Annotated in this window: 103 protein-coding genes and 2 pseudogenes (2 of these 105 running past the window's edge); 54 read left to right on the forward strand and 51 right to left on the reverse strand. The window is 72.0% G+C overall.

From position 1 onward, the window contains the following. From DK419_RS11320 to DK419_RS11355, 8 genes and pseudogenes are all read left to right on the forward strand, one after another. Positions 1-178 carry the 3' portion of a lysophospholipid acyltransferase family protein gene (locus DK419_RS11320; protein WP_109959164.1) on the forward strand. The gene continues 713 nt to the left of window position 1, outside the view, so only the last 178 of its 891 coding nucleotides appear in the window; the start codon falls outside the window, past its left edge; it ends in the stop codon at positions 176-178. Positions 179-254: 76 nt separating this feature from the next. Continuing rightward, positions 255-1597: pseudogene (miaB, locus tag DK419_RS11325) on the forward strand (tRNA (N6-isopentenyl adenosine(37)-C2)-methylthiotransferase MiaB). 11 nt (positions 1598-1608) lie between these two features. Continuing rightward, the gene (locus tag DK419_RS11330; protein ID WP_109959165.1) at positions 1609-2730 is read left to right on the forward strand and encodes a PhoH family protein; all 1122 of its coding nucleotides are present in this window, start codon (positions 1609-1611) and stop codon (positions 2728-2730) included. After that, positions 2727-3233 carry an rRNA maturation RNase YbeY gene (gene ybeY, locus DK419_RS11335; protein ID WP_109959166.1) on the forward strand — a complete coding sequence of 169 codons (507 nt, stop codon included), beginning with the start codon at positions 2727-2729 and terminating at the stop codon, positions 3231-3233. Before DK419_RS11330 ends, ybeY begins: the two co-directional genes overlap by 4 nt. 33 nt (positions 3234-3266) lie before the next feature. After that, positions 3267-4307 (forward strand): hemolysin family protein, encoded by a 1041-nt coding sequence (locus tag DK419_RS11340; RefSeq protein WP_109959167.1) that lies wholly within the window; start codon positions 3267-3269, stop codon positions 4305-4307. A gap of 194 nt (positions 4308-4501) precedes the next feature. Next, positions 4502-6202, forward strand: a complete 1701-nt coding sequence (gene lnt / locus DK419_RS11345) for an apolipoprotein N-acyltransferase (RefSeq protein WP_109959168.1) — start codon at positions 4502-4504, stop codon at positions 6200-6202. A 37-nt stretch (positions 6203-6239) separates the two neighbouring features. Beyond that, the gene (locus DK419_RS11350; protein ID WP_109959169.1) at positions 6240-6611 is read left to right on the forward strand and encodes a helix-turn-helix domain-containing protein; all 372 of its coding nucleotides are present in this window, start codon (positions 6240-6242) and stop codon (positions 6609-6611) included. Positions 6612-6751: 140 nt separating this feature from the next. Next, positions 6752-7972, forward strand: a complete 1221-nt coding sequence (locus DK419_RS11355; RefSeq protein ID WP_245442913.1) for an MFS transporter — start codon at positions 6752-6754, stop codon at positions 7970-7972. A 258-nt stretch (positions 7973-8230) separates the two neighbouring features. Here the strand turns inward: DK419_RS11355 and gyrA are convergent, their stop codons facing one another. Next, positions 8231-10981 carry a DNA gyrase subunit A gene (gene gyrA, locus DK419_RS11360; RefSeq protein ID WP_109959171.1) on the reverse strand — a complete coding sequence of 917 codons (2751 nt, stop codon included), beginning with the start codon at positions 10979-10981 and terminating at the stop codon, positions 8231-8233. Between the two features lie 241 nt (positions 10982-11222). Here gyrA and DK419_RS11365 point away from each other — a divergent pair, with 241 nt between their 5' ends. Both DK419_RS11365 and DK419_RS11370 read left to right on the forward strand, forming a co-directional pair. Then, the gene (locus tag DK419_RS11365) at positions 11223-11543 is read left to right on the forward strand and encodes an ArsC/Spx/MgsR family protein (protein WP_109959172.1); all 321 of its coding nucleotides are present in this window, start codon (positions 11223-11225) and stop codon (positions 11541-11543) included. Next, positions 11540-12772, forward strand: coding sequence for an MFS transporter (locus DK419_RS11370; protein WP_109959173.1), 1233 nt, complete (start codon positions 11540-11542; stop codon positions 12770-12772). The genes DK419_RS11365 and DK419_RS11370 overlap by 4 nt, the downstream gene beginning before the upstream one ends. 33 nt (positions 12773-12805) lie before the next feature. Here the strand turns inward: DK419_RS11370 and DK419_RS11375 are convergent, their stop codons facing one another. Beyond that, entirely contained in the window at positions 12806-13144 is a 339-nt protein-coding gene (locus DK419_RS11375; RefSeq protein ID WP_109962252.1) for a DUF2934 domain-containing protein, read from the reverse strand. Between the two features lie 390 nt (positions 13145-13534). Here DK419_RS11375 and DK419_RS11380 point away from each other — a divergent pair, with 390 nt between their 5' ends. Further along, positions 13535-14434 (forward strand): metal ABC transporter solute-binding protein, Zn/Mn family, encoded by a 900-nt coding sequence (locus DK419_RS11380; protein WP_109959174.1) that lies wholly within the window; start codon positions 13535-13537, stop codon positions 14432-14434. Positions 14435-14444: 10 nt separating this feature from the next. Here DK419_RS11380 and DK419_RS11385 read toward each other — a convergent pair whose 3' ends face one another. The 4 genes from DK419_RS11385 to uvrC form a co-directional block, all read right to left on the reverse strand. Then, a complete protein-coding gene (locus tag DK419_RS11385; RefSeq protein ID WP_109959175.1) occupies positions 14445-15491 on the reverse strand; it encodes a DUF3616 domain-containing protein in 1047 nt (348 codons plus the stop codon). 177 nt (positions 15492-15668) lie between these two features. Next, on the reverse strand, positions 15669-15920 hold the full coding sequence (gene moaD, locus DK419_RS11390) for a molybdopterin converting factor subunit 1 (RefSeq protein ID WP_109959176.1): 252 nt from the start codon (positions 15918-15920) through the stop codon (positions 15669-15671). 11 nt (positions 15921-15931) lie between these two features. Then, a complete protein-coding gene (pgsA, locus tag DK419_RS11395) occupies positions 15932-16531 on the reverse strand; it encodes a CDP-diacylglycerol--glycerol-3-phosphate 3-phosphatidyltransferase (protein WP_109959177.1) in 600 nt (199 codons plus the stop codon). Positions 16532-16610: 79 nt separating this feature from the next. Next, positions 16611-18662, reverse strand: coding sequence for an excinuclease ABC subunit UvrC (uvrC, locus tag DK419_RS11400; protein ID WP_109959178.1), 2052 nt, complete (start codon positions 18660-18662; stop codon positions 16611-16613). A 136-nt stretch (positions 18663-18798) separates the two neighbouring features. Here uvrC and DK419_RS11405 point away from each other — a divergent pair, with 136 nt between their 5' ends. Then, entirely contained in the window at positions 18799-19899 is a 1101-nt protein-coding gene (locus DK419_RS11405; protein ID WP_109959179.1) for a glycosyltransferase family 61 protein, read from the forward strand. A gap of 144 nt (positions 19900-20043) precedes the next feature. On the opposite strand, the gene DK419_RS11410 is transcribed toward DK419_RS11405, so the two are convergent. Further along, a complete protein-coding gene (locus DK419_RS11410) occupies positions 20044-20760 on the reverse strand; it encodes a chemotaxis protein (RefSeq protein WP_109959180.1) in 717 nt (238 codons plus the stop codon). 260 nt (positions 20761-21020) lie between these two features. Here DK419_RS11410 and DK419_RS29805 point away from each other — a divergent pair, with 260 nt between their 5' ends. Beyond that, entirely contained in the window at positions 21021-22025 is a 1005-nt protein-coding gene (locus DK419_RS29805) for a L,D-transpeptidase (protein ID WP_280953933.1), read from the forward strand. Between the two features lie 87 nt (positions 22026-22112). Here the strand turns inward: DK419_RS29805 and DK419_RS11420 are convergent, their stop codons facing one another. Then, positions 22113-22865, reverse strand: a complete 753-nt coding sequence (locus tag DK419_RS11420) for a DUF2076 domain-containing protein (RefSeq protein ID WP_109959181.1) — start codon at positions 22863-22865, stop codon at positions 22113-22115. 302 nt (positions 22866-23167) lie between these two features. Here DK419_RS11420 and DK419_RS11425 point away from each other — a divergent pair, with 302 nt between their 5' ends. Next, the gene (locus tag DK419_RS11425; protein ID WP_109959182.1) at positions 23168-25339 is read left to right on the forward strand and encodes a malate synthase G; all 2172 of its coding nucleotides are present in this window, start codon (positions 23168-23170) and stop codon (positions 25337-25339) included. A 92-nt stretch (positions 25340-25431) separates the two neighbouring features. Here the strand turns inward: DK419_RS11425 and DK419_RS11430 are convergent, their stop codons facing one another. The 9 genes from DK419_RS11430 to DK419_RS11470 form a co-directional block, all read right to left on the reverse strand. Then, positions 25432-25776: an XRE family transcriptional regulator gene (locus DK419_RS11430; RefSeq protein ID WP_109959183.1), complete on the reverse strand. Its 345-nt coding sequence runs from the start codon at positions 25774-25776 to the stop codon at positions 25432-25434. A 556-nt stretch (positions 25777-26332) separates the two neighbouring features. Then, complete coding sequence (gene ssb / locus DK419_RS11435) at positions 26333-26899, reverse strand: single-stranded DNA-binding protein (RefSeq protein WP_109959184.1); 567 nt, start codon at positions 26897-26899, stop codon at positions 26333-26335. A 218-nt stretch (positions 26900-27117) separates the two neighbouring features. Continuing rightward, positions 27118-28407, reverse strand: coding sequence for an O-acetylhomoserine aminocarboxypropyltransferase/cysteine synthase family protein (locus DK419_RS11440; RefSeq protein ID WP_109959185.1), 1290 nt, complete (start codon positions 28405-28407; stop codon positions 27118-27120). 25 nt (positions 28408-28432) lie between these two features. After that, a complete protein-coding gene (locus tag DK419_RS11445; RefSeq protein ID WP_245443003.1) occupies positions 28433-28756 on the reverse strand; it encodes a response regulator in 324 nt (107 codons plus the stop codon). 267 nt (positions 28757-29023) lie between these two features. Then, a complete protein-coding gene (locus tag DK419_RS11450; RefSeq protein ID WP_109959186.1) occupies positions 29024-30187 on the reverse strand; it encodes a sensor histidine kinase in 1164 nt (387 codons plus the stop codon). Between the two features lie 242 nt (positions 30188-30429). Beyond that, positions 30430-31707, reverse strand: a complete 1278-nt coding sequence (locus DK419_RS11455; RefSeq protein WP_109959187.1) for an O-acetylhomoserine aminocarboxypropyltransferase — start codon at positions 31705-31707, stop codon at positions 30430-30432. A 335-nt stretch (positions 31708-32042) separates the two neighbouring features. Beyond that, a complete protein-coding gene (locus tag DK419_RS11460) occupies positions 32043-32315 on the reverse strand; it encodes a hypothetical protein (RefSeq protein ID WP_109959188.1) in 273 nt (90 codons plus the stop codon). Between the two features lie 141 nt (positions 32316-32456). Beyond that, complete coding sequence (locus tag DK419_RS11465) at positions 32457-33473, reverse strand: DUF1775 domain-containing protein (RefSeq protein ID WP_109959189.1); 1017 nt, start codon at positions 33471-33473, stop codon at positions 32457-32459. A gap of 58 nt (positions 33474-33531) precedes the next feature. After that, the gene (locus DK419_RS11470; protein WP_245442914.1) at positions 33532-33882 is read right to left on the reverse strand and encodes a hypothetical protein; all 351 of its coding nucleotides are present in this window, start codon (positions 33880-33882) and stop codon (positions 33532-33534) included. 316 nt (positions 33883-34198) lie between these two features. Here DK419_RS11470 and DK419_RS11475 point away from each other — a divergent pair, with 316 nt between their 5' ends. Then, positions 34199-35488: a L,D-transpeptidase family protein gene (locus tag DK419_RS11475; RefSeq protein ID WP_109959191.1), complete on the forward strand. Its 1290-nt coding sequence runs from the start codon at positions 34199-34201 to the stop codon at positions 35486-35488. 80 nt (positions 35489-35568) lie between these two features. After that, positions 35569-35781, forward strand: a complete 213-nt coding sequence (locus tag DK419_RS11480) for a SlyX family protein (protein WP_109959192.1) — start codon at positions 35569-35571, stop codon at positions 35779-35781. A gap of 42 nt (positions 35782-35823) precedes the next feature. On the opposite strand, the gene DK419_RS11485 is transcribed toward DK419_RS11480, so the two are convergent. After that, on the reverse strand, positions 35824-36660 hold the full coding sequence (locus tag DK419_RS11485) for an outer membrane protein (RefSeq protein ID WP_109959193.1): 837 nt from the start codon (positions 36658-36660) through the stop codon (positions 35824-35826). Positions 36661-37262: 602 nt separating this feature from the next. Here DK419_RS11485 and glyA point away from each other — a divergent pair. From glyA to DK419_RS11505, 4 genes are all read left to right on the forward strand, one after another. Next, positions 37263-38564: a serine hydroxymethyltransferase gene (gene glyA / locus DK419_RS11490; protein ID WP_109959194.1), complete on the forward strand. Its 1302-nt coding sequence runs from the start codon at positions 37263-37265 to the stop codon at positions 38562-38564. Between the two features lie 121 nt (positions 38565-38685). Continuing rightward, entirely contained in the window at positions 38686-39219 is a 534-nt protein-coding gene (gene nrdR / locus DK419_RS11495; RefSeq protein WP_109959195.1) for a transcriptional regulator NrdR, read from the forward strand. Between the two features lie 38 nt (positions 39220-39257). Next, a complete protein-coding gene (gene ribD / locus DK419_RS11500) occupies positions 39258-40343 on the forward strand; it encodes a bifunctional diaminohydroxyphosphoribosylaminopyrimidine deaminase/5-amino-6-(5-phosphoribosylamino)uracil reductase RibD (RefSeq protein WP_109962255.1) in 1086 nt (361 codons plus the stop codon). After that, on the forward strand, positions 40344-40985 hold the full coding sequence (locus DK419_RS11505) for a riboflavin synthase (protein ID WP_109959196.1): 642 nt from the start codon (positions 40344-40346) through the stop codon (positions 40983-40985). 7 nt (positions 40986-40992) lie between these two features. Here DK419_RS11505 and DK419_RS11510 read toward each other — a convergent pair whose 3' ends face one another. Next, the gene (locus tag DK419_RS11510) at positions 40993-41904 is read right to left on the reverse strand and encodes a LysR family transcriptional regulator (protein ID WP_109959197.1); all 912 of its coding nucleotides are present in this window, start codon (positions 41902-41904) and stop codon (positions 40993-40995) included. Between the two features lie 99 nt (positions 41905-42003). Here DK419_RS11510 and DK419_RS11515 point away from each other — a divergent pair, with 99 nt between their 5' ends. Continuing rightward, positions 42004-42774, forward strand: a complete 771-nt coding sequence (locus tag DK419_RS11515; protein WP_109959198.1) for an SDR family NAD(P)-dependent oxidoreductase — start codon at positions 42004-42006, stop codon at positions 42772-42774. A 90-nt stretch (positions 42775-42864) separates the two neighbouring features. Here DK419_RS11515 and DK419_RS11520 read toward each other — a convergent pair whose 3' ends face one another. The 4 genes from DK419_RS11520 to ribH all read right to left on the reverse strand — a co-directional run bounded on the left by DK419_RS11520 (position 42865) and on the right by ribH (position 47497). Then, positions 42865-45012, reverse strand: a complete 2148-nt coding sequence (locus tag DK419_RS11520) for a sodium-translocating pyrophosphatase (protein ID WP_109959199.1) — start codon at positions 45010-45012, stop codon at positions 42865-42867. Positions 45013-45232: 220 nt separating this feature from the next. Next, on the reverse strand, positions 45233-46234 hold the full coding sequence (gene thiL / locus DK419_RS11525; RefSeq protein ID WP_245442915.1) for a thiamine-phosphate kinase: 1002 nt from the start codon (positions 46232-46234) through the stop codon (positions 45233-45235). Between the two features lie 233 nt (positions 46235-46467). After that, entirely contained in the window at positions 46468-46953 is a 486-nt protein-coding gene (gene nusB / locus DK419_RS11530) for a transcription antitermination factor NusB (protein ID WP_109959200.1), read from the reverse strand. A 1-nt stretch (position 46954) separates the two neighbouring features. Then, positions 46955-47497 (reverse strand): 6,7-dimethyl-8-ribityllumazine synthase, encoded by a 543-nt coding sequence (ribH, locus tag DK419_RS11535; protein ID WP_109959201.1) that lies wholly within the window; start codon positions 47495-47497, stop codon positions 46955-46957. Between the two features lie 265 nt (positions 47498-47762). On the opposite strand from ribH, the gene DK419_RS11540 reads away from it, so the two are divergent. The 5 genes from DK419_RS11540 (at position 47763) to DK419_RS11560 (ending at position 53193) form a co-directional block, all read left to right on the forward strand. Beyond that, complete coding sequence (locus DK419_RS11540; RefSeq protein WP_109959202.1) at positions 47763-49067, forward strand: MFS transporter; 1305 nt, start codon at positions 47763-47765, stop codon at positions 49065-49067. 301 nt (positions 49068-49368) lie between these two features. Next, entirely contained in the window at positions 49369-49932 is a 564-nt protein-coding gene (gene petA, locus DK419_RS11545) for a ubiquinol-cytochrome c reductase iron-sulfur subunit (RefSeq protein WP_109959203.1), read from the forward strand. 40 nt (positions 49933-49972) lie between these two features. Next, the gene (locus DK419_RS11550; RefSeq protein ID WP_109959204.1) at positions 49973-51259 is read left to right on the forward strand and encodes a cytochrome b; all 1287 of its coding nucleotides are present in this window, start codon (positions 49973-49975) and stop codon (positions 51257-51259) included. Positions 51260-51350: 91 nt separating this feature from the next. Then, on the forward strand, positions 51351-52247 hold the full coding sequence (locus DK419_RS11555) for a cytochrome c1 (RefSeq protein ID WP_109959205.1): 897 nt from the start codon (positions 51351-51353) through the stop codon (positions 52245-52247). A 64-nt stretch (positions 52248-52311) separates the two neighbouring features. Then, positions 52312-53193, forward strand: a complete 882-nt coding sequence (locus DK419_RS11560; RefSeq protein ID WP_109959206.1) for an S-methyl-5'-thioadenosine phosphorylase — start codon at positions 52312-52314, stop codon at positions 53191-53193. Between the two features lie 80 nt (positions 53194-53273). Here DK419_RS11560 and DK419_RS11565 read toward each other — a convergent pair whose 3' ends face one another. Both DK419_RS11565 and DK419_RS29420 read right to left on the reverse strand, forming a co-directional pair. Beyond that, complete coding sequence (locus DK419_RS11565; protein ID WP_109959207.1) at positions 53274-53576, reverse strand: BrnA antitoxin family protein; 303 nt, start codon at positions 53574-53576, stop codon at positions 53274-53276. Beyond that, positions 53554-54009 carry a BrnT family toxin gene (locus tag DK419_RS29420; RefSeq protein ID WP_245442916.1) on the reverse strand — a complete coding sequence of 152 codons (456 nt, stop codon included), beginning with the start codon at positions 54007-54009 and terminating at the stop codon, positions 53554-53556. The genes DK419_RS11565 and DK419_RS29420 overlap by 23 nt, the downstream gene beginning before the upstream one ends. A gap of 159 nt (positions 54010-54168) precedes the next feature. Between DK419_RS29420 and hisB the strand changes: the two genes are divergently transcribed. The 9 genes from hisB (at position 54169) to DK419_RS11615 (ending at position 60960) form a co-directional block, all read left to right on the forward strand. Beyond that, a complete protein-coding gene (gene hisB / locus DK419_RS11575; RefSeq protein WP_109959209.1) occupies positions 54169-54771 on the forward strand; it encodes an imidazoleglycerol-phosphate dehydratase HisB in 603 nt (200 codons plus the stop codon). 70 nt (positions 54772-54841) lie between these two features. Next, positions 54842-55336, forward strand: coding sequence for a DUF2628 domain-containing protein (locus tag DK419_RS11580; protein WP_109959210.1), 495 nt, complete (start codon positions 54842-54844; stop codon positions 55334-55336). Between the two features lie 64 nt (positions 55337-55400). Then, positions 55401-56060, forward strand: a complete 660-nt coding sequence (gene hisH / locus DK419_RS11585) for an imidazole glycerol phosphate synthase subunit HisH (RefSeq protein WP_109959211.1) — start codon at positions 55401-55403, stop codon at positions 56058-56060. Positions 56061-56105: 45 nt separating this feature from the next. Further along, positions 56106-56858 carry a 1-(5-phosphoribosyl)-5-[(5-phosphoribosylamino)methylideneamino]imidazole-4-carboxamide isomerase gene (gene hisA, locus DK419_RS11590; RefSeq protein ID WP_109959212.1) on the forward strand — a complete coding sequence of 251 codons (753 nt, stop codon included), beginning with the start codon at positions 56106-56108 and terminating at the stop codon, positions 56856-56858. An 86-nt stretch (positions 56859-56944) separates the two neighbouring features. Continuing rightward, on the forward strand, positions 56945-57439 hold the full coding sequence (locus tag DK419_RS11595) for a DUF29 domain-containing protein (RefSeq protein WP_245442917.1): 495 nt from the start codon (positions 56945-56947) through the stop codon (positions 57437-57439). Positions 57440-57449: 10 nt separating this feature from the next. Further along, positions 57450-58232 (forward strand): imidazole glycerol phosphate synthase subunit HisF, encoded by a 783-nt coding sequence (gene hisF, locus DK419_RS11600; RefSeq protein ID WP_109959213.1) that lies wholly within the window; start codon positions 57450-57452, stop codon positions 58230-58232. A 96-nt stretch (positions 58233-58328) separates the two neighbouring features. Next, positions 58329-58652, forward strand: coding sequence for a phosphoribosyl-ATP diphosphatase (locus tag DK419_RS11605; protein WP_109959214.1), 324 nt, complete (start codon positions 58329-58331; stop codon positions 58650-58652). Further along, positions 58649-59680 carry a type I pantothenate kinase gene (coaA, locus tag DK419_RS11610; RefSeq protein ID WP_425352649.1) on the forward strand — a complete coding sequence of 344 codons (1032 nt, stop codon included), beginning with the start codon at positions 58649-58651 and terminating at the stop codon, positions 59678-59680. Before DK419_RS11605 ends, coaA begins: the two co-directional genes overlap by 4 nt. Before the next feature lie 62 nt (positions 59681-59742). After that, entirely contained in the window at positions 59743-60960 is a 1218-nt protein-coding gene (locus tag DK419_RS11615) for an ABC transporter substrate-binding protein (protein ID WP_109959215.1), read from the forward strand. Positions 60961-61106: 146 nt separating this feature from the next. Here DK419_RS11615 and thpR read toward each other — a convergent pair whose 3' ends face one another. After that, positions 61107-61658: an RNA 2',3'-cyclic phosphodiesterase gene (gene thpR, locus DK419_RS11620; protein ID WP_109959216.1), complete on the reverse strand. Its 552-nt coding sequence runs from the start codon at positions 61656-61658 to the stop codon at positions 61107-61109. Positions 61659-61664: 6 nt separating this feature from the next. After that, complete coding sequence (locus tag DK419_RS11625; RefSeq protein ID WP_245442918.1) at positions 61665-62300, reverse strand: arylesterase; 636 nt, start codon at positions 62298-62300, stop codon at positions 61665-61667. Positions 62301-62470: 170 nt separating this feature from the next. Between DK419_RS11625 and DK419_RS11630 the strand changes: the two genes are divergently transcribed. From DK419_RS11630 to DK419_RS11645, 4 genes are all read left to right on the forward strand, one after another. After that, positions 62471-63166 (forward strand): ABC transporter ATP-binding protein, encoded by a 696-nt coding sequence (locus DK419_RS11630; RefSeq protein ID WP_109959218.1) that lies wholly within the window; start codon positions 62471-62473, stop codon positions 63164-63166. Between the two features lie 5 nt (positions 63167-63171). Further along, complete coding sequence (locus DK419_RS11635; protein ID WP_109959219.1) at positions 63172-65766, forward strand: ABC transporter permease; 2595 nt, start codon at positions 63172-63174, stop codon at positions 65764-65766. A 234-nt stretch (positions 65767-66000) separates the two neighbouring features. Beyond that, positions 66001-66804, forward strand: a complete 804-nt coding sequence (locus tag DK419_RS11640) for a Bax inhibitor-1/YccA family protein (RefSeq protein ID WP_109959220.1) — start codon at positions 66001-66003, stop codon at positions 66802-66804. A 127-nt stretch (positions 66805-66931) separates the two neighbouring features. Continuing rightward, positions 66932-67807, forward strand: a complete 876-nt coding sequence (locus DK419_RS11645; RefSeq protein ID WP_109959221.1) for a bifunctional helix-turn-helix transcriptional regulator/GNAT family N-acetyltransferase — start codon at positions 66932-66934, stop codon at positions 67805-67807. 9 nt (positions 67808-67816) lie between these two features. On the opposite strand, the gene DK419_RS11650 is transcribed toward DK419_RS11645, so the two are convergent. The 3 genes from DK419_RS11650 to cobS are packed head-to-tail and all read right to left on the reverse strand — an operon-like array spanning position 67817 to position 69618. Continuing rightward, entirely contained in the window at positions 67817-68515 is a 699-nt protein-coding gene (locus DK419_RS11650) for a retropepsin-like aspartic protease family protein (protein ID WP_109959222.1), read from the reverse strand. Positions 68516-68518: 3 nt separating this feature from the next. Next, positions 68519-68731, reverse strand: coding sequence for a DUF1289 domain-containing protein (locus tag DK419_RS11655; protein WP_109959223.1), 213 nt, complete (start codon positions 68729-68731; stop codon positions 68519-68521). Beyond that, on the reverse strand, positions 68731-69618 hold the full coding sequence (gene cobS, locus DK419_RS11660; protein ID WP_109959224.1) for an adenosylcobinamide-GDP ribazoletransferase: 888 nt from the start codon (positions 69616-69618) through the stop codon (positions 68731-68733). The genes DK419_RS11655 and cobS overlap by 1 nt, the downstream gene beginning before the upstream one ends. A gap of 138 nt (positions 69619-69756) precedes the next feature. On the opposite strand from cobS, the gene cobT reads away from it, so the two are divergent. Continuing rightward, positions 69757-70788 (forward strand): nicotinate-nucleotide--dimethylbenzimidazole phosphoribosyltransferase, encoded by a 1032-nt coding sequence (cobT, locus tag DK419_RS11665; protein ID WP_109959225.1) that lies wholly within the window; start codon positions 69757-69759, stop codon positions 70786-70788. A 3-nt stretch (positions 70789-70791) separates the two neighbouring features. On the opposite strand, the gene DK419_RS11670 is transcribed toward cobT, so the two are convergent. Then, positions 70792-71985, reverse strand: coding sequence for a GNAT family N-acetyltransferase (locus DK419_RS11670; RefSeq protein WP_109962259.1), 1194 nt, complete (start codon positions 71983-71985; stop codon positions 70792-70794). A gap of 113 nt (positions 71986-72098) precedes the next feature. On the opposite strand from DK419_RS11670, the gene DK419_RS11675 reads away from it, so the two are divergent. Beyond that, a complete protein-coding gene (locus tag DK419_RS11675) occupies positions 72099-73154 on the forward strand; it encodes a polysaccharide deacetylase family protein (RefSeq protein ID WP_109959226.1) in 1056 nt (351 codons plus the stop codon). 15 nt (positions 73155-73169) lie between these two features. Here DK419_RS11675 and DK419_RS11680 read toward each other — a convergent pair whose 3' ends face one another. From DK419_RS11680 to DK419_RS11690, 3 genes are all read right to left on the reverse strand, one after another. Then, entirely contained in the window at positions 73170-73538 is a 369-nt protein-coding gene (locus tag DK419_RS11680; RefSeq protein WP_109959227.1) for a hypothetical protein, read from the reverse strand. 144 nt (positions 73539-73682) lie between these two features. Further along, positions 73683-73898, reverse strand: a complete 216-nt coding sequence (locus DK419_RS11685; RefSeq protein ID WP_109959228.1) for a DUF2842 domain-containing protein — start codon at positions 73896-73898, stop codon at positions 73683-73685. Between the two features lie 105 nt (positions 73899-74003). Then, positions 74004-77453: an indolepyruvate ferredoxin oxidoreductase family protein gene (locus DK419_RS11690; protein WP_109959229.1), complete on the reverse strand. Its 3450-nt coding sequence runs from the start codon at positions 77451-77453 to the stop codon at positions 74004-74006. Between the two features lie 121 nt (positions 77454-77574). On the opposite strand from DK419_RS11690, the gene DK419_RS11695 reads away from it, so the two are divergent. Further along, entirely contained in the window at positions 77575-78054 is a 480-nt protein-coding gene (locus DK419_RS11695; protein WP_109959230.1) for an Lrp/AsnC family transcriptional regulator, read from the forward strand. Between the two features lie 65 nt (positions 78055-78119). Here the strand turns inward: DK419_RS11695 and DK419_RS11700 are convergent, their stop codons facing one another. From DK419_RS11700 to DK419_RS11730, 7 genes are all read right to left on the reverse strand, one after another. Continuing rightward, positions 78120-79037, reverse strand: a complete 918-nt coding sequence (locus tag DK419_RS11700; protein WP_109959231.1) for an outer membrane protein — start codon at positions 79035-79037, stop codon at positions 78120-78122. A 322-nt stretch (positions 79038-79359) separates the two neighbouring features. After that, the gene (gene pgeF / locus DK419_RS11705; protein ID WP_109959232.1) at positions 79360-80136 is read right to left on the reverse strand and encodes a peptidoglycan editing factor PgeF; all 777 of its coding nucleotides are present in this window, start codon (positions 80134-80136) and stop codon (positions 79360-79362) included. Positions 80137-80325: 189 nt separating this feature from the next. Next, entirely contained in the window at positions 80326-81402 is a 1077-nt protein-coding gene (locus tag DK419_RS11710; protein ID WP_425352668.1) for a class I SAM-dependent methyltransferase, read from the reverse strand. Beyond that, positions 81393-82316 (reverse strand): prolipoprotein diacylglyceryl transferase, encoded by a 924-nt coding sequence (gene lgt / locus DK419_RS11715; protein WP_109959234.1) that lies wholly within the window; start codon positions 82314-82316, stop codon positions 81393-81395. Before lgt ends, DK419_RS11710 begins: the two co-directional genes overlap by 10 nt. A gap of 227 nt (positions 82317-82543) precedes the next feature. Then, positions 82544-84106, reverse strand: coding sequence for a threonine ammonia-lyase, biosynthetic (gene ilvA, locus DK419_RS11720; protein WP_109959235.1), 1563 nt, complete (start codon positions 84104-84106; stop codon positions 82544-82546). 103 nt (positions 84107-84209) lie between these two features. Then, positions 84210-85283, reverse strand: a complete 1074-nt coding sequence (locus DK419_RS11725; protein WP_109962260.1) for an AbrB family transcriptional regulator — start codon at positions 85281-85283, stop codon at positions 84210-84212. 39 nt (positions 85284-85322) lie between these two features. After that, on the reverse strand, positions 85323-86288 hold the full coding sequence (locus tag DK419_RS11730) for a LysR substrate-binding domain-containing protein (protein WP_109959236.1): 966 nt from the start codon (positions 86286-86288) through the stop codon (positions 85323-85325). A 177-nt stretch (positions 86289-86465) separates the two neighbouring features. On the opposite strand from DK419_RS11730, the gene DK419_RS11735 reads away from it, so the two are divergent. The 4 genes from DK419_RS11735 to DK419_RS11750 all read left to right on the forward strand — a co-directional run bounded on the left by DK419_RS11735 (position 86466) and on the right by DK419_RS11750 (position 89731). Beyond that, positions 86466-88055: a catalase gene (locus DK419_RS11735; protein WP_109959237.1), complete on the forward strand. Its 1590-nt coding sequence runs from the start codon at positions 86466-86468 to the stop codon at positions 88053-88055. A 145-nt stretch (positions 88056-88200) separates the two neighbouring features. Beyond that, on the forward strand, positions 88201-88779 hold the full coding sequence (locus DK419_RS11740; protein WP_109959238.1) for a coiled-coil domain-containing protein: 579 nt from the start codon (positions 88201-88203) through the stop codon (positions 88777-88779). A 38-nt stretch (positions 88780-88817) separates the two neighbouring features. Beyond that, positions 88818-89285, forward strand: coding sequence for a cupin domain-containing protein (locus DK419_RS11745; protein WP_109959239.1), 468 nt, complete (start codon positions 88818-88820; stop codon positions 89283-89285). A 41-nt stretch (positions 89286-89326) separates the two neighbouring features. Further along, entirely contained in the window at positions 89327-89731 is a 405-nt protein-coding gene (locus tag DK419_RS11750; RefSeq protein ID WP_208642306.1) for a RidA family protein, read from the forward strand. A 4-nt stretch (positions 89732-89735) separates the two neighbouring features. Here DK419_RS11750 and DK419_RS11755 read toward each other — a convergent pair whose 3' ends face one another. From DK419_RS11755 to DK419_RS11785, 7 genes and pseudogenes are all read right to left on the reverse strand, one after another. Then, positions 89736-90581, reverse strand: a complete 846-nt coding sequence (locus DK419_RS11755) for a metallophosphoesterase family protein (protein WP_109959241.1) — start codon at positions 90579-90581, stop codon at positions 89736-89738. Further along, a complete protein-coding gene (locus DK419_RS11760) occupies positions 90578-91510 on the reverse strand; it encodes a diacylglycerol/lipid kinase family protein (protein WP_109959242.1) in 933 nt (310 codons plus the stop codon). The genes DK419_RS11755 and DK419_RS11760 overlap by 4 nt, the downstream gene beginning before the upstream one ends. A 305-nt stretch (positions 91511-91815) precedes the next feature. Continuing rightward, a pseudogene (locus DK419_RS11765) lies at positions 91816-94016 on the reverse strand (3-hydroxyacyl-CoA dehydrogenase NAD-binding domain-containing protein). A gap of 22 nt (positions 94017-94038) precedes the next feature. Next, positions 94039-94551, reverse strand: a complete 513-nt coding sequence (locus tag DK419_RS11770; protein WP_109959243.1) for a DUF2059 domain-containing protein — start codon at positions 94549-94551, stop codon at positions 94039-94041. A 5-nt stretch (positions 94552-94556) separates the two neighbouring features. Continuing rightward, the gene (locus DK419_RS11775) at positions 94557-95765 is read right to left on the reverse strand and encodes an acetyl-CoA C-acetyltransferase (RefSeq protein ID WP_109959244.1); all 1209 of its coding nucleotides are present in this window, start codon (positions 95763-95765) and stop codon (positions 94557-94559) included. Positions 95766-96089: 324 nt separating this feature from the next. Continuing rightward, entirely contained in the window at positions 96090-97883 is a 1794-nt protein-coding gene (locus DK419_RS11780) for an acyl-CoA dehydrogenase C-terminal domain-containing protein (RefSeq protein ID WP_109959245.1), read from the reverse strand. A 188-nt stretch (positions 97884-98071) separates the two neighbouring features. After that, the gene (locus DK419_RS11785) at positions 98072-98533 is read right to left on the reverse strand and encodes a MerR family transcriptional regulator (RefSeq protein WP_109959246.1); all 462 of its coding nucleotides are present in this window, start codon (positions 98531-98533) and stop codon (positions 98072-98074) included. A 489-nt stretch (positions 98534-99022) separates the two neighbouring features. Between DK419_RS11785 and DK419_RS11790 the strand changes: the two genes are divergently transcribed. The 4 genes from DK419_RS11790 to DK419_RS11805 all read left to right on the forward strand — a co-directional run bounded on the left by DK419_RS11790 (position 99023) and on the right by DK419_RS11805 (position 105037). Further along, positions 99023-102442 (forward strand): tetratricopeptide repeat protein, encoded by a 3420-nt coding sequence (locus tag DK419_RS11790; protein WP_109959247.1) that lies wholly within the window; start codon positions 99023-99025, stop codon positions 102440-102442. Positions 102443-102579: 137 nt separating this feature from the next. After that, positions 102580-103503: a sulfite exporter TauE/SafE family protein gene (locus DK419_RS11795; RefSeq protein ID WP_109959248.1), complete on the forward strand. Its 924-nt coding sequence runs from the start codon at positions 102580-102582 to the stop codon at positions 103501-103503. 401 nt (positions 103504-103904) lie between these two features. Further along, the gene (locus DK419_RS11800; protein WP_245442919.1) at positions 103905-104600 is read left to right on the forward strand and encodes a TIGR02186 family protein; all 696 of its coding nucleotides are present in this window, start codon (positions 103905-103907) and stop codon (positions 104598-104600) included. Beyond that, entirely contained in the window at positions 104600-105037 is a 438-nt protein-coding gene (locus DK419_RS11805) for a DUF3429 domain-containing protein (RefSeq protein WP_109959249.1), read from the forward strand. The genes DK419_RS11800 and DK419_RS11805 overlap by 1 nt, the downstream gene beginning before the upstream one ends. Position 105038: 1 nt before the next feature. On the opposite strand, the gene pdeM is transcribed toward DK419_RS11805, so the two are convergent. Further along, positions 105039-105752: a ligase-associated DNA damage response endonuclease PdeM gene (pdeM, locus tag DK419_RS11810; protein ID WP_109959250.1), complete on the reverse strand. Its 714-nt coding sequence runs from the start codon at positions 105750-105752 to the stop codon at positions 105039-105041. Positions 105753-105798: 46 nt separating this feature from the next. Then, on the reverse strand, positions 105799-108321 hold the full coding sequence (locus tag DK419_RS11815; protein WP_109959251.1) for a ligase-associated DNA damage response DEXH box helicase: 2523 nt from the start codon (positions 108319-108321) through the stop codon (positions 105799-105801). A gap of 72 nt (positions 108322-108393) precedes the next feature. Here DK419_RS11815 and arfB point away from each other — a divergent pair, with 72 nt between their 5' ends. Continuing rightward, positions 108394-108819 (forward strand): alternative ribosome rescue aminoacyl-tRNA hydrolase ArfB, encoded by a 426-nt coding sequence (arfB, locus tag DK419_RS11820; RefSeq protein ID WP_109959252.1) that lies wholly within the window; start codon positions 108394-108396, stop codon positions 108817-108819. Between the two features lie 141 nt (positions 108820-108960). Further along, positions 108961-110709, forward strand: a complete 1749-nt coding sequence (locus DK419_RS11825; protein WP_109959253.1) for a calcineurin-like phosphoesterase C-terminal domain-containing protein — start codon at positions 108961-108963, stop codon at positions 110707-110709. Between the two features lie 104 nt (positions 110710-110813). On the opposite strand, the gene DK419_RS11830 is transcribed toward DK419_RS11825, so the two are convergent. After that, complete coding sequence (locus tag DK419_RS11830) at positions 110814-111755, reverse strand: chemotaxis protein CheA (protein ID WP_109959254.1); 942 nt, start codon at positions 111753-111755, stop codon at positions 110814-110816. 189 nt (positions 111756-111944) lie between these two features. Here DK419_RS11830 and DK419_RS11835 point away from each other — a divergent pair, with 189 nt between their 5' ends. Then, the gene (locus tag DK419_RS11835; RefSeq protein WP_162561195.1) at positions 111945-112673 is read left to right on the forward strand and encodes an SGNH/GDSL hydrolase family protein; all 729 of its coding nucleotides are present in this window, start codon (positions 111945-111947) and stop codon (positions 112671-112673) included. 265 nt (positions 112674-112938) lie between these two features. Next, a protein-coding gene (locus DK419_RS11840) for a PAS domain-containing sensor histidine kinase (RefSeq protein ID WP_162561196.1) crosses the window boundary here: on the forward strand, positions 112939-112944 show its beginning. It continues 1563 nt past the right edge of the window; the window shows 6 of its 1569 coding nt (coding positions 1-6); it begins with the start codon at positions 112939-112941; its stop codon lies off the right edge, out of view.

A 112944-nucleotide genomic window follows, 5' to 3' on the forward strand; every position in this document is an offset into this window, starting at 1 on the left:
CACCGACCGCAAGGTCGCGACGGCGCTCGCCGAGGCCGCGGTGCGCCGGGCGCTCCAGGAGGCGGTGACCGGCCGCCCGCCGGTGCCCGTCCTGGAGCCTGCGCAAGCGGCGCCGCCCGTCGCCGCGCCGCCCGCCAAGGCCGCGCCGCCTATTCTCATTCCGGCCGCGACGGCTTAAATGACGGGGGCGGCCGCCATCGGGCCGCCGCCGCATCCGATCACCCACTCGATCAATTCCTGGCAGGGCCGGTTCGTTGAAGAAAGCGTTCGTCAAATCCTACGGCTGCCAGATGAACGTCTACGACGCCTCGCGGATGGTCGACCTGCTCGGCCGCGAGGGCTTCGTCGAGACCGGCACCGTGGAGGAGGCCGACGTCGTCGTCCTCAACACCTGCCACATCCGCGAGAAGGCGGCGGAGAAGGTCTATTCCGAGCTCGGCCGCCTGCGCGTCCTGAAGGGCGAGCGGGCGGAGGCCGGGCGGGACACCACGGTGGTGGTGGCGGGCTGCGTCGCGCAGGCGGAAGGCCGCGAGATCCTCAACCGCGCGCCGGGCGTCGACGTGGTGGTGGGGCCGCAGAGCTACCACCGCCTGCCGCAACTGCTGGCGGCCTCCAAGGACGGCCGTGTCGTCGACACCGAGTTCCCGGTCGAGGACAAGTTCGACCACCTGCCGCTGCGTCGCACCCGGGGGTGTCGGCCTTCCTCACCGTGCAGGAGGGCTGCGACAAGTTCTGCGCCTTCTGCGTCGTGCCCTATACCCGCGGGGCGGAAGTCTCGCGCGCGGTCGAGAAGATCGTCGCGGAGGCCGAGCGGCTGGCCGCGGCGGGCGCCCGCGAGCTGACCCTGATTGGCCAGAACGTCAACGCCTTCCACGGCCCCGGGCCCGACGGGCGCGACTGGACGCTGGGCGAACTCCTGCACCGCGTCGCCGCGATCCCGGGCATCCTGCGGCTTCGCTACACCACCAGCCACCCGCGCGACATGGACGAGGCGCTGATCGCGGCCCATCGCGACCTGCCGGCCCTGATGCCCTACCTGCACCTGCCGGTGCAGTCGGGCTCCGACCGGATCCTCGCGGCCATGAACCGCAAGCACGACGCCGACACCTACCGCCGCCTGATCGACCGGGTGCGCCGGGCGCGGCCCGACGTCGCGCTCTCCTCCGACTTCATCGTCGGCTTCCCGGGCGAGACCGACGCCGACCACGCCGAGACGATGCGGCTGATCGCCGATATCGGCTTCGCGAGCGCGTTCTCGTTCAAGTACAGCCCGCGCCCGGGCACGCCGGCGGCCGACAGCGCCGACGCGGTGCCGGAATCGGTGAAGAGCGAGCGGCTCGCCGAGCTTCAGGCCCTGCTCGAGCGCCAGCGCCAGGACTTCAACCACGCCACCGTGGGCCGGACCGTCCCGGTGCTGATTGAGAAGGCCGGGCGCCATCCGGGCCAGGTCGCCGGCAAGTCGCCCTATCTCCAGGCGGTGCAGATCGAGGGCGACGTCTCGCTGATCGGCACCGTGGTGCCGGTGCGGATCACCCGCGCCGGCTCGAACAGCCTGTTCGGCGAGGCGGTCGAGCCCTCGATCGTGGCCGCCGCGTGAGGAACGACAGAATGCCGACGGGAGAGGCGGGCGGCCGCGGGCCGAAGGGGCGCGAGCCCGCGCGGGAACTCGCGCCGCGGGCGGTGGCGGGCCTGAGCGAGGCGGCCGAGATCGCACTCACCTTCGACGACAACCGCCTGGCGAGCCTGGTCTTCGGCCAGTACGACCAGAACGTGGCCCATCTCGAGCGGCGGCTCGGCGTGGTGGCGACCGCCCTCGGCAACCACGTCGTCGTCAAGGGACCGCCCGATTCGACCGAGCGGGCGCGCCGGGTGCTGGAGCTGCTCTACGCCCGCGTCCGCGACGGGGGAGGGACGCCCCTCACCCTCGGCGACGTCGACGGGGTGATCCAGGAATCCTCGCTCCAGGGCAACCTGTTCTCGCCGGCGGAAGCGCCGGCCGACGGCGAGCGGACGTCCTTCGACCAGATCGCCACCCGGCGCCGCGGCGCCGTGCGGGCCCGCAACGCCGCGCAGGACGCCTACATCCGGGCTTTGCGCGCCCACGAGCTGGTCTTCGCGGAAGGACCGGCCGGCACCGGCAAGACCTGGCTCGCGGTCGGCTACGCCGTCTCGCTCCTCGAGCAGGGCCATGCCGAGCGGCTGATCCTGTCGCGCCCGGCGGTCGAGGCCGGCGAGCGCCTCGGCTTCCTGCCCGGCGACATGCGCGAGAAGGTCGATCCCTATCTCCGGCCGATCTACGACGCGCTCTACGACTTCATGGAGGCGCGCCACGTCGATCGGGGCCTCCAGACCGGCATGATCGAGATCGCGCCGCTCGCCTTCATGCGCGGGCGCACGCTCACCAACGCGGTGGTGCTCCTCGACGAGGCGCAGAACACCACCTCGATGCAGATGAAGATGTTCCTGACCCGGCTCGGCGAGAATTCGCGGATGATCGTCACCGGCGATCCGAGCCAGATCGACCTGCCGCCGGGCCAGAAGTCGGGCCTCGTCGAGGCGGTGCGGATCCTCGACGGCGTCGAGGGCGTCGGGCGGGTCACCTTCCGGGACGTCGACGTGGTGCGCCACGACCTCGTGCGCCGGATCGTCACGGCCTACGAGACCGATGCCCGGGAGAACCCGGACCCGGTTCAGCGCCCGACCCCGCCGCGCCGGGGGCCGCTGCCGTGAGCGAGCAGGACGACGAGCAGGGCTACGAGAACGAGATCGACGTCGCGATCGAGGATCCGCGCTGGGAGGGCACCGCGCCGGACCTCGAGGCCTTCGTCGCTGAGGCGGTCGAGGCGGCCCTCGCCACCATGCCGCCCGGCGGACCGATCGAGATCAGCATCATGCTCACCGACGATCCCGCGGTGCAGGAGCTGAACCGTACCTGGCGGGGCAAGGACAAGCCCACCAACGTGCTGTCGTTTCCCAACGAGCAGCCGCATGGCGGGGGCCCGCGCCTCCTCGGCGACGTGGTTCTTGCGTATGACACACTCCTGCGCGAGAGTGGCGAGCAGTCCAAGCCCCTCGACCACCATCTCGCCCATCTCGTGGTTCATGGCACGCTGCACCTCCTCGGTCACGACCACGAGCTCGGCGATGCCGAGGCCGACGCCATGGAGGCGTTGGAAGTCGCGGCCCTGCGGCGCCTCGGCGTGCCGGACCCGTACGGCGACCCGGCCGAGTGAGCCAAGGACGCCCTCACCCCAGACGCGAGAGACATGAGCAACGATCGAAGTCGCAGCGCCGCCGCGACCGCGCAGGCGATCCCGGAGGACGACAGTCCGGGGCGCGAACCCTGGTATGATCGCCTCCTCAACATCTTCCACCTGAAAGCCCGCGACGCCCAGCGCGACGGCCTCTCGGACGCCCTCGCCGAGATGCAGAACGGCGACCACGCCGTCTCCGCGGTCGAGCAGGCGATGCTCAAGAACGTGCTGAGCCTCCACCGGGTGCGGGTCGACGACGTGATGATCCCCCGGGCCGACGTGGTGGCGGTCTCGATCGACACCGCGCTCGGCAACCTGCTCAAGGTCTTTCGCTCGGCCGGCCATTCCCGCCTGCCGGTCTACGGCGAGAGCCTCGACGACCCCCGCGGCATGGTCCACATCCGCGACTTCGTCGACTACATGGCGAGCCGCGCCGAGGCCGGCGGCGACCGCCTGCCCGACCTCGCCGAGGTCGACCTCACCGAGACGTTGGCCTCCACCCGCATCCTGCGGCCGGTGCTGTTCGTGCCGCCCTCGATGCCGGCGATCGACCTGCTCGCGCGCATGCAGGCCAGCCGCACCCACATGGCCCTCGTCATCGACGAGTACGGCGGCACCGACGGGCTGATCTCGATCGAGGACCTGATCGAGGTCGTGGTCGGCGACATCGAGGACGAGCACGACGTGGCGGAAGGCCACCGCGTCCTCAAGGTCGACGGCGAGAGCGAGATCTTCGTCGCCGACGCCCGCGCCAGCCTCGACGACGTCGCCGAGGCGACCGGGGTCGATCTCGCGGCCGCGGTGGGGGAGGCGGCCGAGGAGGTCGATACCCTCGGTGGCCTGATCGTCACCATCGCCGGCCGGGTCCCGGCCCGGGGCGAGGTCATCGCCGTGCCCGGCGACTTCGAGGTCGAGGTGCTGGACGCCGATCCGCGCCGGATCAAGCGCCTGCGCATGCATCGCGGCCTCGCCCGGCTCGAGGGGCCGGAGACGCCGCTGGCCCTGCCGCCGCCGGAATCCGAGGCCGGCCTGCGGACCGATTCCGCCGCCTGACGCGATGTCCGGAAGGCGCCTTCCGGACATCGCATCGCAAGCCCGCGCGGTGGAGCCGGAGGCTCCGCCCGCCTGAGCGAAGCGGATATCCGCATCGCGACCGTATCCGATCGGATCGCCCGATGCGGTCAGGCGGACATCGTACGACCTCCTTCGCGGCGCCGGGACCGGCGCCGCCCCCGCGAGCCCGCCCCATGCACGATATCGACACCGACGGGGCGGCGCGCGTCGCCCCGGCAGCGCCCTTCGGCCTCGCGCCGCTCGCCCACCGCGTCGCCCTGACCGCCGGCTGGACCCGCCTCGCCCTCGCCTGGCTCGCCGGGGCCTGCGGGGCGCTGGCGATGCCGCCCTTCGGGCTCCTGCCCGCCCTCTGCGTCGCCCTGGTGCCGGCGGTCTGGCTGCTCGACGGGGCCGCCACCGCCTCCTCGCGCCTCGGCCGGCGCGCCGGCACCGCGCTCGCCGCCGGCCTGATCGGCTGGGCCTGGGGCTTCGGCTATCTCACCGCCGGCCTGTGGTGGCTCGGCGCCGCCTTTCTGGTCGAGGCCGACCAGTTCGCCTGGCTGATGCCGCTCGGCGTGCTCGGCCTGCCAGCCGTGCTCGGGCTGTTCTACGGCGCGGGCTTCGCGGCCGCCCGCCTCGTCTGGTCCCCGGGTCCGGGCCGCATCCCCGCCCTGGCCTTCGGGGTCGGCGCCGCCGAGTGGCTGCGCGGCCACCTGTTCACGGGGTTTCCCTGGAACGTCCTCGGGATGGCGCTCGGCCAGAACCTCTGGCTGATGCAGGCCGCATCCGTCGTCGGCCTCTACGGCCTGACGGTGCTGGCGGTGCTGGCCTGCGCGGCGCCCGCCACCCTGGCGGATGCGGGCGGGCCGGCGCGGCGCCTCGGGCCGTCCCTCGCGGCCCTCTTGGTCCTCGCCGGACTGGGAATCGGCGGCGCCCTGCGCGTGCCGGCCGGCCCGGTGCCGGAGGTGCCCGGGGTGCGCCTGCGCCTCGTCCAGGCCAACATCCCGCAGGATGCCCGCTTCAACCCGCGCAACCGCGAGGGCATCCTCGAGCGCTACCTCGGCCTCAGCGACAGCGCCACCGCGCCGGACCGGCAGGGCCTGCGCGACGTCACCCACCTGATCTGGCCGGAATCCTCGTTCCCGTTCCTGATCCAGCGCGATCCCCAGGCCCTGCGGCGGATCGGCTCCGCCCTGCCGCCCGGCACCCTGCTGGTCACCGGCGCCGCCCGGGCCGACGAGCCCCTGCCGGGCGAGCGCCTGCACTTCTACAACTCCATCCTGATGATCGGCCAGGACGGCTTCACCGGGGGGCGCTACGACAAGCTCCACCTCGTGCCGTTCGGCGAGTACCTGCCGGAGCCGATCGACAGCCTCCTGCGGACGCTCGGGCTCAAGCAGTTCGTGGCGGTGCCGGGGGGCTTCACGCCGGGCGAGGCGCGGGAACGGCCCTCGCTGTCGGTGCCGGGCCTGCCGCCGGTGGCGCCCTCGATCTGCTACGAGGCGATCTTCCCCGGCGCCGTCGCGTCGCGGCACGCGCATCCGGGCCTGCTCCTCAACGTCACCAACGACGGCTGGTTCGGCGACACGCCCGGCCCGCGCCAGCATTTCGCCCAGGCGCGCCTCCGTGCCGTTGAGGAAGGTATTCCTCTCGTGCGGGCGGCCAACACCGGCATCAGTGCGGTCGTGGATCCTTACGGAAGGGTGACCGGGATGTTGTCGGTCGGGGTGGAGGGCGTGCTCGATCGCAATCTGCCGAGAAACCTTAGGGAAACCACCGCTTACGTACGATTCGGTGATGTTCTTTTCATCATCATGCTTCTAGGGTGCGGGCTTACGGCCCTCGGTGCGCGCTTGCGGCGCGCACCTTCCCCGCCCCGCGGAGCGTCAGTGTGAAGAAGGCACCCGATCCGGTCGTCATGTCGGGCATCGCGTGCGCGTCCGGCGGCTTCTCGTCGGAGTCAGCCAGGAGAAGCTGGGCGACGCCCTCGGCGTGACCTTCCAGCAGATCCAGAAATACGAGAAGGGCACCAACCGGATCAGCGCCAGCCGTCTTCGCCAGATCGCCGACATGCTGAACGTCCCGGTGAGCTTCTTCTACGAGGGAGCGCCGCGCCAGGACGGCGGACGGGACGAGGATCCGGCGGCCGAGCCGACCTCCGACGCCCACGACGTGTTCTGGACCAGCCAGGACCTGCAGCTGGTGCGTGCCTTCCAGCGCATCGGCGACGGCCAGGTGCGCCGGCGCATCGTCAGCCTGGTCGAGGCGATCGGCACCGATCCCGCGGTGCCCGAAGGCAAGTAGCCCGCGGCGGCCGATGGCCCCGGGATGCGGGGTTGCGCAGGTTTCGCTGCTCACTCATCCGCCCAGGCGCTATGACGCCTCCCGAACGCGCGAGAACGCGCGGTGGAGTCGCGCCCGGGCGCGACGGGGAGGACGAGCGGGTGCGGACCATCGAACGGGAGCCGGGCGCCGAGGCCGTGCGGCCGGGCAGCGCGCCGGCCGGTCTTCCACCGGTCCTGATCGGCCTCGGGCTGATGCTGGTCGCCTTCAATCTCCGGCCCGCCCTGTCGAGCGTCGGCCCGCTCCTGCCCGGCATCCGGGCGGAGACCGGGCTCTCCGGGGCGCTGGCGGGCGCCCTCGTCACCCTGCCGGTCCTCTGCCTCGGTGTGTTCGGCCGCCTCGCGCCGCTGCTGGTGCGGCGCATCGGGCCGGATGCCGGGGTGCTGGCGGGCCTCCTGGTGCTCGCCCTCGGGCTCGCCCTGCGCGGCCTCGGCGGCCTGCCCCTGCTGTTCCTCGGCTCGGTGGTCGCCGCCGCGGCGATCGGGATCGTCGGGGTGATCCTGCCCGGCATCGTCAAGCGCGACTTCCCCGACCGGGCCGGGCTGATGACCGGCCTCTATACGGCGCTCCTGTGCCTCGGCGCCGCGGCGGGGGCCGGTTTCACCGTGCCGGTCCGCCAGGCGCTCGGCCTCGGCTGGGAGGGCGCCCTGATGCTGTGGGCGGCGCCCGCCCTCGTCGCGGCCGCCGCCTGGCTGCCCTTCGTCCGCAGCCGGCCGCTGCCCTCCGGGCCCGGCGCCCGGCCGAGCGGGGCCCTGTGGCGCGACCCCCTGGCCTGGCAGGTCACCGCCTTCATGGGCCTGCAATCCTCGCTCGCCTACATCGTGTTCGGCTGGCTTCCCGCCGCCCTCGTCGATCGCGGCTTCGACATCGTGACCGCCGGCCTCGTCGCCTCGGTCTCGGCGCTGGCGCAGGGCGTGCTGGCGCTGGTGGTGCCGACGCTCGCGGCGCGCCGCCCGGACCAGCGGCCCTGGGTGGTGCTGGTCGTCAGCCTGCCGCTCGTCGGCTTCGCCGGGCTGCTGGTCGGACCGCTGGCGCTCGCCTGGGGCTTCGCGCTGCTGCTGGGCTTGGGGCTGGGCGGCTGCTTCGGCCTCGCCCTGACGCTGATCGTCCTGCGGGCCGGCGACCCCCGCGCCGCCGCCGAGCTCTCCGCCATGGCGCAGGGCGTCGGCTATTGCGGGGCGGCGCTCGGGCCGTTCCTGGTCGGCATCGTCCACGAGGCGAGCGGCGGCTGGGGCCTGCCGGCGGCGCTCTACGTCGCCCTGTGCCTGGCGGCGGGGAGCTTCGGCCTGCTGGCGGCACGGAATCGGACCGTCAGGATCTGAGCCGGCCGGAGACGAACCGCTCGCGACATCCACGACACATTATACCGCAGCGCCTTGGAACGGATCCGTGCCAAGGCGCTGGCCAGGCCCGAACGGGCATCGGCGCTCATGCGCCGGACGCCTCGGCATCGCGGGTCGATGCCGAGGCGCGGGGGTATTGGGTCATTCCGGGGCTCGCTGCGGGCGGGAACCCGGAACGACGTCCGGAGGGCGGCAGGACCGTCGAGAGATCACCCCGGTCGAGGGCAGGGCAGCCGCTCAGGCCCCCTCCGCCTCCCCGTCGATCTCGCCTTCCGCCTCGCCCTCGCCCTCGATGTGCTCGACCGACACGACCTTCTCGGTCTTGTCGGTGTTGAACACCGTGACGCCCTGCGAGGCGCGGCCGACGACGCGGATGTCGTCCACCGGCACGCGGATCAGCTTGCCGGCATCGGTCACCAGCATGATCTGGTCGCTGGTCTCGACCGGGAACGAGGCGACGAGGGTGCCGTTGCGGGCATTGACCTCCATCGCCTTGATGCCCTTGCCGCCGCGGCCGGAGATCCGGTACTCGAAGGACGAGGTGCGCTTGCCGAAGCCGCGCTCCGACAGGGTGAGGACGAACTGCTCGGCCGCCCCCATGGCGATGTAGCGATCCTGTTCCAGGTCGATCGAGGCCGCATTCTCCTCGGCCTCGGGCTCGGGTGCGGCCGGCAGCTCGATCGCCTCGCCGGTGGCGCGGCGGTCGGCATTGGCGCGCTTGAGGTAGGCCTGGCGCTCCTCGGGCGAGGCCTCGAAGTGGCGCAGGATCGTCATCGAGATGATGCGATCGCCCTTGCCCAGGTTGATGCCGCGCACGCCGGTCGAGTCGCGGCCCTTGAACACCCGCACGTCGGTCACGGGGAAGCGGATGCACTGGCCCGCGCCCGTGGTCAGCAGCACGTCGTCGGCCTCGGTGCAGATCTCGACGTGGACGATGTGGTCGCCCTCGTCGAGCTTCATGGCGATCTTGCCGTTGCGGTTGACCTGCACGAAGTCCGACAGCTTGTTGCGCCGCACGTTGCCGGAGGCGGTCGCGAACATCACGTCGAGGGTCTCCCAGGACGCCTCGTCCTCGGGCAGCGGCATGATGGTGGTGATGCGCTCCTTGCCCTGGTCGAGGGGCAGGATGTTGACGAGCGCCTTGCCCCGCGCGTTCGGCGCCGCGAGCGGCAGCCGCCACACCTTCTCCTTGTAGGCCTGGCCCTGCGAGGAGAAGAACAGCACCGGGGTGTGGGTGTTGGCCACGAACAGCCGGGTGACGAAATCCTCGTCGCGCATCGACATGCCGGCCCGGCCCTTGCCGCCGCGGCGCTGGGCCCGGTAGGTCGAGAGCGGCACCCGCTTGATGTAGCCGGCGTGCGACACGGTCACGACCATGTCCTCGCGCTGGATCAGGTCCTCGTCCTCGACGCTCGAATCCCAGTCGAGGATCTCGGTCTTGCGCGGCGTCGCGTACTCGGCCCGGACCTCCGCCAGCTCGTGCTTGACGATGCCCATGATGCGGGCGCGCGAGCGCAGGATGTCGAGGTAGTCGGCGATCTCGTCGGCGAGCCGCTTCAGCTCGTCGCCGATCTCGTCGCGGCCGAGCGCGGTGAGGCGCTGCAGCCGCAGGTCGAGGATGGCGCGGGCCTGGGTCTCGGACAGGCGGTAGGTGCCGTCCTCGCGCAGGCGGTGGCGCGGATCGTCGACGAGGGCGATCAGCGGCGCGATGTCCTCGGCCGGCCAGTCGCGGGCCATCAGGGCCTCGCGGGCCGAGTTCGGGTCCGGCGAGGTGCGGATCAGCCGGATCACCTCGTCGATGTTGGCGACCGCGATGGCGAGACCGCACAACACGTGGGCGCGCTCGCGCGCCTTGTTCAGCAGGAACTTGGTGCGACGCGACACGACCTCCTCGCGGAAGTCGATGAAGGCCTGGATCAAGTCCTTGAGGTTGAGGAGCTCGGGCCGGCCGCCGTTGAGCGCCACCATGTTGCAGCCGAAGCTCGTCTGCAGGGGCGTGTAGCGGTAGAGCTGGTTGAGCACCACGTCGGCGACCGCGTCGCGCTTCAGCTCGACCACGATGCGCATGCCGTCGCGGTCGGATTCGTCGCGAAGGTCGGCGATGCCCTCGACGCGCTTCTCGCGCACCAGATCGGCGATCTTCTCGACGAGCGACGCCTTGTTCACCTGATACGGGATCTGGGTGAAGATCAGCGCCTCGCGCTCCTTGCGCAGTTCCTCGACGTGCGACTTCGCCCGCATGATGACCGAGCCGCGGCCGGTCATGTAGGCCGAGCGGGTGCCCGAGCGCCCGAGGATCGAGCCGCCGGTCGGGAAGTCCGGGCCCGGGATGATGTCGTTCAGGCCCTCGATGGTGATGGCCGGATCGTCGATGAGCGCGATGCAGCCGTCGATCACCTCGCCGAGGTTGTGCGGCGGGATGTTGGTCGCCATGCCGACCGCGATGCCGCCGGCGCCGTTGACGAGGAGGTTGGGGAAGCGGGCGGGCAGGACCGCCGGCTCGTCCTTCGACTCGTCGTAGTTCGGGTTGAAGTCGACCGTGTCCTTGTCGATGTCCTCGAGGAGGGCCATCGAGGGCTTGGCGAGGCGCGATTCGGTGTAGCGCATCGCCGCCGGCGGATCGCCGTCGACCGAACCGAAGTTGCCCTGGCCGTCGACCAGCATCAGCCGCATGGCGAAGTCTTGCGCCATGCGCACGAGGGCGTCGTAGATCGACTGGTCGCCGTGCGGGTGATACTGACCCATCACGTCGCCGACGATGCGCGCCGACTTCACGTACTTGCGGTCCGGCAGGTAGCCGTTCTCGTACATGGAGTACAGGATGCGGCGGTGCACGGGCTTGAGGCCGTCGCGCGCGTCCGGCAGGGCCCGGCTGACGATGACGCTCATCGCGTAGGCCAGGTAGGACTGGCGCATCTCGTCGGTGATCGAGACGGGCTTGATGTCGGTCGCGGGCGGGGGGGCGCCGGTCGGGTCGTTCTCTGCCAAGGTCTGTCTCTCGTCGCGGCCCGCGCGGGCTCACACACTCGTGGGCCGGCTTAGCCGATTTCGCCGCAGGACACCAGCATCAAGGGCGGAAGGCGAAGCAAATCAGCATCTTAGATGGGTGTTCCGGGGATGTTCCACAAGCCCGGCGGGACCCTGTGGACGAGTGTCCCGCGAAGTCGTTAGAGATTGGCAAAGGATGCGGGCCTCGCGACCGAGCGACCGCTCCGGGAGGCCGCCCGCGATGGACGTCGTCATTGACCACAACCCGGCCTGCGGCACGGCGCGCAGCGTGCTGGCAATGATCCGCGAGGCCGGCATCGGGCCCCGGGTCGTCGAGTCCCTGAAGACCCCGCCGACGCTGGCGCAGCCGGGGCGCCGGCTCGACCAGGTTGGCCTCGCCGACGCGTCCCTCCCCGGCGACCGGCTCCTCGCCGCGCTCGCCGCCTGCCCGGTCCGCCTCGATCGGCCGCTGGTCGCGAGCCCGCGCGGCGTGCGCCTGTGCCGTCCGGCCGAGCGGATGCCCGACCTGTCGCCGTCCCAGGGGAGCGAACCGGCCCGATGATCCCGCAACCGGGCCGCTGGCCGGTCATCTCGGCCCTCGGCATCGTGCAGATCCTCGCCTGGGGCTGCAGCTACTACCTGCTGACGGTGCTCGGGCCGTCGATCGCGGCGGAGACCGGCTGGCCGCTGCCGTGGATCTTCGGCAGCCTCACCGCCGGGATGCTGGCGGCGGGAGCGGTCGCGCCGACGGCCGGCCGGATGATCGGGCGCCACGGCGGCCGGCCGGTGCTGGCGGTGTCGGGCCTGCTCCTCGCGCTGGGCCTCGTCGGGCTGGCGCTGGCGCCGAACCTGCCGGTCTTCGTCGTCGCCTGGCTGGTGATCGGGGCCGGGATGGGCTCGGGGCTCTACGACGCCGCCTTCGCGACGCTGGGCCGGCTCTACGGCGCCGATGCCCGCCCGGCGATCACCTCCCTGACCCTGTGGGGCGGGTTCTCCAGCACCCTGTGCTGGCCGCTCTCGGCTTTCCTGCTCGCGCATCTCGGCTGGCGCGGCACCTGCCTGACCTACGCGGCCCTGCAGCTCGGCCTGTGCCTGCCGCTGGTGCTCCGGTTCGTCCCGCGGGCCGCTCCGCGCCCGGTCGCCGCGGGGGCCCCGCGGCCCGACGCCGCGTCGCTCGATCCCGGCGAGCGCCCGACCTTCCTGGTGCTGGCCGCCCTGGTGACCTGCACCGGCATCGCGACCTCGATCTTCTCGGTCCACTTGCTGACGCTGCTGCAGGATCGCGGCCTGTCGCTCGCGGCCGCGGTCTCGCTCGGCACCCTGGTCGGCCCGTCGCAGGTCGGGGCGCGGCTCCTCGAGGTCGCCAACCGCAGCCGGCACCACCCGATCTGGACGCTCACCGTCGCGGTGGTGCTGATGGCCCTGGGCCTCGTCCTCCTGTGGAGCGGGCTCCAGGCGCCCGGCCTGGTGCTGGTGATCTACGGGGCCGGCAACGGGCTCTACTCGATCGGCCGCGGTACCCTGCCGCTCGCCCTGTTCGGGCCCGAGCGCTACGCGGCGCTCCTCGGCCGGCTGGCCAAGCCCAGCCTCGCCGCGCAGGCCGTCGCCCCGTCAGCCGGCGCCTACCTCATCGCCCATGGCGGCGCCGATGCGGCGCTCCTGGCGCTGGCGATCCTCGGGGTGATCGACGTCGCCCTCGTCGCCCTGCTGTGGCGGGTCCGGCGCCGCGCCGCGGTGCCGGTTCCCGCACGCCACGACGAAAAACCCCTCCCGCAGGGCGGGAGGGGCTGACGCGGGCCGGGCGCCAGGGCGCCCGACGAACGATCAGTGGGTGGTGACGTTCTCCGCCGCCGCGGCGGCGCGACGCCGGCGCGGGACCGGTTTCGCCGCGGCCTCGGCCACCTCGGCCACGGTCTTGGCCGCGGCGCTCTTCGTCGCCGGCTTGCGGGCCGCCGGCTTGCGCACCGGCTTCGCGCGGATCTCCTCCGCGGCGGCCGGCGCCTCGATCGAGGCCTGCTTGACCAAGGGCTGCTCGACCAAGGCCTGCTCGGCCAGCTCCTTCTCGGCCAGATGCCAGTAATGCGCGTCGCGGCCCGTGGCGCGGCCGTCCCGCTCCCAGAGGGCGTAGGCCCGCTCGCGGATGCTGGTCTCGACGTGGTCCATTCCGACCTCCTCGTGGTTCATGTGAGCGGACCATCGCGGTTCGTGGTTAAGGAAGCCCTAACTGGCTCGGGGCCGGGCGGCCCGCGGCCGGAGAAGGGCGGCCTCTCCCGCCGGGCCGGCGCGCGGCGCGACCCGGACGGACGGGAAAGACGAGGGGCGGCGGGCCGGGCCGCCTCCGCTCGCGTGGATCGGCCCGGCCCGCCCGTGACACCGTCCCAGCGGGAGCGGCAAGGACGGCGTGACGTCGCCAGCCTGGCCCCGCCCCGGCGGCCCTGTCCTCGACCCAGGTTAACGCGAGGGCGGAGTCCTGCGCCTAATGAATGTAACAATGTTGCATTCTCGCGCAGGCCGGCCTAGGGGAGGGCGCGTCGTCGAGGAAGGGACCGGGTCATGGGTCGTTCGAGGTTCGGGATGCTGCTGCTGGCGCTGGCGCTCGGATGGAGCGCGTCCGCGCGGGCGGAGCCCGTGCGGGTGGTGGCGACCTTCTCGATCCTCGGCGACCTCGTCCGCCAGGTCGGCGGCGTGCGGGTCGCCGTCACCGCCCTGGTCGGGCCGAACGGCGACGCCCACAGCTTCGTGCCCGCGCCCGCGGACGCGCAATCCGTCGCGGCCGCCCGCCTCGTCGTGGTCAACGGCCTCGGCTTCGAGGGCTGGATCGACCGCCTGATCAAGGCCTCCGGCACCAAGGCCAAGGTGGTCGTCGCCGCCAGGGGGGTCGTGCCGATCGAGGAGGAGGACGGGGGCGACCACGGTCACGCGCACGCCATCGACCCGCATGCCTGGCAGAACGTCGCCAACGCCAAGAGCTACGTCGCGGCGATCCGCGACGGCCTGGCGGGCGTCGATCCGGCGGGGAAGGCGGCCTACGACGCCAACGCGGCCGCCTACCTGGCGAAGCTCGACGCCCTCGACGCCGAGGTGCGCGCCGCGCTCGCCGGCATCCCGGAGGCGCGCCGGCGCATCGTCACGACTCACGACGCCTTCGGGTACTTCGCCAAGGCCTACGGCCTGCGCTTCCTCGCCCCCCAGGGCGTGTCGAGCCAGAGCGAGGCCACCGCCCGCGACGTCGCCGCCATCGTGCGGCAGGTCCGCCGCGACAAGATCCCGGCCGTCTTCCTCGAGAACGTCTCCGACCCTCGGCTGATGCAGCAGATCGCCCGCGAGGGCGGCGCCAAGGCGGGCGGGCGGGTCTTTTCCGACGCCCTGTCCGAACCCGGCGGCCCGGCCCCGACCTATCTCGAGATGATGCGCCACAACGCCCGGGAATTCGCGGCGGCGCTGGCGGGGTGAGCCGGCCGGCTCAGCGCAGCTCCAGCATCAGGCTGCGGAAGCGCTTGCCGTCCTTCGACTCCTCGCACGGCTTGCCGTCGGAGCCGAGCGCCTCGCCGTCGTCGCTCAGGACCTGGACCCGGTCGCCGGCCGGGCCGACCAGCAGCCCCTCGGGCTGGAAATCCGGGATCGTCGCGAAGGCCGCGGCGGCGCCCTCCACCCGCACCGGCTTCGACCCCGGGTCGCCCGACCAGCGGTAGAGGTCGAACGGCTCACCCCCGCCCCCGGCGCCGCCGGCGAGGATCAGGTAGGCTTTCGCCTCGGGCGCGTAGGCGAGGTCGCGGATGCCGCGGCCCTTCAGGTCGAGGGCGACCGGGGCCCCGAGGCGCGGGGCGCCGCCGGCGATCGCCTCGGCCGGATTCTCGAGCGGCACCAGGAGCGCGTTCGCGTCGATGTCGAGGGGGTTGCGCAGGCCGAGCCAGAGGGACTTGCCGTCCGGACGCGGCGCCAGGCCCTCGATGTTGAAGCCCTTGCGCTTGGGGTCGAGGTCGTCGCGGGCCGGCACGGCGAGCCCGATCCGGTCCGCGAGGAGCGGCGACAGGGCGGCGAGGGCCTGCGGCAGGCTCCGGACCGCGCCGCCCTTCGGCGTCAGGACCGGCTCTCCGCCGGCCTCCGCCACCGTCACGGCGGCCAGCCGCCCGCGGCCGGGGCTCTGCTTGCCGCCGTGCCGGCGGCTGTGCGAGCCGAGCACGTAGAGGTCGGGGCCGAGCCAGGTCGCGGATTCGAGGTCGGGCTTGCCGTCCTTGTCGCCGAGGCCGAGCTGGGGCCCGAGGTCGGCGCCGCCGAGCGGCAGCGCCTCGCCGCTCGCGCCGGCCCGGTAGAGCCGCACCACGCTCGATTCGTCGTCGACCACCAGGAACCGGTCGCCGACGCTGCCGCGCGGGTAGAGCACCGCGCCGGAGGCCTCGCACATCCCGCGATGCTCCAGCAGCGGGCCGACCGTCACCGGCTCTGCCGACGCGGCGGAGGCGAGGACCGATGCGGCGAGGGCTGCGAGGAGCGGGAGGGCACGGGGCATGGGAGGTCTCTCGGAGCCGGTTGGTGACCGAGGCCGGTCGATTGTGCGCTCGCATCGACGCTTCTGCGCGTCGGTCCGGGCTCCGCTGCGCGGCCCCGGGTGGATCCCGAGGGCGTCAGGACTGGAGCGCGGGAAGAACCGGCTCTCGTGCGGAAAGCTTTCGGTCGGCGATGCCGCTCATCCCCCGGTCATCGGCGGGAAGAACGCCACCTCGCCCGCGCCGGCGAGCGGCGTTTCGGGCCTGGCGTGGACCCGGTCGACGGCGGCGCGCACCACGCCCTCGGTCTCGAAGGCGTAGGCGTATTCCTCGCCCCGGCCCTTCAGCCAGGCGACGAGGTCGGCGACCGTCGCGACGTCGGGCGGCAGGTCGAGAATCTCCTCGGGGCGGCCGATCCGCTCGCGGACCCAAGCGAAGTAGACGAGCTTCATCGAAGGACCGCTCACCTCTCGTCGTCGATGACGTGGCGGATGCCGGAGCGCATGTAGTCGTAGCCGGTATAGAGGGTCAGCGCCGCGGCGAGCCACAGCAGCACGAGACCGAGGGTGCCGTTGCCCGGCAGCACCCGCTCGCCGGCGGGGCCCGCGATCAGCACGCCGAGCGCCACGAGCTGCACCGCGGTCTTCCACTTGGCGACCCGGCTCACCGGGACGCCGACCTTCAGCTCGGCCAGGTACTCGCGCAGCCCCGAGACCAGGATCTCGCGGCACAGGATCACGATCGCGGCCCAGAGCGACCAGCCGCGGATGGTGCCGTCGGCGCAGAGCATCAGCAGGCTCGCGGCGACGAGCAGCTTGTCGGCGATCGGGTCGAGCATCCGCCCGAGCGCCGAACTCTGGGCGTAGGTGCGGGCGACGTAGCCGTCGAGGTAATCGGTGATCGCCGCGGCGACGAAGACCGCGACGGCGATCCAGCGCGCCGTCTCGTCCTGCGGCCAGAACAGCAGCGCCACCACCACCGGGACCGCGACCAGTCGGCCGTAGGTCAGGAGGTTCGCGAGGTTCAGGGCCGTCGAGCGGCGCCGGGGCAGGACCACGTTCATCGCCGTCGGTGAAACCACGCGGGGGGAGGGGGCGTCAACAGAGCTCGTCTCGGGCGGGGCGTCGCGCATCGGCGTCGACTCACGCATCCGCATGAAAAAAGTCGTAGACGGCGCGGGCCGTCGCGGCGTTCACCCCGGGCGTCCGGGCGAGGTCCTCGAGCGCGGCGCGCTGGATCGCCTTCACGGTCCCGAAATGGTGCAGGAGCGCGCGCTTGCGCGTCGGCCCGATGCCCGGGATCTCGTCGAGGGGGTTCTTCACCATCTCGCGCTTGCGCTTGGCCCGGTGCGCCCCGATGGCGAAGCGGTGGGCCTCGTCGCGCAGGCGCTGCACGAAGTACAAGGTCGGGTCCCGCGGCGGCAGGCGGAACGGCGCCTGGCCGGGCACGAAGAAGGTCTCGCGCCCGGCATCCCGGTCGCGCCCCTTGGCGATGCCGACGAGCGGCACGCCGGTGACGCCGACCTCGTCGAGGGCCTTGCGGGCCGCTTCCAACTGGCCGCGGCCGCCGTCGACCAGCACCAGGTCCGGCCAGGCCGGAAACGCTTCGCTGTCGGCCGGGTCGGGCGCGGGCTCGGGCTCCGCCGGTCCGCCCTCGGCGGCGGCGCGCGCGGCCTCCGCGACGGTGCGGGGATGCTCCTTCACCAGGCGACTGAAGCGGCGCTGCAGCACCTCGCGCATCATGCCGTAATCGTCGCCCGGCTTCACCTCCTCGGACTTGATCGTGAAGGTGCGGTAATGGGTCTTCATGAAGCCGGTCGGGCCGGCGACGATCATCGCGCCGACGGCGTTCGTCCCCATGATGTGCGAGTTGTCGTAGACCTCGATCCGTCGCGGCGCCGTGGCGAGGCCGAACGACGTGCCGAGGGCGGCGAGCAGCTTGCCCTGCGAGGCGGTGTCGGCGAGGCGCCGGGCCAGCGCCTCGCGGGCGTTGCGGGCGGCGTAGTCGACGAGGTTCTTGCGCTCGGCCCGCTTCGGGGCGTGGATCTCGACCCGGTTCTCGCTCCGCGTCGAGAGCGCGGCGGCCAGGAGTTCGGCATCCTCGATCTCGTGCGAGACCAGCACCAGCCGGGGCGCCGGCTTGTCGTCGTAGAACTGGGCCAGGAACGAGGCCAGCACCTCGGCCGGGGTCATGCTGCGGTCGGCCTTCGGGAAGTAGGCCCGGTTGCCCCAGTTCTGCCAGTTGCGGAAGAAGAACACCTCGATGCAGAACTGCCCGGCCTGCTCGTCGAGGGCGAAGACGTCGGCCTCCTCGATCCCTTGCGTGTTCACGCCCTGCACGCCCTGGATGGCGGCGAGCGCGGCGATGCGGTCGCGGTAGCGCGCCGCCTTCTCGAATTCCCAGGCGTCGGAGGCGGCCTGCATCTCGGCGGCCATGCGCTCCTTCACGGCGTTGGACTTGCCCGACAGGAATCCGCGCGCCTCCGCGGCGAGGCCCGCGTAATCCTCGACCGAGATCTCCCGGGTGCACGGTCCCGAGCAGCGCTTGATCTGGTAGAGCAGGCACGGCCGCGTGCGGTTCTCGAAGTAGCTGTCGGAGCAGGAGCGCAAGAGGAACGCGCGCTGGAGCGCGTTGACCGTGCGGTTGACCGCCCAGACGCTGGCGAAGGGGCCGTAATAGTGGCCGGCCCGACGCCGCGCGCCGCGATGCTTCACGAGCTGCGGGGCGTCGGAATCGGCGGTGAGCAGGATGTAGGGCAGGGACTTGTCGTCCCGCATCAGCACGTTGAAGCGGGGCTTCAGCTGCTTGATGAGGTTGGCTTCCAGCAGCAGCGCCTCGGTCTCGGTCGCCGTGGTGACGAACTCCATCGAGGCCGTCTCGGCGATCATCCGGGCGATGCGGTTGGTGTGCGCCTGGCCGCGCGCGTAGGAGCCGACCCGGTTCTTCAGGTTCTTGGCCTTGCCGACGTAGAGCACGTCGCCCTTGGCGTCGAACATCCGGTACACGCCCGGCGAGGTCGGCAGGGTGGTCCAGAACCGGCGGATCACCGCGGTGCCGGCCTGGATCGCGCCGGCGCCGGCATCGAGGTCGAAGTCGATCTCCGGGGCGGTGTCGAGGGCGTCCACCGCCTCGTCGTCGTCCTCGAGGGTGTCGAGGGCGTCGGGCGGCACGTCGTTCCCAGGCTGTCGGCTCATGGAAGCGATGTAGGCGGCGGGCGCGCCGCTGGAAAGACCGCGCCCGAGCGCTAAAAGGCCACCGTTGGAAAAGCCCCTTGCCCGCGCCCGAGGATCCGCCGCTTGACCCCGCCCTTCCCATGATCCCGCACGCCGCATGACGCTCCGCGACTGCCGGACGCCCCGGATCCCGCGCCTGCGAGGCGAGCTGCCGGCCGTGCGCACGGTTGAGACCGCGCTCTACCTGCCGCACAGCGCGGCGCGGGGCCGGCCCTCCGCCCTGTTCGACGCCGCGCGCCGTGCCGTGCCGGAGAGCGTCGACCATCGCGGGCCGGGCGACGCGCCGTCCTGGCAGCGCACCGACTGGCCGGAGGAGTGGGCGGAAGGCCTGCCGGCGGGCGTGCCCGAGGCGCCGGAGGAGACCTACCTGTTCCTCGGCGGCGCCCACCTGCATTACGGGCATTTCCTCGTCACCACCCTGCCGCGGTTCTGGCCCCTGGTCGGGGAGCGGCCGGCCATGCCGATCCTGTGCTACGCGCCGGCGCACGAGGCGCTCTGGCAGCCCTACCGCTTCGCGGTCGACATCCTGGCGCGCCTCGGTCTCGACGTGCGCGACATCCACGCCTTCGAGGCGCCGGTGCGCCTGCGCCGCGTCGTCGTGCCGGCGCCGGCCTTCCGGGAGGAGGCCTTCGCCCACACGGTCTTCCGCGACCTGTGCCTTGAGATCGGGACCGGCTGCTACGCGCCCGACGAGGTCGATGCCGACGACAGGCCGGCCTACCTCGCCAAGACCCGGCTGTCCGGAGGCGTGCGCCGGTTCGCCAACGAGGAGGAGGCGACGGAGATCCTGGCGCGGGAGGGGGTCGAGATCCTGCATCCGGAGGCCATGAGCTTCTCGGAGCAGGTCCGGCTGTTTGCCCGGCGGCGCGTGGTCGCGGGCTCCCTCGGCTCGGCCCTGCACACCGCCCTGTTCGCGCCGTCCGGCCGGCGGGTGGTGGCGCTGAGCCCCGGCCCGCGGATCAACCCGACCTTCCGGCTCGTCGATGCCCTGTGCGGCAACGCCGTCGCCTACCTGCACCAGCCCGGCACGGTGGACATCGCGCCGGGGGAGTTCGGCAGCCAGCAGCGCCTGCCCGATCCACGGGCGGCGGCGGAGGGATTGCTGCGGCGGATGGAGGAGATGGCGCGGCCGGAGCGCGGGGCCTTCGCGGCGGCGTGGTCGCGGCTCGGCCGAATGGTCGGGCGCGGACCCGGGTAATTCGCCACGATACCACCCTCGATCTCAGGACGAGGTCGCGGGTCGGAAGGACGGCGACGGGCAAGCGGCGTGATGGGCGGCTCGGCTGTCCGTCGATTATCCGGTCTGCGAATGCCGGGGCCGAAGCACCGGCGGCGCCGGTCGTCAATCGAACAGGGCGTCGATGTCGGTCTGGTCGACGTGACCCGGATCCTCGTCGAGCTTCGGCCCGTTGAGCAGGCTGCTCTCGTCGTCGACGCTGACCCCGGCGCGCTCGCCGATCAGGTCCTTGAACGCTTCGAGTCCGCCCCAGGCCTCGATCATCCGGTCGATGTGGTCCTCGACGAACTTCAGCACGCTGACGATCTTGCTGATCCGCTGGCCGGTCAGGTCCTGGAAGTTGCACGCCTCGTAGAGCACCACGGTGCGATCGAGGATGGCGTCGACGCTGGAGCTGTCCTTCAGCCCGCCGGTCGAGCGCAGCACGGAGGCGTGGGTTTCGATCTCCTCGACGGCGGCCAGGATGGTGGTGGTGGCCCGCTCGGTGGCGTCGACCACCGCGTCGAGCTCGCCGGCGGCCCGGCGCACGCCCTTGCCGTCGAAATCCTGCCGGTGCAGCACCGCGATCTCGTGCTTGGTCCGGCCGATCGCGGCCTTCATCACGTCGAGCTCGGTGCGCATCCCGTAGACTTCGGCCATCTCCCGCCGGCAGGCCTCGATCAGGTCGCCCGTGGTGGTCTGCGTCAGCCGCTTCAGCTCGTTGACCGTCGCCAGGATCTCGGAGATCCGCTCGTCGTTGGCTAACGGCGCGGAAGGGGCGGCCTCGGCCGGGGAATGGGAAACGCCGAGACTGTCCTCGATGCGGAAGCGCTTGTTCTTCATGGGTCCGAGAGAGCCTGCAACCGCGGCCGCGTCGCACGGCCCACGAAGTCCAGTGTCGCCAGGATTGATTGCGAATTGCTGAATGACCGGGATTCGCCGCGGCCGCGGTGACGAAGGATTCACGATGCGGGCAAATTAACGATTCGCGGCAAAGGTTTAGCCAAACGCTCACCACGTTCCTTCACCGTCCGATGCCCGCCGTCCTGCTCTCCTCGCGCCATCGCCGGCGGTCGGGCCGGGCAGGGTCGGGGACGGGTGCGATGGTGAAGGGCGGGATGGTGCGGGCCGGGGCGATCGCGGCGGCTCTCGGGGCGGGCCTCGGCGCCGGACCGGCCCTGGCGCAGGGAGCGCCCGGGGCCTATGGCGGCGGCTTCATCGAGTTCCTGATGACCGGCCAGGACCCGGGGACGGTCGCCCGCCCGGTGCGCCCAGCGCCCGTCGCCCCGGACGGCACCCTCCTGCCGGGCCGCGGCTACCGTCAGGCTGCTTACGCCCCCGCGCCGGCGGCTTACCCGCCCGACGCCTACGGGCAGCGGCCGGCCTATGCCCGCACCGCCGGCTACGCCGCCGCGGGCCCTTCGGGCGCCCAGGTCGGCTACGCGCCGGTCGCGCCCGGCGCCGCCCTGCATTCCGGCGACCCGGTGCCGGCTCAAGCCTATCCGGCCCAATCCTATTCCGGCCAATCCTACTCCAGCCAAGCCTACCCTAGCCAAGCCTACTCCAGCCAAGCCTACGCGCCCGACCCGTTCGAGACGCCCCGCGCCCGCCCGGCCTCGCTCCCCGTGCCGGAGGCCCGCGAGGAGGGGATCGGCCGGGCGATGGATCCGCGCTTCCAGCGCCAGGAGGTCGCCTATGACGGGGGGCAGCGGCCCGGCACCATCGTGATCGACACGCCGTCGCGGTTCCTCTACCTCGTCCAGCCCGGCGGCCGGGCCCTGCGCTACGGCATCGGCGTCGGGCGGCCGGGCTTCACCTGGTCGGGCATGAAGACGGTCAGCGCCAAGCGCGAATGGCCGGACTGGACCCCGCCGGCCGAGATGCTGCGCCGCCGCCCCGACCTGCCGCGGCACATGGCGGGCGGGCCCGCCAACCCGCTCGGCGCCCGCGCCCTCTATCTCGGCTCGTCGCTCTACCGCATCCACGGCACCAACGAGCCGCACACGATCGGCCAGTCGGTCTCGTCCGGCTGCATCCGGATGATGAACGAGGACGTGACGGACCTCTACGAGCGCGTGCCGGTCGGCGCCCGGGTGCAGGTGATCTGAGGATCAGCCGATCTCACGCGAAAAGACCCCGCCGCGCTGCCGCGGCGGGGTCCATCCTCACGTCGTGACGTCGACCGGGCGGGCCGGTCAGACCCAGTCGTCGCTGCCGCCGTCGCCCACGTCGCCGTCGTAGGAGGCGTCCTGGAAGCCGGCATCGTCGCCGCCGAGCGGGGCGCCGAAATCCTCGCTGCCGCCCTGGTTGCCGAAGTAGTTGTTCTCGACGACCGTGCCGCCGCCGGTCCCGGCGCCGCCGAGGCCCGCCATGCTGCCGAGCGAGGAATGGCCGCCCGCGAAGGCGTTGCTGAGCGCGCTGCCGAGCAGCATGCCGCCCGCCGCGCCCGCCGCCATCGGCAGGGCGGTGGCGAGGAAGCCGCCGCCGCCGCGCTGCGGGGGCTGCTGCTGGCCGCCCCAGGGACCGCCCTGCTGCGGGGCGTAGCCGGGCTGCTGCGGCGGGTAGCCCGGTTGCTGGCCGTAGCCGGGCTGCTGGCCGTAGCCGCCGCCCTGGTTGCCCCAGGCGCCGCCGCGCGGCGGTTGCTGCTGCGGCTCGGGCCGGGAGCCGCCGCCGAAGATGCTGGAGAAGAAGCCGCCGCCGCCCGAGCCCTGGCCGGCGCCCTGGCCGCCGCGCTGCGCCTCGGCCCGGGCCTGCTCGAGCTGCTGGTTCAGGCTCTTGATCGCCTCCTCCTGCACGTAGACGAGCTGGGCCAGGGCGTAGGGCGCGTAGGGCTGGGCGCGGATCTTGTCGGCGATGAAGCGCTCCGCGTCGGCATCGCGGGGCTGCTGCGCGGCCTGCTCCAGTCGCTGGAATATGCCGTTGATGACGTCGCGTTCTTCGCTGTTCATGGAGCCGTACTCCTTCGGTTGCCGGGGGGCGAACCCGGCCCGGCGCCCACGAGATGGGAGGGGGACGGGCATTTGTCACGGGGAGGCAACGCGCCAGCGCAGCCTTTTCGCCCCCACCCTGCATTACGTTTTCGTCACGTCGTCTCATCCCGCGCTTCCGCCGGCTCCTTCGCCGATCCTTCGCCGGGGATGGTCGGGATTGCCGCATCGTCCCCGCAGAACCCCGACTTTCTGGCGCCCGCATCCCCTGTTAAGGGGAGCCGCGACGCGGCACGTGCGGGTGCCGGCGGGAGGAAAAGAACATGGATCGCAAGACGGTCGGTGGCGTGTCGGTGGCGCCCGTGCTGCACGACTTCGTGGTGAACGAAGCCCTGCCGGGGACCGGGATCAGCCCGGAGGCGTTCTGGAACGGCCTGTCGGCCATCGTGCGCGATCTCGGCCCCCGCAACCGCGCCCTGCTCGAGACCCGCGACGCCCTGCAGGCGAAGATCGACGCGTATCACCGCGAGCGGGTCGGCAAGCCGGTGGACGAGGCGGCCTACAAGGCGTTCCTCACCGAGATCGGTTACCTCCTGCCCGATCCCGGCCCGGTCCAGGTGCGCACCGACGACGTCGACGACGAGATCGCCACGATCGCCGGTCCCCAGCTCGTCGTGCCGACCTCGAACGCCCGCTACGCGCTCAACGCCGCCAACGCCCGCTGGGGCTCGCTCTACGACGCGCTCTACGGCACCGACGCGGTGTCGGAGGAGGGCGGCGCGACCCGGGGCGGCGGCTACAACCGCACCCGCGGCGCCCGCGTGGTGGCGCGCGCCCGCGCCTTCCTCGACCGCAACATGCCGCTCGCCGGCGGCCGCCACGCCGACGTGGTGACCTACGCGGTCGAGGGCGGCCAGCTCGTCGGCAACATGAACACCGGCGACACCATCCCGCTCGCCCGGCCCGACGCCTTCGCGGGCTATCGCGGCAAGGCCGGCTCGCCGACGGCGCTTCTCCTGCGCCACAACGGCCTGCACGCCGAGATCGTGCTCGACCGCACCCACCGGATCGGCCGCTTCGACGCGTCCGGCGTCGCCGACATCGTGATCGAGTCCGCGGTCTCGACCATCATGGACCTCGAGGATTCGGTCGCGGCGGTCGATGCCGACGACAAGGTCGTGGTCTACCGCAACTGGCTCGGCCTGATGAACGGCACCCTCTCGGCCCCGGTCGAGAAGGACGGCAAGTGCTTCGAGCGCAAGCTCAATCCCGACCGCACCTACACGGCGCCCGACGGCTCGGGCGAGGTCACGGTGCCGGGCCGCTCGCTGATGCTGGTGCGCAACGTCGGCCACCACATGTTCACCGACGCGGTGCTCGACGAGAGCGGGGCCGAGGTGCCAGAGGGCATCCTCGACGCCGCCGTGACCGCGCTGATCGCGATCCACGACCTCAAGAGCATGGGCCTGCGCAACAGCCGCCGCGGCTCGGTCTACATCGTCAAGCCGAAGATGCACGGGCCGGACGAGGTCGCCTTCGCGGTCGAGCTGTTCTCGCGCGTCGAGGCGATGCTGGGCTTGAAGCCCAACACCCTCAAGATGGGCATCATGGACGAGGAGCGCCGCACCACCGTCAACCTCGCCGCCTGCATCAAGGCGGCGGCCGAGCGGGTGGTGTTCATCAATACCGGCTTCCTCGACCGCACCGGCGACGAGATCCACACCTCGATGGAGGCCGGCCCGGTCATCCGCAAGAACGACATGAAGGGCACGCCCTGGATCAAGGGCTACGAGGAGAACAACGTCGATGTCGGCCTCGCCTGCGGCCTGCTCGGCCGGGCGCAGATCGGCAAGGGCATGTGGGCGGCGCCCGACGCCATGGCCGAGATGCTGATGCAGAAGGGCGCCCACCCGAAGGCCGGCGCCTCGACCGCCTGGGTGCCCTCGCCGACGGCCGCGACGCTCCACGCGCTGCACTACCACGAGACCGATGTGAAGGCCCGCCAGCAGGAACTGGCGCGCCGGCCGCGCTCGGCCCTCGACGAGATCCTGCAGGTGCCGCTCGCCCGCTCGAACTTCGCCCCCGACGACGTGCAGCAGGAGATCGACAACAACGTCCAGAGCATCCTCGGCTACGTCGTGCGCTGGATCGACCAGGGCGTTGGCTGCTCCAAGGTGCCGGACATCCACGACGTCGCGCTGATGGAGGACCGCGCCACCCTGCGGATCTCCTCCCAGCACATCGCCAACTGGCTGCACCACGGCGTGGTCTCGCACGACCAGGTGATGGAGACGATGAAGCGGATGGCGAAGGTCGTCGACCGCCAGAACGCGGGCGACCCGCTCTACCGCCCGATGGCGCCGGGCTTCGACGGGCCGGCCTTCCAGGCCGCCTGCGACCTGGTGTTCAAGGGGCGGGTGCAGCCGAACGGCTACACCGAGTACGTGCTCCACGCCCGGCGCCGCGAGGCGAAGGCCGGCGGCGCGCCGGCCTGAGGCGCGGGAGGGGAGGGGTGTCCGGCCAAAAGGCCGGGCATTCCCCATCGGTTCGCGCGGCTTTGCGGCCCGCGCGGGCCCGTCGGTCGGGCTTACGCAGCCTCGGGCGTCTCGCAGGTGCCGGCCATGATGTGACCTTCGTTGCCCGGGGCATCCGACCATTCCAGGCGGGCATCCTTTCCGAGCGAGGCGAGGACGCGCATCAGGAGAAACAGCGAGCACTCGGTCACCTGCCCGCCCGCGATCCGCGAGAGGGCGACTGGCTCGATGCCGGCGAGCTCGGCCGCGCGCATCTCGCCGAGCCCACGGCTCTTGATCGCGAAGGCGATCTCGTTGGCGAGCAGGAACTTGATTCGTGCTTCCTCGGGATCGGCGTAGTCTCGGTCCAGCAGGAAGTTGCCGCTGCCTCGAACCGGGCCGGAATTGGCCTTGTCCACCCGTCACCGTCTCCCTCGATCCGGGGGCGACGCGGCTGCTTCGCGTCCGTCCTGTAGGCCTCTCGCGCCATGACGAGGCGCCGCTCCAGGCGTTTCCAGTCGTCCTTCGGCAATCTCGCTGCCGCGCGGAGATTTCTTCGTCCCAGCGTCGCGAATGTGAGTCACTCGCGCGTAAGCGACGATTTCTCAGCAGCGGTAGGCGTCGCCATCGTACGGAATGCGGAACTCGCTCACCCTGCGAGCGATCCCTCGGGCTGCCGATAGCGCCCGGTCGGCAGTGCGGCGCCCGTCTGCGCAGCCGTCATGACGCCGTCGGCCATCCCCGAACCGCTCCCGAAAGGTCCTCGTAGGCCGTCCGCGCGGCCCTGTTGACAAAGATGACCCTACGGCGGTCCTTGCTGGTCCGGCTCCTCACACCCGCCTGCGGGGCGCCTGTCCGCGACGATGGTGACGCAAGGGCAGGAGGCGCGGCCGTGAGAATCGTACCTCGAACGGAATGCGGCCCGGATCCTTCGATCCGGGCCGCGATCAACACACGGCGCAGGGCGTCAAAAGCCTAGAACGGGATATCGTCGTCCAGGTCGTCGTAGCGCTTCTGGTTGCCGCCGCCGCTCGAGGCTGGAGCCGGGCGCCGCTCGCCGCCGGAGGACGAGCGTCCACCGCCGCTGCTGCGACCACCGCCACCGCCGCCGTAATCGCCGCCGCGGCTGATCTGGCCGCCGCCCATGTCGTCGGCGCCCATCTCGGACATGCCGCCCTCGGCACCGCCGCCGCGGCCGTCGAGGATCGTCAGCTCGCCGCGGAAGCGCTGCAGCACGATCTCGGTCGTGTACTTCTCGACGCCGGACTGGTCCTGCCACTTGCGGGTCTGGAGCTGGCCCTCGACGTAGACCTTCGAGCCCTTGCGCAGGTACTGCTCGGCGACGCGGGCCAGGTTCTCGTTGTAGATCACGACCGAGTGCCACTCGGTCTTCTCCTTGCGCTCGCCCGACGCCTTGTCCTTCCAGGACTCGGACGTGGCCAGCCGCAGGTTCACCACCGGATCGCCGGAGGCCAGGCGGCGGGTCTCGGGGTCGCGCCCGAGATTGCCCACCAGGATCACCTTGTTCACGCTGCCCGCCATCACGCTCTCCTCTCGTTCCATCTCACTCGGGCGCACGCCCGGCCGACGCCGCGGACCACCGCTTCGGTTCCGCGAGTTGGGCCGAACGGGCCTGGACCGGCAAGGGGAGGGGCGCCTTTTTGCCCGCTACACACATGCCGAGGCCTGAGCGTGTTCTACATTTGTTCGATGGATGAGGCAAGTGCCGTCCGGAGGCGATCCGGACGGCACGGGGGGCGTCAGCCGAGCGCGTCGAGCGACTGCGCCACGTCGGCGATGAGGTCCTCGATCGATTCCAGCCCGATCGACAGCCGCACGGTGTCGGGGCCGACCCGGGCGGCCTCCTTGTCGGCGGCGGGGAGCTGGCGGTGGGTCGTGGTCGCCGGGTGGATCGCCAGGGACTTGATCTCGCCGATATTGACGAGGTGCGAGATCAGGTTGAGCCCGGTGATGAATTTCTGCGCCGCCGCCTCGCCGCCCTTGAAGCCGACGGTGAAGATCGAGCCGGCGCCCATCGGCGAGTAGCGGTTCGCCATCTCTTCCCCGGGCTGGCCCGGCAGGGACGGGTAGCTCACCCAGGCCACCTTCGGGTGGTCCTTCAGGAAGGCCGCCACGGCACGCGCGTTGGAACAGTGGCGCTCCATGCGCAGCGGCAGGGTCTCCATGCCGGTGAGCGTCAGGAAGGCGTTCATCGGCGACAGGCCGGGGCCGAGGTCGCGCAGGCCGAACAGCCGGCAGGCGACCGCGAAGGCGGTCTCGGGGAACCGCTCGGAGACGACGAGGCCGTCATAGTCCGGCCAGGGCTCGTTGATCAGGTTGTAGCGGCCCGACCCCTTCCAGTCGAAGCGGCCGCCGTCGCAGACGATGCCGCCGATCACCGTGCCGGATCCCGACAGGAACTTCGAGGTCGAGTGGACGACGATGTCGGCGCCGTGCTCGATCGGCCGGATCAGGGCCGGGGAGGCGAGGGTGTTGTCGACGATGAGCGGCAGCCCGTGCCGGTGCGCCACCGCGGCGACGCCCTCGAGGTCGATCACGGTGCCGCACGGGTTGACGATCGATTCGCAAACGATCGCCCGGGTCTTGTCGGTGATCGCGGATTCGAAATCCTCCGGCGTCAGGCCGCGGGTGAATTGCGGCACGAGGTCGTAGCGCCCTTCGAGCCGGCGCATCAGGCCGAGCGAGCCGCCGAACAGCCGCGAGGAGGCGACGTAGGCGTCGCCCGACTGCATCAGGGTCATCAGCACGAGCAGCATCGCCGACTGGCCGGAGGCGACCGCGATCGACGCCTTGGCGCCCTCGAGCGCCGCGACCCGGCGCTCCAGCGCCGCCACGGTCGGGTTCGAGCCGCGGGAATACGAGAAGCCCGTCGCCCGCATGGCGAAGATGTCGGCGGCCTGCTCGTTCGACTCGAACACGAAGCCGTTGGTGAAGTAGATCGGCTGCGCCCGGGCGCCGGTGGCCGGATCCGGGGCGGTGCCGGCATGGACCGCCCGGGTGGCGAAGTGGAGCTTGGTCGGATCGGTCATCGGGGGGAAGTCCGTAGGAACGTGCTCACGCGGCGCGGCGCACGGTGGCGTGGAGGGTGCGCACCAGGGCGGAGGGGGCGTAGGGCTTGGGAATGAAGCGGGCGCCCGGCGGCATGTCGTGCGGGCCGGGGCTGCCCATGCCGGAGACCACCAGGACCGGGATGCGCGGCCAGCGCCGCGAGACCAGGCGGGCAAGGGCGAAGCCGTTCATCGAGCCGAGCGGCATGTCGACGTCGGTCATCAGGAGGTCGACGTCGGGGCGGCTCTCCAGCACCTGGAGCGCGTGGTCGGCGTGCGGCGCCTCCAGCACGGTGAAGCCGGCCTCGGCCAGGGTGTCGGCGGCCTCCATCAGGAGCAGGCCGTCATCTTCGACGAGGAGCACCACGGGAGCCGCGTCGCAGGCGGGGCTCAGCCCCTCGTGCTGCGCGTCGTGGGGCGTTCGATCGGGATCAGATGTCATCGCGGCCAATGCGGGCGTGGGCGAAAGGTTGCTGCCTATGGGTCCGCATGCCGGGGGTCAAGCGTGGCCGGAAACGGTCGCGGAACCATGCGTCAGGGTGCCCTGTCCCGGGAACCAGTCGCAGGTTTTCCGATCGTGGTCCCGTCCCGGTGATCGCTACGCGATGCCGTCCTGTATCGCGGCGAGCGGTGCCTCGAGCTCCATCACCGCGCCCTCGGGCGGAAATCGCAGGCTGACGCGTCCGCCGAAGCTATGCACGAGGCTGCGCGCGATCAGACGCGAGCCGAAGCCCTCACGGCGCGGCGGCGCCACGGGCGGGCCGCCGCTCTCCTGCCAGCACAGGCGCAGCACGCCGCCGTCGTCCCCGGCCAGCACCCACGTCACCGCGACGCGGCCGGCCGGGCTCGACAGGGCACCGTACTTCCCCGCGTTGGTGGCGAGCTCGTGCAGCATGAGGGACAGGGTGAGGACCGCGCGCGGCCCGAGGCTGACGGGCGGTCCCGCCGCGGCGAAGCGGCCGGCGACCGCGTCGAGATGCGGCGCCATCGCGCCCGCGACGACCGCCGCGAGGTCGGCCTCCGCCCAGGCGCCGCGGATCAGCACGTCGTGCGCGTCCGAGAGCGCCATCAGGCGGCCGTTGAAGGCCTCCATCGCCGCCTCGAGGCTCGTGGCGTTGCGCAGGGTCTGGGCGGCGACCGCCTGGACCAGCGCCAGGGTGTTCTTCACCCGGTGCGCCATCTCCTGCATCAGCAGCGCCTGCTGCTCCTCGGCGCGGTGCGCCTCGGTCACGTCGCGGGCAACCGCGAGCAGGCGCTCGGGGTGGCCGTCGGGCCCGTGGATGGCCGAGACGACCACGTCCCACCAGTGCTGAGCGTCCCGGTCGCCGGAGGGGGCGCGGAAGCGGCCGGTGCGCCCGGTGCGGGCGGCGGCCAGCGCCACCTCGGCGGCGACACGGTCCCCGTCCCGCCAGGACGCGGCCCATTCCGTGCCGATCACCGCCTCGTCGGGCAGGCCGGCCGCCGCGCGGCCGCCCTCGCTCAGCCATTGCACGGTCCCGTCCAGGCCGAGGACCTGGATGCTGTCGCGGCTCGCCGCCAGCAGGCGCGCGGTGAAGGCCTCGCTCGCCCGCAGGCGGGCATTCAACTCATCGGCGGTGGCGAGGCGCGCCTCCCACTCGGCGGGGGAGGAGCCGGGAAAACCGCCGGCCGGCCGGCCGGCGCGCAGCAGCGCGCGCAACCGTGCGGTCTCCTCGCGGATCGCGCGGCGGCGCGCGGTGTCCTCGCCGGAGGCGCGTTCGGCGTCGGCGTCGTGGGCGACCATCGCACCAGCCTCCAGACCCGCCCGGGCGGTCGTCGTCCGGGCCGGAGGCGGCGCATCGTGGCTGAACCGCTTCCGAGCCTGGACCCCGGCAATAGATCACGGCTGCAGGCTTGGCTGCAATGCTTGCGGAAATTTTTCTCTTATCGCCCCGCAACAGCGGAATGGCGGCCAGCGGCCAGGGATCTTTTGCCGCGGATTGGTGTCGAGAAGGCCCGGCCGCCCGGCGGCCGAGCCGGCCGGCGTCAGGCGAGCGCCTGGTCCAGGTCGGCGATCAGGTCGCGCGGGTCCTCGATGCCGATCGAGAGGCGCACCACCTCCGGGCCGGCGCCGGCCCGGGTCTTCTGCTCGTCGGTGAGCTGGCGGTGGGTGGTCGAGGCCGGGTGGATCACCAGCGAGCGGGTATCGCCGATATTGGCGAGGTGCGAGAACAGCTTCAGGTTCGACACCAGCGCCACGCCCGCCTCGTAGCCGCCCTTGAGGCCGAAGGTGAACACCGCGCCGGCCCCGGGCGGGCAGTACCGCTTGTGCAACTGATGGTAGCGGTCGCTCTCGAGGCCCGGATAGCTCACCCAGGCCACCGCCGGGTGGCGGCTCAGGTGCTCGGCCACGGTCTTGGCGTTGTCGGAGTGACGCTGCATCCGCAGCGGCAGGGTCTCGATGCCGTTGATGATCAGGAAGGCGTTGAACGGCGACAGGGCCGGGCCGAGGTCGCGCAGGCCCAGCACCCGCACGGCGATGGCGAAGCCGAAATTGCCGAAGGTCTCCGACAGCACCATGCCGGCATATTCCGGCCGCGGCTGCGACAGCATGGGATAGCGCGCGTCGCCGGCCCAGTTGAAGCTGCCGCCGTCGACGATCAGGCCGCCGATCGAGTTGCCGTGGCCGCCGAGGAACTTGGTGGCCGAGTGGACCACGATGTCGGCGCCGTGCTCGAACGGCCGGATCAGGTACGGCGTCGCCATGGTGTTGTCGACGACGAGCGGGATGTTGTGGCGCTTGGCCACCGCCGCGATCGCCGCGATGTCGGTGATGACGCCGCCCGGATTGGCGATCGATTCGATGAAGATCGCCTTGGTGCGCGGGGTGATCGCCGCCTCGAACGAGGCCGGGTCGTCGGTATCGGCCCAGACGACGTTCCAGCCGAAGTTCTTGTAGGAATGGTTGAACTGGTTGATCGAGCCGCCGTAGAGCTTGTTGGCCGCGATGAACTCGTCGCCCGGCTGCATCAGGGCGTGCATCACCAGGAACTCGGCGGCGTGGCCGGATGCCACCGCCACCGCCGCGGTGCCGCCCTCGAGCGCCGCGATGCGCTCCTCCAGCACCGCGTTGGTCGGGTTGGTGATGCGGCTGTAGATGTTGCCGAAGGCCTGCAGCCCGAACAGCGAGGCGGCGTGGTCGACGTCGTCGAACACGAACGAGGTGGTCTGGTAGATCGGCGTCGCCCGGGCGCCGGTGGCGGCATCCGGCGCCGCGCCGGCATGGATCGCGAGGGTGTTGAAGCCGGGCTGGCGGTCGGTCATGGCGTCCTCGGGCGTCGGTCTCTCGCCGACGTGCTTAGGACCCGGGAGGCCGGAGGGTCAAGCGCCCCGGCGTGCCGGCCTGCACCGTTAAACCGAACGATTTGCTACGGTTTCGAGTCTCGCGGATGGTCCGGAGAAGCAACGTCTACAAATCAGGCCGATCGGGAAAGATTGATCCTCGGAAGGCGGAGGCGGCGGGGGCAACGGGACCTCACCCGCGCGACTTTCGGCCTCCGGAGCCGCGCCCGATCGCGTCGCGACCGGGCGCGGCTCCAGGTCTTCGGGTCTGCCGCATTCCCTAGGACGAGCCGGTCTCCGCCTCGCCGGACGACGCTCTAGCGGTAATGCCGGTGCCGGCGGTGGTGGTGCTGGTGGCGGCCGCGCAGGTTCGTGCGGTAGGCGCGCCGGCCCGGATCGATGCCGAGCACGCCGTTGACGCCGCCGACGGCCCCGCCGACCGCGCCGCCCACGATGCCGCCGACCGGTCCGGCGACGCGGTTGCCCTCGCGGGCGCCGCGATCGATGCCGCCGGGGATGCCCTGCGCTTCGGCCGCGCCGGCGAGGGCCAGCGTCGAGACGGCGAGGGCGGCGAGGAGCCTGAGCTTCATGATCGTCACTCCGAGGCGGCCGGCAGGGCGCCGGCCCGTCGAAGCGACAACGGCCGAGCCGCGCGGAAGTGTCGGGCGCTCCGCGCGATCGGCCGCCGTCGTTACCGAAACGTCACACCTGCGACGCGGTCCGGTCCGGGCTCAATGGTGCTGGTGGCCGCCTCCGGCCTCGGGCGCCGACGCGCCGATGGCGCCGACCTGGAAGCGCACCGGCACCGTCCCGGCGCGGGCGAAGGTGAGGCTGCCCTCCAGGGTGTCGCCGGCCTTCGCCGGGCCCTTCAGGTCGAGGAACATCAGGTGGTACCCGCCGGGCTTGAGCACCACGGTCTCGCCGGGCTTGATGACGAGGCCGGCATCCACCGGGGCCATCTTCGCCACGCCCTTGTCCATCGCCATCTGGTGCACCTCGCCGCGCCCCGCCAGCGGGATCGAGGCCGAGACCAGGCGGTCGGGCTCCTTGCCGGTATTGGTCACCTGAAGGTAGCCGCCCGCCACCTTGGCGCCGCCCGGCGTGGCGCGGATCCAGGGCTGCTCGATGGTGAGGTCGCCGGCCTTCACCGGGCCGGCCGCCGCTGCGGCGGCCGAGGGAGCGACGTTGCCCGCCGCCACGATGCGCACGCCCGGCGCCGGGGATTTCAGGTCGCGGGCCGACTGGCCGGCCGCCGGCACCTCGCGCCAGTCGACGACGGCGCCGTCGCATTCCTGGCGCACCGGGAAGTAGACCGTGCCGCCGGGCGCCACCGCGTCGGTGAGGCGGGCCTGGAACACGAACTCGTCGTAGAAGCCGTCGGGCAGGGAGCCGCCCTTCCAGGTGATCTCCTTCACGCCCTCGGAGACCGTGCCGTGATGGGACGGGTAGGCGCGGGCGTAGGCGCCCTTGACGGTGGCGAGCTCCCAGCCGGCCTTGGGCATGGGTTTGGCCGCGATCACGCCCTCGGGAATCGTGACGGTGATGGCGGTGGTGGCCCGGCCGTCGCAGCCGTGGCCGATCTGGACCACGCCGCGATAGGTCTGGTTCGGGCTGCCTTGCGGGACGGCGAGGACCGCGTGGGCGAAGGCGGGGGCGGCGACGAGGGCGGGGGCAACGGAGAGGGTGGCGGCGAGGCCGGCGCGGAACGGGAACGAGCGGAACGGGAACGAGCGGAATGGGAACGACATGGGATCGGGTCCGGGAAGAAGCGTGACGGGGATGGGCAGCGGCGCTGCCCGCCGGGCGTCACGCCACGGGAGGACCGCGGGCGGAGGCGGGGCGCTCCGGGGACGGGCGGGCCGGGACCGCGTCGACGACGCGCCAGGACAGGACGACGGCCGCGCGGGGCGGCCAGGCCGCGGCCGCCGCCGAAGCCGGTGGGGCGAGGGGAGCCGGGCAGGCGAGCGTGCAGCAGGCATGGGGGTACGCCCCGTGCCCGGCCGGGGCCTGCTCGCCCGCGACGATCGCCCGGTGGGCCTGGCAGACGAGGCCGGCGCCGGCCGCGACCGGAACCGGATCGAGGCCGGCGAGGAAGGCCTGCAGCACCAGCCCGTAGAGCGACAGCACGGCGGCGAGCGCGCGCCAGCGCGCCGTCACTCCGCCTCGTCCGTACCTCGCGCCGCTCATGTCTCCGACATAGCCGAGGCGTCGCGGTTCCGCCACGGTCGCGACGAGCGGGGTGGGCGGTTTCATCCCGCCGGCGCGCCGCGCACGTTGCAGAATTACCGCAGTCCACAGCACAGGCGCGAGCTCCACAGCAGCGCCCGCCCGGCGCCACAATCTGGCCCGCTCCTCATGGAGTCTTAACCGCATCCCGGCACCGTCACGGGCCAATGAATGGGGCGCAACCCGGCGACGAGACGGTCCGTCGCGTTCCTCGCCCCGCGTCACAGGTTCGAGAGCAGATTTCCCCATGCTGACACGCGTTTCCCTCACCGGTTCGCTCGGCCTCGCTCTCCTGGCCGCCACCGCCGTCCCGGCCCTGGCGCAGGACCGGGGCGGCGCGCTGGCCCAGGCCGAGTGGGCGCAGAACTACGATTCCGCCGCGACGATGCGGGTCCAGCGCTCCAACACGCCGATCCTCTCGCCCCAGACCCTGGCGGCGACCGAGCAGATGGTCGAGCGCTACCGCGACATCGTGGCCCGCGGCGGCTGGCAGTCCGTGTCGGGCGCCGAGCGCCTGCGCGTCGGCTCGAAGAGCCCGGCGGTGACGTCCCTGCGCCAGCGCCTGATCGTCTCCGGCGATCTCGACCCGGCCGCCGGCTCCTCGCCGGTCTACGATTCCTACGTCGAGGCCGGCGTACGCCGGTTCCAGGCCCGCCACGGCCTGAACCAGACCGGCTCGATGAACATCACCACCGTGCAGGCGATGAACGTCCCGGCGGACGTGCGCCTGCGCCAGCTCGAGCTGAACGCGGTGCGCCTGCGCTCGTACTCGGGCAGCCTCGGCGAGCGCTACGTCATCGTGAACATCCCGGCGGCCCTCGTCGAGACCGTGGACGGCGACCACGTCGCGACCCGCCACGCCGCCGGCGTCGGCAAGATCGACCGTCAGTCGCCGATCATGAACGCCAAGATCCAGGAGGTGAACTTCAACCCCTTCTGGACGGTGCCGGCCTCGATCATCAAGAAGGACCTGATCCCGAAGATGCAGAAGGATCCGGCCTACCTGACCGACAACAAGATCCGCATCTTCAACGGCGACCGCGAGATCCCGCCGTCCCAGGTCAACTGGCACTCGGACGAGGCGACCCGCTACCGCTTCCGCCAGGATCCGGGCGTCGACCTGAACTCGATGGGCTTCGTGCGGATCAACATCCCGAACCCGCACGGCGTGTACATGCACGACACGCCGGCCAAGGGCATCTTCGGCGACGACTTCCGCTTCGTCTCCTCGGGCTGCGTTCGCGTGCAGAACGTGCGCGAATACGTGTCATGGATCCTGCAGGGCACCCCGAACGCCAACCCGGACACGATCGAGGCGATCATCCAGGGCGGTCAGCGGGTCGATGCCCGGCCGGTGGCGCCGATCCCGGTCTACTGGACCTACATCACCGCCTGGTCGACCCCGGACGGCCTCGTGCAGTTCCGCGACGACATCTACAAGCGCGACGGCGCCGGCGCCCCGACCGCCTCGATGGCCGCCGCCGCCGCGGGCCCGCGCAACTTCAACCCCGACGCCGACGACGACCAGACCAACTGATCGACCGACACGGCTCACTCGTGACGACGGCCCGGGCGAGAGCCCGGGCCGTTTCGCGTCGTCAGTTCAGGATGCCGCCCATGACCCAGGACGATCAATCCCGCCTCGACGCGCTGGAGGCCCGCATCGCCCACCAGGACGCGACGATCGAGGACCTGAACCGCATCGTCACCGAACAGTGGAGTGCGATCGATCTCCTGACGCGGCAGGTCGCGGCCCTGCGCGAGCGGGTGCGCGAGATGGCGGAGCGCCCGGCCGAGGCCGGCGACGAGCCGCCGCCGCCGCATTACTGACGAGGACCGCCCCGGGCCGCGGAGCCCGGGGCGGATCAGGGACTAGAACGTGCCGAACTTGAAGTTCAGGCCGGCGCGCACGAGGCTGCCCTCGGTGCGGAACCGGCTGAAGTAGCCGACGCCGGGGCTGAGCGGCGCGCCGGTCGAGGCGACCAGCAGGTTGCGGCTGCCGAGATCGTAGCGGATGTATTCCGCCTTCAGCGTCACGGCGTTCGACTTGAAGAAGTTCAGGAACGAGTCGGTCGGCAGGGCGTACTCGACGCCGCCGCCATAGGCGTAGCCGGTCTCGATGCGCGAGCGGCTGCCGAAATAGGTGACCGGCGCGTTGGTCTGGAACGCCACCGTCTGGGTCACGTCGCCGTAGGCGAAGCCGCCGGTGCCGTAGACCAGGAACCGGTCGAAGGCGTAGCCGATCCGGCCCCGCACCGTGCCGAGGAAGCTCAGATCCGCCCGGTAGGTGTTGGTGAGCTGGTTCGGGTTGATCGCCGGCAGGAAGATCGATTCGGTGCGGCGGCGGTTCAGGTCGGTATAGGCCGCGTCGGCCTCGAGGCCGATCACGAAGCCCGAGCCCGGCGTGAACTGGTAGTTGTAGCCGACCTGGCCGCCGGCGGTGAAGCCGTCCTGCGCCAGCGGCACGCTCGCGCGGCGCAGGCCGTTATTCACGTTGGCCTGGAGCGCCCCGATCCCGACGGTGCCGACCCGGTCGGCCTCGGTGAAGGCGTAGCCGGCATTGATGCCGAAATAGGCCCCGGTCCAGGTGAAGACCGGCACCGGCGTGAACACCGGCGGCGGCGCGACGCGCCGCGGGAGGTCGGCCGCGGAGGCGGCGCCGACGGACAGGAGCGCGGCAGTGCCGGCGGCGAGCAGCGATTTCAACATGGACCCGGATTTTCCTCTTGCGCGATCGAGACGCCATCGATCTGTGCGGCCGATTCGCAGCCTCGCCAATGGCCGGCGAGTACCAGCTGCGCCGAATTCGATGTTTCATCGGGATTTCCGGCAATCGTTCGCGTGTTTCTCATGCGCAGTGCCCCAGAAGACACAGTTCGATCTTCGATATAGTCTTGAATAAAATTTTCGTGAGCAGGGATTAAAGCTCAAGACTGCTCTGTCGAGATGAAAACCTGTCGCCAGCCCCGGTGATCGCGCCGGCCGGCCCGGGGCGGGCCGCTCCGGATCCCGTCCCGACCGGAATGCGGCCGCTTCCCCAGGGGGATGGCAACATGATTTTTCCCCAAGGCGTCGTTCAATTTTTTTGAGTTTTCTTCTCCTCGATCCAAATCCAATCTGCGCGCGGTTCGGGTTCGCCGGAACCGGTCGCCGGCCAGGATCACCCCGGCGACCGGCGGCGCGCGCGGCGGAAGGTCCGGGCCCGCGGCCTTGGACTCTTCGTCGCCCGCGTGTAGAAGCCGGCCGATCCCAGTGACTTACTTCCGCACCGGCGCTCCGTCGGGCGGTCTTCCGACAACCCTGAGGCCATCATGAGCGTGGGCACCGCCGCCAACTCCCGGTCCAACTCGTTCTTCTCCGCGTCGCTGTCCGACGTCGATCCGGAGCTCGCCGGCGCGGTGGCGCAGGAGCTCGGTCGCCAGCAGCACGAGATCGAGCTGATCGCCTCGGAGAACATCGTCTCCCGCGCCGTCCTCGAGGCGCAGGGCTCGGTGCTCACCAACAAGTACGCCGAGGGCTATCCCGGGCGCCGCTACTACGGCGGCTGCGAGTTCGTCGACATCGCCGAGACCCTCGCCATCGAGCGCGCCAAGCGCCTGTTCGAGTGCGGCTTCGCCAACGTCCAGCCGAATTCCGGCTCGCAGGCCAACCAGGCCGTCTTCATGGCCACCATGCAGCCCGGCGACACCTTCCTCGGCCTCGACCTCGCCGCCGGCGGCCACCTCACCCACGGCGCGCCCCCCAACGTCTCGGGCAAGTGGTTCAAGCCGGTCTCCTACACCGTGCGCCGCGACGACCAGCGCATCGACATGGTCGAGGTCGAGCGCCTCGCCCACGAGCACAAGCCCAAGGTCATCATCGCGGGCGGGTCGGGCTATCCGCGCCACTGGGACTTCGCGAGGTTCCGCGAGATCGCCGACAGCGTCGGCGCGGTGTTCTTCGTCGACATGGCCCACTTCGCGGGCCTCGTGGCGGGCGGCGCGCACCCCTCGCCGTTCCCGCACGCCCACGTCGTGACGACGACGACGCACAAGACGCTGCGCGGCCCGCGCGGCGGCATGATCCTGACCAACGACGAGGCGCTGGCCAAGAAGCTCAACTCGGCGATCTTCCCCGGGCTTCAGGGCGGTCCCCTGATGCACGTGATCGCCGGCAAGGCGGTGGCGTTCGGCGAGGCTTTGCGGCCGGAGTTCAAGCTGTACGCGCGCCAGGTGGTGGAGAACGCCCGGGCGCTCGCCGACACGATCATCGCGGGGGGCTACGACATCACGTCGGGGGGGACGGACAACCACCTGATGCTGGTGGACCTGCGGGCGAAGGACCTGACCGGCAAGGCGGCGGAGGCCGCGCTTGGCCGGGCGGGGATCACCTGCAACAAGAACGGGGTGCCGTTCGACCCGCAGAAGCCGACGATCACCTCGGGCATCCGTCTCGGCACGCCGGCGGCGACGTCGCGGGGGTTCGGGGTGGCCGAGTTCAAGCGCGTGGGCGAGCTAATCGTGCAGGTTCTGGACGGGCTGCACCGGGCCGGCGAGGGCGGGGATGCGGGCCTCGAGGGCGAGGTCAAGCGCGAGGTCGTCGCGCTCACCGACCGCTTCCCGATCTACGCCTGAGCTGTGAGCGCTTGATCTCCCGGCTTCCCCTTCCGCCGGGGGCGCTCTAGAACACGCCCCTTCCGGGGCCGGTCCCGCGCGGGACCGGCCCCTTTTTCGTCACGAGAGGAACGGGCGGCCGATGCGGTGCCCCTATTGCGGCGGCCTCGACACGCAGGTGAAGGATTCCCGCCCGAGCGACGACAGCTCGGCGATCCGGCGCCGGCGGATCTGCCCGGATTGCGGCGGCCGCTTCACCACCTTCGAGCGGGTGCAGCTGCGCGAGCTGATCGTGGTCAAGCGCTCGGGCCGCAAGGTGCCGTTCGACCGCGACAAGCTCCAGCGCTCGGTCGAGACCGCCCTGCGCAAGCGCCCCGTCGAGGCGGAGCGGATCGAGCGCCTGGTCAGCGGCATCACCCGCCGGCTCGAGAGCACCGGCGAGGCCGAGGTGACGAGCGAGGCGATCGGCGAGGCGGTGATGGAGGGGCTGAAAGGTCTCGACGACGTCGCCTACGTGCGCTTCGCCTCGGTCTACAAGAATTTCCGCGAGGCCCGCGACTTCGAGGAGCTGCTCGGCCACCTCGCGGCCGGCGCGGCGCAGGCCGCTCCCACCGACGGACCCGTGCCGGCCGACGAGGCCCCGCCGGCCCGGCGCCCGCGGAGCCGCGCGTCGTGAGCGGCGGCCCCAACCGGGACGAGGCCGACCGGCGCTACATGCGCCTCGCCCTCGCGCTCGGCCGGCGCCATCTCGGCCAGGCCTGGCCGAACCCGTCGGTCGGTGCCGTGCTGGTCGGCGGACCTCCGGGCGCCGAGCGGATCCTGGCGCAGGGCGTGACGCAAGCAGGCGGCCGGCCCCATGCCGAGCGGGTCGCCCTCGCGGCGGCCGGCGAGGCGGCGCGCGGCGCCACCCTCTACGTGACGCTCGAACCCTGCTCGCATCACGGCCGCACCTCGCCTTGCGCCGACGCCACCATCGCGGCGGGCGTCGCCCGGGTGGTGAGCGCGATGGACGATCCCGATCCCCGGGTCGCCGGCCGCGGCCACGCCCGGCTGGCGGAGGCCGGCATCGCGGTCTCGGTCGGGCTGATGGGCGGGGAAGCCGCGCGCGACCAGCGCGGGCACGTGTCGCGGATCACCCGCGGCCGCCCCGCGGTCTTCCTGAAGCTCGCCCGCACGGCGGACGGGTACGCGGCGGGCGGGGAGGGGCGGCTGATGATCAGCGGCCCGCGCGCCAATGCCGAGATCCACCTCCAGCGAGCCCATTGCGACGCGATCATGGTCGGCGTCGGCACGGTGCTGGCGGACGATCCCCAGCTCACCGTGCGCCTGCCCGGAATGGCGGCGCGCTCGCCGCTTCGGATCGTCCTCGACCCGTGTCTCCGGACACCGCCGACCGCCGGCCTGGTGCGCACCAGCGCCGCCGTGCCGACCCTGATCCTCGCCGGTCCGCAAGGCTCGACCGAGGCGGCCGACGCCCTGGGCGCGGCGGGCGCCGAGGTGCAACGGGTGCCGGTCACCGCGGACGGGCGCATCGACCTGCCGGCGGCCCTGCGCTACCTCGGCGCCCGCGGGTTGACCCGGGTCTGCTCGGAGGGCGGCCCGACGCTCGCCGACGCGCTCGCTCGCGACGACCTCGTCGACGAGTGCCTGCTCGTCACCGGCGACTGCGTCCTCGGCCAGCCCGGCCTGCCGGCGGTCGGCCCGCACCTCGCCGCCCGCCTCGCCTCCGCGGACTTCGCGGTCGCGGAGGAGGTCCGGGTCGGCACCGACCTCTTCACCTGCCACGCACGGAGCCCGTAGATGTTCACCGGCCTCGTTTCGGATGTCGGCCGCGTCGCCGCGGTCTCCGGCGATTCCAAGCTGAAGCGCATCGCCATCGACTGCGCCTACGATCCCGCCGGCATCCTGATCGGCGCCTCGATCGCCTGCTCCGGGCCCTGCCTCACCGCCGTGACGGTGACGAAGCGGGACGGCGGCTGCACCTTCGAGGTCGACGCCGCCGCCGAGACCCTGGCCCGCACCACGGTCGGCGAATGGGTGCCGGGCCGGCGGGTCAATCTCGAGCGCTCGCTGAGGATCGGCGACGAGCTCGGCGGCCACCTCGTCACCGGCCACGTCGACGGGCTGGCCGAGATCGTCGCCCGCGAGCCGGTCACCGCCAAGGTCGACGATGTCTGGGCGCCGAGCGAGCGCTTCGTGCTGCGCGCGCCGGCACACCTGTCGCGCTTCATCGCCGAGAAGGGCTCGGTCTGCCTCGACGGCACCTCGCTCACCGTCAACGGCGTCGAGGGCGACACCTTCACGGTGCTGCTGATCCCCCACACGCTCGCCGTCACCACCTGGGGCGAGCGCCGGGCCGGGGACCGGCTGAACCTGGAAGTCGACCTGATCGCCCGCTACGCGGCGCGGCTGACCGAGGCGCGGGCCGCGGTCGCCGGCTGACCATGGGTCAATCGGGGCGGTCCGGGCGCGAGAGTCGCACCGCGAAGAAGTCCGCCAGCGCCTCGACCTTCGCCGGGCGCGCCTGCGCGCTCGGGGTGACGAAGGAGAGCGCGCCGCCCGGCAGGTGCCAGCCCGGCAGCAAGGCCTCCAGGCGGCCGTCGGCGAGGTATTCGGCGGCGATGAAGTCCGGCAATTCGGCGATGCCGGTCCCGTCGAGCAGCACCGGCAGGAGCGCGTCGGCGTTCGTCACCCGCAAAGGGCCGGACGGAACCACGGTCGCCTCCGCGCCGTCCGGTCCGGCGAACCGCCAAACGCCGCGCCGGGCGCGGTAGGCGTAGCCGAGGCAGTGCCCGGGCTGGAGGTCGTCCGGACGGGCGGGCCAGCCGTGACGGGCGAGGTAGCTCGGCGCCGCGACGACGACGGGCGTGACCGGCATGAGCCGGCGCGCCACCAGCGCCGAATCCGGAAGCGCCGCGATCCGCAGGGCGGCGTCGAATCCCTCGCCGACAAGGTCGACCGTCGCGTCCGAGAGGTGCAGGTCGACCGCGATCTCCGGATAGAGCCGGAACAGGTCCGGCAGCAGCGGCGCGACCCAGCGCAGCCCGAACGACATCGGCACCGCGAGCCGCACGATGCCGCGCGGCCGGCGCGCGAGTTCGCGCGCCGCATCCTCCGCGCCCTGCGCCTCGCGGAAGGCGCGCGCGGCGCCCTCGACGACCCGCTCGCCGAACTCGGTCAGGGCGAGCCGGCGCGAGCTGCGGTTGAACAGCCGCCCGCCGAGCCGCGCCTCGAGGCGGCTCACCGCCCGCGAGACGGTGGCGACCGACACGCCCGCGGCCCGCGCGGCGCCCGCGTAGGAGCGCTCCTCCGCGACCTTGGCGAAGAGCGCCAGCCCCTCGAAATCCGGCAGCCTCGACATCGACGGATCCGCAACGATGGTTTGCGGACGTTGCCGTATCGCAAGAACTAACTGGGGTCCATGGTGCGGCCACCCACCCGAACGGGAGTGACCAGGATCATGACGGGCAAACTCACCGACAAGGTCGCCGTGGTGACCGGCGGCACCAGCGGCATCGGCCTCGCCACCGCCAAGCGCTTCGCGCAGGAAGGCGCCCGCGTCTTCGTGACCGGCCGGCGCCGGGCGGAGCTCGACCGGGCCGTCGCCGAGATCGGCCAGAGCGCGAGCGGTCGAGCTGCCACCGGCGTGCAGGCCGACGCCTCGAAGCTCGCCGACCTCGACCGGCTCTACGCGCAGGTGCAGGCCGAGGCCGGCCGCATCGACGTGCTGTTCGCCAATGCCGGCGGCGGCGCGATGCTGCCGCTCGGCGAGATCACCGAGGCGCATTACGAGGACACGTTCGGCCGCAACGTGAAGGGCGTGCTGTTCACCGTGCAGAAGGCGCTGCCGCTACTGGCGCCGGGTGCCTCGGTGATCCTGACCGGCTCGACGGCGGGCACGGAGGGCACCCAGGCCTTCAGCGTCTACGCGGCCTCGAAGGCGGCGGTGCGGGCGCTCGCCCGCAACTGGATCCTCGACCTCAAGGGGCGCGGCATCCGGGTGAACACGCTGAGCCCCGGCGCGACGCGGACGCCCGGCCTCGTCGACCTCGCCGGCCCGGACGCAGCCCAGCAGCAAGGGCTTCTGGACTACCTCGCTTCCCGCATCCCGATGGGACGGGTCGGCGAAGCGGACGAGATCGCCAGGGCGGCCCTGTTCCTGGCTTCCGACGATGCGAGCTTCGTCAACGGGATCGAATTGTTCGTGGATGGCGGGCAGGCGCAAGTCTGAGCGCGCCGCCGGAATGAGCGACGAGGCCGCCCGGTTTCCCTGGCGGCCTCGCCCGACGTTCGCAAGCCGCAACGAGAATGGTCGTGCCGATCAGCTATGCGCCAGGATCGCCAGCAGCAGCAGGGCGATGATGTTGGTGATCTTGATCGCGGGGTTCACCGCCGGGCCGGCGGTGTCCTTGTAGGGGTCGCCGACGGTGTCGCCGGTCACCGCGGCCTTGTGGGCGTCCGAGCCCTTGCCGCCGTGGTGGCCGTCCTCGATGAACTTCTTGGCGTTGTCCCAGGCGCCGCCGCCCGAGGTCATCGACACCGCGACGTAGAGGCCGGTGAGGATCACGCCGAGCAGCATCGCGCCGACCGCCGCGAAGGCCTGGCCCTTGCCGGCGATGGCCTGGATCACGAAGAACAGCACCACCGGCGACAACACCGGCAGCAGCGAGGGGACCACCATCTCCTTGATCGCCGCCTTGGTCAGCATGTCGACGGCGCGGCCGTAATCGGGCCGCTCGGTCCCCTGCATGATGCCGGGCTTCTCGCGGAACTGGCGGCGGACCTCCTCGACCACGGCGCCGGCGGCGCGGCCCACCGCCGTCATGGCGATGCCGCCGAACAGGTATGGGATCAGGCCGCCGAGCAGCAGGCCGACGACCACGTACGGGTTCTGCAGCGAGAAATCGACGGTGACGCCCTGGAAGAACCGGTACTGGGTCGGGGAGGCGTTCTTGATGAAGTAGTTGAGGTCCGAGGTGTAGGCGGCGAACAGCACCAGCGCGCCCAGGCCTGCCGAGCCGATGGCGTAGCCCTTGGTGACCGCCTTGGTGGTGTTGCCGACCGCATCGAGCGCGTCCGTCGACTTGCGCACCTCCTTCGGCAGCCCCGCCATCTCGGCGATGCCGCCGGCATTGTCGGTGACCGGCCCGAAGGCGTCGAGGGCGACGACGACGCCGGCGAGCGCCAGCATGGCGGTGACCGCGATGGCGATGCCGAACAGGCCGGCGAGCGAGTAGGTGACGATGATGCCGGCGACGATCACGATCGCCGGCAGCGCGGTCGATTCGAGCGAGATCGCCAGGCCCTGGATCACGTTGGTGCCGTGGCCGGTGACCGAGGAATGGGCGATCGACTTGACCGGCCGGTAGTTCGTTCCGGTGTAGTACTCGGTGATGACGACGATCAGCGCCGTGATGACGAGGCCGGCCACTGCGCAGAGGAACAGGCCGAGCGAGGTGAAGCTGTCGCCGCCGGTGGTGGTGAAGCGGGTCGAGAAGCCGCCGAACATCACGAGGTTGAGGCCCGCGATGGCGACGATCGAGAGCGCGCCGGCGCCGATCAGCCCCTTGTAGAGCGCGCCCATGATCGACTGGTTCGAGCCGAGCCGCACGAAGAACGTGCCGATGATCGAGGTGATGATGCAGGCCGCCCCGATCGCCATCGGGTAGATCAGCATCGTCTCGAGCACGTTGCGGCCACCGACATCCACCTGGCCCGAGAAGAAGATCGCCGCCAGCACCATGGTGGCGACGAGGGTGACCGCGTAGGTCTCGAACAGGTCGGCGGCCATGCCGGCGCAATCGCCGACGTTGTCGCCGACATTGTCCGCGATGGTGGCGGGGTTGCGCGGATCGTCCTCGGGAATGCCGGCCTCGACCTTGCCGACGAGGTCGCCGCCGACGTCGGCCCCCTTGGTGAAGATGCCGCCGCCCAGCCGCGCGAAGATCGAGATCAGGGAGGCGCCGAAGCCGAGGGCGACGAGCGCGTCGATCACCTCGCGGCTCGACGGGGCGAGGCCCGCGAAACGGGTGAGGTAGGTGTAGTAGAGCGCGACGCCGAGCAGCGCGAGGCCGGCCACCAGCATGCCTGTGACGGCGCCCGACTTGAACGCCACCGAGAGGCCGGCGCCGAGCGACTGCGCGGCGGCCTGGGCGGTGCGCACGTTCGCCCGCACCGAGACGTTCATGCCGATGAACCCGGCGACGCCCGACAGGACGGCGCCGATCAGGAAACCGATCGCGACCTTGAGCCCGAGGAACCAGGCGAGGAGCACGAACAGCACCACGCCGACCGCCCCGATGGTGGCGTATTGGCGGCGCAGGTAGGCCTGGGCGCCCTCGGCGATCGCCCCGGCGATCTCCTGCATGCGCTGCGTGCCGGCGTCGCGCCGCATGACGTCGTTGATCGTGACGATGCCGTAGGCGACGGCGCAGAGGCCGCCCAGGATGATGAGCAGGAGTGCGGTCATTCTACCGTCCTTGATTGTCGGGCATTCCCGCGACGTCGGACGGCCGAGATGGCGAGCGGCCGTTTTTCGCGCGACGCGGGCCTCCCTCCCTTGTGAGCGGGCCCGCGCGCCTGCGCCGATCCGCCGCCTAGTCGTGCCAAACTTCCCACCCGAGCGCAAACGCTCCCAAGCTTCGTCCGCTTGAGACTTTCGGCGCCGGGGGTCGGGCTTTCGGGGCGGCTCAGAAGTGGCTGAACGATCCGGAGCGGAAGCTGCGGGCGGTGCCGTCGGCCGCGCGGAAGACCGGCGGGGCGCCGCCCTCCGTCACGGTGCCGATCTCGGTCAGCGGCACGCCGGCCTTGAGGGCGGCCTCCCGCAGCGCCGGCACCTGCGCCGGATCGGCGGCGCACAGGATCTCGTAATCGTCGCCGCCGGTGAGCGCGGTGTCGAGGCGGGCGCCGGCCGCCAGGGCCGCCCGGGCCGCCTCGGAGAGCGGGACCGCCTCGATCTCGACCTCGGCGCTCAGGTCCGCGGCCCGCATCATCTTGGCGAGGTCGCCGACGAGCCCGTCGGAGACGTCCATCGCCGCGCGGGCATGGGCGCGCAGGGCCGGCGCGAGGGCGAGGCGGGCCTGAGGATGCAGGTAGCGGTCGACGAGCGCCGTGCGCGCCGGGAACGAGAGCGTCCCGCCCCAGGAGGCGGCCGGCTTCTGCCGCAGCTTGAGGCCGAGCGCCGCGTCGCCGATGGTGCCGGAGACGAGCAGGCGGTCTCCGGCCTTCGCCGCGCCCCGCCGCACCATCGTGCCGGCCGGAACCTCGCCGAGGGCGGTGATGCCGACGAGCGTCGCGCCCGCCGCCCGCACGGTGTCGCCACCCAGCAGCGGGCAGCTCGCCAGCGCCGCGGCCTCGCTCAGGCCGGTGCAGAACTCGGCGAGCCAGGGCTCGTCCCACTCGTCGCTGAGCGCGAGGGTGAGGAGGAAGCCCCGCGGCTCCGCACCCTTGGCGGCGAGGTCGGACAGGTTCACGCCGAGCGCCTTGCAGGCGATCGAGGAGGCAGGATCGTCGGGAAAGTAGTGCACGCCGGCCACCACCGCGTCGGTGGTCAGCACCAGGTCGTGGCCCGGGCTCGGGGTCAGCAGCGCCGCGTCGTCCCGCAGCGACAGCCCGCCCGCGCCGGCGAGCGGCGCGAAGTAGCGGGCGATCAGCTCGTCTTCGGTCGGGCGGGGCAGGTCTGGGGGGGCCATCGCGGAGGGTCTCGCGGCGGGAACGGGCAGAACCGGGATCGGCCCGAACCTTAGCCGACAGCTAGAGCCCAGGGCGGCGCCTGCCGCAACGGTCTAACGGGAAAACCCGGAAAATTATCCGTGACATCCGCATCGTTTCGCGGCCGCAGCGGCGAGACGCCCGGCGGTGGACGACCAACGCGGGCGCAATCTCGGCCTGCACGAGCGCAATCTCGGCCTGCGCGAGCGCAATCTCAGCTCGCGCGAGCGCCCTTGGCGGCGGAGCCCTTGGTGAAGTCGTCCGGCCGCACCGCTCGGCCGACCTTGTCGAGCACCGCGTTGACGAGGCCGGGCTCCTCGCCCTCGTAGAAGCTGTGGGCGACGTCGACGTATTCCGAGATCGCGACCTTCACCGGCACGTCGCGGCGGAACATCACCTCGTAGGCGCCGGCCCGCAGGATCGCCCGCACCACCGCCTCGAGGCGGCGGAGCGGCCAGCCGGCGGCGAGCGCCGCGTCGAGGCGCTGGTCGATCGCCCGCTGCTCCTCGACGACCCCGCGCAGGAGGTCGCGGAAGAAGGCGGTCTCGGCCGGCGGGTGCTCGACCTCGTCGATGACCTGGCCGATCCAGAACGCCTCGAACTCGGCGAGGGCGTCGATCACGCCCTTGCCGGAGATCTCCATCTCGTAGAGGGCCTGGACCACCGCGAGGCGGGCGCCGCTGCGCTCGGCGGGCTTCATCTCACTCGGACTCCGGGTTGCGGCGGGGGGTGAAGCCGATGGTGCGGTCCTGGCGGCCCGCCTCCTCGGCGCGGCGAAGCGCCAGCACCGCGAGGGCGGCCTCGGCGGCACCGCCGCCCTTGTTCATCTCGGCGACGCGGGCGCGGGCCTGGGCCTGGGCCTCGGTCTCGACGGTGAGGATGCCGTTGCCGAGCGGCAGCCGCAGGCCCACCGAGAGGTCCATCAGCGCCCGGGCGCTCTCGCCCGCGACGATGTCGTAGTGCCCGGTCTCGCCCCGGATGACGCAGCCGAGCGCCACCACGGCGTCGTAGGGCTTGCGGGCGCGGGCCGCCGCCTCGAGCAGGATCGCGACGGTCTGGGGGATCTCCAGCGCGCCCGGCACCGTGACGACCACGGCCTCGGCCTCGGCGGCCTCGATCGCGGCACGCGCCCCGGCGAGGAGCTCGTCGGCGATGTCCTCGTAGTAGCGGGCCTCGACGACCAGCACCCGGGCTCCGGTGAGCCGGGGAAGGTCGGCTCCGCTGTCGCGGCGTGGCGTGACCATGGCGAAACTTCTTGCATCTCGAACGGGCGCCGGCGCGAGCGCGCGGCCGAACGGCCTCGCTGCGATGCGTCACCGGCGGGGGAGGGGAGCACTAGACCGAAGCGGGCCCTCCCACAAGGGCGCGCGCATCCGCAGATCGTCGCTCCTTGCCAACCGACGACAATCCGGTCATCCCGGGCTCCGGAGCCGGGCCATCAGACCTGGCGGCAGAACCTGGCCGCGAAGAACCTTCGCCACAACCAGAACAGCCCGGGAGGGGACAGCCGTGACGACCGACATCGAAGCCCGCACCATCAGGCGCATCAGCTGGCGGCTGATCCCGTTCCTGATCGTCTGCTACTTCATCGCCTATCTCGACCGGGTCAATGTGGGCTTCGCCTCGCTGACGATGAACCGGGATCTCGGCATCTCGGCCACCGCCTACGGCCTCGGCGCCGGGCTTTTCTTCATCACCTACTTCATCTTCGAGGTGCCCTCGAACCTCGCGCTCGAGAAGTTCGGCGCGCGGCGCTGGATCGCCCGCATCATGCTGAGCTGGGGCGTGATCTCCGGCGGCATGGCCTTCATCGGCGGCGAGACCAGCTTCTACATCATGCGCCTCCTGCTCGGCGCGGCCGAGGCCGGCTTCTTCCCGGGCATCATCTTCTATCTCACGCTGTGGTTCCCGGCCGCCTACCGCGCCCGCATCGTCTCCCTGTTCATGGTGGCGATCCCGCTCTCGAGCGTCATCGGCTCGCCGATCTCCGGCCTGCTGCTCGAGATGGACGGCGTGCTCGGCTTCAAGGGCTGGCAGTGGCTCTACGTGATCGAGGCGCTGCCGGCGGTGGTGCTGTCGGTGATGACCTACTTCTACCTCACCGACCGACCGGCCGACGCCAAGTGGCTCGCCGCCGACGAGCGCGCCTGGCTCGAGCAGACGCTCGCCGCGGAAGCCGCCCGCAGCCCGCGCCAGGGCCACGTGCCGCTCACCCAGGAGATCCTCAACCCGCGGGTGCTCGCCATCGCGGTCGTGTATTTCGGCGCCGTCGCGCTGCTCTACGCCTTCGGCTTCTTCCTGCCGCAGATCTTCAAGGGCTTCGGGCTCACCAACGCCCAGACCGGCTTCCTGATGATCATCCCGTACGCCGTCGGCACCGTCGGCATGCTGTGGTGGGGCAAGCGCTCGGACGCCAAGCGCGAGCGGCGCTACCACCTCGCGGCGGCGCTGGCCTGCGCCTCGCTCTGCACCATCGGGGCGGCCCTCGTGGGCGATCCGATCGTCAAGGTCCTGCTGTTCTCGGGCGCCGCGCTCGGCATCTTCGGGGCGCTGCCGATCACCTGGACGCTGCCGACCGAGACCCTGTCGGGGGCGGCGGCCGCCGGCGCGATCGCGGTGGTCAACTCGATCGGCAACCTGTCGGGCTTCGTCGCGCCCTACGCCGTCGGCGCGATCAAGGACTGGACCGGCAGCTTCACCGGCGGCCTGCTGCTGATCGCCTGCGCGGGCATCGTCGGCATGATCACCGTGCTGCGCCTGAGCCACACGGGCGCACCCGCGGCCGCCGGTCGCGTCGGCGCCCCGGCCGAATAGGCCGTCGGCGATGCACCGGGACGACCCGGGCGGTCGTCCCGGTGCATCGCAACACACTCCCGGGAAATCTGGAATTCCTCCGGATCGGGACCGCTTTTCGCCCTTTATTCCGGGGCTTGGCCGTGCAAGAGAGCTACCCGCGCGGCGACGCCCGGTCGCATTGCCGCCACGAGCGGGGAGGTGCTTCGGTCCGGCAGGATCGGGGAACCAGAACCCCGCCGACCCTTTCCAGCGGGCCTCCACGCCGTTTCGCCGCGCCCGGCGGCCCGCGCCGTCAACGATTTCTCGGGAGAGCCGGAACTTGGCCACCACCGCCGCCCCCTCCGATGCCGCGCATCCCCACGGGACGACCCGCCGGGACTTCCTGTTCCTCGCCACCGGTGCGGGTGCCGTGGTCGGGGCCGCCGCTCTGGCCTGGCCCTTCGTCGCCTCGATGGCGCCCGACGCCGAGACGATCGCCGCCGGCGCTCCCATCGACGTCGACCTGTCGCCGATCGCCGACGGGCAGATCGTCAACGTGTTCTGGCGCGGCAAGCTGATCTTCGTGCGCCACCTCACGGAGAAGGAGGTCGCCGACATGAAGGCGGTCGCCCCCGCCGGCATGATCGACCCGGCGCCGTTCCTCGGCCGCGTCAAGGACGGTCACGAGCGCTGGCTCGTCGCCTACGGCAACTGCACCCATCTCGGCTGCGTGCCGATCGCCAACGCCAACGGCCACGAGGGCTGGGGCTGCCCCTGCCACGGCTCCCAGTTCGACGCGGTGGGCCGCGTGACCCGCGGGCCGGCGCCGATCAACCTGCCGATTCCGCCCTACGCCTTCCAGGGCGACACCAAGGTCCGCATCGGCGAAGGCGCCACCGCCTGAATCCGCCGATCGTGAAGCAACGCCAGACGCGGGCTGCCCCATGAGCGCACACGCCACCACCTACGTTCCCAAGAGCCGCATCGCGAAGTGGTTCGAGGCCCGGCTGCCGATCGTCGGCCTGGTCCATTCCTCGTTCATCGCGTTTCCGGTTCCCCGTAACCTGAACTACTTCTGGACGTTCGGCGCGATCCTGATCGTGATGCTGGGCTCCCAGATCATCACCGGCGTCTGGCTGGCGATGCACTACCAGCCCTCGGCCACCGAGGCGTTCAACTCCGTCGAGCACATCATGCGCGACGTGAACTACGGCTGGCTCCTGCGCTACATGCACGCCAACGGCGCGTCGATGTTCTTCATCGCGGTCTACGTGCACATGTTCCGCAACCTCTACTACGGGTCCTACAAGGCCCCGCGCGAGGTGCTCTACATCCTCGGCGTGATCATCTACCTGCTGATGATGGCGACCGCGTTCCTCGGCTACACCCTGCCGTGGGGTCAGATGTCGTTCTGGGGCGCCACCGTCATCACCAACATCCTGGCGGCGATCCCGATCGTCGGCGACACGATCCAGAGCCTGCTCTGGGGCGGCTACTCGGTCGGCAACCCGACCATCAACCGCTTCTTCTCGCTGCACTACCTCCTGCCGTTCATGATCGCCGGCGTCGTCGTCCTGCACGTCTGGGCGCTGCACGTCACCGGCCAGAACAACCCGACCGGCATCCCGATCAAGACCGGCAAGGACGCCGTGCCCTTCACCCCCTACGCGACCATCAAGGACGTGTTCGCGGTGGTGGTGTTCTTCGTCTTCTTCGCCTACTGGATCTTCCTGCAGCCGAACTACCTCGGCCACGCCGACAACTACATCCCGGCGAACCCCGCCGTGACGCCGGCGCACATCGTGCCCGAGTGGTACTTCCTGCCCTTCTACGCCATCCTGCGCGCGGTGCCCGACAAGCTCGGCGGCGTGATCCTGATGTTCGGCGCGGTGATCATCCTGGCGCTGGCGCCGTGGCTCGACACCTCGCGGGTCCGCTCGGCCAACTACCGGCCGATCTACCGCCAGTTCTTCTGGGTCTTCATCTTCTGCTGCTTCCTGCTCGGCTGGCTCGGCTCGAAGCCCCCGGAGGGCGGCTACGTCCTGGCCTCGCGCCTGGCCACCTTCTACTACTTCGCCCACTTCCTGATCGTGATGCCGCTGGTCGGCCTCTTCGAGACCCCGAAGCCCCTGCCGGGTTCGATCCTCGAGAGCGTCACCGGCCCGGGCAAGCAGGTCGGCTCCTCCGGCATCCCGGCCGGCGCCGCCGCCGCTCCTCCGACCAAGGGCTGATTGATGCCCCGGGCGGGCGGATGCTCCAGGCATCCGCCCGCCCCTTAATCGCGATGAAGCACTAACGACGCCGCAAGGGGCATCGAGGGGAATGATCAGAACACGCGCTCTCTTGGCCGCCGCTCTCGCCGCGATCCTGTCGGTCGGCGCCGCCTCGGCGGAGGAGCATGGCCCGCTGCCGCACCGCGAGAAGTGGACCTTCTCGGGGATGTTCGGCACCTTCGACCAGGCGCAGCTGCAGCGCGGCTTCCAGGTCTACCGCGAGGTCTGCTCGAACTGCCACAGCCTGAGCTACATCCGCTTCCGCAACCTCGAGCAGGAGGGCGGGCCCGACTTCTCCGCCGCCCAGGTCAAGGCGCTGGCGGCCGAGTACAAGGTCAAGGACGGCCCGAACGATTCCGGCGACATGTTCGAGCGGCCCGGCCGCCCGGCCGACAAGATCCCGGCGCCGTTCCCGAACGACCAGGCGGCGGCCGCCGCCAACGGCGGCAAGGCGCCGCCGGACCTGTCGCTGATGGCCAAGGCCCGCACCTTCGCCCGCGGCGGCCTGTGGTTCATCGTCGATTGGCTGCCCTTCGTCGGCTACACCGAGCAGGGCCCGGACTACATCCACGCCCTCCTCAACGGCTACAAGGAAGAGCCGCCGAAGGACGTGACCGTGCCGCCGGGCGGCCACTACAACGAGTACTATCCGGGCCACGTCATCGCGATGCCCAAGCCCCTCAGCGACGGTCAGGTGACCTACGCCAAGGGCGCGAACGGCCAGCCGGTCGTGCCGGAGACGATCGACCAGTACTCGCGCGACGTGACCGCCTTCCTGATGTGGACGGCCGAGCCCCACCTCCTGGCGCGCAAGTCGCTGGGCCTGCGGGCGCTCCTGTTCCTCATCGTGCTGGCCGGCCTGCTCTACTACGTGAAGAAGAAGATCTGGTCGGACGTCGGCGGCGAGACGCACGGGCTGCAGCCCGAGTTGCACAAGACGCACTGACCTCACGCATCCAACTCGTGCAGAGGCCCCGCAAGGGGCCTCTTTTCGTTACAGGAGAATCCCCATGGCGAAGGCCGTGCTCGGAGTGATCGGCGGGTCGGGCGTCTACGACCTGCCCGGGCTGGAGGACGTGCGCGAGGAGGCGATCGCCTCGCCCTGGGGCGAGCCCTCGGACGCGCTCCGCATCGGCCGCATCGGCCAGACGCAGGTCGTGTTCCTCGCCCGGCACGGCCGCGGCCACCGGCTCTCGCCCTCGGGCATCGATTACCGCGCCAACATCGACGTCCTGAAGCGCGCCGGCGTCACCGACATCGTCGCGCTCTCGGCCTGCGGCTCGTTCCGGCAGGAGCTCTATCCGGGCCTGTTCGTGCTCGTGGACCAGTTCGTCGACCGCACGGTCGGCCGGACCTCGTCGTTCTTCGGCAACGGCTGCGTTGCCCACGTCTCGATGGCGCACCCGGTCGGCCCGGGGTTGCAGGCCCGCATCCTCGCCGCGGCGGAGGCCGAGGAGATCGCGGCGAGGAAGGGCGGCACCTACGTCTGCATGGAGGGGCCGCAATTCTCGTCCTACGCCGAGTCGCTGACCTACAAGGCGCAGGGCTACGACGTGATCGGCATGACCAACATGCCGGAGGCCAAGCTCGCCCGCGAGGCCGAGATCACCTACGCGACGATCGCGATGGTGACCGACTTCGATTGCTGGCACCCGGAGCACGACGCCGTCGACGTCGCCGCCGTGGTGGCGGTGGCCCGCGCCAACGCCGCCAAGGCCGCCCGCCTGGTCAGCCGCCTCGCCCGGGACTTGCCCCCTGAGCGCGAGCCCTGCCCGGCGCGCTCCGACCGGGCGCTTGACGGCGCCATCATGACGGCGCCGAGCCACCGGGATCCGGCGCTGATGGCCAAGCTCGATGCGATCTGCGCGCGGGTGCTGGCCGACATTCGATAGGAAGCTGCCGTTTCTTGGCGGATATGCAGTCGATTCTGTATGCGGGGAGCGCTCGATCCAACGGTGCTCTTCGCCGCTCCTTAACGGTCGCGCGTCTCGTCTTGCTGAGTCTCCATATAATTGCGTAAAACCTCGTTCATTCGCGCGGAGTAGTCCGATCCATTGCGCTTGAAAAACTCGACGACATCTTGGTCGAGAGTCGCATGGATTGCAGTCTTTCCGCTGGGTGCGTAAACTGACGCGTTGATCCAGTGGCTTTCATCAGTGGCTGGATTGTCCTCGTCCTCCGTTGCGATCCGCTCGATTTCATCGTCCGGCATTGCGCGGAGCGCGGCCCAATTCGTTCGGCCGGCCGGTGCTTTAGCTGCTTTGCTGTCTGGCATGGTACGTTCTCCTTTCCTTCCTGCTCGCGAGGCGTGCCGAAATAATTCTGTTCCTCGGCGGGCGTGGCGTGAACGTGATGCTCAAGAGCACCCCGCCGAGTTCGACCAGCATATTGAAACGTCGCTCGCCGTAGGGTTGCCTGCTATCCTCTGCGACGAGTGCGAAGCGTCCATCGAAGGCATCCGCCAAATCGGCGAAATCGATTCCGCGCTGCTCGACGTTGCGCGCATTCTTGAGATCGGCCCACTCCGTTGTCTCGTTCTCGCCCATGCTCACGGCTGTGTGATGGTTTGCCCACGAACGGGCTAAAATCGACGAACGATCGTAGCAGCCACGGCCTATGACGGCGAGCGTTGCTGGCTCGAGGAGATGCGCATCCGTGCCGAGAGGGTCGTCCCATGGTCGCGGTGCCCTGCCGTTTGCCTTGGGCACGATTGCGGCCTTCTCAGCCCTATGAGGTTTGTACGACCTCCGGCGTGATCCCGCTCCCTTCCGATGGCGCAAGGGTATAATGCCCGGATCACCCCTGGCGTTTCCGCGGGCTGCCTTTTAACAAGGCAGCCCGTTTCCCGTTGGCGACCCACACCCGCGATGATCGAGACCACCCCCCGCGCCGGCCGCGTCGACCGGCGCACCGCCGAGACCGACGTCAGCGTCGCCCTCACCCTCGACGGCACCGGCAAGGCCAGCATCGCGACGGGCGTCGGCTTCCTCGACCACATGCTGGAGCTGCTGGCCCGGCACGCCCTGTTCGACCTCGAGATCAAGGTGACGGGCGACCTCCACGTCGACCAGCACCATACCACCGAGGATTGCGGCATCGCGCTCGGCCAGGCCTTCGCCCGGGCGCTCGGCGACAAGCGCGGCATCCGCCGCTACGCCGACCTGCACCTGCCCATGGACGAGGCACTGACCCGGGTCGCCGTCGACATCTCCGGCCGGCCGTTCCTGGTGTTCCGCACCGAGTTCGCCCGCGAGAAGATCGGCGTCTTCGACACCGAGCTGGTGCGGGAGTGGTTCCAGGCCTTCGCGATGAATGCCGGCATCACGCTCCACGTCGAGACGCTGTACGGCGACAACCAGCACCATATCGCCGAGAGCTGCTACAAGGGGCTGGCACGTGCCTTGCGGCACGCGATCGAGGTCGATCCCCGCGAGGGCGGCCGGGTGCCCTCGACGAAGGGCTCGCTCTGAGGTTGCAGAACGTCGAGCAAGACACCGAGCAAGTCGGCGATCCCGACCAGACGGATCCCGGGGAGACCGGATGACCACCTACACCCTGCACGTCCCCGACGAGGTCGATCCCGGCGAGCCGGAGGCGCTCGACCGCGCCAAGCTGGTGCCCGACGCCTTCGTGTGGCCGGCCTTCTGGTTCTCGGCCCTGTGGTTCTTCTGGCACCGTCTCTGGCTCGCCGGGATCGCGGTGCTGGCAGTCGAGATCGTGGTCTGGGCACTCGGCCTCGCCCTGGGGTTGAACCCGGTCGCGGGCTTCGTCATCGCGGTGCTCCTATCCTGGCTCATCGGCCTCGAGGCCTCGTCCCTCAGGCGCTGGACCTATGCCCGCACCGGCCGCCCGATCCGCGACGCCGTGACCGCGTCCGACGCCAAGGAGGCGGAGGTGAAGTTCGTCGCCCGCTGGCTGCGGGAGGAGGGCGCCCGCCTCGGCACGACGCAGGCGCCCCGCCCCGCGACGCCGGCGAGCGTCCGCGCCGAGAGCCCGGCTCTTGGCCTGTTTCCGGAGGCGCAGAGCCCCCGGTGAGCGCCGCAACCACTCGCACATCCGTCCCGTTGACCCAGATCACCGCGACCCGGGAGGACTTCCGTTGAGCGCGGACACCGTCGCCATCATCGATTACGGTTCCGGCAACCTGCACTCGGCCGCCAAGGCCTTCGAGCGCGCCGCCCGCGAGAGCGGCACCGGGGCCCGCATCGTCGTCACCTCCGACCCCGCGACCGTGGCGGCGGCCGACCGGGTCGTGCTTCCCGGCGTCGGCGCCTATGCCGATTGCCGGCGCGGGCTGGATGCCGTCGCCGGCATGGTCGAGGCGATGACCGAGGCGGCGCATGGCCGCGGCCGGCCGTTCCTCGGCATCTGCGTCGGCATGCAGCTGCTGGCGAGCCGCGGCCTCGAATACGAGGTCACGCCCGGCCTCGGCTGGATCCCCGGCGACGTCGCGCCGATCCGGCCGTCGGACCCGGGCCTGAAGGTGCCACATATGGGCTGGAACACGCTTCAGGCCCGCCGGTCCCACCCGCTGCTCGAGGGCATCCCGACCGGACCGCAGGGCCTGCACGCCTATTTCGTCCACAGCTACGCCCTGAGCCCGGCGGAGCCCGACGACGTGGTGGCGAGCGCCGATTACGGCGGTCCGGTCACCGCCATGGTCGCCCGCGGCACCATCGCGGGCACCCAGTTCCACCCGGAAAAGAGCCAGACCCTCGGCCTCCGGCTGATCGGCAACTTCCTGCGCTGGCGGCCCTGAGGGCTGCCGCCACTCCTGACCCCTCAAGCCTTGCGGTGACGACGCGTGATCCTGTTTCCGGCCATCGATCTCAAGGAAGGGCGCTGCGTCCGCCTCGTGCAGGGCGACATGGCGCAAGCGATCGTCTTCAGCGACGACCCGGCGGCGCAAGCCGCGACGTTCCAGGAGCAGGGCTTCCCCTGGCTCCACGTGGTCGATCTCGACGGCGCCTTCGCGGGCGCCCCGATGAACGCCGCGGCGGTCGACGCGATCCTCGCCGCGGTCGAGATCCCGGTCCAGCTCGGCGGCGGCATCCGCGAGATGCGCACGGTCGAGGGCTGGCTCGCCAAGGGCGTCAGCCGGGTCATCATCGGCACCGCCGCGGTGAAGGACCCAACCTTCGTGCGCGAGGCGGCGCGCCGCTTCCCGGGCAAGATCGCCGTCGGCATCGACGCCAAGGACGGCAAGGTCGCGGTCGAGGGCTGGGCCAAGACCTCGACGGTCACGGCGGAGGAACTCGGCCGCCGCTTCGAGGATGCCGGCGTCGCCGCGATCATCTACACCGACATCGCCCGCGACGGCATCCTCAAGGGCCTCAACATCCCGATGACGCTGGCGCTCGCCCAGGCGGTGAAGATCCCGGTCATCGCCTCCGGGGGGCTCGCCTCGATTGAGGACGTGCACCGCATCCTGGAGCCTGATTGCGCGGGCCTCGCCGGCGCCATCACGGGACGCGCGCTCTACGACGGCCGGATCGACCCGAAGGAGGCGCTCGCCGCCATCGCCCGGGCGAAGGCGGCGCAGGGCAAGGGCGCTTGAGGACCAGATCCGGTCGACGGCTTGAGGCGTATGGGACCGTCTCGTGATAGGATCGAGACGGCTCAATCCAGAGGCGTGAGACGAGCGTGACCGCCGCGACCCGTAAATCCAAGCCTGCCGCGGCACGGCCGACGCCTGGGCCTGCAACGGTGTATGACGACGACTTTTACGGCTGGGCGATGGAGCAGGCCGCGGCCCTGCGCGCCGGCAACCTCTCGACCCTCGACCGTGAGAACCTGGCCGAGGAGATCGAGAGCTTGGGCCGTTCGGAATTGAGCAGTCTCGTCAGCGCCTGGCGGGTCGTGCTGCTGCACATGCTGAAATTCGACTGCCAGCCCGAACGGCGCACCCGAAGCTGGGCGCTGTCGATCCGCGATCAGCGCGACCAGGCGGCCGATGTTCTCGCCGACAGCCCTGGCCTGAAATGCCGCCTGGATGAGGCCATGGCCCGTGCCTATCGGGGGGCCAGGCTCGATGCCTCGCGGGAGACCGGTCTCCCGCTGCGGACGTTTCCCGAGACATGTCCCTACACGCGCGACGAGATGCTCACGCGCGATTTCCCCATCGACTCGAACTCCTGAAACGGCGCCCGTGCTCAAGACCCGCATCATCCCCTGCCTCGACGTCAAGGACGGCCGCGTCGTCAAGGGCGTGCAGTTCCTCGAGCTGCGCGACGCCGGCGATCCCGTCGAGGCCGCCAAGGCCTATGACCGCGCCGGCGCCGACGAGCTCTGCTTCCTCGACATCACGGCGAGCCACGAGGCCCGGGGCATCCTGCTCGACGCGGTCAGCCGCACGGCGGAGGCCTGCTTCATGCCGCTCACCGTCGGCGGCGGGGTGCGCAAGGTCGAGGACATCCGCACCCTGCTGCTCGCCGGGGCCGACAAGGTCTCGATCAACACCGCGGCGGTGAACGATCCCGACCTCGTCGCGCGGGCGGCGGAGAAGTTCGGCGCGCAGTGCATCGTCGTGGCGATCGACGCCAAGCGCGTCTCCGGCGAGGGCGAGCCGGCCCGCTGGGAGATCTTCACCCATGGCGGCCGCAAGCCCACCGGCATCGACGCGATCGAGTTCGCCCGCCTCGTGGCCGGGAAGGGGGCGGGCGAATTGCTGGTCACCTCGATGGACCGCGACGGGATGCGCTCGGGCTACGACATCGGGCTGACCCGGGCGATCAGCGACGCGGTCAACGTGCCGGTGATCGCGTCCGGCGGCGTCGGCGGCCTCGACGACCTCGTGGCGGGCGTGCGCGACGGCGGGGCGAGCGCGGTGCTCGCCGCCTCGATCTTCCATTTCGGCCAGCACACGGTCGGCGAGGCCAAGGCTCACATGGCGGCGGCGGGGCTCGCGATGCGGCTCGATCCGACGCCCTGACTCTTCGGCAATCAGTGCGGGACATGCTGCGGGTTGCCGCTTGACCGCTCGGCACCCCCGGCCCCAGGGTTCACCCGCAACACCAACGGCCGCCGCATGACCTCCTTCACCCTCGCCGACCTCGACCGCATCGTCCGCGAGCGGGCCGCCGCCTCGCCGGAGGAATCCTACACGGCGAAGCTCGTCGCCGGCGGGCCGGCGCGGCCGGCCAAGAAGCTCGGCGAGGAGGCGGTCGAGGCCGCCATCGCGGCGGTGCAGGGCGACCGCGACGGGCTGAAAGCCGAGGCGGCGGACGTGCTCTACCACCTGCTGGTGGTTCTCAGGGCCGCGGAGGTGCCCCTGGAGGCTGTGATGGCGGAGCTGGAGCGGCGCACGGCGCAGAGCGGCATCGCCGAGAAGGCGGCGAGGAGGCCGGCATGACCGAGGCCGGCATGAACGGCAGCCGCGTTCCCGGCGCGCTCCAGGGCAGCGGCGCCGCGGAACTCGCCGCCTCCCTCGACGAGGCGACCGACCACCTCTCGCCCTACCGGGTCTTCGCCCGCGAGGAATGGGCGCACCTGCGCGCCGATACCCCGCTCACCCTCACCGCCGAGGACGTGATGCGGCTGCAATCGCTCAACGATCCGATCTCGCTCGAGGAGGTCATCGCGATCTACCTGCCGCTGTCGCGGCTGCTCTCGCTCTACGTCGCGGCGACGCAGGGGCTGTTCAAGGCGACCCAGCGCTTCCTCCTCGCCGAGCGCGAGGTGAAGGTACCCTACATCATCGGGGTCGCCGGCTCGGTCGCGGTCGGCAAGTCGACCACCGCCCGGGTGCTGAAGGCGCTGCTCGCCCGCTGGCCCAACACCCCGAAGGTCGACCTCGTCACCACCGACGGGTTCCTGTTCCCCAATGCCGAGCTGCAGCGCCTCGGCCTGATGGAGCGCAAGGGCTTCCCGGAGAGCTACGACACCCCGACGCTCCTGCGCTTCCTCGCCGACATCAAGGCCGGCAAGCGCCAGGTCGCGGCGCCGCTCTACTCCCACCTCGTCTACGACGTGGTGCCGGGGGAGAACACGGTGGTCGACCGGCCCGACATCCTGATCGTCGAGGGGCTGAACGTGCTCCAGCCCGCCCGCCTGCCGCGGGACGGCACCGCGATCCCCTTCGTCTCGGACTTCTTCGACTTCTCGGTCTACCTCGACGCGCACGAGGACGACCTGCACCGCTGGTACGTCAACCGCTTCCTGCGCCTGCGCAACACCGCCTTCCGCGATCCGCTCTCGTACTTCCGCAAGTATGCCGAGATCAGCGAGGAGGAGGCGCTGACCACCGCCGACGGCTTGTGGAACCGCATCAACCTCCTGAACCTGCGCGACAACATCGTGCCGACGCGCCAGCGCGCCAGCCTGATCCTCGCCAAGGGCGCGAGCCACCGCATCGAGAGCGTGGCGTTGCGGCGGCTGTAGCGCCGCCGGTTGACCGTCCTCCCATCCCCCGCCAGCATGCGGAAAAACCGGGAGGACACACCATGACACGAGCCCTACGGCGCGCGGCCCTCGCGCTGGCCGCGACCCTGTGCGCGGGCGCGGCCCAGGCCCAGATCTCCGACGACGTGGTCAAGATCGGCGTCCTGTCGGACATGAGCGCGGCCCAGGCCGACAGCACCGGCCCCGGCTCGGTCACCGCCGCCCGGATGGCGGTGGAGGATTTCGGCGGCACCGTGCTGGGCAAGCGGATCGAGGTCGTCTCGGCCGACCACCAGAACAAGCCCGACATCGGCTCGAACATCGTCCGCCAGTGGCTCGAATTGCAGCAGGTCGACGTCGTTGCCGACGTGCCGACCTCCTCGGTGGCGCTCGCCGTCCAGAACCTGACCCGCGAGCGCGACCGCCTCTTCCTCAACTCCTCGGCCGGCTCCTCCGACCTGTCCGGCCCGGCCTGCTCGCCGAACGCGATCCACTGGACCTACGACACCTACTCGCTGGCGAACGGCACCGCCGGCCCCCTCGTCCAGCAGGGCGCCACGTCCTGGTACTTCGTCACCGCCGACTACGCCTTCGGCCACGCGCTGGAGCGCGACACCGGCCAGGCGGTCGCCAGGGCCGGCGGCAAGGTGATCGGCTCGGTGCGCCACCCGATGGGCATGGCGGACTTCTCCTCGGCCCTGCTCCAGGCCCAATCCTCGGGTGCCAAGGTGATCGCGCTCGCCGATCCGGTCGGCGACACCGCGACGGCGGCCAAGCAGGCGGGCGAGTTCGGCATCCAGCAGCAGGGCCAGAAGCTCGTCGGGCTCCTGATCGACGTGGTCGACCTGCGGGCGATCGGGCTCGAGACGGCGCAGGGGATGCTGCTCACGACCAGCTTCTACTGGGACCGCGACGACGAGACCCGGGCCTTCGCCCAGCGCTTCCTCAAGCGCCACGGCCGGATGCCGACCCAGTTCCAGGCCGGCGTCTATTCCAGCATCTCCAACTACCTGAAGGCCGTGCAGGCGGCCGGGACCGATTCCGCCAAGGCGGTGATCGCCAGGATGCGCGAGACCCCGGTCAACGACTTCTACGCCAAGAACGGCCGGGTGCGCGAGGACGGCCGCATGGTCCACGAGATGTACCTGATGCAGGTGAAGGCGCCGGCCGAATCGAAGGGCGAGTGGGACCTGCTGAAGCCGATCGCCACGATCCCCGGCGACCGGGCGTTCCGGCCGATCGAGGCGGGCAACTGCCCCTACATCGGCAAAGCCGGGTAGCCGGAAAACAAGGAAGCGCCCACGCCAAGTTCGATGGTGGAGGTGAACGGCGTGGGCGCGCGCCCCTTCGTCGGAGGCAGTACGGCGATACTACCCTACTTCGTCGATACCGCCATCACCCGTTCGGGGGGAGGCCGGACCGGTTCTCACGCCTCGTCCTCGCCCAGCGGATAGGCCGCCTCGACCACGTAGGGCCCGCCGCCGACCGAGGCGCGGGCGGAGTACAAAGCCACCCGCGGCGCCGTGAACGACACGCGCGGGAAGACCGGCTGCATCGCCAGGTACTGCGCCACCCCGTCCGGTCCGGCGCCGCGCTTGAGGCGGGCGAGGGTGACGTGGGGGGTGAAGCGCCGCGTGTCCGGCGGGACGCCGAGATCGCGCAGGAGGCGCTCGTGCTCGGCCTGCAGGTCGGCGAGGTCGGGATCGGGCACGACGCGGGCGAACAACGCGTGCGGCCGCTCGCCGCCGAACACCGCCAGTTCGTCGAGGACGAGGGTCAGGGGAGGGCGGGGCCGCGTCCCGGCGAGCGCCTCGGCGATCTCGTCGGCCAGGCCCCCGTCGACATCGCCGATGAAGCGCAGGGTCACGTGGTAATCCCCGGGCTCGACCCAGCGGGCGCCCGGCAGGCCGCCCCGGAAACCGGAGAGCAGGAGGCCGGTCTCGGGCGGGACCTCGATCCCGGTGAACAGGCGCGGCATGGCGGCTCACGCCCCCTTGCGCAGGCGCGCGAGGAATTCCTCGACACTCGGCAGGATGCCGGCGACCACCCGGGCCACTCCGTCCTTCGTCGGATGCAGGCCGTCGGCGAGGTTGAGGCCCCGGTCGCCCGCGATGCCGTCGAGGAAGAACGGGTAGAGGATCAGGCCGTAGCGCTCCGCCAGACGCGGATAGATCGCGTCGAAGCGCCTGACGTAGTCGGGCCCGAGATTCGGCGCCGCCCGCATCCCGGCGAGCAGGACCGGGATGCCGCGGGCCTTGAGCCGGGCGACGATGGCGTCGAGCGCCTTCCCGGTCACGGCCGGGTCGGTGCCGCGCAGCATGTCGTTGGCGCCGAGCTCCAGGATCACCCCGTCGGTCCCGTCCGGCACCGACCAGTCGACCCGGTCGAGGCCGCCGGTCGCGGTGTCGCCCGAGACGCCCGCATTGGCGACCGTCACGGCGTGGCCGCGCGCCCGGAGGGCGGCTTCGAGCTGCACCGGGAAGGCGGCGGCCGCCGGCAGGCCGTACCCGGCGGTGAGGCTGTCGCCGAGGGCGACGAGGTTGAGATGGCGGGCCTTCCCGGTTCCCTCGGGAGCGTCCTTCGAGAGACCTTGGGCGTGGAGCGGCGTCACGAGCGTCATCACGAGCGAAACGATCAGAAATGCGAGCGCCGCGCGGCGGCCATCATGGCGAAGCATCGATGCGCGGCCCATATCGGGCCGGCGGGCCGCCTGTCCTGCGTAGGTCCGTCCCACTTCGTCATCTCCGGCGCCGACCCGATCGGTCGCCTCCACAGATCGGCTTCCCGCCCATGACCGACAAGGCCACCGGACCGGCGATCGCGCTCGAGGGCGTCGATCTCAGCCTCGGCCGCGGCGCCGCCCGGGTCCACATCCTCAAGGGCATCTCGCTCTCGGTCGCGCCGGGCGAGGCGGTCGGCCTCGTCGGTCCCTCGGGCTCGGGCAAGTCGACCCTGCTGATGACCATGGCTGGGCTGGAGCGGCCGGATTCGGGGCGGGTCGTGGTCGAGGGGACCGACCTCGCCGGGCTCGACGAGGACGCGCTGGCGCGCTTTCGCGGCCGGCGCATCGGCATCGTGTTCCAGTCCTTCCACCTCGTGCCGACGATGACGGCGCTCGAGAACGTCGCGCTGCCGCTCGAACTCGCCGACGCGCCCGAGGCCCATGCGCGGGCGGCACGCGAGCTGGAAGCGGTCGGCCTCGGGCACCGCCTGCACCATTACCCGGCCCAGCTGTCGGGCGGCGAGCAGCAGCGCGTGGCGATCGCCCGGGCGGTGGTGCCCGAGCCCGCGATTCTCGTCGCCGACGAGCCGACCGGCAACCTCGACGAGGCGACGGGCGCCCAGATCGTCGACCTGCTCTTCGCCCTCAAGCGCGACCGCGGCGCCACCCTGGTGCTGGTCACCCACGATCCCGGCCTCGCCCGCCTGTGCGACCGCACGGTGCGCCTGCGCTCGGGCCTGATCGACGCGGCGGTGAGCGCGTAATCCCCATGCACGGAAGCCTTCCCGACCTCGCCGGCGGCGCACCCGGATCGTCGCCCGGCCGTCCCTCGCGCCTGCCGCTGACCTTGCGCCTCGCGTTGCGCGAGCTGCGCGGGGGCTTGCGCGGCTTCACGGTGCTGCTCGCCTGCATCGCCATCGGGGTCGCCACCATCGCGGGCGTCGCCTCGCTGTCGCGCTCGCTCTCCGACGGCCTCGCCCGCGAGGGGCGGCGGATCCTCGGCGGCGACGTCACCTTCGGGCTGGTCCACCGCGAGGCGAGCCCGCAGGAGCGGGCCTTCCTGGAGGGGCGCGGCCGCGTCTCGGTGGTGGGCTTCACCCGCGCTATGGCCTCGGCCGGGGACAAGGGCGCGGCCCTCGTCGAGCTGAAGGCGGTCGGGCCCGACTACCCGGCCGTCGGTGCGCTGACGACCGAGCCGGCGATGCCGCCCGCCGAGATCTTCGCCGCCCGCGACGGCGTCTACGGCGCCGCCGCCGATTCCGCGCTGCTCGCCCGCCTCGACCTCAAGCTCGGCGACCGGCTGACCGTCGGCGGGGCCGAGATCGTGCTGCGCACGGTGCTGACGGCCGAGCCCGACAAGATCGCCGGCGGCATCGGCTTCGGGCCCCGCCTGATGGTGTCCCTCGACGCGCTCCGGGCCACGGGCCTCGTCCAGCCTGGCAGCCTCAACAAGTTCGTCTACCGGGTGACGCTGCCGAGCGGCGACGACGCGGCCGTCGAGCGGACGATGGCGGAGGCCAAGACCGCCCTGCCGGAGGCGGGCTGGGAGATCCGTTCGCGGCTCAACGCCGATCCGCGCTTCGCCCGCAGCATCGAGCGCTTCACGCAGTTCCTGACCCTGGTCGGCCTCACCGCGCTCCTCGTCGGCGGGGTCGGCGTCGCCAATGCCGTGCGGGCCTTCGTCGAGCGCAAGCGCGCCTCGATCGCGACGTTGAAGAGCCTCGGCGCGCCGGGAAGGCAGGTGGTCGGCATCTACCTGGCGCAGGTGATGCTGATCGCCGGGATCGGCATCGCCGCCGGCCTCGTCGTCGGCGCCGCGCTGCCCTTCGCGCTCGACGCCGCCTTCGGCTCCCTGCTGCCGCTGCCGCTCAACCCGACGCTGGCGCCGGGCGAGCTCGCGGTGGCGGCACTCTACGGCGTGCTGACCGCGCTCGCCTTCGCGATCGGGCCGCTCGGCCGCGCCCACGACGTCGCGGTCTCCGGGTTGTTTCGCGACACCGTCGATCCCGACCGGCGTTGGCCGCGGCCGCGCTATCTCGCGATCCTCGGCCTCGCGCTCGCAGGGCTCGTGGGCCTCGCGCTCGCCACCGCCTACGACCGCGCGGTGGCGCTGATCTTCATCGCGGCGGCCGGCCTCGCCTTCGGGCTCCTGCGCCTCGTCGCCGCCGGGCTGATGGCGCTGGCGCGCCGCCTGCCGCGCCCGGGCCGGGCCGCGCCGCGGCTCGCGCTCGCCAACCTCCACCGCCCGGGGGCGCTCACGCCCTCGATCGTGCTGTCGCTCGGCCTCGGCATCACGCTCCTGGTGACCTTGAGCCTCATCGACGCCAACATCACCCGGACGCTGACCCGCTCGCTGCCGGCGCGGGCGCCGAGCCTGTTCTTCCTCGACATCTCGAGCCGCGACTCGGAGGCCTTCGACCAGTTCCTGGGCCGCGCCGCGCCGCGGGCCAAGATCGAGCGGGTGCCGATGATGCGCGGGCGGATCACGGCGCTCAACGGCGTGCCGGCGGGCCAGGTGAAGGCCGGCGAGGACGCCGCCTGGGTGCTCGACGGCGACCGCGGCATCACCTACGCGGAGGACCTGCCGGACGGCTCGCGGATCACCGCCGGGCAGTGGTGGAAGGGCGAGGAGGCGGGGAAGCCCCTCGTCTCCTTCGACGACCAGCTCGCCCGCAGCCTGAACCTCAAGGTCGGCGACACGGTCACCGTCAACGTGCTCGGGCGCAGCCTGACCGTGACGATCGCCAACCTGCGCCACGTCGAGTGGCGCAACCTCGGCATCAACTTCGTGATGGTGTTCTCGCCCGGCACCTTCCGGGGGGCGCCGCACAGCGACCTCGCGACCCTCACCCTGCCGGAGGGGCCGGACGCCGCCCTGGAGGCCCGGATCCTGCGCGACGCGGCCAGGGAGTTCCCCTCGGTGAGCAGCGTGCGGGTGAAGGACGCCCTCGACGCGGTCAACGACCTCGTGGCCAAGCTCGTCTTCGCGATCCGCGGCGCCAGCGCGGTGGCGGTGGCGACGAGCCTGTTCGTGCTGGCCGGCGCGCTCGCCGCCGGCCACCGGGCCCGGCTCTACGACGCGGTGGTGCTCAAGACCCTCGGGGCGACCCGGGCGCGGCTGCTGTCGGCCTACACGATGGAGTACGGGGCGCTCGGCCTCGCCACCGCGCTCTTCGGCCTCGCCGCCGGGACGCTGGCCGGCTGGGTGATCCTCACGCGGGTCATGCGCCTCGACTTCGCCCTCGACCTCTCGGGGGCGGTGCTGGCGGCCCTCCTGGCGGTGGTGGTCGCGGTGGGGCTCGGGCTCGCCGGCACCTGGCGCATCCTCAGCCAGAAGCCGGCGCAGTACCTACGAAATCTGTAGGATTGTTAATCCTTCGTCCGACCTGCGGCGGATTGACCTTGGGTTTTGCCCGGGGCGGGCGGAAATCGGACCCGCCCGCGCCCTTGTGCGCGCTCGCCGCACCCCACATATTCCCGTCAAGGCGAGCGGGCCCGCGAGGGCCCGGGCGCCGATCCGACGCGCAAGCGTCCGAGGGTCGCGTGAGAGCCTCGCACCAGGAACATCCACGCTAGAGAGCTTCCGAAGGAATCTCCCATGGCATTCGAGAACAGCCCGTTCCGGCAGGGCAACGCGAACGGCTACGGCGGCCCCACGGGCTACGCCCCGAGCCAGGTCCAGGTCGACCAGGGCCTGCGCGCGTTCATGCTCGGCGTCTACAACAACATGATCATCGGCCTCGGCATCTCCGGGCTGGTGGCCATCGGCATCAACAAGCTCGCGGTGGCGACCTCGCAGGCGGACGCGGTGGCGCGGATCGGCTCGATCCCGCTGACCAGCTTCGGCCGCACGCTCTACGCCACGCCGCTGATGTGGGTGATCGCGCTCGCGCCGCTCGCCTTCATCTTCCTGTTCTCGTTCCGGATGGACCGGATGTCGGCGGCGAGCGCCCGCACCACCTTCTTCGCCTTCGCGGCGGTGATGGGTGCGTCGCTCTCGACGCTGCTGATCCGCTACACCGGCGCGAGCGTGGTGCAGGTCTTCTTCATCACCGCGGCGGCCTTCGGCGGCCTGAGCCTCTACGGCTACACGACGACCCGCAGCCTCTCGGGCATCGGCTCGTTCCTGGTGATGGGCCTGATCGGCCTCGTCATCGCCAGCCTGGTCAACATCTTCCTGGCCTCGAGCGCGCTGCAATTCGCGATCTCGGTCATCGGCGTCCTGATCTTCGCCGGCCTGACCGCGTACGACACGCAGAAGCTCAAGGAGATGTACCTCTACGGCAACTTCGACGGCGAGACCGCCGCCAAGGTGTCGGTGATCGGCGCCCTGACGCTGTACCTGGACTTCATCAACATGTTCCAGTTCCTGCTCTCGCTGATGGGCAACCGGAACAACTGAGACGCGACGAGGGGTGGCACGCCGCCCCGAACCGCCCGATCCAGGAAAGCCCCGGTCCGCAAGGCCGGGGCTTTTTGTTGATGGAAAGCCCGTTGACGGTGCACAATCTCTGACTTACGTCAGAGACATGTCGACCGACGCCGTTTCCCGCATCCGCCGCTTCAACCGGGCCGTGACCGCCGAGGTCGGGGCCCTCGACACGTCCTTCCTCGGTCGCGGCCGGCCGCTCGGCGCCGCCCGGGTGCTCAACGCCATCGGGCACGGGCGGGGCGAGGTCGGGTCCCTGCGGGACTACCTCGGCCTCGATTCCGGCCTGATGAGCCGGCTGCTCCGCGCCCTGGAGGAGGAGGGGCTGGTCGTCACGCTGCCCCATCCGTCCGACGCCCGCCGGCGCGTCGCCGCCCTGACCGAGGCCGGCCGCAGGGAGTTCTCGGCCTACGAGGCCCTGTCGAACGCGCAGGCCGCGTCGCTGCTGGAGCGCTTTCCCCGCGGCGAGGAGCTGCTGCGCGCGATGGACCTCGTCGCCACGGCGCTCAACCGCGAGCGGATCGCGGTCGAGGAGACCGATCCGCGCAGCGAGGCGGCGCTGCACTGCCTGACGGCCTACTACGCCGAACTCGGGCGCCGGCTCTCGACCGGCTTCGACGTCGCGCTCTCCCGCGATCCGGAGGCCGCCGACATGATGCGGCCGCGCGGCGCCTTCCTGGTCGCGTCGTCGGACGGGCTGCCGATCGGCTGCGTCGGCCTGAAGGGCAAGGGCGGCGAGGTGGCCGAGATCAAGCGCCTCTGGGTCTGCCCCTCCGCCCGCGGCCTCGGCCTCGCCCGACGGCTGATGGAGGCGGCGGAGAATGCCGCGCGCGACCTCGCGATCACGACCCTGAGGCTCGATTCGAACAGCGCGCTGACCGAGGCGCTGCAGCTCTACCGTCGCACCGGATGGGTCGAGATCGACCGTTTCAACGACGATCCGTACCCGGATTTCTTCTTCGAGAAGCGGTTGTGACGGCGATTCTCACCCCCGCGCCCCGCGCAGGATCAACCGGCTGCCCCTCACCTCGTAGGACGCCAGCCGTTCCAGGAAGCTCATCCCGAGCAGGTTGATGCTGAGCGCCCCGGGCCGGGTCACCAGGGCGGCGACGCGGGTCTCGCTGATCGGCCCGACCGCGACCGTGTCGAGCACCACCGGCGCCGCCGCGGTGCGTCCGTTGGCGGTCTGGACCTGGACCCGGTAGGCGGACGGTCCCGGGCGGATGCCCAGCGCCGCGGCGCTCTCGGCGGTGAGCACCACCGCGCTCGCCCCGGTATCGAAGGCGAAGGCCTCGGGCCGGCCGTTGACCTTGGCCTGCACGGTGAAGCCGCCGTCGACGCGGCGGGCGATCACCACCTCGTCGCCGCGACCTGGCACGGGCTCTCCCGGGCTCATCTCCCCGAGCGCCCGGAAGGCCATGTCCCGGGCCTGGTCGCGGTAGCCGTACAGGACGGCGCCCCCGGCGCCGACCGCGCCCCAGACCACGAGCGCGAACAGCCCCTCGCCGAAGCCGAACCGGAAGCGGTTGCCGACGGCGTTCAGCACCAGCAGCGACGCGGCCCCGGCGCCGGCGAGGGCGGCCGCCTCGTCGGGGCGAAGCCCCGCGATCTCGCGCCCGCCGAGATTCGCCAGCGCGTACGCGCAGGCAAGGAGCAGGAACCCGATGCCGACGGCGCCCGGCACCGGTCAGGCCACCGCGGCGGCCGGTTCCGCCTCCGGCCGAGGCGCGGCATCGGCGGCGGCGAGGCGCGCCGGCAGGGTCGCCATGATCCGCAGGCGCTCGGCCTCCGGGAGGCCGCCCCAGGCGGCGATCTCGGTGCCGGTGCGGCCGCAGCCCTCGCACAGGCCGGTGACCGGATCGAGGACGCAGAGGCGGATGCAGGGGGTGGAAGCGGGCATCAGGCGGGAATCGCGATCAGGAGGGCGAGGAGGGCGGCGATCTCGGCCACCTGCTGGCTCGCGCCGATCACGTCGCCGGTCTGGCCGCCGACGAGGCGCGCAGCCATCCGGCTCACGGTCCAGGCGGCGAGAAGCGCCAGGAGGCCGGCGAGGCACAGGCCGAGCCACGGCAGGCCGAGGAGGCCGGCGAGCACCAGCACGGCGAGGCAGAGCGCCCAGGCGGTGGCGTGGGTCTTGGTCGTCGGGCGGCCGACCGCGTGGGCGGCGCCGTCCGGCCGCGCGGGGGACAAGCGGCAGAGCGGCCACAGCGCGGCGGTGCGCGAGAGCGCCGCGACCGCCAGGAACGCCACGGCGACGCGCCAGCCGATCCGGTCGGCGAGCGTCGCGAGCGCCCCGATGCGCAGCGCGTAGGACAGGACCAGGGCGGCGGCGCCGTAGGCGCCGATGCGGCTGTCGCGCATGATCTCGAGGCGCCGCGCCGGCGTCGTGCCGCCGCCGAACCCGTCGGCGACGTCGGCGAGGCCATCCTCGTGCAGGGCCCCGGTGACCAGGGTGGCGAAGGCGAGCGCCAGGGTCGCGGCGAGGAACGGCCCGAGGCCGAGGGTCAGGGCCGCAGGCAGAACGACGGCGCCGGGCAGGCCGATCACCAGGCCGGCGAGCGGCAGCATCCGGGGCACGGTGCGGAAGTCGGGCGCGGCGTGGCTGTCGGCCTCGCCCGGCAGGGCAGGGACCGGGAGCCGGCTGTAGAAGCGCAGGCAGGCGGCGAGGTCGGCGAGCGGCGGCCAGGGGCCGGACCGCGTCGGGGGCGGCTCGAACGCGTCGTCGGCCTGAGATTCTTGGGCCTCATCGCCCGCGCGGCCCGGCCCGGCGCTCGTTCCCGTCGCCATCACTCGACGCATCCCGACGACATCAACCCGTGAACCCGGACCCGCGCGCGCGGATTCGCCCCTTCGCGCCATTTTGCTGTATCTGCTCGCCTCACGAAAGCCCCGCATGCGGGGTTGCCCCCGCAGGACACGTTCGCCATGGCCGAGATCCCCACCGACGCAGCCCCGTTCGACGACATCCGCCGCCTGATCGCCACCATGCCGGGGCCGGACGAGTCCGCCGCCGCCGAGGTCTCGGCCCGGGACTCGGTGCTGACCAAGCCCGCCGGCAGCCTCGGGCGGCTCGAATTCCTCGCCGCCTGGATGGCGGCCTGGCAGGGCAAGGCGCCGCCGACCCTCGACCGGCCGCTGGTCTGCGTCTTCGCCGGCAGCCACGGCGTGGCGGCGAAGGGCGTCTCGGCCTATCCCTCGGCGGTCAACCGCCAGATGCTCGACAATTTCGCCGCCGGGGGGGCGGCGATCAACCAGATCTGCGCCGCCTACGGCCTCGGCTTCAAGGTGTTCGACCTCGCCCTTGACATGCCGACCGGCGACATCACGACCGAGCCGGCGATGACCCAGAAGGCCTGCGTCGCCACCATGGCGTTCGGCATGGAGGCGGTGGCGGCGGGCACCGACGGGCTCGCGGTCGGCGAGATGGGCATCGGCAACACCACGGTGGCGGCGGCGATCTACGCCGCGCTCTACGGCGGCGAGCCGGGACGGTGGGTCGGCCGCGGCACCGGCGTCGACGAGGCCGGCTACGCCCGCAAGGTCGCGGCGGTGGAGGCGGCGCTCGCCCGCCACCAGGGCCACCTCGACGATCCGCTGGCGGTGATGGCGCGCCTCGGGGGGCGCGAGATCGCCGCGATGGCGGGCGCGATCCTGGCGGCGCGGCTGCAGCGGGTGCCGGTGGTGATCGACGGCTACGTCTCGACCGCGGCGGCGGCGCTCCTCCACGCCGTCGATCCGCGCGCCCTCGACCACTGCCTCGCCGGCCACGTCTCGGCGGAGGGCGACCACGCCGCGGTGCTGGAGCGCCTCGGCCTGCGCCCGCTCCTCGACCTCGGCCTGCGCCTCGGCGAGGGCAGCGGCGCGGCACTCGCGCTCGGCATCGTCAAGGCGGCGGTGGCCTGCCACCGCGAGATGGCGACCTTCGATCAGGCGGGGGTGTCGGGGCCGGTGGCCTGAGGCTCAGGCCGGCCGCGCCACCGCCTTGCGCAGCCGCCCGACCAGGGCCCAGAGCCGCGGATCGCGCTTGATCCGCCGCTTCAGGCGCCCGCCCGCCTCCGCGGCGAGCCCGAAGGCGCGGCCGCGCAGGCTCACCGGCAGCACGGCGTCGACGAGGGCGATGGTCTCGTCGCAGACGCTGGCCTTGTAGCGCGCCTCGCCGACGCCGAGGTCGAAGGCGGTGCGGCCGCGCAGGGCCTGGTCGCGGATCAGCGCCTGGAGCAGCAGGTCGCCGGGGCTGAAGCGGGCGAGCGCCGGGTCGGGATCGAACGAGGTCAGCATGCCGCTGAAGCGGCGCGCATCGACGGCCCCCACGAAGGTCGCCAGGATGCGGCCGTCCCCGGTGCGCAGGGCGTGCAGTTCCAGCGCGCCCGCCCGGTGCGCCTCGGCGAGGAAGGCCCGAGCCGCCGGGTCGGCGAAGGGATCGCTGATCCCGGCCTGCGCGAACCGCACCGCCTTCTGGGCGAGGTAGGCCGACAGGATCGCCTCGCCCTCGGCCCGATCCGCCGCGACCCTGTGCTCCACCGGGCCGAGCGCGGCGACGAGCCACTTCTCCTTCTGGCGCAGCTTGCGGCGGGCATCGCCGCTCATGAGGCGCTTGAGCACCGCGTCCGGATCCGCCTCGAGCGCCAGGCCGTACCCGTCGCTCGGCGAGGCCGGGCCGTGCGCCAGCGGGTTCTCCACGCCGTCCCAGATCCGCGGCTGGTCGACGAGGTGGATCACGTCGATCCCGGCGCGGCGACCGGCCTGCGCCAGGGCCTGCCGGTACGCCTCGGCCGGCAGGGCGGCGGCCTCCGGGCCGGCGAAGACCGGCATGTGGTAGTTCGCGTGCCGTCCGCCGATCATCCGGGCGACCCGGATGCCGGCCTCCCGCGTCACGGCGAGCGGCAGCAGCGCCAGCGGCCGTCCGTCGGGATCGCGCAGCAGGACCGGGCAGGGACGGGCCTTGCGGGGCAGGGCGGTCGCGAAGGCCGCCACCCAGTCGTAGCGCTGGTAGGGCGTCATCACGACGCTCGGCATCGCCTCCAGCGCCCGCCACGGGGCCTCGGCCGCCGCGAGGCCGGGCAAGATCTCGGGCAAGATCTCGGTCGAGATCTCGAGAGCCGAGGCGGGGGTCGGCGCCGCCCCGGCCAGAGCCGCATCCGCCGCGAGTCGCATCGTCCCGCCCATCGCCCCGCCCCCGAAAGCCCTCCCGACGAGGTAGCGGGCAAGCGTGCAGAATCCGCAAACACCGTAACGAAGCTTTCGCGGACCGGGGTGAGGATGCGGTCATGCTGTCCGCCCGCGCCCGCCACCGCCTGTTCCACGCCGGCTTCGCCACGATCGCGGCGACGGGGGCCGACCGCTGGCTCGGCCCCGCCGCCCGCGGCCGCGGCGTGATCCTGACCTTCCACCACGTCCGGCCCGAGGAGCCGGAACCGGGCTCCTACGCGCCCAACCGCCTGCTCGCGATCACCCCGGCCTTCCTCGACCGCACCGTGGGCGCCCTGCGGGCTCGCGGCTTCGCGATCGTCCCGCTCGCCGAGGTCCCGCGCCGGCTGGCCGAGGCGGGACCGCCCTTCGCGGTCCTGACCTTCGACGACGGCTACCGCGACAACCTGGAGCACGCGGCTCCGGTCCTGCGTCGCCACGACGCGCCCTGGACCCTGTTCGTCACCCACGACTTCGCCACGGGAGCCGGCCGGCTGTGGTGGATCGAGCTCGAGCGGGCAATCGGGATCCTCGACCGGGTGCGGCTGCCGGAGGTCGGGCTCGACCTGCCCGTCGACGGTGCGGCGCGGAAATCCGCCGCCTTCGCGGAGGCCTACCGCCGCTTGAGGGCGGGGCCGGAGGCGGATCTGCGCGCCGCGACCCTGCGCCTGTGCGGCCAGGCCGGGATCGCGGCCGAGACGATCGCCGGCGAATTGTGCCTGACGGGGTCGGAGCTGCGCGACCTCGCCCGGGACGAGGCGGTGACGCTCGCCGCCCACACCCTGACGCATCCGATGCTCGCCAAGCACGACGAGGCGACCGCGCGGCGCGAGATCGTCGAGGGGCGGGCGCGGCTCGCAGGCCTCCTCGGCCGGGTGCCGGAGCACCTGTCCTATCCGGTCGGCGATCCCGGCTCGGCCGGCCCGCGGGACTTCGCGCTCGCCCGGGAGGCGGGCTACCACACCGGCGTGACGACGCGGCCGGGCCACCTCTTTCCCGTGCACGCGGCCCATCTCCACGCGCTGCCGCGGGTCTCGGTCAACGGCTGCTTCCAGACCGACGCGGCGCTGCGCGCGCTCCTGTCGGGCGTGCCGTTCCTGGCCTGGAACCGGGGCCGGCGGCTCAACGTCGGCTGAGGTCGGACCGGGGCGTCAGCGGTGGCGCCGGCGGCGGTGGTGGCGGCTCTCGCTGCCGCCGCTGATGATCGCGAAGGTCGCGCTCTGGCGGCCGCCGCGCACGCGCCGGGTCCGGCCGCGCCGGCCGCGCGGAGCGGGTTCGGCGATCTCGGCGAGGGACGGCGGCACGGGCAGGCGCGGGATCGCGGCGGCGGCGGCCGCAGCGGCCGCAGCGGCGGCGGGCGCGATGCTCTTCGCGGCGGGGCCGAACAGCGACAGGCACTGGTTGTAGGCGAGGTCGCCCTTGATGCGCTCGCAATCGCCGACCGAGCGCGGCGCGCCCTGCGCCAGCGCGGCACCGGCGAGAGGACCGAGGAGGAGGAGGAGCGCGAGCGCGTGGCGCATGGGCCTGAGGCTGCCTTGCGGGTTCAGTGGGGATGCACGAGGCGGGGAGGGCGCGGGCCGGACGGCTGCGTCGCGGTCTCTGGCAGCCATTTCGGGCGAAAAGCCGGCCTTTTCACCGATCGGTACACACCGTTCGAGGCGGTCTCAGGCCGGGTCGCGGTCCGGCCGCTCCATCCAGCGGATCAGCGGCATCAGCGGGAAGATCCAGGCGATGCCGAGGATGGCGTAGAGCACCGACTGCACCAGGGCGGGCGTCTCGGCGATGCGGCTATCGGCGAGCGCCATGGCGAGGGGCGCGTAGACGATCACGAAGGCGATCATCGCGATCGCCCCGAGGAAGGAACGGGTTCGGCGGCGCATGGGGGCAACCTGTGGCGGTGGCAGGGTTGCGATACCGCCTACGCGAGGCCCTGTCTCACCGCAATCCGGCTGGCCGACGCAGGCGGACCGGCCGGGGGCGGGCCGTCACCCCGCCCGCGACAGCGGCGCGCCGGCATCGTTGCCGGCCCGGGCCGCCGCGAGCAGCGCCTCGCTGCGGGCCCGCCAGGCCGCGATCGCCCGCGCCTTGACCGGGCCGAAGCCGCGGATCGCCTCCGGCGCGGCGAGGAGATCGCGAAGGACCGCCGGGTCCGCCCGGCCGACGAGGGCGAGGCCAGCGTCGATCTGTCCCTCGTACTCCGCCAGCACCCTTCGCTCCTCGCGCCGCTCGCCGATCAGCCGCAGGGGGTCGAGGCGCCGGCCGCGCAGGCCCTTGAGCCTCGCGATCCCGCGCAGGACCGGCAGCAGCCAGGGCCCGAAGGCGATCTTGCGCGGCTCGGTCTCCCCCGGCCGCGTCCGGGCGAGGAAGGGCGGGGCGAGGTGGAAGGTCGGGCGCAACCGTCCCTCGAACTCCTGGGCGAGACGCGCGTGGAAGGCCGGGTCGGACTGGAGGCGGGCGACCTCGTACTCGTCCTTGATCGCCATCAGCTTGAACAGGGAGCGGGCGACCGCCTCGGCGAGGGCGTCGCCGGCCCGCGCCCGCACCTCCGCCACCCGGGCCCGGTAGCGCGCGGCATACGCGTCGTCCTGGTAGGCGGCGAGGTATTCGGCGCGGCGGGCGACGACGGCGTCGAGACCCTGCGCGGGCTCCGCCTCCGGCGCGACCTGCGCGGCGACGAAGGCCGGGTCGGCGGCGATGAGCCGGCCCCAGGCGAGCGCCAGGCGGTTGCCCGGAACCGCGACGCCGTTCAGCGCCACCGCCTGGTCGAGGGCGGCGCGGGAGACCGGCACCAGGCCGCACTGCCAGGCAAAGCCCAGGAGCAGCACGTTGGCGGCTTGCGCGTCGCCGATCAGCTGCGCGGCCATCGCCTGGGCGTCGACGCTGCGCAGCGCGCCGGCACCGACCCGGCGGGCGAGCAGGCCCTCGAGCATCCTCGTGTCGATGCGGGCATTCGGGTCGCGCAGGGTGGTGCCGGTCGGGATCTCGTGGGTGTTGGCGACGATGCAGGTGCGGGCGGGGTCGATCACCGCGGCGGCGTCGGGGCTTGCCGCCACCACGAGGTCGCAGGCGAGCACCGCGTCGGCCCGGCCGCGGTCGATCCGTACCTGGTTGAGGGCGTTGGCATCGGCGGCGAGCCGCACGAAGGACAGCACCTGCCCGCCCTTCTGGGCAAAGCCCATGAAGTCGAGGACGCTGGCGCCGCGCCCCTCGAGATGCGCCGCCACGGTGATGAGGGCGCCGACCGTCACGACCCCGGTGCCGCCGACGCCGGCGACCAGGATCTCGTAGGGCTCGGGCCCGAGCGCGGTGTCGGGCTCGGGGAGCGCGGCGGCGCGGGCCGCCACGGTCCCGGGATCGACCGCGACGCCCGGCCGGCGCCGCGGCGTCGCGCCGTCGAGCGTCACGAAGGACGGGCAGAAGCCCTTGAGGCAGGACAGGTCGCTGTTGCAGCCGGTCTGGTCAATGGCGCGCTTGCGGCCGAACTCGGTCTCGACCGGCACGACGGAGAGGCAGTTCGACTTCGTCTGGCAGTCGCCGCAGCCCTCGCAGACGAGGGGATTGATGACCGCGCGCCGCGGTGCGGGGCCCGAGAGGCCGCGCTTGCGCCGCCGGCGCGCCTCGGTGGCGCAGGTCTGGTCGTAGACCAGCACGGTGACGCCGGGGGTCTCGCGCAAGTCCCGCTGCACGGCGTCGAGGTCGTCGCGGTGATGCACCGTGACGCCCGCGCCGAGGGGGTCGCGGGCGGCGGCCCCGGCCACCCGGTCGGGATCGTCGGACACCACCACGACGCGGGCCGCGCCCTCCGCCGCCATCAGGCGGGTGATCTGCGGCACGCTGAGCACGCCGTCGACCGGCTGGCCGCCGGTCATCGCGACCGCGTCGTTGTAGAGGATCTTGTAGGTGATGTTGGCCCCGCTCGCGACCGCCTGCCGGATCGCCGCGTGACCGGAATGGAAGTAGGTCCCGTCGCCGAGATTCTGGAAGACGTGGGCCTGGCGGGTGAACGGCGCCTGGCCGGTCCAGTCGACGCCCTCGGCCCCCATCGGCACGATGCCGGTGGTGTCGCGCTCCATCCAGTTCGCCATGAAGTGGCAGCCGATGCCGGCGCGGGCCTGCGAGCCCTCCGGCACCCGGGTCGAGGTGTTGTGCGGGCAACCGGAGCAGAAATACGGCGTGCGCACGGAAAGCGGGCCAGGGGCGGGAGGCGCGGACGGCGCCTCCGGCGCCCGGGCGGCGAGGCCGAGGCCGCGCAGGGTCTCGGCCAGGATCCCGACGAGGCGCGAGGGGCGCAACTCCTCGACCTCCGGGACGAGGGCCGAGCCCGCCGCATCGCGCTTGCCGAGGATGCGCGGGCGGTGCCCGGCGGGCAGGTCGTAGAGCCCGTCGCGGAGCTGCCGCTCGACGAGCGGCGCCTTTTCCTCGATCACCAGGACGGTCCCGACCCCGGCGGCGAGCGCGGAGATCCCGGCCGTGTCGAGGGGGTGGACGAGGCCGACCTTCAGCACGGCGATTCCCGCGGCGGCGAGTGCCGCGGGCCCGAAGCCGAGAAGCCGGAACGCCTCCATGGCGTCGCCATGGGCCTTGCCGACGGTGACGACGAGGAGGCGGGGCCGTTCGGGCGCCACCACCAGCCGGTCGAGGGGGTTGGCGCGGGCGAAGGCCCGGATCGCGTCGAGCTTCCTGAGCGCCCGTGCCTCGATGGCGAGGCTCGGCAGGTCGGGCCAGCGGATGTGCAGGCCGCCGGGCGGCGGGGTGAAATCGGGCGCGGCGAAGTGCGGCAGCGGCGCGAGGTCGATCGAGGCCGCGCCCTCGACCACCTCGGAGATCGCCTTGAAGCCGACCCAGGCGCCGGAGACCCTCGACGCGGCGAAGCCCCACAGGCCGAAGGCCTCGTACTCGGCGATGGAGGCAGGGTGGATGACCGGCATGTGCCAGGCGGCGAGCGCCAGGTCGCTCTGGTGCGACATCGAGGAGGAGACGCAGCCGTGGTCGTCGCCGGCGACGACCAGCACGCCGCCCTTGCGCGACGAGCCGTAGGCGTTGCCGTGCTTGAGCGCGTCGCCCGAGCGGTCGACCCCTGGGCCCTTGCCGTACCAGAGCCCGAACACCCCCTCGACCGTGGCGGAAGGGTCGAGCGCCACCCGCTGGCTGCCCAGAAGCGCCGCCGCCGCCAGGTCCTCGTTGATGCCGGGCTGGAAGCGGATGCCGGCCTGCGCGAGCCGGTCCTTGGCGCGCCACAATTCCTGGTCGACGGCGCCCAGCGGCGAGCCGCGATAGCCGGAGACGAGGCCGGCGGTGTTCAGCCCGTCGCGCCGGTCGAGCGCGGCCTGGGACAGGAGCAGGCGCACCAGGGCCTGCGTGCCGGTCATGTAGGCCCGGCCGAGGCTCCGGTCGAAGCGGTCGTCGAGACGGTAGGCGCGGTCGAGCTCGGGCATCGGCGGGTCTCCTCGGCCGCCAGGCTATGCCTGTCCCGGAGGCAAAACCTGCCTGTCTGCTTCCTCGTACGCCGTGAGGGCGGTATGAACGACGCGAAATGGACGGATACGGGAAACGCTCATGCCTGATCGCGCGGACGCGCCGGACCGCTTCGAGCGGGCCATCCTGGACGCGCTGCAGGACGATGCCCGGCTCTCGGTCCAGGATCTCGCCCAGAGGATCGGCCTCTCGACCTCGCCGACCTGGCGGCGCCTGAAGGCGCTGGAGGAGCGGGGGATCATCCGCGGCTACGTCGCGCTGGTCGATGCCGCGGCGCTCGGCCACGGGCAGTGCGTCTTCGCCCACGTCACGCTCGCCAAGCACGACCGGGACGGCGTCGCCGAGTTCGAGCGCGTGATCGGGGGCCGCGACGAGGTGCTGGAATGCTTCTCGACCACCGGTCAGGCCGATTACCTGCTGCGGGTCGTGGTGCGGGACGCGCAGCACTACGAGCGCTTCCTGCAGGAGGCGGTGTTCTCGTGCCCGGCGGTGCAGCAGATCCACTCGAACTTCGCCCTGCGCGAGGTCAAGTTCAGCGTGAAGGTGCCGACCGGCAGCTGACCAAAAAGAAAGAGCCCGGCCGTGAGGCCGGGCTCCGCTCCGTCGAAGGTGACGGAGTGCGACGACTAGAAGCCGTTGAACTTGTAGTTCAGGCCGGCGCGGACGACCGCGAACTCGGTCTCGCGACGGTACAGGTTGGCCGGGCCGACCGACACCACGCCCGGCGAGAACACCGAGTACTGCGTGCCGTTGGCGGTCTGGGCGAACACGCCGTTGTTGCGGTTGCCCTGGTCGAGCTTCACGTACAGGCCTTCGACCTTGAGGGTCACGGCCGACGAACGGAAGAAGTTGAAGAACGAGTCGGTGGGCAGGGCGTACTCGACGCCGCCGCCGACGGTCCAGCCGGTCTGGAAGTCGTCGCGCGAGCTGTTGGTCAGGCCGAAGTCGCGACCGCCGCCCGAGCCGTAGGCGAAACCGCCGGTGGCGTACACGAGGGTGCGGTCCCAGGCGTAGCCGAGACGGCCGCGGACGGTGCCGAAGAAGTCCAGGCCCGAGATGCCGTTCGGGTTGAACACCAGGGCGCCCGGAGCGACGCTGCCGCCCGGCACGGTGGCGAAGGCGAAGCGGTTGCGGCTGCGGCCGAAGTCGACGTACTGGGCGTCGGCCTCGATGCCGACGACCACGCCCGAGCCCGGGGTGAACTGGTAGTTGTAGCCGATCTGGCCGCCGCCGACGAAGCCGTCGTTGCTGTTGCGGTTGCCGAAGGCGAGCACGCCGGTGGCCGGGGCGCCGGCGCCGGTGACGAACACGCTGCTGGCGGCGGTGGCGCCGGCCGGCACGCCGACGACGGTCGGGGCGCGGGTGTCAGCGGTGTTGAAGCCGTAGCCGGCGTTGAAACCGGCGTAGAAGCCCGTCCAGGTGAAAACCGGAACCGGCGTGAAGACCGGCGGCGGGGCGACGCGGCGCGGCAGGTCGGCGGCGAGGGCCGAACCGGCGACGACGATGCCAGCGAGGGCGGTAGCGCTCTTGAGAAGCGACTTCATGGAACTGGTCCTTCCTACTATGCGGCGGCGACCGCGCCCGTTTTCGGATCGGCGGTCAACCGAAGCAGTGTCCCCGACATACCCCGGTAGCGTCGTGAAAGCTGTGTCCTCGCGACAACGCTGGTGAGTTTCACCGCGGCCTTAACGGCTGTTCATCGCGAGCTTTCGCTCGGCTCCTTAATCCCCTTAACGCGCGCGAACGGCCAAGGTTCACGGGCGCACAAATTTTTTTGCTACGCTTGGCGCACCAATCCTAACGAATGACGAACGGCGCCCTATCGGGTGCGATTCGGATGCCGTGCGGCCCCCGCGGCCGCGCTCGTCACAGGGCGTCGGGCGTGAGGGCGATCGCCGAGACGAGCCGGCCGTAATCGGGCTCGGCCCGGTGGGTGGTGCGGCGGTAGCTGAAGAAGCGGTCCGGGTCGGAATAGGTGCACAGGCTCACGTTCGCCACCTCGCCGATGCCGGCGCGCTCCAGCCGCGCGACGATGTAGGCGGGCAGGTCGAACAGGCTGTGGCCGTCGCGCTCGGCGCTGTCCACGAAGTAGCGGTCGTTGCCCGGGTCGGCCGCCTCGAAGCGCTCGCGGAATTCCGGCCCGACCTCGTAGGCCCGGGCACCGATCGTCGGACCCAGCACCGCCACGATGCCGGTTCGCACCGCGCCCAACCCCTCCATCGCGGCGAGCGTCGCCTCGATCACGCCGGTCAGCGCGCCCTTCCAGCCCGCATGGGCCGCGCCGATCACCCGGTTCTCCGGATCGGCGAACAGGATCGGCCCGCAATCGGCGGTGAGGATGCCGAGCGCGAGACCCGGCACCCGGGTCACCATCGCGTCGGCGCGGGGCCGCTCGGGGAAGGGGGCCTCGACCACCACGGCCTCGGCCGAGTGGACCTGGTAGAGGCTGACGAGGTTCTCCGGCGCGACCCCGAGCTCGGCGGTCATGCGGCGACGGTTCTCGCGCACGTGGGCGGGATCGTCGCCGGAGCCGAGGCCGCCGTTGAGGGAGTCGTAGAGCCCCTCCGACACGCCGCCCTCACGGGTGAAGAAGGCGTGGCGGAGGCCGGCATGGGAGCTGAGCTCGGGCGCTTCGATGAACATCGCGGAATCGTCCTGGCGAGGAGGCGTCCCGCAGGATCGCCGAGGAATCGTGTCGAAAGCGCGTATCATACGAAATCCGATCGATTGCTTCGCAATGCGGATTTCGGCTTCGCTCAGGCGTGTGGAGCCCTCGGCTCCACCGCGCGCGCTTGTGATGCCGTTTCCGGAAGTGATCTTCCGGAGACGGTATCAGAACCCCGGCAGGCCCGGCTGGCCGGGGCCGGCGAGGCCCATCACCTTGAACAGGTTGCCCATGCCGCGGGTCGTGCGGTCGATCAGGCGGTCGGCCCCGGCCCTGACGGCGGCTCCCTGAACCGGGTTCGCCCGCGCGACGAGGCGCCCGGCGCGCTGCGCGAGGCCGAGCGCCAGGAGGAAATCGGCTTGCGTCACCGGCCCGTGCACCACGGCGCCAGCCCCCGCGGCGGCGCGGGCGAGCGCGGCGAAATCGACCTGTGCGGTCAGGTCGGTCTCGCCCGGCGCTTCGAGCGGATCGGCGAAACGGTGGCGGGCCACGGCCTGCAGCGTGTCGGCGGTGCCGCCGTAGAGGTCGCCGTAATCGATCGCCGCGAGCGCGCCGCCCTCGCGGGCGAGCCGCCGGCCGAGCTGCCGGGTGAGGTCGAGGGCGACCGCCGGCAGGGTCAGGATCGCGCCGGGCGCTCCGTCCGCCGTGATCTCCGGCGTCGGTTCCGGGCTCAGGCCGAAGGCGAGGGCATCGCCCGCGAGGCCGACCCGGCGCTCGCACCAACCCCGCTCGGTGCGCTGGTACTGGCGCACCGGCAGCGCGTCGAAGAACTCGTTGGCGAGCACGATCGCCGGCCCGTCCGGCAGGGTGTCGACGGCCTCGTGCCAGGTCGGCGCGGCGTTCGCCAGCGCGCGCGCCTGCGCGGCGCGCAAGGTCGGGCTCGTCTCGACGAGGTGGAGGTCGGCGGCGGCCAGGCAGTCGGGGGCGGCGGCCCGCAGCGCCCGCAGCGCGTCCGCCATCAGGGTGCCGCGGCCGGGTCCGAGCTCGACGAGGCGGAACGGGGCCGGACGACCGAGCCCGTGCCAGACCTCCGCGGTCCAGAGCCCGAGAAGCTCGCCGAAGATCTGGCTGATCTCCGGCGCGGTGGTGAAATCGCCGGCCTCCCCCAGGGGATCGCGGGTGCGGTAGTAGCCGTGGACCGGGTGGCCGAGGCAGAGCGCCATGTAGCGCTCGATGGTGATCGGCCCGTCGACCGCGATCAGGCGGCGCAGCTCGCCGAGGAGCGGCGTCTCGCTCACGCGGATTTCGCTCCCGACGCTTTGGCTTCCGGGGCTTCGGCCTCGTCCGCGGCGCCCTCGGTGAGCCGCGCCCGCGGCCGGGTGTCGCCGCGCAACGCCCGCACGACGAAGACCGCGCCGACCACCAGCATCGGCACGCAGAGCAGCATCCCCATGGTGATGCCGCCGCCGAGCGCGCCGACCTGGGTCCCGAACAGGAAGCCGAGCTGCGGGTCCGGCTCGCGGAAGAACTCGCAGGCGGTGCGGGCGACCGCGTAGCCGACGACGAAGATCCCGCCCAGCAGGCCGGGGCGGCGGAAGCCGACGCGCCGGACCGCGAACGCCATCACGACGAACAGCACCAGCCCCTCGGCGACGGCCTCGTAGAGCTGGCTCGGATGGCGCGGCAGCGGCCCGCCGTTCGGGAACACGATGGCGTAGGCGAAATCCGGCGCCGGGCGGCCCCACAGCTCGCCGTTCACGAAGTTGGCCAGACGCCCGAAGAACAGCCCGATCGGCACCACGACGGCGGCGAGGTCGAGCATCGCGTAGGCGTTGAGGGCGCGGCGGCGGGCGAACAGCACCAGCGCCAGCACTGCCCCGAGGAAGCCGCCGTGGAACGACATGCCGCCGCGCCAGATCGCCAGGATTTCGGCCGGGTGGGAGAGATAGGCGGCGAAATTGTAGAACAGCACGTAGCCGATGCGCCCGCCGAGCACGACGCCGAGCGCCACCCAGACGATCAGGTCGTCGATGTCGGCGACGCTCGGCCGGCGCACCGCCCCCCAGAGCGACGGCGCCGAGACCAGGCGCTTGGCGTAGTACCAGCCGCCCACGAGGCCCACGATGTAGGCGAGGGCGTACCACTTGATCTGCAGCGGCCCGATCGCGACCGCGACGGGGTCGATGGCGGGGAAGGGCAGGGCGAGGAGCGGAGGCATCGGGCGATGAGGTGAACCGGCGGCGGGGCGGCGTCAAGGCGGTGATCGTGCCGCGAGAGCATGTCGAGCGTGGGGCGTGTCCGTGACGGGTGTCCGACTGCCTCGACCTGTTCCGAAACCGGTCGAGCGCGGATCACCTCTCGCGAGTGGTCGGGCTGTCCGCGGAAAAGGACAGCACAGGCTCATCCTCTCCCCTCTGCGGGGGAGGGGAAGTGCCTCAGGCGGTATCACGCCGCCGGCGCCACGTCCGCGCGCACCGCCACCTTCCGCGGCTGGCCGTCGAGGAAGAGGCGGTAGGCGGCGTTGTCGGTCTCGTCGTGGTGCTCGTAGCCGAGCTCGGCGAGCGCCGCGGCGAAGCGGGGGCGCTCGGCCTCCGGCACCTGGATGCCGGCGAGCACCCGGCCGTGATCGGCACCGTGGTTGCGGTAATGGAACAGCGAGATGTTCCAGGTCACGCCGAGGCTGTCGAGAAACTTGAGCAGCGCACCCGGGCGCTCCGGGAACTCGAAGCGCAGGAGCCGCTCGTCGGTGAGCCCCGGCACCCGGCCGCCGACCATGTAGCGGACGTGGAGCTTCGCCATCTCGTTGTCGGTGAGATCGACCAGCGGGTAGCCGAGGCCGCGCAGCTCCGCGATCAGCGCCTCCTTCTCCGCGCGGCCGCCGGCGAGCTGGACGCCGACGAAGATCTGCGCCTCGGCGCCCGGCGCGTAGCGGTAGTTGAACTCGGTGATCGCGCGTCGGCCGAGCGCCCGGATGAAGGCGCGGTAGCTGCCGGCCCGCTCCGGGATGGTGACGGCGAGCAGCGCCTCGCGGCGCTCGCCGAGCTCGGCCCGCTCGGCGATGTGGCGCAGCCGGTCGAAGTTCAGGTTGGCGCCGCTGTTGACGGCGACGAGGGCGCCGGTGCCGGCGACGCTGCCCCGCGCCGCGTATTCCTTGAGACCGGCGAGGGCGAGCGCGCCGGAGGGCTCGGACATCGCGCGGGTGTCGTCGAACACATCCTTGACCGCGGCGCAGATCGCGTCGGTGTCGACGGTGATGACCTCGTCGAGGTGCTCGCGGCACAGCCGGAAGGTCTCCTCCCCGGCCTGGCGCACGGCGACGCCGTCGGCGAACAGGCCGACCGTGTCGAGCATCACCCGCTCGCCCGCCTCGATCGCCGCCTTCATGCTGGCGGCATCCGCCGGCTCGACGCCGATGACCCTGGTCTCGGGCCGCATGAACTTGATGAAGGTGGCGACGCCCGCCGCGAGGCCGCCGCCGCCGATCGGCACGAACACCGCCTCGATCGGGGCGCCGTGCTGGCGCAGGATCTCGAGCCCGATCGTGCCCTGGCCGGCGATCACGTCGGGATCGTCGTAGGGGTGGATGAAGGTCAGGCCCTGCTCGGCCTCGAGCCCCTTGGCGTGGGCGTAGGCCTCGTCGAAGGCGTCGCCGTGCAGGACGACCTGGCCGCCGCGGGACTTCACGCCCTCGACCTTGATCGCCGGGGTGGTGCGCGGCATCACGATCACCGCCGGGACGCCGAGGCGGGCGGCGGCCAGCGCCACGCCCTGCGCGTGGTTGCCGGCCGAGGCGCAGATCACCCCGCGGGTCAGCGCGTCGGCGTCGAGGCCCGCCATCTTGTTGTAGGCGCCCCGGATCTTGAACGAGAAGACCGGCTGCAGGTCCTCGCGCTTGAGCAGCACGCGGGCGCCGAGGCGCTGCGACAGGCGCGGCATCGCGTCGAGCGGGCTCTCCACGGCGACGTCGTAGACGCGGGCGCCCAGGATCTTCTTGATGTAGTCGTGCACGGCTTCAGTCATGTCCGGAGGGCGAGGAGCGACTCGCCGGGGGTGTGGCGCCGGAATAGCGGGTTTCCCTGCGGGATGCGAGCTTGACTGGTGCGATTGCGCCTCAGCGGCCCTCGCCGGCACTCCGGGAAATCCACTTCGCCACCAGCGGCCCGGTGATGATGACGACGAGGAGCCGCAGGGTCTGCACCGCCAGGACGAAGGACACGTCCGAATGGGTGCCGACCGCGATGATCGCCACCGAATCGAGTCCGCCCGGGCTCGTCGCCAGGTAGGCGGTGAGGAAGTCGATCGGCAGCAGGAAGGTCAGGCCCCAGGCCCAGAGGCCGCAGAGACCGATCAGCCCGAAGGTCGCCACCAGCACGCCCGGCAGGGCGAACAGGGTCGCCCGCACGGTGGCGGGGGTGAAGCGCAGGCCCACCGTCCAGCCGATGCCCGCATAGGCCAGCGCGAGCAGCCAGGAGGGCAGGGCCATGCCGGCGAGCCCCGTGGCGTGGAGCGTCGCCCCGATGGCGAGCGGGCCGATCAGGGCGCCGGCCGGAACCCGCAGGCGCAGGCCCAGCCACGCGCCGATGCCTGCGACCGCGAGCGTCCCGAGGACGGCGAGCGGGGCGGCCTCCATGTCGGCGCCGGGAGCCGCACCGGCATCGCCCGCGAGGAAGCGGGCGACCACCGAGGCCGTCAGCGCCACGCAGGCGACGCGGACGTACTGCATGAAGGCGACGAGGCGGGGATCGGCGCCGAATTCCTCGGCCATCACCACCATGGCGGAGGCGCCGCCGGGCGAGGACCCCCAGGCCGCGGTGGTGCCGGGCAGGAGGCGGATGCGGGTCAGGATCCAGCCGGTCATCGCGGCGGCCACCACCGTGACGCCGACCACCGCCAGGATCAGGAATCCGTCCTGCATCAGGGTCGCGGCGATCGAGGCGTTGACCGCGTGGGCGACGAGGCAGCCGATCAGCGCCTGCGAGGCCTGGAAGCCGAGCTTCGGCACCCGGATCGGCGCGCCGCGCACCCCGAACGCGATGGCGGCGAGCATCGGGCCGAGCAGCAGGGCGGCCGGGAAGCCCGCGAGGTGGAACAGGCCCGCGAGCGCCCCGGAGGCCAGGACCAGCCCCGCCCACAAGGCCGCCGCGCGGGGGAGCGTGCGGCGGAGATCCGTCGGGGCGGGGTGCATGGCGTCCATGATGGTGGGGGTTCGCGCGTCGCCGCGTCGCTATACGGAAATCGTGCCGGAGTCGCGGCGCATGCGGGTCTCCTCGGGCTGACCGCGGGGCAGCGTTGCGTGCGGCGCATGCCGGCGGAAGAACCCGGCGAGTTCGGCGAGGCCGTCCCCGCGCGGATCGCTGGCGCGCCAGGCGAGCGCGATGGTGCGCCGCGGCCCCTCCGGCCCGAAGCGGCGGCAGACGGTGAGCCCGGTCGGATCGGGGCCGGGCGGGGCGGCGAGCGCCGGCAGCAGGGTGTAGCCGGCGCCCGCCGCCACCATCGAGCGCAGGGTCTCGAGGCTGGTGGCGTGGCGTCCGCTCGCGGGGCCCGCGCCGCAGGCCGCCACCGCCTGGTCGCGCAGGCAGTTGCCCTCGTCGAGGAGGAGAAGGTCGGGGCCGGCGAGGTCGCCGGCCCGCGGCGCCGGACCGGCCGCGAAGGGGTGCTCGGACGGGCAGGCGAGCAGGAACGGCTCGTCGAACAGGGCCGCCACGGTGAGGCCGGCCTCCGGGATCGGCAGGGAGATCAGCGCCGCGTCGGCCCGGCCCTCGCGCAACGCGTCGAGGATGTCGGCGGTGCGCCCCTCGCTCAGGGACAGGGCGAGGTGCGGGAAGGCCTGCCGGAGGCCGCGCAGCACCTGCGGAAACAGGTAGGGCCCGAGCGTCTGGATCGCCGCCAGGACGAGGCGGCCGCGCAGGCCGCCGCCGGATCCCTCGCGGGCCAGCAGCAGCAGGCGCTGGGCCTCCGCCAGCACGGCACGGGCCTGGCGCACCACCGCCTGGCCGCTCGGGGTGAGCAGCACCCGGCGGTTCGAGCGCTCGAACAGGACGAGGCCGAGGGCCTCCTCGAGCTTGCGCACCTGGACGCTCAGGGTCGGCTGGCTCACCGCGCAGCGCTCGGCGGCGCGGCCGAAATGGCCCTCCTCGGCGACGGCGACGACGTATTCGAGATCGCGAAGGGACAAGCCGGAGACGTGCATAGGCGCAGCCTATCAGGAGCTTCGCAACGATGCATTTGTTTTCGGTTCACGCCCCGGTCATAGGTTGGAGCGAGACCAGTTCCAGGGTGTTGCGTCGTGAGCAGGCACCCTATGTGAGCCGTTCCTCGCGCGGGGTCCCCCACCGGCACCCCGCGCCTGCACGCCAGAGGAGATTCCATGAGCGACCAACGCCCGATCCTGACGACCCGCCAGGGCCATCCGGTCCGCGACAATCAGAGCATGCGCACGGTCGGCGAGCGTGGCCCGGCGACCCTCGAGAACTACCAGTTCATCGAGAAGATCACCCATTTCGACCGTGAGCGGATCCCCGAGCGCGTGGTGCATGCCCGCGGCGCCGGCGCCCACGGCTACTTCGAGGCCTACGGCACGATCGGCGACGAGCCGGCCTCCAAGTACACCCGCGCCCGCGTCCTCAACGAGACCGGCGTGAAGACGCCGATGTTCGTGCGGTTCTCGACCGTGGCCGGCGCCAAGGAGAGCCCGGAGACCGCCCGCGACCCGCGCGGCTTCGCGGTGAAGTTCAAGACCGTCGACGGCAACTGGGACCTCGTCGGCAACAACCTGAAGGTCTTCTTCATCCGGGACGCGATCAAGTTCCCGGACATGATCCACGCCTTCAAGCCCGACCCGGTGACCAACCGCCAGGAGGCCTGGCGCTTCTTCGACTTCGTGGCCGCGCACCCCGAGTCGATCCACATGGTCACCCACCTGAAGTCGCCCTGGGGCATTCCGGCCAACTATCGCGAGATGGAGGGCTCGGGCGTCAACACCTACAAGCTGGTCAACGACCAGGGCGTGGCCCACCTCTGCAAGTTCCACTTCATCCCGAAGCAGGGCGTGCGCAACCTGACCTCTGCCCAGGCCGCCGAGATCCAGGGACGTGATGTCGGTCACGCGACCAAGGACCTGTACGACAACATCGCCGCCGGCAACTTCCCCGAGTGGGAGTTCGCGGTGCAGATCATGCCGGACGGCCCGAACGAGCACCTGTCGTTCGATCCGCTCGACGACACCAAGCTCTGGCCCGTGGACCAGTTCCCGCTGCTGCCGTGCGGCCGCATGGTGCTCGACCGGGTGCCGGACAACTTCTTCGCCGACGTCGAGCAGTCGGCCTTCGGCACCGGCGTGCTGGTCGACGGGATCGACTTCTCGGACGACAAGATGCTCCAGGGGCGCACCCTGTCCTACTCGGACACCCAGCGCTACCGCGTCGGCCCGAACTACCTGCAGCTGCCGATCAACGCGCCGGCTCCGGGCGTGAAGACCGCGACCAACCAGCGCGACGGCCAGATGACGTTCTACGTCGACGGCGTCGGCGAGAACAAGCACATCAACTACGAGCCGAGCACCCTGGCCCAGGGCCTGCGCGAGGCCGAGAAGCCCGCGAAGGAGTACCACCAGCCGGTCGAGGGCAAGCTCGGCCGCTACCAGACCAGCCGCACCGAGGACGACTACACCCAGGCCGGCGTGCGCTACCGCTCGTTCGAGGAATGGGAGCGTGAGGACCTGATCGCCAACCTCGTCGCCGACATGAAGGAGTGCCCCGAGGCGATCCAGCTCCGGATGGTCTGGCACTTCTGGCACGCCGACGAGGATTACGGCCGCCGCGTCGCGGAAGGCGCGGGCATCGACCTCGAGAAGGCCAAGGCCCTGCCGCCGCTGCCGGGCCGCGCCGCTCCGGGCCAGCGCCTGAAGGCCGAGACCTACACGGACGGCTCGCACGCCCACAAGGTCGCGGCCGAGTAAGGCTTGAGGCTTCAAGGGTTTGAGTGAGTGACGAGCCCCGCCCGGAGCGATCCGGGCGGGGCTTTTTACGCTGGGGAAGGATGGCGATGCGAAGGTCGAGGTGCTACCTTCGATCGTGGCACTGTCGCGTGCCCGGATGCCCCGCATGACCGCCGTCGCCTTCGACACCCTGAAGCTCGCCCGCACCCTGCGGGACAAGGCGAAGCTGTCGCCGGATCAGGCGGAGGGTTTCGCCGAGGCGATTTCCGATGCGGTACAGGGCGATCTCGCGACCAAGGCCGACGTGAAGGCGTCGGAGGCGGTTCTGCGGGGTGAGGTCAAGATGGCCGAGACCAACCTGCGCGCCGAGATCAAGGAAGTCGAGACCGGCCTGCGCACGGAAATCAAGGAAGTCGAGACAAACCTGCGCGCTGAGATCAGGGAAGTCGAGACCAACCTGCGGGGTGAAATCAAAGAGGTCGAGACCAGCCTGCGGGGCGAGATCAAAGAAGTCGAGACCAGCCTGCGGGGCGAGATCAAGGAAGTCGAGACCAACCTGCGCGCCGAGATCAAGGTCGTGGCCAGCGACATCCGAACGATGGATGCGACGCTTCGATCCGAGATCAAATCACAAGTCGCCGAAGCGAAAACCGACGTCGTCAAATGGGTCGTCGGTGCGGTCGGCTTGCAGACCGTCGCCATCATCGGCGCGATGATCACCCTGGTCCGCATCCTCAAGCCCTGAACCGGCGTTGTCCTAGGCACCCTCCCGAGGAGCCTGCGATGGACACCACCCCCGAACCCGGCACCGGCGTCACGATCGGCGGGATGCAGGTGCGCTATCTCGCCCGCAGCGACGCCACCGGCGATGCGATCGGCATCTACGCCGTCACCCTCGCGGCGTGCGCGCCCGGCGCCGGCCTGCACCGCCATGCCCGGCTCACCGAGGCGTTCGAGGTCCATGAGGGCGCCCTGACCCTGCGGTTGAACGATCGCGACGTGACGGCGGGCCCGGGCGACTTCGTGCTGGTGCGCCCCGGCGAGGCGCACGCCTTCGCCAATCGCGGCGTCCGGCCGGTGCGCTTCACCCTGACCTTCACGCCGGCGCTCCATCGCGAGGGCTTCTTCGAGGGGCTGGCGGCCCTCGCCGCGGAGGACCGGCTGCGGGACGAGGGCGCGATGCGGGCCCTGATGGCGGCCTACGACCAGGAGCCGCTCGCGGGATTCGCGGGCTGGAGCGAGGTCGGCTGAACCGCCATGCTCTTCCACGACGAATCGGGAGGGCAGGGACGATGACGACAGGGGGCGTGCGGCGGCGGATCGACGGCGGATCGAGCTTCGAGCGCGACTACGGCTATTCCCGCGCGGTGGTGCAGGGCGGCTTCGTGTTCGTGGCCGGCACCACCGGCTACGACTATGCCGCGATGACGATGCCCGAGGAGGCGGACGCCCAGGCGGAGGCCTGCTGGCGCACCATCGCGGGCGTGCTGGACCAGGCCGGTTCGTCGCTGGAGCAGGTGGTGCGGGCGACCTACTCCATCACCGATCGCGCCGATGCCGAGGCGGTGCTGACGGTCTGCGGCCGGGTGCTGCGGGAGATCCGCCCGGCCGCGACGCTGGTGGTGGTCGCCGGCCTGCTGCGGCCGGAGATGAAGGTGGAGATCGAGGTGACGGCGGCGCTGTCGCCGTCCGCCTGATCCCCTATTCGGGCGCCGCGCACCGCGCCGCGCCCGACTCCGCCGCGTCGCACCAGTCCGTGCCGGTCCACAGCCGCACCTGCACGGTGGCGACGCCGTCCGCGACCGTGATCCGGTTGTAGGCGTTGGGCTCGTTGCCGCGCAGGCGGGTCGAGGTGGCGGAGCCGGCCTGGACCGCGAGCAGGCGCCGGCCGGTGGCCTTCGCCTCCGGCCGGTCGATCTCGGCCTTGTGGCCGTCCGGCGTCGGCTCGGCGAAGCGGGCGTAGCCGCGGTGGAGGTGGCCGGCGAGCGTCAGGCCGACGCCGTGGCGCTGGAAGGCGTCGAGCGCCTCGTCGGCCCGGCCGACCAGGCGCGCCTCCTCGTCCCAGGGCGGCGGCATGAACGGGTGGTGGCCGACGACGATCCGGAACAGCCCGGGCGGCAGGGCGTCGAGCTTCGCCTCCGTGCGCTTGATCTGCCCGTGGGTGATCTTGCCCTGCGACCAGTCGGTCTCCGGCGCCCAGGTGCGCACCGTGTTGAGGCAGATGACCGCGATCTCCTCGTCTTGGAAGGCCGGCTCGGTCTCGGGCGCGACGTAGCGGCGGTAGCGCCGGAACGGATGGAAGAAGCGCTGCCAGAGCCGGAACGGCGAGATGTCGTGGTTGCCCGGCACGGCGATCCAGGGATGCGGCAGCCGGTCGAGGAAGGCCTTCGCCTCCAGCCATTCGCGGGTGCGGGCGCGCATCGTGAAGTCGCCCGAGATGATGATCAGGTCCGGGTGGTCGCGGTTCAGCTCCGCCACCAGGCCTTCCACGACCGCCGGGTCGGTGCGGCCGAAATGCAGGTCGGAGATGTGAGCGATGCGCCTCATCTCCCGGCCTCCGCCGGCACGAGGACCCGGAGGGCGGCGGGGCGGATGCGATAGCGCAGGGGTGGGGCGATCAGCACGACCTCTCCGTCATTCATCACCCGCAGCGCGCGTGCGCGGGCATCGAGGGTCAGCGCGCCCGCCTCGTGCCGCTCCAGGTCCGGCAGGCGGCGCCACTCGCCGACCGCGAAGCCGAGCCCGAGCCGCACGAGACGCGCCGCCGACAGGGTCTCGACGAGGTAGAGCGTCAGGTGCCCGCCGTCGACGCCCGCCCGCGACAGAACCTGGCCCAACCCTTCCCGATAGTCACCGCAGACGACCGCCAGCGTCCGGAATCGGATTCGCCGAACCGTGCCCCCGAGGGTGAGCACGGCCCGCTCCCGCCGGTAGCGGCCGAGATGGCGCATGAGACCCACGGCCATGCGCAGGAGGTCGCCGACGCCCATCCGGCCGCGCCGCGCCTCGCGGTGGCGCGCCAGCCGGGCCGGCATGCCGAGCACCGAGTTGATGAGGAAGACCTGGCCGTTGACCTCGCCGGCATCGATCGCCCGGATCCTGCCCGTCGCCAGCACGGCGATCGCCCCGTCGAGGTCGAGCGGGATCCCGAGATCCCTGGCGAGCAGGTTCATCGTGCCGAGCGGCAGGATGCCGAGGGGCACGTCCTGGCCTGTAAGGCCTTGCGCCGCGCAGGCCAGCGTCCCGTCGCCGCCGGCGACCGCCACGGCGTCGATGTCGGGGATCGCGGCCGCGGCCGCGAGCCGGTCGGGGAGGGGCGCGTCGGGACGGGGCTCCGGCACGACGACGAGGCCCGCCCCCGTCACGCGCTCCCGCAGGGCCTCCGGCGTCAGGCCGCCATCGACGAGCGAGCCCGCCGCGACGTTCGCCACCAGCACGATCCGGCGGGCCGGTGCTTCACTGTTCTGATCCGTCACGTGGTCGTCCCGGGCGGCACAGGCGCCGCCCGGGGACGATGCCGGTCCGGCATCTCAGGACGATGGCAGGACCCGATGATCTCGCGCCAGATCATGTCTCCTGCCCGATTCATCCCACCCTTGACCTCATCCCGAGGTGTCGGTCGATCATCGATCGACGGACCTCGAAGGAGGGCTCCAGGAGCCAGGGTGTTCCCTGGAGCCCTCCGTCGGGGCTGCCGCGAGCGGCAGCACCTCGGGATGAGGTCGTGAAGGGGACGGAGATCAGGCCATCGGGTCGGCTGGCCCCTCACGCCGCCCACCCATCAGGCGGCCTTCCTGGCCGCGTCGCCGTAGAAGGTCCCGCCCTTCTCCGCCATGGCGACGAGCGTCGCCGGTGGGGAGAAGCGAGCGCCGTGCTTCGCTTCCAGCGTGCGGCACAGCTCGACGAACCGCGCCGCCCCCATGAAGTCGATGTAGGACAGGGCGCCCCGGTGAACGGCGCGAAGCCGAAGCCGAGGATCGAGCCGACATCGGCCTCGCGCGGGTCGGTGACCACGCCCTCGCCGACGGTGCGGGCCGCCTCGAGCGCCTGGGTGACGAGGAGGCGCTGCTTCAGCTCCGGGAAGTCGACGGCGTCCGGATCGAGCTTCGTCTCCTGGAGGTCGCGCAGCCCCGGCCACAGCTTCTTCGAGCCCTGCTCGGGATAGTCGTAGAAGCCCTTGCGGTTCTTGCGCCCGAGCCGGCCCTCGCCCTCGACGAGAGCGGTGAGCACCTTCTCCTGGACCGGGTTCACCGCCGCCTCGCCGACCTGGGCCTTGGTCGCCTTGACGATCTTGAGGGCGAGGTCGACGCCGACCTCGTCGTTGAGAGAGAGCGGCCCCACCGGCATGCCGGCCTGGCGACCGGCATTCTCGATCATCGCGGCGGGCACGCCCTCGCCCAGCATCAGGTGGCCTTCCAGGATGTAGGCGCCGACGCAGCGGTTGGCGAAGAAGCCGCGGGCGTCGTTGACGACGATCGGGGTCTTCTTGATCGCCCGGACGTAGTCGAGGGCCACCGCCAGCGCCCGCTCGCCGGTCGCCTTGCCCATGATGATCTCGACCAGCATCATCTTCTCGACCGGCGAGAAGAAGTGGATGCCGATGAACTGCTCGGGGCGCGAGGAGGCCTTGGCGAGCCCGCTGATCGGCAGGGTCGAGGTGTTGGAGGCGAAGATCGCGTCCGGCCCGATCACCGCCTCGACCTTGGCGATCACCTCGGCCTTGACCTTCGGATCCTCGAACACCGCCTCGACCACGAGGTCGCAGCCCGCGAGAGCGCCGTAATCACCGGTCGCGGTGATGCGCGAGAGGAGCGCGTCGCGGTCGGTGGTCTTGGCGCGGCCCTTCATGATCTGGTCGGAGACGAGCTTGTGGGCGTAGGCCTTGCCCTTCTCGGCCGCTTCCGCGGATTGATCGACCAGCACGACGTCCAAGCCCGCATTGGCCGAGACGTAGGCGATGCCCGCGCCCATGAAGCCGGCACCGACGACCCCGACCGTCTTCAACTGGACCGCGCCGACGCCCTTGGGCCGGCGGGCGCCCTTGTTGAGCTCGCCCATCGACAGGAACAGGGTGCGGATCATCGCCGCCGCTTCCGGCGAGCGCAGGACCTTGGCGAAGTACCGGCTCTCGACCTTGAGCGCCAGGTCCATCGGCAGCTGCAGGCCCTCGTAGACGGCGTGCAGGATCGCCTTGGCGGCCGGATAGTTGTCGTGGGTCTCGCGGCGATAGATGGCGTTGGCCGGGGGCCAGGTCATCATGCCGGCGGGCGAGTAGACCTTGCCCGACGGCGCCTTGAACTTCGGCTGGTCCCAGGGCGCGACGGCCGATCCGCCGGCCTTGATCCACTCGGCAGCCTTCGCAACGATGTCGGCGCGAGGCGCGACGGCGTGGACGAGGCCCATGTTGCGGGCCATCAGCGGGCGGATCTGCTCGCCCTTGAACAGCATCTGCAGGGCGTCGCCGGTCTGCATCAGGCGGGCGACGCGCTGGGTGCCGCCGGCGCCCGGAAACAGCCCGACCTTGATCTCGGGCAGGCCGACCCGGGTCTTGTCGTCGTCCGACAGCACCCGGTGGTGGCAGGCCAGCGCCAGCTCGAAGGCGCCGCCGAGGCAGGTGCCGTGCACGGCCGCCGCGAACGGCTTCCCGCAGGTCTCGAGCTTGCGGTAGAGCAGGGTGAGCCGGCGCGATTCCTCGAAGAAGAAGGTCATCGCCTCCTCCTCGCCGCGCTCGCCGGCAAGGCGCGCGTATTCGGCGCCGAGCCCCTGCAGCATCGTCAGGTCGGCGCCGCCCGAGAAGGTGTCCTTGCCCGACGTGATCACGCAGCCCTTGACGGCAGCATCCGCCACCACGGCGTCGATGATCTGGTTCAATTCGTCCATCACCTCCGGGGTGACGACGTTCATCGAGCGGCCGGGCATGTCCCAGGTGGCGAGCGCCACGCCGTCGGCATCGGTCTCGAAGCGGAAATTCGTGAGGTTCATGGCGAAGGCCTCGTGAGATCGATTACGGCTTGGCCGGGGCGGGCACCGGGGCGGGCGCGGGAATTGGCGCCGGGGCGCCCTGCGGCGGCGTCTGGCCGTTGCCCTGCTGCGACAGGGCCGCCAGCGAGAGCAGGTTCATCATCTTGGTCACCGCGTCCTTGGTGATCGCGGTGACCATCGAGGTCGGGTCGGCGTTGAGCGCCTGGAACTTCTGGTAGACCGGGTCGTCGTAGATCCCAGCCAGCCGCTTCAGCTCGCCTGAATCGAACTTCTGAGCGTATTCCTTCGATAGCCCGTCGACGAGGGTGTCGCGCTCCTGCGCGAAGGTCTTCTCGAGTTCGGGCCGCAGCTTGGCCGATTGCTCGGCGCTCATCGAGGCGAGGGTCTTCTCCTCGGCCTGCCTGAACGCCTGGGTGAGGTTGCGGGCGACCGTCTTGTTGACGATGTCGCGGGCGAGCGCGACCCGCTCGTCGTCGGCCCGGGCCGGGCCTGCGAAGGCGAGGCCGAGCGCCAGGAGGGAAAAGGCGAGACGCATCGTCCTCACACCCGCTCGATGATGGTGGCGGTGCCCATGCCGGCGCCGATGCAGAGGGTGACGAGCGCCGTCTGCTTGCCGGTGCGCTCCAGCTCGTCGAGCACGGTGCCGAGGATCATCGCTCCCGTCGCGCCGAGCGGGTGGCCGAGCGCGATGGCGCCGCCATTGACGTTGACCTTGGCGGGATCCACGTCGAAGGCCTGGAGGAAACGCAGCACCACCGCCGCGAAGGCCTCGTTGACCTCGAACAGGTCGATGTCACCGATGCTCATCCCGGCGCGCGCCAGCACCTTGCGGGTCACGTCGACCGGGCCGGTCAGCATCAGGGCCGGGTCCGAGCCGATATTGGCGAAGGCCCGGATGCGGGCGCGGGCTTTGAGGCCCGCCGCCGCACCGGCCTCCTTCGAGCCGATCAGCACCGCCGCGGCGCCGTCGACGATGCCCGACGAGTTGCCGGCATGGTGGACGTGCTCGACCGCCTCGACGTCCGGATGCGCGTCGACCGCCACCGCGTCGAACCCGCCCATCTGGCCCATCTGGACGAAGGAGGCTTTCAGGCCGGCGAGCGACTGCATGTCGGTGCTCGGGCGCATATGCTCGTCATGGGCGAGCAGCGTCAGGCCGTTGACGTCGCGCACCGGCACGACCGACTTCTTGAAGCGGCCGTCCTCCCAGGAGCGGGCGGCGCGCTTCTGCGATTCGACGGCATAAGCGTCGCACTCGTCGCGGGTGAAGCCGTACTTGGTGGCGATCAGGTCGGCCGAGACGCCCTGGGGCATGAAGTACGACTTGATGGCGATGGCCGGATCGACCGGCCAGGCGCCGCCCGACGCCCCGATGCCGATGCGGCTCATGGATTCGACGCCGCCGCCGACCGCCATGTCGTGCTGGCCGCTCATCACCTGGGCGGCGGCGAAGTTCACCGCGTCGAGGCCCGAGGCGCAGAACCGGTTGATCTGCACGCCCGGCACGTGGATGCCGTAATCGGCCACCAAAGCCGCGGCCCGGGCGATGTCGCCGCCGGCCTCGCCGACCGGATCGACGCAGCCGAGGACCACGTCGTCGACGCGGCCAGTGTCGAGGGCGTTGCGGTCCTTGAGGGCGCGGAGCGCCGTCTCGGCGAGGCGGAGCGCCGTCACCTCGTGCAGCGAGCCGTCGGGCTTGCCGCGGCCGCGGGGCGTGCGGACGTGATCGTAGATGTAGGCGTCGGGCATGGGGCGTCTTCCCGGATGTGTCGTGCGGCGGCCCGAGGGGAGGGCGCCGGGGGCAAGCGATAATCCTTGATACGGCTTCCGCAGGATCTCCCTGAGGAAGCTGAAGCGCGTCTCCCCTCTCCCGTTTGGGAGCGGGGTCGGGGGTGAGGGTGGCTCGGCTTCCGCAATGACCCTGAAGCGTCGAGCTGCGCAGCTACGACGTTCGGCGATTAATTCTGAACCCGAGCCACCCTCACCCCTACCCCTCTCCCCCTCGGGAGAGGGGATCCCGCGCTTCACAAGTGTCGGTGTCGTGGAGGCGGGCCCCGCGGATACGGGTGGAGCCTAGAACAGCTCCGCCGGCACCGCCATGACGGCGTCGGAGCCGGCCGAGATGCGGATGAGCCGCGTGCCGGTCTCCGGCAGCACGCGCTCGACGTAGAACCGGCCGGTGGCGAGCCGGGCGTCGAGGCGCTCGGCGATGCCCTCGCCGGAGCGCTTCTTCTCGGCCGTCGCCTTGGCGATCCGACCCCACATGTAGCCGAGGGCGACGAGGCCCATCAGGTGCATGTAGTCGGTCGCCGCGGCGCCCGCGTTGTCGGGCTTCGCCATGGCGTTCTGCATCAGCCACATCGTCGCCTGCTGCAGGTGGCCGAGGCTCTTCGTCAGGGGGGCGCAGAAGACCTTGAGGGTCTCGTCCTCGGCGTTCTCCTTGCAGAAGCCCTCGACCTCGGCAAGGAAGCGCATCATCGCCCGGCCGCCGTCGCGCGGCAATTTCCGGCCGACGAGGTCCATCGCCTGGATGCCGTTGGCGCCCTCGTAGATCTGGGCGATGCGGGCGTCGCGCACGAATTGCGACATCCCCCATTCCTCGATGTAGCCGTGGCCGCCGAACATCTGCTGGGCGTCGACCGCGTTGGCGAATCCCCGGTCGGTCAGCACGCCCTTCACCACCGGGGTGAGCAGGCCCATGTGGTCCTCCGCCGCCTGGCGGGCGGCCGGGTCTTCGGAGCCGTGGGCGATGTCGGCCTGGAGCGCGGTCCAGATCACGAGCGCCCGGGCCGCCTCGTTGAAGGCGCGGATGGTCATCAGGGTCCGGCGCACGTCCGGGTGGACGATGATCGGGTCGGCGGGCTTGTCGGGCGAAGCGGCGCCGGTGAGCGCCCGGCCCTGGAGCCGGTCGCGGGCGTAAGACACGGCGTTCTGGTAGGCGACCTCGGACTGGCCGAGTCCCTGGATGCCGACGGCGAGGCGGGCCTCGTTCATCATCACGAACATCGCGTTGAGGCCGCGATTGGCCTCCCCGACGAGCCAGCCGGTGGCGCCGTCGTAGTTCATCACGCAGGTCGCGTTGCCGTGGATGCCCATCTTGTGCTCGATGGCGCCGCACGACACGCCGTTGCGAGCACCGATCGTGCCGTCGGGCCCGACCAGGAACTTCGGCACCACGAAGAGCGAGATGCCCTTGGTGCCGGCCGGCGCGCCCTCGATCCGGGCGATCACCAGGTGGACGATGTTCTCCGACAGGTCGTGCTCGCCCGCCGAGATGAAGATCTTGGTGCCGGTAAGCGCGTAGGAGCCGTCGCCGTTCGGGACCGCCTTGGTCTTCAGGAGGCCGAGATCCGTGCCGCAATGCGGCTCGGTCAGGTTCATCGTGCCGGTCCAGGTGCCGTCGACCATCTTCGGCAGGTAGGTCCGCTTCTGCTCCTCGGAGCCGTGGACCAGGAGGGCCGCCATCGCGCCCTGGGTCAGGCCCGGATACATGCCGAGCGCCAGGTTGGCGCTGGAGGTGAATTCCTGCATCACGCTGTTGAGGGTGTGGGGCAGACCCTGGCCGCCATACTCGGCCGGCATCGACAGGCCCATCCAGCCGCCGCCGGCATAGGCGTCGTACCCGGCCTTGAAGCCCTTCGGCGTCGTCACGCTGCCGTCGGGGTGGCGGGTGCAGCCCTCCGCGTCGCCGACGCGGTTGAGGGGCGCCAGCACCTCCTCGCAGAGCTTCGCGCCCTCGGCGATCACCGCCTCGATCACGTCGGGCGTCGCCTCGGCGAAGCCGGGCAGGTTGCTGTAGCGCGCGATCCCGAACACGTCGTTGAGGAGGAACATCACGTCCTCCACCGGCGCCTTGTAGCTCGGCATGTTTCCCCCGCTCCCACGCTTCGTCCGCGGCGATTCCCGCGGCGAGATAGTTCATATGTAAACTATCTGGGTGTGGGACGGCAAGGGGCAGCCGGCGCGGTCCCGGATCTCACGCGCGACAAGGTTGACGATCACGTCCGGGCGGCGCCCGCCCCCGCAGGGCGCCGCCTGGAAACTCTCGATGCGCCTCAGGCGCTGGCGACGGTCTTGCCGTAGCCCCGGAGCGCCTCGAGCGCCCGCTCGATCTCCGCCTTCTGGTTCTCCAGATGGGTGATCTGCTCGGCGACCTGGGCCGGGGACAGGGACAGCGTCGCGCCGGTGCCGGCGTCGGCGAGCTCGTCGCCGTCGACCATCGCGGCGATCTCGCGCAGGGTGAAGCCGAGCTCCTTGCCGCGCAGGATGGTGGCGAGGCGCGAGCGGTCTTCCTCGGTGTAGAGCCGAGTGGTGCCGCGGCGCTGCGGGTGCAGCAGCCCCTTCGCCTCGTAGAAGCGCAACGCCCGCAGTGTCACGCCGAACTCCTCGGCGAGGTCGCCGATGGTGAGCGTCGCCGGCGCCGTCGAACGGCCGGCCGGACGTCCCGTGCGCGAAGCGGACCCACCGGGCCGGGCGGATGCCCCCCTGGTGCTCTCGGTCTGCCGATCATAAGCCATGCCGTTCCCCCGTGAGACACGCATCACTGCTCATTCCAGCGCGCCCCGGGACGCCCTGTGGCACAAACAAGCTCAAATGACCTACCTAAGGGAAAGGTAACGTCAACTTGAGCGTGTGTTACTTACGGTAAAAATCATTGTCGGTCAATCGCTTACAACGGAAATCACATTACCGTTACAAGTCCGGAGCGCAGCGAAACCAGTGGAAAATGCCAGCGTTCGATTTCGAAACTCGCTCATAGGTTGTGAGCACAAATTGTCCATTATTGGGTTGCGTGCGCAACGATCGCGTGCGGACCGCACCACCCGGGCGAGGGTTCGACGGCGGCTTAACCGCTTGTTTACCGTGCCGATCGAAAGTGCCCGGAGGAACCTTTCAGGCTGCGGCCACTGACCGGATCTTCACGATCGAGCAGGGCGCGGGGTTTCCGTCGGCTTCCCGCCGGCGCCTATCCGCGAGATCCTCAGGCCCCTTGCGCAGAGCCCGCTATGAGACGGACCGCTCCTACACTCGATGCCTTCGATCCGGAGCTGCGCGACGCTGCCCGCGAGGCCGCGCGCCGCGCCGGATTGTCGGTGGACGAGTGGCTCGCCGAGGCGATCAGCGAAGGGTCGGCCCGTGCCGGGGTACGCCAGCAATCCCGCCGCGTCGCCGGCGCACGCCGGGCCCGGCAGGACGGGTACCCGGCACCGACGTTCCAGAAATCCGAGCCCGCCGAGGACAGGCGCCCCGACCGGGGGTGGCAGCCCGAGCCGCCCCGGGGGACGCGTCCGCGCCCGAATCGTCCGACCACCGCCCCCGCTCCGGCTCCGATTGCTCCGGCCTCGCCGAAGCCCGATCCGGCCGGCGATGCGCGGCTGATCGAGGCCGTGGCGGCCATCGGGCGACGCCTCGACGCGATCGACCGCCGCATCGCCGAGACCCGCGAGGCCACCGACGACGTCGTCGCCAAGGCGGTGAAGGGCATCGAGACCCGCCTCGCCGAGGCCGCCCCCCGCGAGCCGTCCCGCGCCGGCCGGAGACCCCGCCAGGCGGCCGACAGCCTCGCCGCCGCGGTGGCGGAGATCCGCCAGCGCCAGCAGCAGCTCGACGACGGCGGGCCCGAGGAGGAGACGGATCTCCTGGTCGACGGCCTGCGGCGCGACCTCGCCCGGGTGATGGAGACGACCGAGGCCGCCGCCGACGCGCTGTCGCCGGCCATCGCGGGGCTGCAGGCCGAGACCTCGCGCCTGCGCGAATCGATCGGCACGCTCGCGACGAGCGGCGACCTCGTGACCCTCGAACAGGCGGTCCGCACCCTCGCCGACGAGGTGCAGCGGGCCCGCGACCCGGCCGACCTCGTCGCGGTCGCCGGGCCGATCGACCTGATGCGGGTCCAGGTCGGGCGGCTCGCCGACGACGTCGCGGCCAACGTGCATGCCCGGGTCGCCCAGGACGTCGAGCGCCTCGCCCGACAGGTCGACGGCGCCCTCGACGGGGCGCTGCGCGCCGACCCGGCCGGGCTCGCCGATCGCGACGCGGTCGCCAAGCTGTTCTCCGAACTCGAGGACATCCGCAGCCAGGTCGCGGCGCTCGCCGAGCCGGCAAGGGTGCAGAACCTGGCCCGGTCGGTCGACGAGCTCACCGAGACCGTGACCCGGCTCGGGAGCGGGATGCTCGACAGCCCCGCCCTGATGGAGGAGCTGCGGCCGCTCCTCGAGGAGATCCGCCAGGGCGTGCGGTTGCCGTCGGCCGACGCGCCGACGCTGGTCCAGGGCATCGCCGACCTCGACCGCAAGCTCGACGACCTGCGGGCCGAGCGGCGCGAGCGCCCGGACGCGGCCGGCGACATCCTCGGGCGCATCGACGCCCTCTCGGCCAAGGTCGACCAGGTCGCGGCGGTGAACACCGTCGGCGACGTGATGGAGCGGCTGGAGCAGATCGGCGAGGCCCTGCGCCAGCCCGCCCTGCCGAGCAGCGACCTCGCCTCGATCCACGGCATGCTGCGCAACCTCGCCGACAAGCTCGACCGGGTCGGGCAGGGGGCGGGCGGCGAGACCCTCGACGGCCTCGAGCGTCAGGTCCTGGCGCTGGCGAGCCGCATCGACACCCGCGGCAGCGACCCCGCGCTGGCCGGCCTTGAGCGCACCATGGGCGACCTCCTGGCCCAGGTCGCGCTGCTGCGCGACGAGGCGCCGATCCAGGCCGCGGCGGAGCGCGCCGCCCGCACGGTCGCCGACTCGATCGGCGCCGAGCGCCAGGGCGCGGCCGCGGCCGCCGGCATGGACGGCGTGCAGGCGGTCCTGGCCGAGATGCGCGCGCATCAGGCCGCCGCCGACAAGCGCCTCCAGGCCACAATGGAGGGCGTGCATTCCGCCCTCGAGCAGCTGGTCTCCCGGCTGACCCACCTCGACGGCGACCGCCGCGAGACCCCGCCGGCCCTCGCCGCGACCCCGCCCCGCGCCGCCCGGAACCTGCGCGACACGTTGCGCGAGACGACCGCCGCGACGCCGGAGCGCCCGGCCCGCCGGCCGGAGGCCCCGCGGGCGGAGGGAGGCCGGTTCGGCTCCCCGAGCCCGGCCGACGAGATGATCGAGCCCGGCGCGCTCCGTCCGCGCCAAATGCCGGGAGGGACCATGCCGGCAGGGGCCGTGCCGGGCGAGACCGTGCCGGCCCCCGAGATGCCCGCCGGCGACATCAAGGCGAGCTTCATCGCGGCGGCCCGCCGCGCCGCGCAGGCCGCGGCGGCCGAGGCCGCCGGTGCCGGCCAGGCGCCGCAGGCGGCGGACCGAGCCGGCGAGCCCCGGGGCAGCCTGGTCGAGCGCCTGCGGGCGACGATCGAGCGCCGGCGCCGGCCCCTGCTCCTCGGCCTCGCGGCGATCGTGCTGGCGCTCGGGACGCTGCAGGCCCTGCAAGGGTCCGGCGCGCGGATCGCCGCCCCGACGATCTCCCGCGAGGCGACCGCGCCCGTCGATCCCGCCACGACCCAGGCCATCGCCGCTCTCCCGACCCCCAAGGGCGCGCCGCCGGCCGCGGCCCCCATCGAGGCCGGCAAGCCCGAAACCAACAAATTTGAAACCGTCAAGCCGGAGGCCGCCCTTCCGAAGGCACCCGAGGCCGCCGGCGAGCGTGCGCCGGAGGCGGCAAAGCCTGCCCTGGCGGCCAAGCCCGCGACCCCGCGGGTCACCGACATGGCGTCGCTCGGCAGCGAGCTCGCCGGTCTGCCGGCCGGGGCCTCCTCCCTGCGCCAGGCCGCGCTCGAGGGCGACGGCGCCGCGGTCTACGAACTCGCCAGCCGCGCCGTCGACGGACGCGGCCTCCCCCGGGACGCCGCGCTCGCCGCCAAGCTGTTCGACCGGCTGGCCGGCGCCGGCTACGCCCCGGCGCAGTACCGTCTCGGCAGCCAGTACGAGAAGGGCCTCGGCCTCGTCCGCGACCAGGACAAGGCGCGGCTGTGGTACGGGCGCGCGGCGATGCAGGGCCACGTCCGGGCGATGCACAACCTCGCGGTGATGCTGGCCGAATCCGGTGCCGCCGGCGGCAAGCCCGACTACACCTCCGCGGCGAACTGGTTCCGCAAGGCCGCCGAGTACGGCGTGCGCGACAGCCAGTACAACCTCGCGGTGCTGCAAGCACGCGGGCTCGGCATCGGTCAGGATCTGGTCCAGGCCTATGGCTGGTTCGCGGCCGCCGCCGCGCAGGGCGACGACGATGCCGGCCGCAAGCGCGACGAGGTCGCCGGGAAGCTGGCGCCGAAGGACCTCGCGGCGGCCCGCGCCGCGGCCGAGGCCTGGAAGGCGAGGACGCCCGACCCGGCGGTGAACGACCCGCCGCCCGCCCGTACCGAGACCGCGGCGACTCCGGGCGCGATGTCGCTGATCGGCGCGCCGCCGCCCCTCGCCGTCGGACGCGGCACCGGCAAGGTGTAGGCCGCAGGCACGAAACGGGTTCGGCGGGCGCGGGTCGAGAGATCCGCGCCCGCCGACCTTCGGCGCGGCCCGGTTTCCCCTCGAGGCGAAAACATGGTCTAGATCGCGGTCGCGTGCCGCACCGGACCGTCCCGTCGTTGCAGATCTACCTTCCCATCGCCGAGATGCCCGTCAGCGTCCTGCTCCTCGTCGGGCTCGGCGCCGCGGTCGGCTTCATCTCGGGGCTGTTCGGCATCGGCGGCGGCTTCCTGATGACGCCGATCCTGATCGTGATGGGGATCCCGCCGGCGATCGCGGTCGCGACCCAGACCGCCCCGATCGTCGCCTCCTCGACCACCAGCGTGCTGGCGGCCCTGCGCCGCAACGCCCTCGACCTGCGGCTCGGGCTCGTCCTGGTCCTCGGCGGCTTCGCCGGCACCAGCCTCGGCGTCTGGTTCTTCGCCGCGATGCGGCGGGCCGGCCAGCTCGACCTCGTCATCACCATCGCCTACGTGACGCTGTTCACGGTGGTCGGCGGGCTGATGCTGGCCGAGAGCGTGCGCGGGTTCTGGGCGCGCCACCGCGGCCGGCCCCGCCCGGCGCGGCTCGGCGGCGACCACGCCGCCTACCTGGCCTGGCCGCTGCGGATGCGGTTTCCCCGCTCGCGGCTCTACGCCAGCGTGATCCCGATCCTGGCGCTGGCACTGTTCGTGGGCTTCGCCGGCGCGGTCCTGGGCATCGGCGGCGGCTTCATCCTGGTGCCGGCCCTCCTCTACCTGATGCGGGTGCCGACGGGCGTGGTGGTGGGCACCTCGCAGTTCCAGATCCTCTGCACCAGCTTCGTCGCCCTGGTGCTGCACGCGGTGCAGAACCAGGCGGTCGACGTCGTGCTGGCGGTGATCCTGATCGTCGGCGGGGTGTTCGGGGCACAGTTCGGGGCACGGGCCGGGCGCAACCTGCGCTCGGAGTACTTCCGGTTCCTCCTCGCGATCCTCGTCCTGGCGGTGGGCCTGCGCTTCGCGCTCGAACTGGCGCTTCGTCCCGAGGAGCCGTTCTCGATCGTGGTCCAGGAGGCGCGCTGATGCGCGCCCTCGTTGCTCTCATGATGAAAGGCGCAGGTTTCCCCTCTCCCCGACAGATCCCGGGCCTGCCCGGGATCTGCAAGCGACGGACGAAGGCGGGCAAGCCCGACTTCCCGCGGGGAGAGGACTTCATCGACCTTGTCGTCGATGGAGTGAGCGGAGGCGAAAGCCGAAGCGAGGGTGAGGGGGTATCGCCGGATGAGCCTCGCTCGTCGACACCCCCTCACCCTCGCTCCGGCTGCGCCTGCGCTCGTCGCTTGCACGACGAGGTGCAAGCGACCCTCTCCCCGCCCGCGGGGAGAGGGGGAAGCCCAAGCCCAATTCGTTCATGGGGGGCTGCTTTCGCGGCACTGCTCGCCTCGGTTCCCATCGCCATCGGCCCGGCGCGGGCGGAGACCCTGGTGGTGAGCCTGTCGTTCAACCGGCTCGCCGTGACCTCGACCTATACCGGCACCTCGGTCGCGGTGTTCGGCGCCGTCGAGCGCGACGGGCAGGCGGCGGCGCGCTCCGGCGGCTACGACGTGGTGGTGACGATCCGCGGGCCGCGCCAGGCGCTGACGGTGCGCGAGAAGGAGGCCCTGGGACCGGTCTGGGTCAATCGGGCCCAGCAGAAATTCGCCGAGGTGCCGAGCTTCCTGGCGGTCCTGTCCTCGCGGCCGCTCGCCGCCATCGCCGACGAGGCGACGCGACGGCGCCTGCGCCTGGGTCTCCAGGCCATCGTCGCGGCGCCCGACCTGACCCTGACGGCCCCGACCCCGGACGATCCCTTTCGCGAGGCCCTCCTGCGCCTGCGCCGGGGCCAGCGCCTGTTCGCCGAGAGCGAGGCGGGGGTGCGGTTCCTGTCGCCCTCGGTGTTCCGCACCACCGCGCCGCTGCCGGCGACCGCGCCGGTCGGCGCCTACGACGTCGAGGTTGTGCTGCTCGCCGGCGGGGTGCCGCTCGCGCGCCACGAGGGGCGGTTCGACCTCGTCAAGTCGGGCGTCGAGCAGGGGATCGCGACCTTCGCCCGCGACTGGTCGCCGGCCTACGGGCTTGCCGTCGGCGCGCTCGCGCTCATCTCCGGCTGGCTCGCCAGCGTGATCTTCCGGAGAGATTGATGCCCCGTAACCCGCCCCTCGCCGCCCTGATCCTCGGTGCGGCGGGCCTGATCCCGTTCCCGGGCTTGAGCGCTCTCGTGATCCTGGGCCAGTCCCTCTTCGGCGTCGCGCCGCGCCCGCTCCTCGCGGCCTACGGCGCCGTGATCGCCTCGTTCCTCGGCGGCCTGCGCTGGGGCGCCGCCGCCGCCTCGCCGGAGGGGCGGGGCGCCGACTACGCCGTCTCGGTCGTGCCCTCGCTCATCGCCTGGGCGGCCCTGTTCGCGCCCGGCCCCTGGGACCTGCGCGCGCTCGGCGCCCTGGTGCTCGCCTGGGGCCTCGTCGACCAGGACCTGCCGCGGCGCGGGCTGGTGCCGGCGTGGCTCGGGCGGCTGCGGCTGGCCCTGTCGGGGGTGGCCGGGCTGGCGCTGCTGGCGGCGGGCTTCCTCGGCGCCGCCTGACTCACTCCCGCGTCAGCATCGTCCGGCTGATCGCGAAGACCCGCCCGTCGCCGATCAGGTGCGCGGTGAATCCGGCGGGGAAGAGGTCGTCGAAGACCTTGTCCCGGACGTTGAGCCCGCCCGTCAGCGATCCGAAGGCCGGCATCACCAGGCGCCGCGCGTCGAGGACGAAGCAGCGCCGGCGCACGGCGCGGCCGCGCATCGCCACCTTGCCGACCGGGTGGAAGTGGCCGGCGACCTCGCCGGGCTCCGGGTTCGCGGCCGGCTCGTGCCGGAGCGTCAGGCCGCCGATCGTCAGGGTGTCGGCGAAGCGGCCGCCGATCCCGTCCTGCACCGCCCGGTCGTGGTTGCCGGAGATCCACACCCAGTCGCGGCCCTCCTGGAGGGCGGCGATCAGCGCGCGGTCGGCGACGTCGAGGCGGGCCGGCCCCTGCGCGTCGTGGAAGGAATCCCCCAGGGCGACCACGCGGGCCGGGTCGAGGCGGGCCACCGCCTCGTGCAGGGTCGCCAGGGTCTCGCGGGTGTCGTAGGGCGGCAGGAACTGGCCCGAGCGGACGGCGTAGGCCGATCCCTTCTCGAGGTGCAGGTCGGAGACCACGAGCGTGCGGTGCTCCGGCAGCCACAGGGCGCCGCTGAGATCGAGGGCGAGGGTCTCTCCGGCGAGCGTCACGCCGGGGGTCTTGTGGGTCTTCTCGAGCTTGAGCGGCAGCGCCACGGTGTCATCGTCCTTCTCGGAGCGGGGCGCCCTCCGGTCTGTCCCATCATGCCAGCGCCTCGTCGAGCAGCGCCGCCTCGGCCTCGGCCAGGATCTCGTCCGCCCCTTCGCCGTAGACGCGCTCGCGCCCGATCTCGAGCATCACGTTCACGGAGAGCGGCGACACCCGGTCGAGGGCCTTGTGGATGATTCGCCCCTGGATGCGCGCAAGCATCATACCGAGGCGGGCCACGTCGAGGAGTCCGGTTGCCGCATCCTGCCGCGCCGCCCGCAGCAGCAGGTGGCCGGGCTGGTGCTTGCGCAGCACGTCGTAGATCAGGTCGGTCGAGATCGTGACCTGGCGCCCGGTCTTGCGCAGGCCCGGATGACGGCGCTCGATCAGCCCGGCGATCACCGCGCATTGCCGGAAGGTGCGCTTCATCATCGCCGATTCGTCGAGCCACTCCTCGAGGTCGTCGCCGAGCATGTCCTCGGCGAACAGGCGATCGAGGAAGCCGGGCTCGCGGGCGATGCGCTCCGACAGGTCGCGGGTGCAGAAGACCGCGAGGCCGTAATCGTTGGCGGCGAACCCGAGCGGCCGCATCCCGGCCCGTTCCAGCCGCCGCGTCAGCAGCATGCCGAGCGTCTGGTGGGCGAGACGCCCCTCGAACGGGAAGCAGGCGAGGTAGTAGCGGTTCGCCCGCGGAAAGGTCTCGACCAGGAGGTCGCGCGGGCCCGGCAGCACCGAGCGGCGGCGCTGCTGCACCAGGTAGTCGGCCACCTGCGCCGGCAGCCGGTCCCACTCGAACGGATCGGCGATCAGCGCCCGCACCCGGGCGGCGAGGAACGTCGAGAGCGGGAATTTCGAGCCGGCATAGCTCGGGATCGCCGGGTCGGTGCCGGGCGGCCCGCGGGTCACCAGGGCCTCGTCCTCGTGCAGGCCCTCGAAGCGCAGGATCTCGCCGGCGAACAGGAAGGTGTCGCCGACCGTCAGCGTCTCGGCGAAATCCTCCTCGATCTCGCCGAGCACGCGCCCGCCCGCCGGCAGCACCGAGCCGGGCTTCGCCCGGTTGCGTCGGGCGAGCCGCACCTTGACGGTGGTCGATTCGATGATCGTGCCGACATTCATCCGGTACTGCTGCGCGGTCCGCGCGTCGCGCACCCGCCACAGCCCGTCCGGCCCGCGCAGGATCTTGGCGAAGCGCTCGTAGGCGCCAAGCGCGTAGCCGCCGGTGGCGACGTAGTCGAGGACGAGCAGGAAGTCGTCGCGGGTCAGGTCCGCGTAAGGGGAGGCGGCCCGCACCTCGTCGTAGAGCGCGTCCTCGCCGAACGGCCCGGCGCACGCCATGCCGAGCACGTGCTGGGCCAGCACGTCGAGGGCGCCGATGCGGGGATCGGGCGTGTCCTGCGCCGCCTCCTCGACGGCGTCGAGGGCGGCGCGGCATTCGAGCATCTCGAAGCGGTTGGCCGGCACCAGGTAGGCCTTCGAGGGCTCGTCCATCCGGTGGTTGGCCCGCCCGATCCGCTGCATGATCCGGCTCGCGCCCTTCGGCGCACCGATGTTGATCACGAGGTCGACGTCGCCCCAGTCGATGCCGAGGTCGAGGGTCGCGGTGCAGACCACGGCGCGCAAGACGCCCGCCGCCATCGCGGCCTCGACACGGCGGCGCTGCGTGGCGTCGAGGGAGCCGTGATGGAGGGCGATCGGCAGGCCGTCGTCGTTGAGGTTCCAGAGTTCCTGGAAGGTGTATTCGGCCTGGAGCCGCGTGTTGACGAAGACCAGCACCAGCTTGTGCCGGCGGATCAGGTCGTAGACCGCCGGCATCGACTGCCAGGCGGTGTGCCCGGCGAGCGGCAGGGTGCGGCCGGTCTCGAGCATGTGCAGGTCGGCGCGCGCCCCGCCCGCCACGGTGATGAGGTCGGCCATCGCCGCGTCGGGATGCTGCGGCACCAGGTAGCGCCGGAGCGCGTCGGGCTCGCGCACCGTCGCCGACAGGCCGGTCGTCGCGAGGCCCGGGGCCAGCCGGTGGAGCCGCGCGAGGCCGAGGCTCAAGAGGTCGCCGCGCTTCGAGGTGACGAGGGCGTGCAATTCGTCGAGCACCACCCGCTTGAGGCCGCGGAAGAGCTCCGCCGCCTCGCGGTGGGCCACCAGCAGGGCGAGCTGCTCGGGCGTGGTCAGCAGGATGTGGGGCGGGCGCGCGACCTGGCGGCTGCGCTTGTGCGACGGCGTGTCGCCGGTGCGGGTCTCGATCCGGACCTTCGCGTCGAGGCCGATCCCCGCGACCGGCGCCTCGAGGTTGCGGGCGATGTCGACCGCGAGCGCCTTGAGCGGCGAGATGTAGAGGGTGTGTAGCCCTCCCTTGCCGTCGCCCTCCGCCAGCTCCACCAGGGTGGGGAGGAAGCCCGCCAGCGTCTTGCCGGCCCCGGTCGGCGCGACGAGCAGGGCCGAGCGCCCGGCCCGCGCCGCCGCCAGCAGGGCGAGCTGGTGCGGCCGCGGCGTCCAGCCGCGCTCCGCGAACCAGGCCGCGAAGGCGGCGGGAAGGGCGGGGGATGCGGGGACGGGCGGCGGGGGGGAGCGTTTCTTCGGCACGCCCTCCGATGTAGCGCGCGCAAACGTTTCGTGGGATGGCGGCGGTCGCGAACTGTTCTCGGGAGCGCCGTCGTGGGTCTCGCATGCACGCCCTGGATCACCCTCGACGAGTCCGAGCTCGACGAGAGCTTCGTGCGCGCCTCGGGGCCTGGCGGCCAGAACGTCAACAAGGTCTCGTCCGCGGTGCAGCTGCGCTTCGACGTCCGCCGCTCGCCCTCGCTGCCGAACGCGGTGGCGATCCGCCTGATGAAGCTCGCCGGACGGCGGCTCACGGCGGACGGCGTGCTGGTGATCACCGCCCAGACCCACCGCACCCAAGAGCGCAACAGGGCGGAGGCGCGCGAGCGCCTGGCCGACCTCGTGCGCGAGGCCGCCGTGCCCCCGACCCCGCGCCGCCCGACCCGCCCGACGCTCGCCTCGAAGAAGAGGCGGCTCGAGGACAAGGGACGGCGCGGCGACGTCAAGAAGCTCCGGGGCGGCAAGCCGGGGATGGAGTGACGATCGGTTCGATCGGCCACGGGAAACGACGATGGCGGGTGTCGGGACTGTCGCCGACCTGCCCCTGTCGGCGACGGCCCTGCGTCACCGAACGGTCGCGATGCCGTGATTCGCTGCCCGTTCGACGACGGAGACCGGGCGATGACCGAGCGGACGACCTTGACGCGGCGCGACACGGTGGCGGGCGCGGCCGCCCTGGCGCTCGCCCCCCTGGGACATGATCTGGCGGCCCGGGCGCAGGGCGGCAGCGCTCCCGCGCAGGCCACCGGCCAGGCAATCGGCATCGTCTACGAAGATCGCGGGGCCAAGGGCCGGCGCGGGCCCGGCGATCCGGGCCTTCCCGACGTGCTGGTCTCGAACGGCCGCGAGGTGGTCCGCACCGACGCCGAGGGACGCTACGCCCTGCCGGTCGGGGACGAGGCGGCGCTCTTCGTCGTCAAGCCCAGCGGCTTTGCCCTGCCGCCCGGGCCCGACGGCCTGCCGCGCTTCTCCTACCTGCACCAGCCCGCCGGCACGCCTCCGGACCTGGCCTTGCGCTATCCCGGCATCGCGCCGACCGGGCCGCTGCCGGCCTCCGTCGATTTCGGCCTGGTGCGCAGCCCGGAGAGCGGCGACTTCGACGTCGTGCTGTTCACCGATCCGCAGCCGGAGAGCCACGCCGAGCTGACCTTCGTGCGCGACACCGCGGTCGCCCGGCTGCTCGGCACCAGGGGCGAATTCGCCAAGGCCGCGTTCGGCATGACGACCGGCGACGTGCTGTTCGACGACCTGTCGCTCTATCCGCGCCAGAACCGGATCATGGCGCAGATCGGCGTGCCGTGGTTCCACATCGGCGGCAACCACGACCTCAACTTCGAGGCGCCGGACGCGCGCCACGCCCGCGAGACCTTCAAGCGCACCTTCGGGGCGCCGTACTACGCGCTGGAACACGGCGGCGTGCTGTTCGTGATGCTCGACAACGTCCACTACCTCGGCGCCGCCACCGCGACGGCGGGGCGGGGCGGGCGCTACGAGGGCCGGATCGGCGAGCGCCAGCTCGCCTTCGTCGAGAACCTGCTGCGGCAGGTTCCGGCCGACCGCCTGGTGGTGGTGGCGATGCACATCCCCCTCGTCACCGATCTCGGCCCCGACGACCCCGGCATCAGCACCGCCGACCGGGCGCAGCTCCTGGCGCTGCTCGCCGGGCGTCCGTCGCTCAGCGTGTCGGGCCACACCCACACCACCGAGCACCATTATCTCGGGCCGGACGGCCGACCCGGAGCGACGGGCGAGGACGCCCACCACCATCACATCCTCACCGCCGTCTCGGGCTCGTGGTGGAGCGGGCCGCCGGACCGGCGCGGCATCGCCACCGCCGACAGCCGCGACGGGACGCCGCACGGCTTCCACGTGCTGAGCGTCGCCGGCGGGCGGCGGTACACCACCCGCTACGTCCCGGCGAGCGACGATGCGGGCCGCCAGATGCGGATCGTGCTGGAGAGCCAGTTCCACTCGGCCGACCTCGCGCGCCTGCCCGACACCCGGCTCTACGAGCTGCTCGGGTCGACGATCCCGGCCGAGAGCGCCGGTGCGACCAACGTGGTGGTCAACCTGTTCGACGGCGGACCGCGCAGCCGGGTGTCGTTCCGGATCGGCGACCGCCCGCCCGTGCCGATGGCGCGGGTGCGCCGGCCGGACCCGTTCGTCGTCGCGCTCTACGCCCGCAACGCCGCGACCCGGAAATCCTGGGTCAAGGCGGAGCCGTGCTCGCACCTCTGGGTCGCGCGCCTTCCGCGGGACCTGCAGGCCGGCACCCACCGCCTCACCGTCGAGGCTACGGACGAGTACGGCCGGCCGCACCGCGACGGGCTGGTGCTCGAGCTCGTGGACGGGGCGGCCCGCGCCGGGTAGCGCTCAGCCCGTGCAGAGGGGCGTCAGGGACCTCTGCTCGGCCTCATCGCGAAATCTCGCCGCCGAACCGGCGTCCACGTCGTGAACGGCCGGTGCGACGATGCTCAGAGCCGGCTCGGGAACGAGATCACCGCGTCGACCGTGTCCTTGATCGCGCGCCCGGCCGGGGCGAGATCCGGCATCGGCACGCCGAGGAAGCGGGTCGGCTCCTCCGGCGGCGCGGACGGCGCCGGGGCGGCCTGCGCGGCGGCGGTCCGCTGGTGCGCGTCGCGCCGGGGCGCCGGCTTCTCCGCCACCTTCTCGACCGGACGCTTCTCGGGCGCGGCCCTCTCGCCCTTGACCTCGCGCACCGGCGCCGGCTTCTGCGCCTTGTCCACCGCCGCCGTCTCGCGCGGTGCGGCGGGCTTCGCCTGAGCGGTCTTCTCGGGAGCGGGCTTGGCCTCCACCGCCCGGACCGGCGGCAGCGGCGCCGCCTCGGGCAGACGGGGACGCGCCGTCACGGCGGCCTCGCGGGGCGGGCTCGCCGGGCGGGGCGTCGCGGCGACCGGGCGCGGGGGCTCCGCGGCCTTCGGCAGGGCGGAGGGCATGGGCTGGAACGGGGCGGCGGTCCCGGTCGCGGCGACCTCGGAGGCGGGCGTCCAGGCGCTCGGCGGGACGGCGGGCTTCGGATCGAGCAGGGCGGCCGGCCGCGCCGCGGGCGGGACCGCGGCGGCCGCCTGCACCGGCACGGGATCCGGGATGGGCATCGAGGCGGGCGGGATCGCCACCTGCCGCACGGCCGGGGCGGGCGTCGTGCGCAGGGCCGGAACCCCGTCCTTGATCTCGGGCATGTCGGCGACGCGGCCGAAATGCACCTCGGTCGGCCGCGGCCGCAGCATGTCGCTGAGCGTCGGATAGGCCGCTGCCGCGAGGCCGGCGCAGCCGCCGATGCCGACCACGGCCAGGGCCGCCAGCACCGCCGGACGGCCGAGGCGCGCGCCGGCGCGCTCGAGCGGGTCCTTGCGCGGCTGGCGCACCTCGGACGGATCGATCTCCACTGGCATCATGGCGCGGGCTCTCCGGTTACCTGCCCTCAACCATGAAGAGAACCGCCGAATCAGGCGTGAAGATGTCGGGGAAAAACGCAAGCCTGTGGATAACGGGCCGACGACCGGCCCGAGGGGGAGCACGATTGACTCGCCGCGGGGAGGCGGCGCTTGTACCCCGGGGGCGTCGGGATCGGGACGCGAGGACGGGTGCAGAAGAGAGCGATGATCGGCGCCGGGCTGGCCGCGGCCGTCCTGGCGGCCGGAGCCACCGCGTTCCTGGTGAGCCGGCACGGCGCCGGCGGCGGGCAGGGCGTGGCGGCCTTCCGCGAGGCGCGGGCCTTCGCGGTGTCCGGCCTGCTGAAGCAGGTCGAGGGGCCCTACGCCCTGCTGCTCGGCGATTCGCAGATCGAGCGGCTGTACCTCCCGAGCCTGTGCGGGCATCCCGTCGTCAACGCGGCGATCGCGGGTACGCGGATCTCCGGCCTGCGGGCCGTGGCCGGCTGGATCGCGCTGCCGCGACCGCCCGAGACGATCGTGGTGACGATCGGCACCAACGACCTCACCCTGCGCCAGCGCACCGGCCATTCCGACGCGACCGAGCGTTTCCGGGCGGAGGCCCGCGCCTTGTTCGCCGAGCTGGCACCCCGGGCCCGGCGCGTCGTCGCGACCGCGGTCCCGCCGATCGATGCCGGCCGCCCCGGCGTCACGAAGTTCTACGACGCCGCCGCCGCCGCCGCCTACTCGGCGATCCTGTCGGAGGAATGCGTCCGGGCCGGCTGCCGCTTCGTCGACGCCTTCGCGGACCTGCGCGACCCGGCCGGCCTGAGCCGGTCGCCGGACGGGGTCCATCTCGGCCTCGATATGGCGGCGCGGGACGCCATCGCGGCGCGCCTCGAGGCGGCGGCCTGTCCCGCCGCCCCGGCCCGCTCGCCGTGAATCTCGCGCACATCGCCGCGCGGCGGCAAGTGCCGGGATGTTGTCGCCGACGTTCCGGCAGATCACGGATCCGCGCGGATTTCGAACGGGAAATCTTCGGCGGCCTATCCCGGGCACTTGGACAAAGCGCGCCCTTAGGTTAGCAGGGGCGTGTTTCGGGTCTGCCCGATTCGGCTGGCGCTGCGGGCAGCGCGGTGGGACCATGACGAGCCATCGGGCAGGCACCGGTCTTTCCCGGGCGCGGCGTGATCGAGACGGAGATCTGATGACG

This window comes from Methylobacterium terrae, from assembly GCF_003173755.1.
Lineage (GTDB): Bacteria > Pseudomonadota > Alphaproteobacteria > Rhizobiales > Beijerinckiaceae > Methylobacterium > Methylobacterium terrae.

Bases quoted from the DNA above. Each gene is read 5' to 3' on its own strand.
- DK419_RS11675 (WP_109959226.1), top strand. From the start codon at position 72,099: ATGCTGTCCGCCCGCGCCCGCCACCGCCTGTTCCACGCCGGCTTCGCC.
- cobT (WP_109959225.1), top strand. From the start codon at position 69,757: ATGGCCGAGATCCCCACCGACGCAGCCCCGTTCGACGACATCCGCCGC.
- DK419_RS11630 (WP_109959218.1), top strand. From the start codon at position 62,471: ATGACCGACAAGGCCACCGGACCGGCGATCGCGCTCGAGGGCGTCGAT.
- thpR (WP_109959216.1), bottom strand. From the start codon at position 61,658: ATGCCGCGCCTGTTCACCGGGATCGAGGTCCCGCCCGAGACCGGCCTC.
- DK419_RS11785 (WP_109959246.1), bottom strand. From the start codon at position 98,533: ATGGCTTATGATCGGCAGACCGAGAGCACCAGGGGGGCATCCGCCCGG.
- lgt (WP_109959234.1), bottom strand. From the start codon at position 82,316: ATGCCTCCGCTCCTCGCCCTGCCCTTCCCCGCCATCGACCCCGTCGCG.
- DK419_RS11685 (WP_109959228.1), bottom strand. From the start codon at position 73,898: ATGCGCCGCCGAACCCGTTCCTTCCTCGGGGCGATCGCGATGATCGCC.
- DK419_RS11775 (WP_109959244.1), bottom strand. From the start codon at position 95,765: ATGCCCGACGCCTACATCTACGATCACGTCCGCACGCCCCGCGGCCGC.
- DK419_RS11695 (WP_109959230.1), top strand. From the start codon at position 77,575: ATGCCTGATCGCGCGGACGCGCCGGACCGCTTCGAGCGGGCCATCCTG.
- DK419_RS11460 (WP_109959188.1), bottom strand. From the start codon at position 32,315: ATGAAGCTCAGGCTCCTCGCCGCCCTCGCCGTCTCGACGCTGGCCCTC.
- nrdR (WP_109959195.1), top strand. From the start codon at position 38,686: ATGCGGTGCCCCTATTGCGGCGGCCTCGACACGCAGGTGAAGGATTCC.
- DK419_RS11340 (WP_109959167.1), top strand. From the start codon at position 3,267: ATGAGCAACGATCGAAGTCGCAGCGCCGCCGCGACCGCGCAGGCGATC.
- DK419_RS11475 (WP_109959191.1), top strand. From the start codon at position 34,199: ATGCTGACACGCGTTTCCCTCACCGGTTCGCTCGGCCTCGCTCTCCTG.
- DK419_RS11420 (WP_109959181.1), bottom strand. From the start codon at position 22,865: ATGAACAGCGAAGAACGCGACGTCATCAACGGCATATTCCAGCGACTG.
- DK419_RS11615 (WP_109959215.1), top strand. From the start codon at position 59,743: ATGACACGAGCCCTACGGCGCGCGGCCCTCGCGCTGGCCGCGACCCTG.
- DK419_RS11425 (WP_109959182.1), top strand. From the start codon at position 23,168: ATGGATCGCAAGACGGTCGGTGGCGTGTCGGTGGCGCCCGTGCTGCAC.
- DK419_RS11670 (WP_109962259.1), bottom strand. From the start codon at position 71,985: ATGCGACTCGCGGCGGATGCGGCTCTGGCCGGGGCGGCGCCGACCCCC.
- DK419_RS11510 (WP_109959197.1), bottom strand. From the start codon at position 41,904: ATGTCGAGGCTGCCGGATTTCGAGGGGCTGGCGCTCTTCGCCAAGGTC.
- coaA (WP_425352649.1), top strand. From the start codon at position 58,649: ATGACCGAGGCCGGCATGAACGGCAGCCGCGTTCCCGGCGCGCTCCAG.
- hisB (WP_109959209.1), top strand. From the start codon at position 54,169: ATGATCGAGACCACCCCCCGCGCCGGCCGCGTCGACCGGCGCACCGCC.
- nusB (WP_109959200.1), bottom strand. From the start codon at position 46,953: ATGAAGCCCGCCGAGCGCAGCGGCGCCCGCCTCGCGGTGGTCCAGGCC.
- DK419_RS11330 (WP_109959165.1), top strand. From the start codon at position 1,609: ATGCCGACGGGAGAGGCGGGCGGCCGCGGGCCGAAGGGGCGCGAGCCC.
- DK419_RS11750 (WP_208642306.1), top strand. From the start codon at position 89,327: ATGACGACAGGGGGCGTGCGGCGGCGGATCGACGGCGGATCGAGCTTC.
- DK419_RS11455 (WP_109959187.1), bottom strand. From the start codon at position 31,707: ATGACCGACCGCCAGCCCGGCTTCAACACCCTCGCGATCCATGCCGGC.
- DK419_RS11560 (WP_109959206.1), top strand. From the start codon at position 52,312: ATGGCGAAGGCCGTGCTCGGAGTGATCGGCGGGTCGGGCGTCTACGAC.
- DK419_RS11515 (WP_109959198.1), top strand. From the start codon at position 42,004: ATGACGGGCAAACTCACCGACAAGGTCGCCGTGGTGACCGGCGGCACC.
- DK419_RS11725 (WP_109962260.1), bottom strand. From the start codon at position 85,283: ATGCACCCCGCCCCGACGGATCTCCGCCGCACGCTCCCCCGCGCGGCG.
- DK419_RS11755 (WP_109959241.1), bottom strand. From the start codon at position 90,581: ATGAGGCGCATCGCTCACATCTCCGACCTGCATTTCGGCCGCACCGAC.
- DK419_RS11405 (WP_109959179.1), top strand. From the start codon at position 18,799: ATGACGCTCCGCGACTGCCGGACGCCCCGGATCCCGCGCCTGCGAGGC.
- DK419_RS11580 (WP_109959210.1), top strand. From the start codon at position 54,842: ATGACCACCTACACCCTGCACGTCCCCGACGAGGTCGATCCCGGCGAG.
- DK419_RS11680 (WP_109959227.1), bottom strand. From the start codon at position 73,538: ATGCGCCACGCGCTCGCGCTCCTCCTCCTCCTCGGTCCTCTCGCCGGT.
- DK419_RS11625 (WP_245442918.1), bottom strand. From the start codon at position 62,300: ATGACGCTCGTGACGCCGCTCCACGCCCAAGGTCTCTCGAAGGACGCT.
- moaD (WP_109959176.1), bottom strand. From the start codon at position 15,920: ATGAAGCTCGTCTACTTCGCTTGGGTCCGCGAGCGGATCGGCCGCCCC.
- ribD (WP_109962255.1), top strand. From the start codon at position 39,258: ATGCGCCTCGCCCTCGCGCTCGGCCGGCGCCATCTCGGCCAGGCCTGG.
- DK419_RS11380 (WP_109959174.1), top strand. From the start codon at position 13,535: ATGGGTCGTTCGAGGTTCGGGATGCTGCTGCTGGCGCTGGCGCTCGGA.
- DK419_RS11480 (WP_109959192.1), top strand. From the start codon at position 35,569: ATGACCCAGGACGATCAATCCCGCCTCGACGCGCTGGAGGCCCGCATC.
- ssb (WP_109959184.1), bottom strand. From the start codon at position 26,899: ATGGCGGGCAGCGTGAACAAGGTGATCCTGGTGGGCAATCTCGGGCGC.
- DK419_RS11605 (WP_109959214.1), top strand. From the start codon at position 58,329: ATGACCTCCTTCACCCTCGCCGACCTCGACCGCATCGTCCGCGAGCGG.
- DK419_RS11700 (WP_109959231.1), bottom strand. From the start codon at position 79,037: ATGAAGTCGCTTCTCAAGAGCGCTACCGCCCTCGCTGGCATCGTCGTC.
- DK419_RS11445 (WP_245443003.1), bottom strand. From the start codon at position 28,756: ATGGAGGCCGCCGACACCCTGGCCGAGGCCGGCTTCACCGTGCTGGAG.
- DK419_RS11565 (WP_109959207.1), bottom strand. From the start codon at position 53,576: ATGCCAGACAGCAAAGCAGCTAAAGCACCGGCCGGCCGAACGAATTGG.
- pgsA (WP_109959177.1), bottom strand. From the start codon at position 16,531: ATGAACGTGGTCCTGCCCCGGCGCCGCTCGACGGCCCTGAACCTCGCG.
- cobS (WP_109959224.1), bottom strand. From the start codon at position 69,618: ATGGCGACGGGAACGAGCGCCGGGCCGGGCCGCGCGGGCGATGAGGCC.
- DK419_RS11465 (WP_109959189.1), bottom strand. From the start codon at position 33,473: ATGTCGTTCCCATTCCGCTCGTTCCCGTTCCGCTCGTTCCCGTTCCGC.
- DK419_RS11370 (WP_109959173.1), top strand. From the start codon at position 11,540: ATGATCCCGCAACCGGGCCGCTGGCCGGTCATCTCGGCCCTCGGCATC.
- DK419_RS11645 (WP_109959221.1), top strand. From the start codon at position 66,932: ATGTCGACCGACGCCGTTTCCCGCATCCGCCGCTTCAACCGGGCCGTG.
- DK419_RS11450 (WP_109959186.1), bottom strand. From the start codon at position 30,187: ATGGTCGCCCACGACGCCGACGCCGAACGCGCCTCCGGCGAGGACACC.
- DK419_RS11805 (WP_109959249.1), top strand. From the start codon at position 104,600: ATGCCCCGTAACCCGCCCCTCGCCGCCCTGATCCTCGGTGCGGCGGGC.
- DK419_RS29805 (WP_280953933.1), top strand. From the start codon at position 21,021: ATGGTGAAGGGCGGGATGGTGCGGGCCGGGGCGATCGCGGCGGCTCTC.
- pgeF (WP_109959232.1), bottom strand. From the start codon at position 80,136: ATGTTCATCGAAGCGCCCGAGCTCAGCTCCCATGCCGGCCTCCGCCAC.
- DK419_RS11385 (WP_109959175.1), bottom strand. From the start codon at position 15,491: ATGCCCCGTGCCCTCCCGCTCCTCGCAGCCCTCGCCGCATCGGTCCTC.
- DK419_RS11440 (WP_109959185.1), bottom strand. From the start codon at position 28,407: ATGACCGATCCGACCAAGCTCCACTTCGCCACCCGGGCGGTCCATGCC.
- uvrC (WP_109959178.1), bottom strand. From the start codon at position 18,662: ATGAGCCGACAGCCTGGGAACGACGTGCCGCCCGACGCCCTCGACACC.
- DK419_RS11825 (WP_109959253.1), top strand. From the start codon at position 108,961: ATGACCGAGCGGACGACCTTGACGCGGCGCGACACGGTGGCGGGCGCG.
- DK419_RS11375 (WP_109962252.1), bottom strand. From the start codon at position 13,144: ATGGACCACGTCGAGACCAGCATCCGCGAGCGGGCCTACGCCCTCTGG.
- DK419_RS11690 (WP_109959229.1), bottom strand. From the start codon at position 77,453: ATGCCCGAGCTCGACCGCGCCTACCGTCTCGACGACCGCTTCGACCGG.
- DK419_RS11550 (WP_109959204.1), top strand. From the start codon at position 49,973: ATGAGCGCACACGCCACCACCTACGTTCCCAAGAGCCGCATCGCGAAG.
- DK419_RS11790 (WP_109959247.1), top strand. From the start codon at position 99,023: ATGAGACGGACCGCTCCTACACTCGATGCCTTCGATCCGGAGCTGCGC.
- DK419_RS11505 (WP_109959196.1), top strand. From the start codon at position 40,344: ATGTTCACCGGCCTCGTTTCGGATGTCGGCCGCGTCGCCGCGGTCTCC.
- DK419_RS11655 (WP_109959223.1), bottom strand. From the start codon at position 68,731: ATGCCCGCTTCCACCCCCTGCATCCGCCTCTGCGTCCTCGATCCGGTC.
- DK419_RS11740 (WP_109959238.1), top strand. From the start codon at position 88,201: ATGACCGCCGTCGCCTTCGACACCCTGAAGCTCGCCCGCACCCTGCGG.
- DK419_RS11730 (WP_109959236.1), bottom strand. From the start codon at position 86,288: ATGCACGTCTCCGGCTTGTCCCTTCGCGATCTCGAATACGTCGTCGCC.
- DK419_RS11485 (WP_109959193.1), bottom strand. From the start codon at position 36,660: ATGTTGAAATCGCTGCTCGCCGCCGGCACTGCCGCGCTCCTGTCCGTC.
- DK419_RS11640 (WP_109959220.1), top strand. From the start codon at position 66,001: ATGGCATTCGAGAACAGCCCGTTCCGGCAGGGCAACGCGAACGGCTAC.
- thiL (WP_245442915.1), bottom strand. From the start codon at position 46,234: ATGGCCCCCCCAGACCTGCCCCGCCCGACCGAAGACGAGCTGATCGCC.
- lnt (WP_109959168.1), top strand. From the start codon at position 4,502: ATGCACGATATCGACACCGACGGGGCGGCGCGCGTCGCCCCGGCAGCG.
- glyA (WP_109959194.1), top strand. From the start codon at position 37,263: ATGAGCGTGGGCACCGCCGCCAACTCCCGGTCCAACTCGTTCTTCTCC.
- DK419_RS11520 (WP_109959199.1), bottom strand. From the start codon at position 45,012: ATGACCGCACTCCTGCTCATCATCCTGGGCGGCCTCTGCGCCGTCGCC.
- DK419_RS11555 (WP_109959205.1), top strand. From the start codon at position 51,351: ATGATCAGAACACGCGCTCTCTTGGCCGCCGCTCTCGCCGCGATCCTG.
- DK419_RS11770 (WP_109959243.1), bottom strand. From the start codon at position 94,551: ATGCGTCTCGCCTTTTCCCTCCTGGCGCTCGGCCTCGCCTTCGCAGGC.
- DK419_RS11830 (WP_109959254.1), bottom strand. From the start codon at position 111,755: ATGATGCCAGTGGAGATCGATCCGTCCGAGGTGCGCCAGCCGCGCAAG.
- DK419_RS11735 (WP_109959237.1), top strand. From the start codon at position 86,466: ATGAGCGACCAACGCCCGATCCTGACGACCCGCCAGGGCCATCCGGTC.
- DK419_RS11745 (WP_109959239.1), top strand. From the start codon at position 88,818: ATGGACACCACCCCCGAACCCGGCACCGGCGTCACGATCGGCGGGATG.
- DK419_RS11780 (WP_109959245.1), bottom strand. From the start codon at position 97,883: ATGCCGAGCTACAAGGCGCCGGTGGAGGACGTGATGTTCCTCCTCAAC.
- DK419_RS11365 (WP_109959172.1), top strand. From the start codon at position 11,223: ATGGACGTCGTCATTGACCACAACCCGGCCTGCGGCACGGCGCGCAGC.
- DK419_RS11410 (WP_109959180.1), bottom strand. From the start codon at position 20,760: ATGAAGAACAAGCGCTTCCGCATCGAGGACAGTCTCGGCGTTTCCCAT.
- DK419_RS11635 (WP_109959219.1), top strand. From the start codon at position 63,172: ATGCACGGAAGCCTTCCCGACCTCGCCGGCGGCGCACCCGGATCGTCG.
- ribH (WP_109959201.1), bottom strand. From the start codon at position 47,497: ATGGTCACGCCACGCCGCGACAGCGGAGCCGACCTTCCCCGGCTCACC.